This is a genomic window from Marinomonas sp. SBI8L (assembly GCF_001624705.1).
GTDB lineage: Bacteria > Pseudomonadota > Gammaproteobacteria > Pseudomonadales > Marinomonadaceae > Marinomonas.
The window spans coordinates 1-115,343 of sequence record NZ_JSEO01000004.1 but is presented as its reverse complement, the minus strand read 5'-3'; the positions used below and the strand labels follow the sequence as shown (position 1 = coordinate 115,343).

98 protein-coding genes and 5 tRNA genes (1 of these 103 running past the window's edge) are annotated in these 115,343 nt (G+C 39.9%); 62 read left to right on the top strand and 41 right to left on the bottom strand.

Features of this window, described 5'->3' with window-relative positions; all coding sequences use genetic code 11:
* The 4 genes in view from OA91_RS06745 to OA91_RS06730 are tightly spaced (at most 29 nt apart) and all read right to left on the bottom strand, a layout consistent with a single transcriptional unit that may run on beyond the window.
* Positions 1-689 carry the 5' portion of a vWA domain-containing protein gene (locus OA91_RS06745; RefSeq protein ID WP_063337349.1) on the bottom strand. Its footprint begins 313 nt before the window's first position, so 689 of the gene's 1,002 nt are visible here — the first part of the coding sequence; its start codon is at positions 687-689; its stop codon lies off the left edge, out of view.
* Positions 682-1,176, bottom strand: coding sequence for a DUF4381 domain-containing protein (locus OA91_RS06740; RefSeq protein ID WP_063337348.1), 495 nt, complete (start codon positions 1,174-1,176; stop codon positions 682-684). The genes OA91_RS06745 and OA91_RS06740 overlap by 8 nt, the downstream gene beginning before the upstream one ends.
* 29 nt (positions 1,177-1,205) lie before the next feature.
* On the bottom strand, positions 1,206-2,123 hold the full coding sequence (locus OA91_RS06735; protein WP_063337347.1) for a DUF58 domain-containing protein: 918 nt from the start codon (positions 2,121-2,123) through the stop codon (positions 1,206-1,208).
* Between the two features lie 9 nt (positions 2,124-2,132).
* The gene (locus OA91_RS06730) at positions 2,133-3,086 is read right to left on the bottom strand and encodes an AAA family ATPase (RefSeq protein ID WP_046016999.1); all 954 of its coding nucleotides are present in this window, start codon (positions 3,084-3,086) and stop codon (positions 2,133-2,135) included.
* Between the two features lie 127 nt (positions 3,087-3,213).
* Here OA91_RS06730 and OA91_RS06725 point away from each other — a divergent pair, with 127 nt between their 5' ends.
* Positions 3,214-3,432 (top strand): DUF2835 domain-containing protein, encoded by a 219-nt coding sequence (locus tag OA91_RS06725; RefSeq protein WP_046017000.1) that lies wholly within the window; start codon positions 3,214-3,216, stop codon positions 3,430-3,432.
* A gap of 70 nt (positions 3,433-3,502) precedes the next feature.
* Positions 3,503-4,543 carry a quinone-dependent dihydroorotate dehydrogenase gene (locus tag OA91_RS06720; protein WP_063337346.1) on the top strand — a complete coding sequence of 347 codons (1,041 nt, stop codon included), beginning with the start codon at positions 3,503-3,505 and terminating at the stop codon, positions 4,541-4,543.
* Positions 4,544-4,680: 137 nt separating this feature from the next.
* Here OA91_RS06720 and rmf read toward each other — a convergent pair whose 3' ends face one another.
* Positions 4,681-4,890, bottom strand: a complete 210-nt coding sequence (gene rmf / locus OA91_RS06715; protein ID WP_046017002.1) for a ribosome modulation factor — start codon at positions 4,888-4,890, stop codon at positions 4,681-4,683.
* A 118-nt stretch (positions 4,891-5,008) separates the two neighbouring features.
* Here rmf and rlmKL point away from each other — a divergent pair, with 118 nt between their 5' ends.
* The 3 genes from rlmKL to OA91_RS06700 all read left to right on the top strand — a co-directional run bounded on the left by rlmKL (position 5,009) and on the right by OA91_RS06700 (position 8,646).
* Complete coding sequence (rlmKL, locus tag OA91_RS06710) at positions 5,009-7,243, top strand: bifunctional 23S rRNA (guanine(2069)-N(7))-methyltransferase RlmK/23S rRNA (guanine(2445)-N(2))-methyltransferase RlmL (RefSeq protein WP_063337345.1); 2,235 nt, start codon at positions 5,009-5,011, stop codon at positions 7,241-7,243.
* Positions 7,244-7,426: 183 nt separating this feature from the next.
* A complete protein-coding gene (purU, locus tag OA91_RS06705; protein ID WP_046017004.1) occupies positions 7,427-8,284 on the top strand; it encodes a formyltetrahydrofolate deformylase in 858 nt (285 codons plus the stop codon).
* Positions 8,285-8,385: 101 nt separating this feature from the next.
* Positions 8,386-8,646 (top strand): hypothetical protein, encoded by a 261-nt coding sequence (locus tag OA91_RS06700; RefSeq protein ID WP_046017005.1) that lies wholly within the window; start codon positions 8,386-8,388, stop codon positions 8,644-8,646.
* 77 nt (positions 8,647-8,723) lie between these two features.
* Here the strand turns inward: OA91_RS06700 and OA91_RS06695 are convergent, their stop codons facing one another.
* A complete protein-coding gene (locus OA91_RS06695; RefSeq protein WP_046017006.1) occupies positions 8,724-9,788 on the bottom strand; it encodes a DUF3549 family protein in 1,065 nt (354 codons plus the stop codon).
* A 45-nt stretch (positions 9,789-9,833) separates the two neighbouring features.
* Here OA91_RS06695 and OA91_RS06690 point away from each other — a divergent pair, with 45 nt between their 5' ends.
* The 5 genes from OA91_RS06690 (at position 9,834) to can (ending at position 14,967) form a co-directional block, all read left to right on the top strand.
* Entirely contained in the window at positions 9,834-10,217 is a 384-nt protein-coding gene (locus OA91_RS06690) for a YqcC family protein (RefSeq protein WP_082827815.1), read from the top strand.
* 6 nt (positions 10,218-10,223) lie between these two features.
* Positions 10,224-11,129 (top strand): DUF1853 family protein, encoded by a 906-nt coding sequence (locus tag OA91_RS06685; RefSeq protein WP_063337344.1) that lies wholly within the window; start codon positions 10,224-10,226, stop codon positions 11,127-11,129.
* A 61-nt stretch (positions 11,130-11,190) separates the two neighbouring features.
* On the top strand, positions 11,191-13,377 hold the full coding sequence (locus tag OA91_RS06680) for a putative bifunctional diguanylate cyclase/phosphodiesterase (protein WP_063337343.1): 2,187 nt from the start codon (positions 11,191-11,193) through the stop codon (positions 13,375-13,377).
* A 128-nt stretch (positions 13,378-13,505) separates the two neighbouring features.
* Positions 13,506-14,363 (top strand): putative RNA methyltransferase, encoded by an 858-nt coding sequence (locus OA91_RS06675; RefSeq protein WP_082827814.1) that lies wholly within the window; start codon positions 13,506-13,508, stop codon positions 14,361-14,363.
* 4 nt (positions 14,364-14,367) lie between these two features.
* A complete protein-coding gene (can, locus tag OA91_RS06670; protein ID WP_046017008.1) occupies positions 14,368-14,967 on the top strand; it encodes a carbonate dehydratase in 600 nt (199 codons plus the stop codon).
* An 82-nt stretch (positions 14,968-15,049) separates the two neighbouring features.
* Here the strand turns inward: can and OA91_RS06665 are convergent, their stop codons facing one another.
* Entirely contained in the window at positions 15,050-15,997 is a 948-nt protein-coding gene (locus OA91_RS06665) for a LysR family transcriptional regulator (protein WP_046017009.1), read from the bottom strand.
* 269 nt (positions 15,998-16,266) lie between these two features.
* Positions 16,267-17,484 carry an AGE family epimerase/isomerase gene (locus OA91_RS06660; protein ID WP_442919123.1) on the bottom strand — a complete coding sequence of 406 codons (1,218 nt, stop codon included), beginning with the start codon at positions 17,482-17,484 and terminating at the stop codon, positions 16,267-16,269.
* A gap of 124 nt (positions 17,485-17,608) precedes the next feature.
* Between OA91_RS06660 and OA91_RS06655 the strand changes: the two genes are divergently transcribed.
* Positions 17,609-18,862, top strand: a complete 1,254-nt coding sequence (locus OA91_RS06655; protein ID WP_063337342.1) for an ROK family transcriptional regulator — start codon at positions 17,609-17,611, stop codon at positions 18,860-18,862.
* Positions 18,859-20,361, top strand: a complete 1,503-nt coding sequence (locus OA91_RS06650; RefSeq protein WP_063337341.1) for a TyrR/PhhR family helix-turn-helix DNA-binding protein — start codon at positions 18,859-18,861, stop codon at positions 20,359-20,361. Before OA91_RS06655 ends, OA91_RS06650 begins: the two co-directional genes overlap by 4 nt.
* Before the next feature lie 441 nt (positions 20,362-20,802).
* On the opposite strand, the gene OA91_RS06645 is transcribed toward OA91_RS06650, so the two are convergent.
* The 3 genes from OA91_RS06645 to OA91_RS06635 form a co-directional block, all read right to left on the bottom strand.
* On the bottom strand, positions 20,803-20,994 hold the full coding sequence (locus OA91_RS06645; protein WP_157203788.1) for a hypothetical protein: 192 nt from the start codon (positions 20,992-20,994) through the stop codon (positions 20,803-20,805).
* Positions 20,995-21,212: 218 nt separating this feature from the next.
* Complete coding sequence (locus tag OA91_RS24710) at positions 21,213-22,511, bottom strand: methyl-accepting chemotaxis protein (protein ID WP_063337339.1); 1,299 nt, start codon at positions 22,509-22,511, stop codon at positions 21,213-21,215.
* Between the two features lie 548 nt (positions 22,512-23,059).
* On the bottom strand, positions 23,060-24,706 hold the full coding sequence (locus OA91_RS06635) for an FMN-binding glutamate synthase family protein (RefSeq protein WP_063337338.1): 1,647 nt from the start codon (positions 24,704-24,706) through the stop codon (positions 23,060-23,062).
* 336 nt (positions 24,707-25,042) lie between these two features.
* Here OA91_RS06635 and OA91_RS06630 point away from each other — a divergent pair, with 336 nt between their 5' ends.
* Entirely contained in the window at positions 25,043-25,777 is a 735-nt protein-coding gene (locus tag OA91_RS06630) for a GGDEF domain-containing protein (protein ID WP_063337337.1), read from the top strand.
* Positions 25,778-25,993: 216 nt separating this feature from the next.
* On the opposite strand, the gene OA91_RS06625 is transcribed toward OA91_RS06630, so the two are convergent.
* From OA91_RS06625 to OA91_RS06615, 3 genes are all read right to left on the bottom strand, one after another.
* Entirely contained in the window at positions 25,994-26,176 is a 183-nt protein-coding gene (locus tag OA91_RS06625; RefSeq protein ID WP_063337336.1) for a hypothetical protein, read from the bottom strand.
* Positions 26,177-26,380: 204 nt separating this feature from the next.
* The gene (locus OA91_RS06620; protein WP_046017096.1) at positions 26,381-27,793 is read right to left on the bottom strand and encodes a sigma-54-dependent transcriptional regulator; all 1,413 of its coding nucleotides are present in this window, start codon (positions 27,791-27,793) and stop codon (positions 26,381-26,383) included.
* Positions 27,794-27,940: 147 nt separating this feature from the next.
* A complete protein-coding gene (locus OA91_RS06615; RefSeq protein ID WP_082827832.1) occupies positions 27,941-29,656 on the bottom strand; it encodes a transporter substrate-binding domain-containing protein in 1,716 nt (571 codons plus the stop codon).
* Positions 29,657-30,027: 371 nt separating this feature from the next.
* On the opposite strand from OA91_RS06615, the gene OA91_RS06610 reads away from it, so the two are divergent.
* Both OA91_RS06610 and OA91_RS06605 read left to right on the top strand, forming a co-directional pair.
* On the top strand, positions 30,028-31,002 hold the full coding sequence (locus tag OA91_RS06610) for a TAXI family TRAP transporter solute-binding subunit (protein ID WP_046017018.1): 975 nt from the start codon (positions 30,028-30,030) through the stop codon (positions 31,000-31,002).
* A 231-nt stretch (positions 31,003-31,233) separates the two neighbouring features.
* The gene (locus tag OA91_RS06605; protein WP_046017019.1) at positions 31,234-33,852 is read left to right on the top strand and encodes a TRAP transporter permease; all 2,619 of its coding nucleotides are present in this window, start codon (positions 31,234-31,236) and stop codon (positions 33,850-33,852) included.
* 188 nt (positions 33,853-34,040) lie between these two features.
* On the opposite strand, the gene OA91_RS06600 is transcribed toward OA91_RS06605, so the two are convergent.
* Both OA91_RS06600 and OA91_RS06595 read right to left on the bottom strand, forming a co-directional pair.
* Positions 34,041-34,391 (bottom strand): HopJ type III effector protein, encoded by a 351-nt coding sequence (locus OA91_RS06600; RefSeq protein WP_063337335.1) that lies wholly within the window; start codon positions 34,389-34,391, stop codon positions 34,041-34,043.
* 70 nt (positions 34,392-34,461) lie between these two features.
* A complete protein-coding gene (locus OA91_RS06595; protein ID WP_063337334.1) occupies positions 34,462-35,652 on the bottom strand; it encodes a Bcr/CflA family multidrug efflux MFS transporter in 1,191 nt (396 codons plus the stop codon).
* 274 nt (positions 35,653-35,926) lie between these two features.
* Between OA91_RS06595 and OA91_RS06590 the strand changes: the two genes are divergently transcribed.
* The 3 genes from OA91_RS06590 (at position 35,927) to OA91_RS24405 (ending at position 39,562) form a co-directional block, all read left to right on the top strand.
* Positions 35,927-37,783 carry an ABC transporter ATP-binding protein gene (locus OA91_RS06590; protein ID WP_063337333.1) on the top strand — a complete coding sequence of 619 codons (1,857 nt, stop codon included), beginning with the start codon at positions 35,927-35,929 and terminating at the stop codon, positions 37,781-37,783.
* A 296-nt stretch (positions 37,784-38,079) separates the two neighbouring features.
* Complete coding sequence (rhlP, locus tag OA91_RS06585; protein ID WP_063337332.1) at positions 38,080-38,952, top strand: rhombotarget lipoprotein; 873 nt, start codon at positions 38,080-38,082, stop codon at positions 38,950-38,952.
* Between the two features lie 442 nt (positions 38,953-39,394).
* Complete coding sequence (locus OA91_RS24405) at positions 39,395-39,562, top strand: hypothetical protein (RefSeq protein WP_231870328.1); 168 nt, start codon at positions 39,395-39,397, stop codon at positions 39,560-39,562.
* A gap of 99 nt (positions 39,563-39,661) precedes the next feature.
* Here OA91_RS24405 and OA91_RS06575 read toward each other — a convergent pair whose 3' ends face one another.
* From OA91_RS06575 to OA91_RS06560, 4 genes are all read right to left on the bottom strand, one after another.
* A complete protein-coding gene (locus OA91_RS06575) occupies positions 39,662-39,997 on the bottom strand; it encodes a hypothetical protein (RefSeq protein ID WP_063337330.1) in 336 nt (111 codons plus the stop codon).
* A 266-nt stretch (positions 39,998-40,263) separates the two neighbouring features.
* Positions 40,264-42,198, bottom strand: a complete 1,935-nt coding sequence (locus OA91_RS06570) for a PhoX family protein (protein ID WP_231870327.1) — start codon at positions 42,196-42,198, stop codon at positions 40,264-40,266.
* A 288-nt stretch (positions 42,199-42,486) separates the two neighbouring features.
* A complete protein-coding gene (locus tag OA91_RS06565; protein ID WP_063337329.1) occupies positions 42,487-43,185 on the bottom strand; it encodes a putative 2OG-Fe(II) oxygenase in 699 nt (232 codons plus the stop codon).
* 216 nt (positions 43,186-43,401) lie between these two features.
* Positions 43,402-45,309, bottom strand: coding sequence for a M4 family metallopeptidase (locus tag OA91_RS06560; protein ID WP_231870326.1), 1,908 nt, complete (start codon positions 45,307-45,309; stop codon positions 43,402-43,404).
* Positions 45,310-45,822: 513 nt separating this feature from the next.
* On the opposite strand from OA91_RS06560, the gene OA91_RS06555 reads away from it, so the two are divergent.
* Positions 45,823-46,434, top strand: a complete 612-nt coding sequence (locus OA91_RS06555; RefSeq protein WP_046017028.1) for an OmpW family outer membrane protein — start codon at positions 45,823-45,825, stop codon at positions 46,432-46,434.
* A 136-nt stretch (positions 46,435-46,570) separates the two neighbouring features.
* Here the strand turns inward: OA91_RS06555 and OA91_RS06550 are convergent, their stop codons facing one another.
* Entirely contained in the window at positions 46,571-47,446 is an 876-nt protein-coding gene (locus OA91_RS06550; RefSeq protein WP_063337326.1) for a helix-turn-helix domain-containing protein, read from the bottom strand.
* A 179-nt stretch (positions 47,447-47,625) separates the two neighbouring features.
* Here OA91_RS06550 and OA91_RS06545 point away from each other — a divergent pair, with 179 nt between their 5' ends.
* The 12 genes from OA91_RS06545 to OA91_RS06490 all read left to right on the top strand — a co-directional run bounded on the left by OA91_RS06545 (position 47,626) and on the right by OA91_RS06490 (position 63,595).
* Entirely contained in the window at positions 47,626-49,161 is a 1,536-nt protein-coding gene (locus OA91_RS06545) for a M81 family metallopeptidase (RefSeq protein ID WP_063337325.1), read from the top strand.
* Between the two features lie 156 nt (positions 49,162-49,317).
* Entirely contained in the window at positions 49,318-50,811 is a 1,494-nt protein-coding gene (locus tag OA91_RS06540) for a M81 family metallopeptidase (RefSeq protein WP_063337324.1), read from the top strand.
* Between the two features lie 99 nt (positions 50,812-50,910).
* Positions 50,911-52,494, top strand: coding sequence for an ABC transporter substrate-binding protein (locus OA91_RS06535; protein WP_046017032.1), 1,584 nt, complete (start codon positions 50,911-50,913; stop codon positions 52,492-52,494).
* Between the two features lie 122 nt (positions 52,495-52,616).
* Complete coding sequence (locus OA91_RS06530) at positions 52,617-53,561, top strand: ABC transporter permease (protein ID WP_046017033.1); 945 nt, start codon at positions 52,617-52,619, stop codon at positions 53,559-53,561.
* Between the two features lie 8 nt (positions 53,562-53,569).
* A complete protein-coding gene (locus OA91_RS06525; protein ID WP_197477756.1) occupies positions 53,570-54,466 on the top strand; it encodes an ABC transporter permease in 897 nt (298 codons plus the stop codon).
* A gap of 4 nt (positions 54,467-54,470) precedes the next feature.
* Entirely contained in the window at positions 54,471-55,457 is a 987-nt protein-coding gene (locus tag OA91_RS06520; RefSeq protein ID WP_063337323.1) for an ABC transporter ATP-binding protein, read from the top strand.
* On the top strand, positions 55,450-56,430 hold the full coding sequence (locus tag OA91_RS06515) for an ABC transporter ATP-binding protein (RefSeq protein WP_082827813.1): 981 nt from the start codon (positions 55,450-55,452) through the stop codon (positions 56,428-56,430). The genes OA91_RS06520 and OA91_RS06515 overlap by 8 nt, the downstream gene beginning before the upstream one ends.
* A 181-nt stretch (positions 56,431-56,611) precedes the next feature.
* Positions 56,612-57,361 carry a sulfite exporter TauE/SafE family protein gene (locus OA91_RS06510; protein ID WP_063337322.1) on the top strand — a complete coding sequence of 250 codons (750 nt, stop codon included), beginning with the start codon at positions 56,612-56,614 and terminating at the stop codon, positions 57,359-57,361.
* 144 nt (positions 57,362-57,505) lie between these two features.
* A complete protein-coding gene (locus OA91_RS06505) occupies positions 57,506-58,093 on the top strand; it encodes a TetR/AcrR family transcriptional regulator (protein ID WP_046017036.1) in 588 nt (195 codons plus the stop codon).
* A gap of 87 nt (positions 58,094-58,180) precedes the next feature.
* Entirely contained in the window at positions 58,181-59,047 is an 867-nt protein-coding gene (locus OA91_RS06500; RefSeq protein WP_063337321.1) for an alpha/beta hydrolase, read from the top strand.
* Positions 59,048-59,320: 273 nt separating this feature from the next.
* Positions 59,321-62,860: a PAS domain S-box protein gene (locus tag OA91_RS06495; RefSeq protein ID WP_063337320.1), complete on the top strand. Its 3,540-nt coding sequence runs from the start codon at positions 59,321-59,323 to the stop codon at positions 62,858-62,860.
* Between the two features lie 18 nt (positions 62,861-62,878).
* A complete protein-coding gene (locus tag OA91_RS06490; protein WP_063337319.1) occupies positions 62,879-63,595 on the top strand; it encodes a response regulator in 717 nt (238 codons plus the stop codon).
* A gap of 151 nt (positions 63,596-63,746) precedes the next feature.
* Here the strand turns inward: OA91_RS06490 and OA91_RS06485 are convergent, their stop codons facing one another.
* The gene (locus tag OA91_RS06485; RefSeq protein WP_231870325.1) at positions 63,747-65,168 is read right to left on the bottom strand and encodes an MATE family efflux transporter; all 1,422 of its coding nucleotides are present in this window, start codon (positions 65,166-65,168) and stop codon (positions 63,747-63,749) included.
* Between the two features lie 136 nt (positions 65,169-65,304).
* Here OA91_RS06485 and OA91_RS06480 point away from each other — a divergent pair, with 136 nt between their 5' ends.
* Complete coding sequence (locus OA91_RS06480; RefSeq protein ID WP_063337317.1) at positions 65,305-66,189, top strand: LysR family transcriptional regulator; 885 nt, start codon at positions 65,305-65,307, stop codon at positions 66,187-66,189.
* Positions 66,190-66,249: 60 nt separating this feature from the next.
* Here OA91_RS06480 and OA91_RS06475 read toward each other — a convergent pair whose 3' ends face one another.
* Positions 66,250-67,212: a nucleoside recognition domain-containing protein gene (locus tag OA91_RS06475; RefSeq protein ID WP_063337316.1), complete on the bottom strand. Its 963-nt coding sequence runs from the start codon at positions 67,210-67,212 to the stop codon at positions 66,250-66,252.
* 140 nt (positions 67,213-67,352) lie between these two features.
* Here OA91_RS06475 and OA91_RS06470 point away from each other — a divergent pair, with 140 nt between their 5' ends.
* Positions 67,353-67,814, top strand: coding sequence for an Lrp/AsnC family transcriptional regulator (locus tag OA91_RS06470; protein ID WP_063337315.1), 462 nt, complete (start codon positions 67,353-67,355; stop codon positions 67,812-67,814).
* A 10-nt stretch (positions 67,815-67,824) separates the two neighbouring features.
* Here OA91_RS06470 and OA91_RS06465 read toward each other — a convergent pair whose 3' ends face one another.
* Positions 67,825-68,529, bottom strand: a complete 705-nt coding sequence (locus OA91_RS06465; RefSeq protein WP_046017043.1) for a helix-turn-helix transcriptional regulator — start codon at positions 68,527-68,529, stop codon at positions 67,825-67,827.
* Between the two features lie 199 nt (positions 68,530-68,728).
* Positions 68,729-69,289, bottom strand: coding sequence for a helix-turn-helix domain-containing protein (locus OA91_RS06460; protein ID WP_063337314.1), 561 nt, complete (start codon positions 69,287-69,289; stop codon positions 68,729-68,731).
* A gap of 100 nt (positions 69,290-69,389) precedes the next feature.
* Between OA91_RS06460 and OA91_RS06455 the strand changes: the two genes are divergently transcribed.
* The 3 genes from OA91_RS06455 to OA91_RS06445 all read left to right on the top strand — a co-directional run bounded on the left by OA91_RS06455 (position 69,390) and on the right by OA91_RS06445 (position 71,404).
* Positions 69,390-70,061 (top strand): AzlC family ABC transporter permease, encoded by a 672-nt coding sequence (locus OA91_RS06455; protein ID WP_046017045.1) that lies wholly within the window; start codon positions 69,390-69,392, stop codon positions 70,059-70,061.
* Positions 70,054-70,374 carry an AzlD domain-containing protein gene (locus OA91_RS06450; protein ID WP_063337313.1) on the top strand — a complete coding sequence of 107 codons (321 nt, stop codon included), beginning with the start codon at positions 70,054-70,056 and terminating at the stop codon, positions 70,372-70,374. Before OA91_RS06455 ends, OA91_RS06450 begins: the two co-directional genes overlap by 8 nt.
* A gap of 205 nt (positions 70,375-70,579) precedes the next feature.
* Positions 70,580-71,404: an HDOD domain-containing protein gene (locus OA91_RS06445; RefSeq protein WP_063337312.1), complete on the top strand. Its 825-nt coding sequence runs from the start codon at positions 70,580-70,582 to the stop codon at positions 71,402-71,404.
* 65 nt (positions 71,405-71,469) lie between these two features.
* Here the strand turns inward: OA91_RS06445 and OA91_RS06440 are convergent, their stop codons facing one another.
* Together OA91_RS06440 and OA91_RS06435 are read right to left on the bottom strand one after the other, a co-directional pair.
* Complete coding sequence (locus tag OA91_RS06440; protein ID WP_063337311.1) at positions 71,470-72,156, bottom strand: fumarylacetoacetate hydrolase family protein; 687 nt, start codon at positions 72,154-72,156, stop codon at positions 71,470-71,472.
* 182 nt (positions 72,157-72,338) lie between these two features.
* Entirely contained in the window at positions 72,339-74,561 is a 2,223-nt protein-coding gene (locus tag OA91_RS06435) for an NADP-dependent isocitrate dehydrogenase (RefSeq protein WP_046017049.1), read from the bottom strand.
* 476 nt (positions 74,562-75,037) lie between these two features.
* On the opposite strand from OA91_RS06435, the gene OA91_RS06430 reads away from it, so the two are divergent.
* Positions 75,038-75,964, top strand: coding sequence for a DMT family transporter (locus OA91_RS06430; RefSeq protein ID WP_063337310.1), 927 nt, complete (start codon positions 75,038-75,040; stop codon positions 75,962-75,964).
* A 78-nt stretch (positions 75,965-76,042) separates the two neighbouring features.
* On the opposite strand, the gene OA91_RS06425 is transcribed toward OA91_RS06430, so the two are convergent.
* Entirely contained in the window at positions 76,043-76,480 is a 438-nt protein-coding gene (locus tag OA91_RS06425; protein ID WP_046017050.1) for a DUF3010 family protein, read from the bottom strand.
* 345 nt (positions 76,481-76,825) lie between these two features.
* On the opposite strand from OA91_RS06425, the gene OA91_RS06420 reads away from it, so the two are divergent.
* From OA91_RS06420 to OA91_RS06385, 8 genes are all read left to right on the top strand, one after another.
* The gene (locus tag OA91_RS06420; RefSeq protein ID WP_063337309.1) at positions 76,826-78,046 is read left to right on the top strand and encodes a pyridoxal-phosphate-dependent aminotransferase family protein; all 1,221 of its coding nucleotides are present in this window, start codon (positions 76,826-76,828) and stop codon (positions 78,044-78,046) included.
* A gap of 139 nt (positions 78,047-78,185) precedes the next feature.
* Complete coding sequence (locus OA91_RS06415; protein ID WP_231870324.1) at positions 78,186-78,398, top strand: (2Fe-2S)-binding protein; 213 nt, start codon at positions 78,186-78,188, stop codon at positions 78,396-78,398.
* Between the two features lie 396 nt (positions 78,399-78,794).
* On the top strand, positions 78,795-79,799 hold the full coding sequence (locus OA91_RS06410) for a Bug family tripartite tricarboxylate transporter substrate binding protein (protein ID WP_197477755.1): 1,005 nt from the start codon (positions 78,795-78,797) through the stop codon (positions 79,797-79,799).
* Positions 79,800-79,944: 145 nt separating this feature from the next.
* A complete protein-coding gene (locus tag OA91_RS06405; protein WP_063337307.1) occupies positions 79,945-80,385 on the top strand; it encodes a tripartite tricarboxylate transporter TctB family protein in 441 nt (146 codons plus the stop codon).
* Positions 80,386-80,387: 2 nt separating this feature from the next.
* Positions 80,388-81,908 (top strand): tripartite tricarboxylate transporter permease, encoded by a 1,521-nt coding sequence (locus tag OA91_RS06400; RefSeq protein WP_063337306.1) that lies wholly within the window; start codon positions 80,388-80,390, stop codon positions 81,906-81,908.
* Between the two features lie 171 nt (positions 81,909-82,079).
* Positions 82,080-82,745, top strand: a complete 666-nt coding sequence (locus OA91_RS06395) for a response regulator transcription factor (protein ID WP_046017055.1) — start codon at positions 82,080-82,082, stop codon at positions 82,743-82,745.
* Positions 82,726-84,186, top strand: a complete 1,461-nt coding sequence (locus tag OA91_RS06390; protein WP_063337305.1) for a sensor histidine kinase — start codon at positions 82,726-82,728, stop codon at positions 84,184-84,186. Before OA91_RS06395 ends, OA91_RS06390 begins: the two co-directional genes overlap by 20 nt.
* Complete coding sequence (locus tag OA91_RS06385; RefSeq protein WP_063337304.1) at positions 84,183-85,271, top strand: ABC transporter substrate-binding protein; 1,089 nt, start codon at positions 84,183-84,185, stop codon at positions 85,269-85,271. The genes OA91_RS06390 and OA91_RS06385 overlap by 4 nt, the downstream gene beginning before the upstream one ends.
* A gap of 34 nt (positions 85,272-85,305) precedes the next feature.
* Here OA91_RS06385 and OA91_RS24705 read toward each other — a convergent pair whose 3' ends face one another.
* On the bottom strand, positions 85,306-85,437 hold the full coding sequence (locus OA91_RS24705; protein ID WP_269447902.1) for a hypothetical protein: 132 nt from the start codon (positions 85,435-85,437) through the stop codon (positions 85,306-85,308).
* Positions 85,438-85,789: 352 nt separating this feature from the next.
* On the opposite strand from OA91_RS24705, the gene OA91_RS06380 reads away from it, so the two are divergent.
* Together OA91_RS06380 and OA91_RS06375 are read left to right on the top strand one after the other, a co-directional pair.
* Positions 85,790-86,683 carry a HamA C-terminal domain-containing protein gene (locus OA91_RS06380; protein ID WP_063337303.1) on the top strand — a complete coding sequence of 298 codons (894 nt, stop codon included), beginning with the start codon at positions 85,790-85,792 and terminating at the stop codon, positions 86,681-86,683.
* The gene (locus OA91_RS06375; RefSeq protein ID WP_063337302.1) at positions 86,680-89,175 is read left to right on the top strand and encodes a DEAD/DEAH box helicase; all 2,496 of its coding nucleotides are present in this window, start codon (positions 86,680-86,682) and stop codon (positions 89,173-89,175) included. The genes OA91_RS06380 and OA91_RS06375 overlap by 4 nt, the downstream gene beginning before the upstream one ends.
* Here OA91_RS06375 and OA91_RS06370 read toward each other — a convergent pair.
* The 6 genes from OA91_RS06370 to OA91_RS06345 form a co-directional block, all read right to left on the bottom strand.
* Entirely contained in the window at positions 89,161-90,018 is an 858-nt protein-coding gene (locus OA91_RS06370; RefSeq protein ID WP_063337301.1) for a hypothetical protein, read from the bottom strand. The two genes, OA91_RS06375 and OA91_RS06370, sit on opposite strands and share 15 nt — an antisense overlap.
* A 223-nt stretch (positions 90,019-90,241) precedes the next feature.
* Positions 90,242-91,459, bottom strand: a complete 1,218-nt coding sequence (locus OA91_RS06365) for an MFS transporter (protein ID WP_082827811.1) — start codon at positions 91,457-91,459, stop codon at positions 90,242-90,244.
* A gap of 360 nt (positions 91,460-91,819) precedes the next feature.
* A complete protein-coding gene (locus OA91_RS06360; RefSeq protein WP_442919122.1) occupies positions 91,820-92,215 on the bottom strand; it encodes a RidA family protein in 396 nt (131 codons plus the stop codon).
* 172 nt (positions 92,216-92,387) lie between these two features.
* Entirely contained in the window at positions 92,388-93,944 is a 1,557-nt protein-coding gene (locus OA91_RS06355; protein ID WP_063337300.1) for a BCCT family transporter, read from the bottom strand.
* 92 nt (positions 93,945-94,036) lie between these two features.
* Complete coding sequence (locus OA91_RS06350) at positions 94,037-95,029, bottom strand: dipeptidase (RefSeq protein ID WP_063337299.1); 993 nt, start codon at positions 95,027-95,029, stop codon at positions 94,037-94,039.
* A 14-nt stretch (positions 95,030-95,043) separates the two neighbouring features.
* Complete coding sequence (locus tag OA91_RS06345) at positions 95,044-96,489, bottom strand: aldehyde dehydrogenase family protein (protein ID WP_063337298.1); 1,446 nt, start codon at positions 96,487-96,489, stop codon at positions 95,044-95,046.
* A 93-nt stretch (positions 96,490-96,582) separates the two neighbouring features.
* Between OA91_RS06345 and OA91_RS06340 the strand changes: the two genes are divergently transcribed.
* From OA91_RS06340 to OA91_RS06275, 14 genes are all read left to right on the top strand, one after another.
* Positions 96,583-97,476 carry a LysR family transcriptional regulator gene (locus OA91_RS06340; protein WP_046017061.1) on the top strand — a complete coding sequence of 298 codons (894 nt, stop codon included), beginning with the start codon at positions 96,583-96,585 and terminating at the stop codon, positions 97,474-97,476.
* A 240-nt stretch (positions 97,477-97,716) separates the two neighbouring features.
* Positions 97,717-99,438: a hypothetical protein gene (locus tag OA91_RS06335; RefSeq protein ID WP_046017062.1), complete on the top strand. Its 1,722-nt coding sequence runs from the start codon at positions 97,717-97,719 to the stop codon at positions 99,436-99,438.
* On the top strand, positions 99,438-100,187 hold the full coding sequence (locus OA91_RS06330; RefSeq protein ID WP_046017063.1) for a DUF3726 domain-containing protein: 750 nt from the start codon (positions 99,438-99,440) through the stop codon (positions 100,185-100,187). Before OA91_RS06335 ends, OA91_RS06330 begins: the two co-directional genes overlap by 1 nt.
* Positions 100,188-100,224: 37 nt before the next feature.
* Complete coding sequence (locus OA91_RS06325; protein WP_063337297.1) at positions 100,225-100,971, top strand: sulfite exporter TauE/SafE family protein; 747 nt, start codon at positions 100,225-100,227, stop codon at positions 100,969-100,971.
* A gap of 407 nt (positions 100,972-101,378) precedes the next feature.
* The gene (locus OA91_RS06320) at positions 101,379-102,560 is read left to right on the top strand and encodes a methyl-accepting chemotaxis protein (RefSeq protein WP_082827810.1); all 1,182 of its coding nucleotides are present in this window, start codon (positions 101,379-101,381) and stop codon (positions 102,558-102,560) included.
* A 19-nt stretch (positions 102,561-102,579) separates the two neighbouring features.
* On the top strand, positions 102,580-102,864 hold the full coding sequence (locus OA91_RS06315; RefSeq protein WP_046017065.1) for an STAS domain-containing protein: 285 nt from the start codon (positions 102,580-102,582) through the stop codon (positions 102,862-102,864).
* A 10-nt stretch (positions 102,865-102,874) separates the two neighbouring features.
* Positions 102,875-104,017 carry a SpoIIE family protein phosphatase gene (locus OA91_RS06310; RefSeq protein WP_063337296.1) on the top strand — a complete coding sequence of 381 codons (1,143 nt, stop codon included), beginning with the start codon at positions 102,875-102,877 and terminating at the stop codon, positions 104,015-104,017.
* 108 nt (positions 104,018-104,125) lie between these two features.
* Positions 104,126-104,491: a response regulator gene (locus OA91_RS06305; protein WP_046017067.1), complete on the top strand. Its 366-nt coding sequence runs from the start codon at positions 104,126-104,128 to the stop codon at positions 104,489-104,491.
* A gap of 13 nt (positions 104,492-104,504) precedes the next feature.
* The gene (locus OA91_RS06300) at positions 104,505-106,580 is read left to right on the top strand and encodes a chemotaxis protein CheA (protein ID WP_063337295.1); all 2,076 of its coding nucleotides are present in this window, start codon (positions 104,505-104,507) and stop codon (positions 106,578-106,580) included.
* On the top strand, positions 106,577-107,101 hold the full coding sequence (locus OA91_RS06295) for a chemotaxis protein CheW (protein WP_046017069.1): 525 nt from the start codon (positions 106,577-106,579) through the stop codon (positions 107,099-107,101). Before OA91_RS06300 ends, OA91_RS06295 begins: the two co-directional genes overlap by 4 nt.
* Complete coding sequence (locus tag OA91_RS24700) at positions 107,088-110,186, top strand: methyl-accepting chemotaxis protein (protein ID WP_197477754.1); 3,099 nt, start codon at positions 107,088-107,090, stop codon at positions 110,184-110,186. Before OA91_RS06295 ends, OA91_RS24700 begins: the two co-directional genes overlap by 14 nt.
* Positions 110,187-111,014, top strand: a complete 828-nt coding sequence (locus OA91_RS06285) for a CheR family methyltransferase (protein ID WP_082827809.1) — start codon at positions 110,187-110,189, stop codon at positions 111,012-111,014. It abuts the gene before it with no gap.
* A 14-nt stretch (positions 111,015-111,028) separates the two neighbouring features.
* Positions 111,029-111,640, top strand: a complete 612-nt coding sequence (gene cheD / locus OA91_RS06280) for a chemoreceptor glutamine deamidase CheD (RefSeq protein WP_046017070.1) — start codon at positions 111,029-111,031, stop codon at positions 111,638-111,640.
* 24 nt (positions 111,641-111,664) lie between these two features.
* A complete protein-coding gene (locus OA91_RS06275) occupies positions 111,665-112,678 on the top strand; it encodes a protein-glutamate methylesterase/protein-glutamine glutaminase (RefSeq protein ID WP_063337294.1) in 1,014 nt (337 codons plus the stop codon).
* Positions 112,679-112,705: 27 nt separating this feature from the next.
* Here the strand turns inward: OA91_RS06275 and OA91_RS06270 are convergent.
* The 6 genes from OA91_RS06270 to OA91_RS06245 form a co-directional block, all read right to left on the bottom strand.
* Positions 112,706-112,782: transfer RNA gene (locus OA91_RS06270), tRNA-Met, on the bottom strand.
* Between the two features lie 25 nt (positions 112,783-112,807).
* A tRNA-Met gene (locus OA91_RS06265) sits at positions 112,808-112,884 on the bottom strand.
* A 26-nt stretch (positions 112,885-112,910) separates the two neighbouring features.
* A tRNA-Met gene (locus OA91_RS06260) sits at positions 112,911-112,987 on the bottom strand.
* 22 nt (positions 112,988-113,009) lie between these two features.
* A tRNA-Met gene (locus tag OA91_RS06255) sits at positions 113,010-113,086 on the bottom strand.
* 36 nt (positions 113,087-113,122) lie between these two features.
* Positions 113,123-113,199 (bottom strand) — tRNA-Met (locus tag OA91_RS06250).
* 38 nt (positions 113,200-113,237) lie between these two features.
* Entirely contained in the window at positions 113,238-114,170 is a 933-nt protein-coding gene (locus tag OA91_RS06245) for a hypothetical protein (protein WP_063337293.1), read from the bottom strand.
* A gap of 80 nt (positions 114,171-114,250) precedes the next feature.
* Here OA91_RS06245 and msrA point away from each other — a divergent pair, with 80 nt between their 5' ends.
* Entirely contained in the window at positions 114,251-114,898 is a 648-nt protein-coding gene (gene msrA / locus OA91_RS06240) for a peptide-methionine (S)-S-oxide reductase MsrA (protein WP_063337292.1), read from the top strand.
* Positions 114,899-115,343 lie beyond the last annotated feature (445 nt).

Genomic DNA, 115,343 nt, shown 5'->3' with positions numbered 1-115,343 from the left:
ATAGTGTGAATTTTAACGCCTTGCTTAGCTGCAAACTGTGCTGCCTGATCAGGCTTTACTCGGCCTGCTGTATTAGCGCCATCTGTCATCAAAATCATAACGCGTTTATCCGCATCAATGTTGGCTAGGCGTTTGATTCCTAGGCCAATAGCATCACCTATGGCGGTATTTTCTCCGGCAAAGCCGATTTGAGTTTCATTTACAAGTTGTGCGATTGTGTCTAAATCATAACTTAATGGCGCTTGAAGGTATGCCTTGCTGCCAAAAACAATGATGCCAATGCGATCGCCTTTACGTTCTTTGATAAACCTATCTAATACTTGTTTGGCGGCTTGTAATCTATCAACTGCTTGCTGATTTATCTTCATATCGGCTGTTTGCATACTGCCAGATAAATCTAAAGCAATAAGTAGATCTCGACCCGAAGGGGTGACAACCTTAGGCTCACCAAGCCAAACAGGTCTGGCAATTGCGATAACAAGTAGCAACCAAGAAATCCATAAAAAAAGTTTAATCAAATGCTTTGAAAAGCTTTGACGCTTAAGTTTTATGCTTATTTCAGCTTGGTTGAACTGGGTAATATTTGGCCACCAAAGGGCTTTTTGATCAGGCTCAGCAGGGCGACCAAATTTTAAAAAAAAGGGGGCTATTGCAACAATTAAAAACCAAGGCCATATAAATTCAAGCATACTTCCTGTGCCTCCGACACCAGTGTTTGGTAAGTCGAAGTATTTCTTCCTTCTGTTCTTCTTTTAATAATAAATTTGGCTGGTAAGCACCTGTTACGAATACTGAGCCAAGTTGTTTAAACTGATATTTTGGTGCAAGGCCAAGATCTAATTGATCAAAAAGGTCTTGGCTTGGAAGAGAAGCTAGATCATTACGCCCAAGGGTGAGTAAGCAACGTCGGATAATCTGATGGCATTGAGTGAGAAATGCAACGTCATCAAGCTCTTCTAAAGTATCTATTAGCTTAATGGCATCCCTACGGTATAAGTTGCGTTTGTAACTTATGAATTTAATCGTAATTAGGCTAATAAGTAGAATAACTAAAGCGCCAACAACTAACCAAGTCCACCAAACAGGAGGCCACATAGCAATATTGTCTGGCAGTATATAAGCCGTATTGGGAAGTTCGATTTTAGGCCCTGAGGCTGGAATGTTTGTAGCATTCATAACTTAGATTCTTCTCGTATCCCTATTGATTAGCTTAAAGCGCCAAAAGCCATCAAATGTCTAGCAATTTGAACAGGCGACTCATGCAGGGCAAAATAATGAAAAGGAATGCCTATTCTGCTTAATTGATTGTTCATCTTCTGTTTAGCGATCAATCTATTTTCTTTGTAAGACTGCATACTCGTTTTAGTAATTTGTATAGTTTGAATACCTTGCATATCTTGAAGTCTATATTGACCTTCAGGAAGTTGATCAAGGTGTTCATCTTCAATACTTATCCAGTGAATAAGGTTGTATTTAGAAAGTCTTTGAAGCTCTTCAAGGTCTTGCTCCCTAAGTAAGCTTTTATCACTGCAAATAATAATTTGTTGATGTCTTATGTTGCGAGTTAAAAGGGATTGCCATGGACTCGTTGCTTTGCTTTGGGTAAGTCTATGGGATATTTGAGTAGCGTCAGACAGAGAGGTTAACAAGGCATTAAAGTGGCTTGCTTGGTTTTTAGGTGGCAAAAATATGTCTTTATTAGCAAAGCTTAGATAAGCGCCTACCTTGTCATTTTGTATCTTGGTTCGCCAGCCCACTAAACAGAGTAATTGGACCATACGAGTAGAAACGAACGTATGCTGTGTTCCGAAGTAGGCTTGACTAGATAAGTCTAAAGCAAGAATGCGGCTATGCTCCCTTTCTTCGGCATAGACACGCGTATGGGTTTGCCCGGTTTTAGCACTGACACGCCAATCAATATGGCGCATATCATCACTTGCTTGATACTCTCTCACTTCAAGCATTTCCATACCGTGGCCCTTCATCCTTGTAAGATGAGAGCCAAGCATAGGGCGGCGATGAGGCTGCAAAGGTGCTTTGCCTAACTTTTTTGCAAAAACGGCAAGATCAGACAGGCTTTGAACATCCAATTCGGGCGAGTCTGGTGATATTAGTGCATCCATAATCTTTACCTAAGCAACAGGTACTCTTTCAAGTAATTGATCAAGTAAAGTATCTGAAGTTAGGCCTTTTGCCTCAGCTTCAAAAGATGGGATGATTCTATGCCTTAGAACATCATGGGCAACCGCTCTAACGTCATCAGGCGTGACAAATTGTTCCCCTTTTAACAATGCGTGGGCGCGGGCACATCTATCTAATGCTATGGTTGCCCTTGGGCTGGCGCCAAAATCAATAAGCTTAGTTTGATCGCCTAGATAGTGTTCAGGGTGACGAGTAGCCATCACGATTTGCACTATGTACTCTTCAATAGGTTCAGCCATATAGAGGCCTAATGCCTGCTCTCTAAGAGAGCGAATATCGGCTTCGGTACAATCTGGCGATTCGATTGCAACCTTATTAGCACTTTGATTTCTTACCAGTCTTAGGACTTTTAGCTCGTCCTCGGCATTTGGATAGTCTACTTTTAGCTTCATAATAAAGCGGTCAAGCTGGGCTTCAGGAAGAGGGTAGGTACCTTCTTGCTCAATCGGGTTTTGTGTGGCGATGACAAAAAACAATTCAGGTAATTGATAGCTTTTATTACCAACCGTGACTTGTCTTTCACCCATTGCTTCTAATAAAGCAGATTGTACTTTAGCGGGTGCTCGGTTTATTTCATCGGCAAGAACAATATTATTAATTACTGGGCCGGGTACAAATTGAAACTGCCCCGTTTCTTGTTGGTATACCTCAGAACCTGTGACATCACCTGGTAATAGGTCTGGGGTAAATTGAATTCTATGGAACTTACTCGCTATGCTTTGTGCTAACGCTTTTGCTGCGGTTGTCTTTGCTATACCTGGCGGTCCTTCAAGTAAAACATGTCCATCTGCAATCAATGCAATTAACAATCTATCGGTAAGGGTGTTCTGACCAATAATGGCCTGATTTAAGTAATTTTTTAAACGAGTTATCACAGCATCCATCGAGTGAATGATCCTCATACTTCTGTCAATAAAAGTGGAGACACAATATAATACGACAATCTTAAATGATTGAATTCCAAGAAGACAAGCCTAGAAGGGCTTAGTTCAAATTTTTATAGGGAATAAGATGGCGTTAGTAGTGGTTGATGTTGCCTTAGCAGCTCATAAATTTCAGGACTTGTATCAAGGAAGAGCAAAATATTTAGTCGTGCAAAGTCGTGATGGTAGGAATATCCAACTACCTTTAACCATATTTCGACCTTTTCTAACCCATAGTGGTATTTATGGCACCTTTGAAGTGGAATTTGATCAAAATTATCGGTTAGTCGATATAAAAAAGAAGTAAACTAACAAAGATTTATTTAGTGATCATAAGGTTCACTAACAATATTGATATCAATTAGGAGTTTTTGATTATGTATAACCTTGCTCGCTCTGTACTGTTTAAAATGGATGCAGAGGTGACACATGAGTTGTCTTTAGAATTATTGGCAGCAGGTCAAAGGCTGGGTGTTAATCGACTTTTGCTTGATAGCGTACCTGACTCACCCGTAGAAGTAATGGGGCTAACTTTTCCTAATGCTGTTGGCCTTGCAGCAGGTCTTGATAAAAACGCAGACGCATTTGAAGCGTTTGGACAAATGGGCTTTGGTTTTGTTGAAGTGGGAACCGTCACACCGAAAGGACAAGCAGGTAATGACAAGCCACGATTGTTTAGATTGCCAGAGCATGAAGCGATTATTAACCGTATGGGGTTTAATAATAAAGGCTTGGATCATATGGTTAGCCGTATTAAAAACCATAACTATAAAGGTATTTTAGGGGTTAATATTGGTAAAAATCTGACAACATCTGTTGAAGATGCGGTACAAGATTACCTGGCTTGCCTAAACGGTGTTATGCCATATGCGGATTATATTACGGCAAATATTAGTTCACCTAATACACCCGGTCTAAGAAGCCTTCAGTTTGGTGAAAGTCTTGCCGAGCTTATCTCGCCTCTTGTTGAAGCTAAACAAAGATACTTTGATAGTACTGGTAAGCACGTACCTTTAGCTGTGAAAATAGCGCCAGATATGACTAGTGATGAAATTAAAATGGTTGCAGATACTCTTCAGGCTCAAAAGATTGATGCCATTATCGCAACTAATACAACCTTGTCTCGAGATGCTGTGGCTGGCCATAAATATGCAGACGAGGCTGGTGGCTTAAGTGGTGCACCGGTTAAAGATGCTTCAACACTTGTGGTGAAAACCTTAGCAGATCATTTGCAAGGTGAGCTACCTATTATTGGAGTGGGTGGTATTTTAACTGGCAATGATGCGATTGAAAAACTTCAAGCCGGCGCTAGTCTAGTACAGATTTACAGTGGTTTTATTTATAAGGGTCCTGAACTAGTTCGTGCTGCAGTAACCAGTACAACGGGTTATCTGAATGAAATGGGCAAAACTAAATAATTAGCTTTGTTGTAAACGAATAATTTTGAAGACAGTAAACACTAGATTGTAAAAGCTTGATAAGAAGTCTATTCGTATGATGGGAAAATGAAGCAAAAGCTACGATGCTTTTGCTTCATTTTAGAAACGGAGTCTAATTAATGGGGAGAGCTGATTGCTTTAAAGGTTCCTTCCACAGGTGTTAGACCATCCCACATATCGACTCTGCCTTCTCTCCAGCCGGCTAACCATTCAGAACGAGAGTTCTCATGGTATTGATTTGATAGCCCTTTAGAGCGTCCTGCCATACCTGCGCGATAGCCACGTATGTAGGCGCGATGTTGAAGGTCTCGTTTCTGTTTCTTCATTTGACTAATCCTCTAAACTTTCTTTTGTCGAACTTTAAGTTCTAGTAGAGAAATGAGTGATTGTCTAAAAACACTTTGCTCTAAAAGAGTATAAATTTTCATAAAAAAGTAATTAAAAATGACAACTAGACAAAATTCGCAACTCGAATCAGGCTCAAAATCAGATGTGAGCTATCAACTTGAAATTACCTGTCCGCTGGGGTTAGAAAATGTACTGGCTCAAGAATTAGCTGGCCGAGGGTTAACCCAAACTCGTTTAGGTGAAGGACAAGTTAAGCTATCGACAGATTTAGAAGGCATGTACACAGCCTGCCTTTGGTCTCGCGTTGCGACTCGCGTCATGTTGCCATTAGCTCAGTTTGAAATAAACAGTGCTGATGATTTATACGAAGGTGTGAAAGCGATCGACTGGTCTGAGCATATGACGGCCACTTCAACCCTAGCAATAGATTGTCATGGTACTAACCATAGTATCCGTAATACACAGTTTGGTGCGGTAAAAACTAAGGATGCGATTGCTGACTATTTTGTTGAAAGAGACGGCGAAAGGCCAACAGTAGAAAAACAAGATCCAGATATTAGAATCTCGGTTCGAGTGAAACGCGAGAAGGTCACTGTTAGCTTGGATTTATCAGGTGGCAGTATGCACCGTCGAGGCTATCGTCAACATGGTGCTATGGCGCCATTGAAAGAAAACTTAGCAGCAGGTTTGTTATTAAGAGCCGGTTGGGGGCAAGATGACTTCTCTCAACTGATTGATCCTATGTGTGGCTCAGGGACTTTCTTAGTTGAAGCGGCACTTATCTCATTAAATATTGCACCAGGTTCGCGCCGTAGCTTTTGGGGTTTTAAAGGCTGGCGACAGCATGATCACAGAATGTGGCAACAGCTGAATGACTTTGCTAAAAATGAGCGTATTGCACCAGCGGACTTAAAAGTACGTTTTATGGGGACGGATAATAATCAAAAGGCTATTGCTCATTCCCGTGAAAATATTAAGCGTGCAGGCTTAACTGGTATTGTTGAAGTCGATTTAGCGCCTTTTCAGGAGTATGACTTTGGGATTGCAGAGGATGCAGCTCCTGGCCTAGTCATGACTAACCCTCCTTATGGTGAGCGTATTGGTGATGAGCTTGCTTTGGTTGCACTTTATCGCCAGTTGGGTGAATGGGTCGTTGAGAATTGCATGAACTGGCGCTTGTTTATGTTGACGAGTAACCAAGGTTTAGCGAAACAAATCCCATTGCGTCCAGAGAAACAAACCCGAGTATTGAATGGTGGTTTAGAGTGTCGTGCTTATCGTTTCCCTGTGGTTGAGCGTTTTATCAAACAGGATGCCATTGCAGCACCTGCAGTAAATGGTGCTGGTGCAGAAATGTTTACCAATCGGTTGAAGAAAAACCTTAAGAAGTACGCTAAGTGGGCCAAGAAAAACAAAATTGAGTGTTATCGCGTTTATGACGCAGATATGCCTGAATATGCTGTTGCGATCGATTTATATCAAGACTGGGCTCATGTGCAAGAGTATCAAGCGCCAAAAAGTATTGATCCTTTAAAAGCCAGGCAAAGACTATTTGATGTGGTTGCCGCTATCCCTAATGCCTTGAATATCTCTGAATCACAGGTGATTGTGAAGTACCGTCAGCGCCAGACTGGACGTGAGCAGTATGAGAAGCTAGATCAATCCAAGCATGAGATGCAAGTGACTGAGTATGATTGTGACTTCATCGTAAACCTTAAAGATTACCTTGATACAGGGCTTTTCTTAGATCACAGACCCGTGCGTAAATTGATTCAGTCTAAAGCTAACGGTAAGCGTTTCTTGAATCTTTTTAGTTATACATCGACTGCTTCTGTACATGCAGGTCAAGGCGGCGCTAAGTCGACCTTAAGTGTTGATATGTCAAATACTTATGTAGATTGGTCTAGGCGTAATATAGAGCTTAATGAGTTTAGTGAAAGAGATCATAAAGTGGTGAGAGCTGACTGCTTTGAGTGGCTTAAAAATAGTGAAGATATGTTTGATTTAATCTTCATGGACCCACCTACTTTTTCAAATTCAAAGAAAATGGAAAACGTATTAGATATCCAGCGTGACCATGTCGATTTATTAACTTTGGCGATGGCGCGATTAGAAGCTGATGGAGAGTTGATTTTCTCTAACAACTATCGCCGATTTACTTTGGATCAGAGTATTCTTGATACTTATGATGTTGAAAATATCACTAAGCAGTCGTTAGATTTAGACTTTGAGCGTAATAGTAAAATTCACCAGTGTTGGATTATTAAGCACAAGAGTGCAGAAGAACAAGCTGGGTTAGATAACTTGGATCTATTTTCTGAAAGTTTCTAGTTGGCTGAGTTTAATCAAGGATAAGCCTGTAAGAAGGCTGCAGAACTCGATATAATTTCGACTATTCGGTCAAATTTCTGATTAAGGTTCACTGCCTTCACATAATTGATCTAAAAGTAATTTGTATGCCAGACCATTAAGGGTCTGGCATATCATATTTGACATCCTATTAAAGAGTTTAAAATGAACAAGACGTACCGATTGGTAATTAGTTGCCCAGATAAAGTGGGTATTGTGGCAGCCGTAAGCCAATTTTTACAAAAAAATAATGCTTCTATCATGGAAGCCAGCCACCACACAGACCCAGAGCAAAAGTGGTTTTTCATGCGTCACGAATTTGACGCAGAAAGCATGCCGCTTAGTCTAGAAGAGTTTAAGCAAGGTTTCGAGCCTATTGCTGAGGCCTTCCAAATGGAATGGTACGTGAATGACTCTGCTAGCAAACCTAAAGTGGTATTGATGGCAACACGAGAGTCTCATTGTCTGAATGATATTTTGCATCGCTGGCATACGGGTGAGCTTGCATGTGACATCGTTGGCGTAATTGCAAACCATGAAGAACTGAGATCCATGGTTGAGTGGTATAAAATTCCTTTCCATTGCATTCCTGTACCAAAGGAAGACAAGATGGATGCCTTTCAAAAGATCGAGCAATGTATTGATGATGCAAAGGCTGACACAATAGTGCTAGCGCGTTATATGCAGATCTTCCCTGAATACCTATGTGAGAAATACAAGCATCAGGTAATTAATATTCACCACAGCTTCTTGCCTTCGTTTATTGGTGCGAAACCTTATCACCAAGCCGCTGTACGAGGTGTGAAGTTAATAGGTGCCACTTGCCATTATGTGACTGCTGACCTTGATGCTGGCCCTATTATTGAGCAGGATGTTATCCGAGTTCGTCATAGTCATAGTGCACAAGACATGGTGCGTTTAGGTAAGGATATTGAAAAGCTTGTCTTGTCTCGTGGCCTAAGATATCACCTACAAGATCGTGTTTTAGTGCACGGAAATAAGACAGTTGTATTTGCAGACTAATCTGAACTAACCGGAAAAAATTCTGTCTTTGTTTTGTTTCTATAAATATTGACTATATTTATACGGACATTCAAATAAAGTAACAGCGTAGGGGTTGCACCATGAAACTGAAACTTACACCTACTCAGAATTTATGTGTTGGATTTTTAGAGTCTGGATTCAAAGTGATGCAGGTAGATGACCAGTATTTCTTTGTGAAGGGAGATCGTCGCCAAAAAGTATTGCCTAAAACGTTAGAGGCCTTAGTGAATCGTGGTGCGGTTCAATATGATGAAAATGGAGACTATGAACTAAGTGAGGCTTTCATAGAACATAGAAAGCAGATGCGTTCACCAGTTCATATGAACCACACGCGACACTAACTCAATTACAGACACTGTATAGATACGAAAAAGCCATTATTGTTAAATAATGGCTTTTTTATTCGCATCAGAAAAAGCTATTGCACTTGTTCCGGCGCTTTTGTAAATAGACTTCCTATGGCTTGAGTCAGTTTAGGGCTGCGATTTTCTCCTCTAAAGAGTGACCAAAGCGAACCACGTACAACTGGTGTATGGCTTAATTCAGAAGCGATCTGAGAAAAAGCAACATAGCCATCAGTACGATTAGCGAGATTCTCCATTGCTAAAGACAAAAGCTCTGGGTCAGTGTTAAACCAAGAAGGGCATTTAGCGACGATAGCCACAATGAGCTGTAACTCATCATCTGTTGCTTGATTTTCACCCGTTACTAAAGAAAGTTTGATTGATTGCAATAGTTTCTCAGATGGCGCTGCTTTGGAAACAGAACGAATTAACGCAGCTCTCCATTCCGTATTACCTCTCGTTGGGTAAATAGCCTCAACAAAGTTTAAGTAGTCTTCTTCAGGGCGTTCATGTTCCAGTGCTTTAGCGAGTGCAACCGCAACAGGCTGAGGGGCAAATTCAATCGCTTTTTTGATCAAAGCTAAATACTTCTCTTGATTTGCTCTCACAGCAAGGTCAGCAATCCCTTGAAGGCCAAGAGCCTGCCAAGATGTGTCTTCTTCGTTTAGATCAGATTCTAAGTAAGTGACTAATTGATTGAAAAAACTAGACGCATCTTTTTTAAACTGAACAGATAATGCAGCATGAAAACTGGCCATTCTTTCGTGGTCAGGCTGGAAAGCGTAAGGGTTGTCCTTAAGGGCATCGCTAATGTCCGTGCTGCCATCTTTATTTAAAATTCTATCAACAATAGATTTAATTAAATGATCTCTTGTGCCTAAATTAAGGCTACCTTTTTCATCTATTGGTAAGCGAATAAACCAGATAACTGGCTCTGCATTCTGCTCGGCTTTCAACGGATGTAATAAAATGGCTAACCAAGCTTGCTGTTTAAAAGCATATGGATATGGCTGCTGTTTCTTATCAAATTGAATAACTTGCGCTGGTGTGATTTTGCTAACATGACGGCCAATGTCATAAAAACTTGCTTTACAGCCAACGAGTTCAAAAAGGTCTGTAAGGGATTCAATATTATTCATTTACGCGAATGCTCTTAAGTGGTGTCTATTGGAGATTGGGTCCAGATGACAATGCGTTATAGTATGGCTGCAATATTACCTTTTTTTGGGAGAGAAATCAGGTTGGATAAACATCATAAATTAGCAGATTCTTTGCTTAACCTCGAAAAGGTTATGCGTGAGGTCAATGTTTGGCAAATGGCTGAACCAAGTGACCAAGCTCTAGCCAGTCAGCAACCTTTCTGTATTGATACTATGGGTTTTGATCAATGGTTAAGGTTTGTCATGATAGCGAGATTTAAAACCATGTTGGCCCAAGGTCAAGCCCTGCCTAATCATTCAAATATCGCTCCTATGGCTGAAGACTTTTATAAAACACAAGATAAGCAGGTAAAAAGCGCAGTTGTTAACGCCTTAAAAATGTTAGATTTCTGTTTGAATGAAGAGTAAGCAAGCATGGTATTTAAGCACCAAGTGGTAAATGATCTTGCTTTTGTTTTAAAGGCACCTCTTATCTATCAGGATCTTGATATAGCTAAATACTGGCTGCCAGATAGTCAAGATAAGCTCATTCAATTAGATAAAAACCCAAAGCCTCTGGTTCAAATGGTAGAAGCATGTAAATCTCATTTCTTGGGCAGTTACTTCGAAACTTTGTTCTCATTTGCACTCAATCATTTTTCATCTTTAAAGATAATCTTAGAACATACTCAATTGATTTCGCCAGAACGGACGTTAGGTGAAATAGATGCGCTTGTTACTGATGCAAATGGACAGGCTCATCAGCTTGAAGTGGCAATTAAATTTTACTTGGAATCCAATGAAGAGGTAGGGCATTGGATAGGGCCTAATAAAAATGACAGCTTCGTAAAGAAATATCAAAGAGCTAAAGCACATCAGTTAACCATTTTGGATCTGCCTGAAGCTAAGCTTTTATTGAAGCAATACTCTCTCTCTTTACCTATTGAAAGACATTTATTGATGTTTGGTGTTTTGTTTAAACAGCTGGCAGATCTGGACTCGTTAGCTTTGTTTGAGAATGATAAAACACATTTTGAAAAGAATAAAAATAAGGAGATTAATCCTTATGCTAAATCAGGTTTTTGGGTGCGAATAAACAATCTGAACTGGTTACATAAAGGCTTTTTTTCTAGCCAAGAGATGCTAAAGCCTTTTTGGATTTCAACGCCAATAGATCAAGAAGTTGCAACAAATAAATGGCAAAATTTTCATACTTGGCAAGCAGACCTTGAGGGCAAATTTAAAGATGATGAAAGGCCAAGATTATTCCTGTTAACCTGGAGAAAAGAGGGGGGATCTAGCAAAAATCTTCGCCTTTTTGTTGTGCCTGAGCATTGGTAGCGCTTGTAAAATTGCATGGTTTAGGGCATAAATAGCGACTGATTTTTAAGTTGTTACGTCGATGTCTATTAAAAGTACGAGGCTAAAGGAGATAGCCAAAATTCCCGAATGGGTGGTAGACGTTGATCATGCCAGTATTGCTTGGTGTAACCAAGCAGCCACTGAGCTCTTTGTCGAGTCTAATCCGAACAGTAAGCAGGCATTACCTGCCATTTCAGCAAATTTGAAGCGTCGATTTGCTCGGTTTATTACGTCTTGTGATAAAGGACCAACAACGCCTCTTACTTGGGCATTTCAATGTGTTAAAGGTCATTACTATGACTGCCAAGGGAGTATTATTTCCTTGGGAGCGAATACCTATGGCATTAAAGCTAAGGCCGTCAAAAGGCGAACCCTGTTTAGAAGCGAGGTGACGCCAAATGAAAAAGGTGATCAAACTCATAAATCGACAGAGCAAACGACCAAGCGGCTAAAACCGAAAATAGCACCAATAGAAGCAGAAGCATATAAAAACATACCGATTCATCTAAATGCTCCTGTTGAGAAAAATCCTCCTATTGATGAAGTCAGTAACTTGCCACTTATGATGCCAATTACCGAGTTTTCACAACTCTCTTTGGCTGTATTCGATGACAAATACCGTTTAATTGAAGCAAGCGCATTATTCAATGATACCTTTTCTGATGTCGATAACTTAAAAGATATCTTTGCGCTTAACTCCGACTTAAATAAAGCAATTAAATTTTTATCCTCTAAAGAGGCCTTAAATCATCATGGTTTCCCTTTAACTTGGGAGGTAAGGCTTACTACGAATCAAGGTATTCGTTGGCATCAAATCGAAATGCATTATGATGCGCAAAAAGCACAAAACTTTTTGTCATTACTGGATATTAATAATTTAAGAGAACAGGAAAACTCTTTATTCAAACTGAAAAACTATGACCCTTTGACAGACTTACCTAATCGTCACTTACTTTACCAAGAGTTGGATTTGACTTTAAAAAACTCACACTTAAGGTCACAAGAATTTGGTGTGCTTTATTTAGATTTAGATGGCTTTAAAGTAGTGAATGACAGCTTTGGTCATAGGGTTGGAGATGAGTTGATTGTCCAAGTGGCAAAACGCCTTTTGGTTACTCTGCCTAAAGGTGCAAGGTTATTTCGCCTTGGGGGTGATGAGTTTGCTTTGATACAAGAAGATATTAAATCTATTGATGAGCTTGAGCTGCTGGCACAAAGTTTGATGCAAGCGGCTTGCTCGGCCTATCCAATTGCTGAAATGGAAATGCTGATTACTGCCAGCATAGGGATTGCCCATTACCCAAGCCATGGTGAGGATGTTGATACCTTGTTACAGCGGGCTGATGTGGCAATGTATCGTGCAAAATCCATCGGTCATAACTCCTATAAAGTTTATAACAGTAAGATGTCTCAATCTTTGAATGCTTATATGACACTAGGCGGTGGCTTAAGGCGCGCTATTGAGAATCAAGAGTTTGAACTTTATTATCAGCCAAAAGTGCGTTTGTCAGATCAGTATACGGTAGGGGCGGAAGCGTTAATTCGTTGGCAGCATCCCGAATTTGGTTTGATTTCACCAGATAGATTTATTCCGATTGCTGAAGAGACAGGCCTTATTTTGCCATTAGGTGAATGGGTAATTCGTACTGCCTGTAAACAATTGCAGAAATGGCGTGAGCAGGGCTACCCAGAGATTAGTTTGTCGGTAAATTTATCTGGTCGTCAGTTTATGCAGGCTGATCTCGTCTACATGGTAAAAGAGGTGTTAGCAGAAACGGGTGTGAATCCGAAAAATCTTGAGCTTGAATTAACTGAAAGTATGTTGATGGCCGATGCTGATCAGACTATAGAAAAACTACATGGTTTTCGAGAGTTGGGTTTAAGCCTTTCAATTGATGATTTTGGTACGGGTTACTCTTCTTTGGCTTATCTGAAAAAGTTTCCTATACAGACATTGAAGATAGACAGGTCATTTGTGCGGGATCTTGGTAGTAATTCAGATGATAATGCGATTGTAAAAGCAACGATTGCCATGGCTTCCAGCCTTAATTTAAAAGTGATTGCTGAAGGCGTAGAGAATTACTCTCAACTTAATGTTCTCAAAACCTATGAGTGCCAGGAGGTGCAAGGTTTCTTCTTTGCTAAGCCTATGTCTAGTAATGATTTTACTGTTTATATGCAGCAAGAGTCGGGAAACCTATCAAAGAACTTTCGGGCATTGCATTAGATAATGCTGGATGAGAGATAAACTTAAAGACAAATAGTAATTGCGTCTATGCATTAGGGTTATTCTTCTTGTTTCCTTAGTTGTATCTGCCTAGACTAGCCCAATATTTTTTAGGATCTATTGATACTGTGTTAGACAACTTAATATGCCCTCTTGATGGCGAGCCATTAACTTTAGAAGCACGATCGCTTGTTTGTCCAAATGGCCATACTTTTGATCTCGCCAAAACAGGCTATGCGAATTTACTGCCTGTACAAAATAAACGCTCTAAAGACCCTGGTGATAACAAAGCCATGGTAGCGGCAAGACAGGCTTTCTTAAATAGTCAGTCTTATCTAGGCATAGCTAAAAAAGTAAATGAAATTGTTAAAGGTTTTGCTGCAAATTATACAGATAAGCAAATATGCTTATTAGATGCGGGTTGTGGTGAAGGTTACTATCTATCACATCTGCAAGAGCAAACGGATTACTCTCTGGTCTCTAGCATAGGCCTGGATATCTCAAAATGGGCAGTAACATCTGCAAGTAAGCGTAATAAATCCTTGTCTTGGCTTGTTGCCTCAAATGGTCATTTGCCCATGCCTGAAAATAGGTTTGATGGCATATTATGTTTATTTGGTTTTCCTGTTTGGTCTGAATTTGAACGTGTACTCACGGAACAAGGTTTTGTTCTAGTGGCAGATTCAGGTGCAGATCATCTACTTGAATTGAGAGAAGTACTTTATCCAGAAATTAGGTCTTATAAAGCGCCTAATTATAACGGGATAGAAGGTCTTGATGTCATTTCAACCCAGTCCTTACGTTTTTCTTTTGAGGTAAACTCAAATGAAGAATTGATGAATTTACTCGCTATGACACCTCATATGCATAAGGCTCCATACGCGGGACGTAAAGCAATCGAAGCACTCACTCACTTATCTTTAACTGCAGATGTCACTTTTACTGTTTTGCAAAAGCGCAAACAAGAAGGGATATTGGAGACTTAATTTAATGTCTAAGCTAGATAATCTATTTTCAAATAACAGAGAATGGGCTGAATCAATTACACGTGAACAGCCAGATTTTTTTGAAACCCTATCAAAACAACAAAAGCCAGAGTATTTATGGATAGGTTGTGCTGATAGTCGTGTACCTGCAAATGAGATTATCAATCTCATGCCTGGTGAGGTTTTTGTACATAGGAATATCGCAAATGTGGTTGTGCACACGGATCTAAACTGTCTATCAGTTATTCAATTTGCGGTTGAGGTGCTAAAGGTTAAACACATCATGGTGGTAGGTCATTATGGTTGTGGTGGCATTAAGGCAGCGCTAGATAGTGAAGAACATGGATTGATTGATAATTGGCTGAGGCATATTAAAGACGTTCACCGTTTTCATCAGGAAAAAATGGATGCTGAAACCGATGAAAAGCGTAAGTTCGATCTTCTATGTGAGCTAAATGTCATGGAGCAGGTGAATAACGTTTGCCAGACCAGCATAGTGCAGAAGGCTTGGAATAATGATCAAGAGCTGCATGTACATGGTTGGGTTTACGGTATTAATAATGGTCTTATTAAAGACCTAGATGTTACCGTTAGCTCTAATTAGAAGCCTAGCACTGGACTAGATTAAAGATTATCTGGAAGCTTGCCAAACATCGGTATCTGGATGTTTGGCCGTTTTTAAGTGGTTAATTGCTATCTGCAATCACTTGAGCACAAGCTGAAATGGTCTGACGTATCCACATATGGCCAGGATCATGTTGTAGTAAAGGACTCCACAGCATCTTTAATTCAACAGGTGGAATTTCAAAAGGCGTAGGAAGTACAACAATTTCTGTGCTTTCACCTAATAAACGAGTTGCAAGTAAGGGAAGTGTTGCCACTAAACCTAATTGCTCTGTCGCTCGCATGGCCACATTATAGTTACGAGTAAATAAACGAATACTGCGTTTTAATCCCATATCAGCAAGTGTTGAGTCAACCCAGCCAAGCTTTTGAACTTCATCTGGCTGTACACCAACACCTACCCCAAAACCTGTTTTACTAACCCAAACGTGCTGAGCGTTCATATAAGCGTCTAGGCTAGGGCTTTTGGCAAGTTCACTGTCTTTATGGGCGATACAAGCAAACCTATCAACCCAGACTGACTTTTGATGAAAAGATTGAGGTAAGGTCTCAAAGCGGTTGATAATGAGGTCCACTTTGCCTTTTTCAACATCATGAAAGCTCACATCACTGGGGTTCATGACATCCAAAATAACGTTTGGCGCTTCTTTTTGCAGTCTTGCCATGAGAGGTGGAATAAGAGTAGCTTCGGCGTAATCACTGGCCATAATACGGAATACGCGAGAGCTAGAACCTGCATCAAAGCTTTGCCCTAGATGAAGCACTTCATCCACAGATTGAAGAATTAAACTTACTCTTGGTTGAAGTTGAATTGCCAGTGCTGTTGGCATCATGCCATCACTGGTTCTTACTAAGAGAGGATCGTGAAATAAATCTCTTAAACGACGAAGACCGTTACTCATTGCTGGTTGAGTAATCCCAAGCTGGTTTGCCGCATGAGTAACATTTTGTTCTCGAAGTAGAGAGTCTAAGTAACGAAGTAAATTTAAATCCACTTTATCTAACTGCATATCAAACTCTCATCACAAATTTGACCCGAATCATACTGTATTTAGGGCCTAATGAAAAATCCCTAGGGCTAGTTTCTGGTGTATTTGTGATATTAAACGGGTTAGACATTGGTCTAGATTTAAGGGGAGATCAAGCTTAATTTAGCTTGAGATCCAAGTGGAAATGAGCTCACTCACTTGAGTGCGTAAAAGGCTATATCGATTGGAAGGGCAAGGTTTCATTTTTTTGCGAAACCTTGCCCTTGGGTTCAGAGGTAAATAGATAGAAGCTAAACTAGAGGTAGTACTTCATAGCAGGCGCCCATGGTGTGATAGTCTGTTTTCCCCGCTGGGCTTTTACAATCATCCATAGCTTGATTATCTTTGGTTAGAATTCTAAACCAAGCACCATATTCATGGTCTATCATATGATCCCAAGCGTATTGCCAAAGCTTTGTATAGATATCCCAGTATTTATCCTCTTGAGTGGCTTTTGCAAGCCAAGCCGCAGCGGCAAAGCTTTCTGCTTGAACCCAAAAGTATTTATCCCCATCACACATTGAGCCATCTGGTCCATAACCATAGATGAGGCCACTATCAGTTTGGTCCCATGCTTTATCCCAAGCTTGATCAAATAGACTTTTAGCCGTGGTGATTAACCAAGCTTCAGGTGCTCTGTGATTAAGCATAAGCAAAAGCTTACTCCACTCTGTCTGATGGCCTGGTTGAAAACCCCAAGGGCGGAATAAATGTTTAGGATCATCTAGATTGTATTGCCAATCAATTTGCCAGTTTACATCATAGTGTTCCCAAATTTGACCTTCAGCTAAGTTTGCTTGACGCTGACAGATATTCTTAGCAAGTAGTTTGGCACGTTCTAGATAACGGTCTTCACCTGTTGCATCAAAGGCAGCTAGCATGGCTTCACAGCTATGCATATTGGCATTTTGCCCGCGGTAGTCAGAAGCAGTTTGCCAATTATCAGAGATTTCATCTTTGTAAAGGCCAAACTCTTCATCCCAAAAATGTGTTTCCATCAAGTTGTAGGTTTCATCTAACCAGCTTCTTGCCTCTTCTACACCAGATTCGAGCGCTTGGGCATAAGCTAAAACAACAAAGGCTAAGCCATAGCAATGGTTGGTGTTATCTAGGTTTTTGTCTCCTTCAAGTAGCCAGGTATAACCGCCATCTGCTTTTTTATGGCGTTCTCTTAAGTAGCTCACACCATGGAGCATGGCTTCAAAATAGTCAGGGTTACGACTGGCTTGAAATGCTTTTGCATAATTAAAAATAAAGCGAGTACTGCTTACTAAGTGGCGTGTTTTTGTATCGTAAATATCGCCGTTATCTTTGAAAAAATGAAAAAAACCACCGTCAGGATCAATGCATCTAGGATGATAGAAGTGCATGGTTTTTGCTATGTGTGCCTTGAGAAAATCAGGGCTTTTAAAGTCAGGAATAGCTGTCATATCAAAGAAACTCACTAAGCAATTAATAGGGGTAAACACAGAGTAATCTAATTATTAATTAAATCAATTAGATTTAATTAATAATTTTCAGTAGTTTCAATAGATTGTTTATAAATTTCATTTTGCTAAGCATTTTTGCTTTTAAATCAAGGTCATCACTTAAATGAAGCATTCAGGTAGTACATCTGAGCAAAGTCGTCTTTACAATGAGCGTATTATTCTTCAAGCGGTACGAGAAACCCCAGGAATATCACGAGCTCAAATTGCAGAGCTTACAAGACTCAGCGCTCAAACTATTTCGGTTATCACCTCTTACTTAATTGAGCAGGAACTACTTTGTATTACAGGCAAGGTGAAAGGGAAGCGTGGCCAGCCTTCAATTAAGCTGGAAATTAATGCCCAAGGAGCCTATGGCCTAGGCATTAATATAGATCGAGACCACATCAGTGCTGCTCTAGTAGATTTTAATGGTAAGTGTTTATTATTACGTCATTGTGATGTGCATTTTCCAACTGAAACGGAAGCTAAGCAAATTGCCCTTGGGTTAATTGAAGAAGTACGTGAAACCTTAGGTGATACTTGGCAAAAAGTGCAAGGTGTCGGTTTAACTATGCCTGACTATATGGCCGAATGGCTGGAAAGTTTAGTACACAAGGCTGATGAAGCGCTGGACCTGATGCATTTAAAAAATGCCATGGCCTATTGGGCATCTGATGACTTTAAGCTTTGGTTAGCTCGCCATACAGAAAAAACGGTTATTTGCGAAAATGATGCAAATGCTTCGGCAATTAATGAGCTTCTTTTAAGTGGAGGGGAGATTTCTGCCCAAGACTTCTTTTATATCTTTATTGGTGCAGCCTGTGGCGGTGGTATTGTCTCTAGAGGTGAGTGTGTTCGCGGTGCTGCTGGTGGTGCTGGTAATTTTGGTTTGATTCCAACGGCGAAAGGAGAGTTAGGTGATTGGATTTTAGAGGCTCTATCCAGTGTTTCTTTAAGGCGTTTTTTAGCACGAAAAAATCAAGATTATGCTCAACTTGAATCTGAGTACTTAGACGATACGACACTTAAATATGTTCAGGCTTGGAGTAAAAAAGTAGCGCTTGAAGTGACTCCTGCTTTAATCAGTGTGATTGCAATTCAAGATCCTAAGCGGATTCTCTTAGGCGGGCGTTTAGAAGCATCAGTGCTACAGCCGCTCATTCAGGAGTTGACTCAATCTCTGCAGGAACAGGCTCCTAAGGTATTAAGCTTACCTAAAATTGAAATCGCAGAAACTGCCATGACATCCAGTATTGCTGGAGCAGCAATTTTACCTCTTTATCAAACTTTCTCTCCTTATCAGTCGCTCTTGTTAGTGTCAGATGATAATGGGGTGAAGCAAGCACTTAATTCGGTTAATGAGTCTATCCTCGGATGATTTTAGAAATACATTGTCATGATCGAATCGGCATGGCGACTCAAGTGCTAGATCTCTTTATTCCCTATGATATTGATCTTAAAGGCATTGAGATAGATAGAAAGCATGAGCAAATGTATTGTGCATTTGCTGATATTGCGTTTGAGAAGTTGCAAAGTCTCATGGCAGAAATTAGGAGAATTGATGGTGTGATAGATGTCAAAACGGCTTTGTTTACACCTTCCGATCGTGCCCATAATGCATTATTTACACTATTAAAAACCTTATCTGATGGGGTTGTGTCGCTAGACCTCTCCGGTAATATCATGATGGCAAATCAAGTTGCGATAGAAGATCTGCAACTGGATAAGCACTTTTTAGGGCAGCCGCTTAGTCAATATTTAAAAGGAGTACATTTTACCAAGGAGTATTTTTCTAGTGCTAACCTGACTAAATTAAAGCGGTTTCAAAGTAAGAGAGTGAGACTGGCAGGTAAAACATTATTACTTGAAATGCTACCTATCTACGTGCCAGGTGAAATTGAAGGTGAGTCTGTTAGAGCAGGAGCTGTGTTACAGATTAAATCTGAGGCTAGACTAGGCTTACAGGCGCAAAAATTAAGGCATGCGGCTGCCCAAGACATAGTGTTGGATCAGTTAGTGACCAAAAGTACCTTGATGCGAACCTTATCAAAAAATTTAACGGCTTTTCTTCCTATGGCAGCACCTATTTTCTTAACAGGTGAAGCTGGTGTGGGTAAGCAAGATCTCGTAAAAGCCATGATGCAAAGTTGGCAAAAAATAAATGGTTTTGCCCAAACTAAGTTAAAAAGCATTAGTGGTAATAAACTTGCAGCAAAGCACTTAGAGCCAAATCACAAGGGGCAATGGTGGATAATAAATGAGCCCCAGTGGATAAGCCCTGAGATGCAGCAGCAAGTGCTGGATTACCTTGATTGTCTTGATGTGACAGGCTTTGACTATAATCGACTTATTTTTGTTTCAGAGTTATCGTTAGCGGAATTGGCTGAGCAATATCCAGCTCAACAGGCTTTTTTATATCGACTTGCTCAATTAACCTTAAATATGCCGCCTTTAAGAATGCGAAAACAAGACTTATCTGAATTAACGCATTATTACTGTCAACTTGCCTGCGCTGACCTAAATAAGCCCATGTTAAAAATTAGCCGGGCTGCCTTTAGTAAGTTATCTATGCATAACTGGCCTGGAAACCTAACAGAGTTAAGGCATGTGTGTTATCAAGCTTGTTTGCTAACCAATAAAAATATGATTGATATCGATGATATTAGCCTAGTGAGTCATATCAAGATGCAAGACGTGGAGTATGAAGTAGACCTAATTGATGGCTCGCTTGATAAAACCATGAAACAGTTTGAAGCTAGGTTGTTAGCCCGTTTATACCCTGAATACCCGAGTAGCCGCTTGTTAGCAGAGAAAGTGGGGATGAGTCATAGTGCCGTCGCTAATAAGTTAAGAGAATATGGTATTAAACAAAAATAGAAAGACTTTTTCATGGCTTGCTGCTTGGAAAAAAAGAGGCTAGATAACTAGCCTCTGGCTTAAATTGATTGAAATGCTTCATGACCAAAAAGCTTTGCATCAAACAAACCTAAACTGAGCAGCGTTGAACTCATTACAAGGTGTCGTCGTATAATCAGAAGTACTAACTTCCAAAATACAATGAAAAGTGTAGAAGAGAATGAGAAAGAATAATCGGTGGAATCAGTTGAAGCTTAGCGAATTTGCATTATATTTTTCTGGTTCAGTGTTTGATGACTTTAGATACATCAAATAGGGTTAAGTACTTAGAATCGACTAGGGCGGCTTAGTGTGAATATCTTGGATATTAGCAGAATGACTGGAGCTAGATTCAGTGGTTTGATTGTGAAAAAATGACTTACTTTAAGGCGAAGAGGCCTATATCAAGGGGAGCAGTTAAGCTTAAGTGTTTAAGCTTAACTGCGGGTTTTGAGATTTAACCTGGAAAACTGCCTTGCTCTTGCTGATTAATTTAGACACAAAAGCATGGGTTTTTTTAGTAAATTCATAAAAACTATTTGCTGTATCTTGGCTGTCTGACTCAAATCCCCATTGTTTTAAAAGTGCTTCGTACTCTTGTTGTGAATCCATCATGTATTCCTCTTTAATTATTTAAAATGTTGTTTAATTACAACAAGTGCATGGTAAAACGCATTCAACATAAGAACAAACGATGCTTTTTCACTATTTAGGTTAGAAAAATTCACCTATTTCTTTCAGTTAATGTTATTCGCTTGCATTAGTTTGAATGTATTTGCCTAAAGAGGGGCCGGCATCAGTTATCACGTGCTGGTGCCATGTAATGGAAGGTGTTATTTATCTTTAGTTAAATTTGCAACATTGTTAGAAACCTTATCTGCTCCTTGCTTAATTTCTTTTATTAAGCTTTCAGCGGTTTGAATCAGCTGGCTGCTATCGTGAGTGAGCCGGCTTACTGTCTCCATATTTGTACGAGTATCCCTAGTTAGGTTGGTATTATTTTTTACCATCTCGTCAATTTCGATTGTGGAGCTACTTGTGCGCAAGGCAAGTTGTCTAACCTCGTCAGCCACAACGGCAAACCCTCTACCATGTTCTCCTGCTCGGGCTGCCTCAATAGCAGCATTTAATGCGAGTAGGTTTGTTTGCTCCGCAATACTGCTTATAGTCGTAACAATCTTGGAAATTTTATCTGATTCCTCATTGAGCAATTCAATAAGTTTTGTCGCAGCTTCCATTTGCTCCGAAATCTCACCTGAAATCTCAACAGACTTGGATAATATCTGTGCTCCCTCTAATGATATTTCGCTACTAATTAAAGCGGTTTCGTAAGCTACTTTAGCTGCTGCCTGAGTGGATTTTTGTTCTTCTATTTGTTTGCTGATATTTGATGCGAACTTAATAACTTTTATGACATTTCCATCATGGTTGAACACAGGGTTGTAAGTCGCTTCAAGCCAAAGAGTATTACCTTGACTGTCTTTTCTTTCAAACTGACCTGACTTAAATTCACCGCTTTCTAATTCACGCCAAAAATTAGGGTTTTGAATATAAAAGTCATCATGACAAAAAATTCTATGATGTTTGTTTATAATGTCTTTTTCTTGGTAATTAACGCTGTTTAAGAAGTTTTGATTGGCTTTTAAAATGTTGCCTTCTGGGGTGAACTCAATGACTGCCATAGATAAATTAAGAGCATCTAAAATAGCGTCTTGATTTTTTATTTTGCTTTTGTAGGTAGAGATATCTGTATAACTAGCAATAACTTTACAGGGAGTGTCTTGGTCAAAAACCGGAATGTAAACCTCTTTTAACCAGATGAATTCACCTGATTTTGTATGCCTTTGATAGGTGCCTTGGTGGCTTTTTCCTTCCTTCAAGGATTGCCAAATATCATTTTCTCTGATGTTTGGCTCATTCTTATACGTGAATAATGTGCTTACTTTATTATTTCTCAGCTCTTCTAGATCATAGTTAAATAAATCTAAAAAAACTTTATTCGCACTTAGCAGCTCTCCTTCCAGATTAAACTCAGCAATTGCTAAGTTCTCTTTTAGAGAATGAATATAAGAATTACTATCATTTAAATTATTTATTAGATCCTTCTGCTTTGTTTTCTTAGAAAATAACATTCTTAACCTTAAGTTGCTTTTTAATAAAACAGTTGAAACCTATATGTATATAAAAGTGAATATGTCGCGATTAAAGAGGGGAGTAGCGCAAGTAAAAAAATTAAAACAGTATTTAAAATACTGTTTTTAAAAATAGCGCAAGTTAAGGAATCTGCGATTAAGTCACCTCTTCTCAATCTTTTCAGAAAAAGTATCAATCAAGGCATCACTTTGAAGTAATGTAGGTACCTTTCAAGAAGGGATAACGCAGGGTGTTACTTTTTCTGAAAGACCCGAAGGGCGTGGTCTAAAAGCCCTATCTTTATGTTGAGAACCTTATCAATAGAATCACTATTAAGTTGCGCTCCTCGCCATAAATCTAGGCGCTTTTATCTACATGCTGAGGCGGGTGGATTTATTCGCAGGTTCCTTAACCACGAGGATTTGGTGTTAGCGAATTTCATATTATTCACCCTTTTTATAAATCAGTATTCAAATATCCTAATTTATAAAAAGGGTCTAATAAACATCGATTACTGAAACTGAGTGTTTCAATAATTGTCTAAAAACTAAATGTTTTTAATTTTTAATTCAGGTGGTGGTAATTCATGAGAATCTTCAACATAGAAACTATCGCTCTGTGCACCTTGCCACCATTGTTGCCAAGGGTAAGGGAGACTTGGGTGAGTGATTAGTTCGCCTTCACTTAATGTAGGTATCATAACGCCTAAAGAGATACTTAAGCTATAGCTGGTGCGTCGTTTAATCATGTTAGCAGTTAATTTCTTTGGGTCTTCTAGACCTAAACTGCCTACTAGCTCAAAAAAGCTGTGTAAGGTGTTTCTTTGAAAGTTAGCGACTCTTGATGCTTTAGCTTCAATGTCGATTGCCTTACCTCTAACAGGGTCTTGGGTCGCAATGCCTGTTGGGCATTCATTGGTATTACATGACTTACTCTGAATGCAACCCAAAGCCATCATCATGGTACGAGCGGCATTAACTGTATCTGCACCTGCTGCAATCTTACTTAAAAGGTCAAAACTAGAGGCTGTTTTGCCTGATGCTATGATTTTTATCTTGTGTCTAATACCACAGCCAATCAGCATGCTATTAGTGAGGTAAACAGCATCTAAGCAAGTCATGCCTAGGCGGTTAGAAAACTCTACTGGTGCTGCGCCTGTTCCGCCTTCTGCCCCATCAACGGTTATAAAATCTGGGTAAGAGTCCATCTCAAGCATGGCTTTACATATGCTTAAAAACTCAGCGGGATTTCCAAGACACAGTTTAAAGCCTATCGGTTTGCCTTCACTTAAATCCCTAAGCTTTTGAATAAAGGTTAATAATGCTTTTGGGTTTTGGCACTCTGGGTGGGTTGAAGGGGAAACACAATCTCTATTTTTCGGGATGCCGCGTACTTGCGCTATTTCATCGGTGATTTTTGCTTTAGGCAACACTCCGCCATGACCTGGTTTAGCGCCTTGAGATAGCTTTATCTCAATCATTTTTATGGATTTGAGTGTGGCTGTTTTAGCAAAACTTGTTGGGCAAAAATCGCCATCATGAGTACGACAGCCAAATAATCCGGATCCTATTTGCCAAACTAAATCTCCACCATGTTTTAAGTGATAAGGACTAACGCTGCCTTCACCTGTATTGTGGCTAAAATTTCCTTTATAGGCACCTAGATTAAGTGCTTCGATTGCTTGACTGCTTAAGGCACCAAAACTCATGGCTGAAACATTTAAATAAGCTGCGCTATAAGGCTGTAAGCAATCAGGTCCACCAATGAGGACCCTTTGTTGTGCTTCTTGCACTTCTTTAGGGGCAAGTGAGTGCCAAAGGCTAAGGTAGTTTTCTTCTAAAAGCTCTCTTTGGGTACCAAAGGCAATAGTGTCTCGAACATTCTTAGCTCTTTGGTACACCAGGCTTCGCTGCTCTCTATTAAATGGGAGCTCTTCGGTTTCACTGGCAACAAAGTACTGATGAATTTCTTTGCGAAAATTTTCTAGAAAGTAGCGGATATAAGCTGTTACTGGATAGAGACGGTTTAAACTGTGAGGACTGTAGAAGATATCATAAGCACCAACTATTCCATAAGCTAGCGTAAAAATTAAACTTATTAAGGAAATGCCTGACCCTGAAAAGCTAAACCAAATAAGGGTTATCGTGTTGCCTAAAAGCGCTATGATCCAATAACAAATTTGCATTAGGGTCATCTTTATTTCCTTCTATTTAGAGATTAATAACTAATAGTAGTATCTGCGTTAGGTCTAAAGTGGATATGATTAAGTCGCCTCCCTAGTGTGACTTAAGTTAAATTCAAGACTAAGCTCTATGATAAATAAAAGTCGATTTAGTTCGAAATTTTGTTTAGTCGTTATCAAGTAGGAGCTTATATTAAGTGCATACTGTTTTGTTAAATATATAACATAATGTGTATTTCACTATGCTTATCAGTTACCTACACAATTTAGATCGATATATAAAATAACAAGGATTGTGTTTTTTGCCCCATTAAATACTGACATGAGTCGAAATGCGGAAGAGAATGAATGAACTTGTTAACTACAAAACAGGTAGTACGTATACTGGTAATTATCTTTATTGTTGAGCTGATAATAATGTTTATTCTTCAGCTGATCCCTCACAAACTCAGCCCTTTCGCTGAGGCGGCACTCGATGCATCTATTTTAACTTTAGTGTCATTGCTCCCTATTTACTTCTGGATCATAAAGCCCTTTGTGGACGCGAGTCAGGGAGCAATGTCACGGATAGAAAAATTGGCATTAACTGACCCTCTGACACAGTTAGGTAATAGGCGCTACTTCCTTAGTTGTATGGAAAAAGTTATTTCAAGTAACAGTCGCTATAAAGAGCAAGCTGCAATCATATTAATAGACCTAGATGGCTTTAAGAAAGTTAATGATGAGTTCGGCCATGAAGCGGGTGATACACTTTTAATCGAGGTCGCTTCTAAATTGCAAAGCCTTATTCGGCAAGAAGATGTTGTCGCTAGGTTAGGCGGAGATGAATTTGTCATCTTGTTGCAGCGGATGTATGGCAATAGCTTAGTTAATCGGGAGATTGCCCAGCAGATAGGAATAGAATTGGTAGGTTTAATTAACCAGCCTGTACGCCATAAAGATGTCACCCTTACTGTTGGTGCAAGTGTTGGTATTAGGTTGATTGATGGTGATGAGAAAGATGTGGATGCACTTATTCGTGCGGCAGATGTCGCTATGTATCAAGCCAAAAAGCGAAATACACATAAAGTCGCCTTTTCGTGAGCTTTTTTGGATGATTTTTTAGAGGGGAGCTTAGAGCTTACAATGCACTTTAAACTTAAATAGTTAGGCTTGCTTGCTCAAGATAAAAAAAACCGATCAACGGGGAATTTGATCGGTTTTTGCTTTTTTCTTCAATATTACTTTTCACGATTTACTTACTTTTTCTTTATTACATTAAATTCATTAAAGCACAAAAAAGTAGAAATAACAGGAAAATTAATCTTTAAAGCGTTTAGAGTCTTGTTTTTGCTGCTTTTTTGCCTGCAGCTTGCGACGCATCTCTTCTTCGGTTTCTATGCGAATAGGCTTTAAAGATTGCGTTTGGGCTTGCTTACTAATGTTTTTTGCCAACACGAATATAGCCAAGCAAACTGCTGAAAACATCATAAATTCGATCATATTGGCGTACTCCAGATTCTTAAACTTACTTTTACTATGACTGAATCATGGATGAAAAGGTTCAATAGGTAAAGTAAGAAAATTATGTTTTAAGTAATTTTTCTATGGGTTAAGTTAACTTATATAAGGTCAGTATGCGTTTATTCAAGGGTGAGTCCATTACGGGCTATTTCGATATAGCATAGAATAGCCCAGTTAAATGGCTTAATCTTTCATATTTTTAAGGCGCTTACTTAAAGCTGGTTGAGAGACTCCAAGCATCCGAGCGGCTAAGGATTGATTGCCTTGTGCACGACTCATGGCTTCTAGTACGAGTTGTTCTGCCATTTGAGTTAGCGTTGGGATAGGCATGTTTGGATGAAAGCTGACCCCTTCACCGTCATCTAGCTTGAGTTTGTCGTTATCAAATAGATGAGTAAAGCTTGAGGTATCTAATGTTTCCCCGTGGCTTCTGCTTACCGCATCATATACTAATGCTTTCAGTTCACGGGCGTTACCTGGAAAGGTATAACCACTTAACAGTAAGGTCAGGCTTTTAGGGACTTTGAGATGCTTTTTATCTATGTCATCACAAGCGAGTTTGACAAAATGATCGATCAGTAAAGGTAAATCAGAAAGCCTTTCACGTAGGGGAGGGATCTTAACCTGATGGGTTTTAAGGCGGAAAAATAAATCTTTTCTGAATTTACCTTCATCTTGCCTTTGCGCCAAATTTTGATGTGTTGCAACTATGACTCTGGCTTGAATGCGCTTAGGTTTATCACTGCCCAGTGGGTAGTACTCGCCTTCTTGTAGTAAACGTAACAATTTAACCTGAGAAGCTAGGCTCAAGTCTCCAATCTCATCTAAGAAGAGGGTGCCTCCAGCTGCTTTTTCGACTAGGCCTGGCCTTTCTTTATCGGCACCGGTAAATGCTCCACGGCTGTGACCGAACAAGGTATCTGCAAAAATATCGTCATCAAGGCCAGCGACATTTACCGTGACCAATTCGCCTTTGCGAGCACTAAGTGAATGGGCCACATTGGCAAATAGCTCTTTACCGACACCACTTTCGCCACAGATCAGAATAGGCTGATTGGTTTTTGCAATAGATTCTAGGTACTTAAACACAGACCACATCGAAGACGAGGCCGTAATAATGGCATCAAAGAGCTCAGGTTTTTGTAGTTCAGTGGTTAAAATTTGGCGTCTTAAAACCTGATTTTCAATGCTGAGTTCCTGAGTGCGTATTGCTCGTTTTATTCCCTCGATGATCTGGCTTTGTTCTGTGGTTTTAACAAAGTAATCAAAAGCCCCTTGTTTAACACAATCAACCGCAGCTTCGACCTGATTAAGACCGCTGATGATAATAATGCAAACATCTGGGTATTCTTCTTGGAACCAAGTGAGTAGATCCCTACCAGAGAGTTCTGGCATGGTTAAGTCTAATAAAACCAAACCTGCATTTAATTTTCTCATCAGCTCTGGCACTTTTTTTGGCTCAGAACAGGTGTGAATGTTGGTGATATCATTACGCTCTAATGTAAGAGACATACTACGTAAAAAAGATGTCTCATCATCAACTAGTAAGATAGGGAATTGTGGGTATAAGCTTGATTCTGAGTCTGAAACTAACATGTCATTAATACTTCTTTTAAAGTCAAAATGGATGTAATTAATAGGTGCCAAAGAGAGTGAAACATTTAATGTGCCCATTATTCCCTAACTTGGCAGCAATCACACCCGTTTGTGTCTCTTTGTTTATTAACTTAAGTTATTTATTGTTTATGGCATATAACAAGGCAAGCTGATAGTAACAGTCGTACCTACTTGTTTAACTGAGTCAAATTTCATACTGCCTTCATGGGCTTGCACTATGCTAGCAGACACAGATAAACCTAAACCTGTACCACCTTTTTCACGTTTAGTGGTGAAGAAGGGGTCAGTTAATCTAGATAGTAAAGCGTCGTCAATACCGCTACCTTGGTCTTCAACCTTGATGATAATACGAGTCTGATCGACACTTAGTTTGCTAGATACTCTAATTCTCTGAGTTTTGTTTTCTAAAGCATCACAGGCATTAATGATCAGGTTTATCATAACCTGCTCAATACGCTGAGCGCTGCCCATAATAAAGAGATGATTGTTTTGTAGTTTAAGATCAAACTCATCTGTGGCGCTACGTATGGATTTATCAACCAATCTCACCGCAGTCTGAATAACCTTGTTAACATCAACCTCTTGTTTAATCTCATCGGGTTCTGAGCGAGCAAAGTCTTTTAAGTCATTGACTATATTTCTGATACGTATCGTACCTTGATCCATTTCATCCAACAGATAAGGTAGCTCCTGTTTAATTCGGTTAAAGCTTAAGCCGGCAAGTTTAAACTCGCCATGCTCTTCTGCATGTGCCTCTAATTTAGGAAGCGCGTCGACCCAAGCCTCTTTTAGTAGAGGTAGGTTAAGCATCAACAAGCCTGTTGGGTTGTTAATCTCATGGGCAACACCCGAGACTAAAACCCCTAAAGAAGCCATTTTATCGGCTTGAATTAATTGTTGCTGTTGTTGGTGTATTTGAGAAGAGCGCTTTTCTACTTCTTTACGTAACATTGAATTCCACACCACAATGCCGACTAAACTTAGTAGAAGAAGGCTAACTGCAATGCCCGCAATTTGAGCAATAATGTCCCAAGGTAAGCCTTTCTTTTCCAATGACCCCAGCCACTTTTCATAAATCTCCTGTTGGCGTCCTGTGTTTTTTAAGATGGCAAGACCTTCGGTAAAACGAGAAATGAGTTCTTCATTTTTAGGGAGTACACCATAGCCTAAGCGTTGGCCTTGAACAGGGCTCCCTATTGGGTAAATATTATTTAGCCCCATCTCTTTGGTGAGATATAGACTTGGTAAATTGGCAATTAATGCAAAGTCACTTTTTCCTGCTGCTAGCTGCCTAAGTGCTTCTAGATGTGTTGGTGCTGGTACTATGATGGCACCTATGTCCTCATTGACTAAGTACTCATGCATAATGCTGGCATTCTGTACTATGACTTCTTTGCCACTAAGCATGCTGATATCAGCAATCTTAGGAGAATCGTCTCGAGCAAAAATAGATTGATTAACAATGGAGTGAGGTGGCGAGAATAAAATTGTTTGGGCCCGAATCACTGAATAGGCAATGCCTTGCAAAACATCCACATCGCCTTGGTACAAGCCTTTTAATGCTGTCTTCCAATCACTCATGCGAAACTCAACTTCAAACCCCATCAAGTCAGCAATCGCAAGGGTTAGCTCGACATTATAGCCATCAGGTTCACCGTACTTATTTACAAATTCATAAGGAGGGTAACTGTGATCTGCACCAATAATAAATACAGGCTTCTTCATTTTGATCACTGTATTGGCATCTTCATCTGCTTGAAGAGGGGATGCTAAAGCCGCAAAAAGCAAAACTTGGAGATAAACAATTATGCTTAATAAATTGATATTTTTTGACGGCATCATTAATGGGTAAATTCGCAGATTAGGATGTGAGTATGTTAACCAGTTGCAAATCATATGAAAAGCGAACATTTATTAAGTCTAAAAATGCTCGATCAAAAAAACTATAACAAAAGTTATAGCTATAGCTTTTATTATAAATCTCTTGTTAATCAATGATTTTAAGGCTTTAGCAGAACTTAATTTATTAACTACAGATATTAAAAAGAAAGGGGTATAACTTTTATTATAATAATATTAACTTAAAGTTACATGTCAAAATAAATAACAAATCCTTATAAAACAGTATCTTATATCTATTTTTGAAAAGTTGGCATTCTGGTTGCTATGTAAGGCCCTGTTAAACTGAATCACATAAAAATAACGAGGATACTATGACTATCAAAAAAGCAATTTTGAAAACTATGCTGGCTCCAGCTCTTGCTGGCGCGTCTGTACTAGCTATGGCTGCTGGTGATAACTTTATCTCTATCGGTACTGGTGGTGTTACAGGTGTTTACTACCCAGCTGGTGGTTCTATTTGCCGTATGTTAAACAAAGAGCGTAAAGTTCATGGCATCCGTTGTTCAGTTGAATCAACAGGTGGTTCTGCTTATAACGTAAACAGCATTCGTTCTGGTGAACTAGAATTTGGTGTTGCTCAATCTGACGTTCAAGCGGCTGCTCTAGCTGGTGTTGGTCAATTTGCTGATAACGCTTACCCAGAGCTACGTTCTGTATTCTCTATCCACCCAGAGCCTATCCATATGATGGCTCGTGCTGATTCAGGCATCACTACTTTTGAAGATCTTAAAGGTAAGCGTGTAAACATTGGTAACCCAGGTTCTGGTAACCGTGCCATGATGGAACTTCTAATGGCTGAACGTGGCTGGACTAAAGAAACTTTCCGTATTGCTGCTGAGCTTAAGTCTTCTGAGCAAGCACAAGCGCTATGTGATGATAAGTTTGACGTAACTATCTGGTTGTCTGGTCTACCTAACGGTTCTGCTCAAGAAGCGACGACAACTTGTGACGTAAACATGGTTCCAATGAATGACCTTGTTTCTAAAGCAATCTTGAAAGAGCACGGTGAATATTCTTCTGCAATCATCCCAGGTGGTATGTATGCAGGTAACGAAGAAGATATCGAAACATTTGGTCCTAAAGCGACTTTGGTAACTTCTACTGACGTTCCTGAAGAAGTTGTTTATCAGTTGACTAAGTCTGTATTTGAAAACTTCAACTCTTTCAAACGTCTACACCCAGCATTCAAACGCCTATCTCCAGAAGAAATGGCTAACACTGCACTAGTTGCACCTCTTCACCCTGGTGCTGCTAAGTACTACCGTGAAATGGGTTACATCAAGTAACTCGTATCCAAAAGGTTAATATCAGCCTGCTAAATTCGCTTTAGCAGGCTGTTTTAAGTTTTTGTAAAGTGAACGAGATGTTCGCGCCCCGCGTTAAGTAAGTTTCTACCGTTTTTTAAGTTTTGGGTGGCTGGGCTAAGTCTGACCTGACATAGGTCTGGCCACTCTTTTTTATTTGCGTTTGTTAATTCTATATAGATTGCCCTTTAGGTAATCCTGCTGGAGCCTAGTATGACTAGTGATGCGAAAGTATCTCCCACTTCGGAGCATCTGGACGACCTCATCGCTGAGGCAGATACGGGAAATCGACAGCCAAAAAGTCGTTTTGCCGTTGCTTTACTGTTTTTATTACCCTTAACTTGGTCCCTTTATCAATTATGGATTGGTTCACCACTTCCTTCTCAAATAGGAATCGGTTTTTTAAACGATACTGAGTCAAGAGCCCTCCATTTGGCATTTGCTGTCATGCTTGCCTTCCTTGCCTTTCCTGCTTTTAGTAAAAGCCCAAAAAACCGTATTCCCTATCTAGATTATGCTCTGGCTTTGGTTGCTGCTTTTTGTGCTAGCTATCTTTATTTATTCTACGAAGATTTATCTCTTCGTCCTGGCCTACCAACCACATTAGATTTAGTTGTTGCTGGTATTGGTATTGCTCTTACACTAGAAGCGGCACGTCGCTCTCTAGGGCCACCACTTATGGTGGTAGCACTTTTCTTCCTTGCGTATGTTTTCTTCGGTGATAGTCAATATGTACCGGATATCTTACGTTGGAAAGGGGCTTCAATTGAAAAAGCTATGACACACATGTGGCTAACCACAGAAGGTGTGTTTGGTATTGCCCTTGGTGTATCTTCTGGCTTTGTATTCTTATTTGTTCTATTTGGTGCACTATTAAACCAAGCGGGTGCAGGTAACTACTTTATTCAAGTTGCCTTTGCCTTACTTGGCCACATGCGCGGCGGCCCTGCGAAAGCAGCGGTTTTGTCTTCTGCCATGACAGGTCTAATCTCTGGTTCTTCTATTGCAAATGTAGTGACAACAGGTACTTTCACTATTCCGCTTATGAAGAAAGTAGGCTTTAGTGCTGAGAAAGCGGGTGCTGTTGAAGTATCTTCCTCTGTTAATGGGGTAATCATGCCGCCAGTAATGGGTGCGGTTGCTTTCTTGATGGTTGAATATGTAGGTATTTCTTATATTGAAGTGGTTAAGCATGCCTTCTTACCGGCGACTATTTCTTATATCGCTTTGCTTTACATTGTTCACCTAGAAGCGATGAAGAGTAATATGCAAGGCTTGCCACGTAGCACTCCTGCTCGCCCTTGGAAGATTCAACTACTACGCTCTGGTTTAATTACCGCAAGTATGTTGATACTCGCTGGCGTGCTTTACTATTTTGTACTTGCAGTTAAGTGGGTATTTGGTGATCTTGCCAATATCGCGCTGCTAGCCTTTGTTGTATTCGGTTATTTTGGCTTGTTATACCTTTCTGCCAAAAAGCCAGATTTAGCGATGGAAGATGCGAATGCAGAAATCGTACGTCTACCTAAGTTTGCCGATATTTATCAGTCTGGTTTGTACTATCTAGTACCGCTTGTATTGTTAATCTGGTTCCTGATGGTAGAGCGTAAGTCACCAGGTCTATCTGCTTTCTGGGCATGTATGTTGATGGCATTTATTCTGTTTACCCAAAAGCCTCTTAAAGCTTGGATGCGTAAGCAGGGCGAGATTAAAGATGCATGTTTTGATGGTTTAGTCGATCTTGCTGATGGCCTAAATACAGGTGCTCGTAACATGATAGGTATCGGTGTTGCGACAGCAACAGCGGGTATCATAGTAGGTACAGTTACTCTAACAGGTATTGGTCAAGTAATGGCTGAGTTTGTTGAGATAGTATCTGGTGGTGTGCTTATCATCATGCTATTGATGGTTGCGCTAATCAGTCTTGTACTGGGTATGGGCTTACCAACAACAGCTAACTATATTGTTGTTTCTTCTTTGATGGCTAGCGTTGTTGTGGAACTTGGGGCTCAAAATGGCCTAATCGTACCGCTAATCGCTATTCATATGTTCGTGTTTTACTTTGGCATAATGGCAGATGTGACCCCCCCGGTTGGTCTCGCCTCATTTGCCGCGGCGGCTGTTTCTGGTGGTGATCCCATCAAAACAGGTTTCACCGCCTTTTTCTATTCGATGAGAACGGCACTACTGCCTTTCCTATTCATCTTTAATACAGACTTGCTGTTAATTGATGTGACATTTGCACAAGGGGTAATGGTATTTATTGTTTCCCTCGCTGCTATGTTGATCTTTGCCGCAGCGACTCAAGGCTACTTCTTCAGTAAGAGCCGTTGGTATGAATCTGCATTATTGTTATTGGTTGCATTTACCTTGTTCCGTCCAGGTTTCTGGTTGGATCAAATTATCGAACCTTTCGAGGAGCGTGGTGCAACTAGCATGATGGCTTATATTGATGAGTCACCAGAGTTACAGCAGTTACGTATTTCTGTTGAAGGTGAAAACATTGATGGTCGTTGGGTGAGCAAAACAGTAAACATCCCAATTGCTAAAGGAGATAATGCAGTAGATCGTTTGTATGACGGTGCTGGTATGGAAGTACGTGAAGAAAACGGTGCTATCTATATTGATAACCTAGTGTTTGGTGGTTATGCAGAAGCGCAAAAACTGGATTTTGATTGGCAAGTAACTCGCTTCCAGTTAGAAACAGAAAGGCCTGCTAAAGAGTGGTTCTTTATTCCTGCCTTCTTACTTGCCTTTGCAATCATGAAGATACAAAAAGGCCGTCGTGAAGAAGATGAAGCGAAAGGTAATGCGACAGCAAACCTAGGCTAGTTTAGCTAGAAGTTGTTATTTTCCCGCTGAGTCGGAGGGCTTGCTCGCAAGCTTCCTCGCGATATCCATAAAAAAACCTAGTGCTGATTTACTCGCACTAGGTTTTTTTTGCTCACAATAAATGATGAGCGAGCTATCTAACAGATCAAAATCCCCCTTCCTAGCATAAAGCGGGAAGGAGGTTTTAATTAAGCTTTAGGTGTCAGTGAGATAGACTCAAAGTTTACGCCGTCCCAGCCATGGATCATGAACTGGCGAATGTTTTGATGATCTTCCCCTTCAGGGTTTTGTAGAACGTCTACTCGATAAAAATCACCGAATAGCTGTAATGTATCAGTTGCATCTAAGCTATGTAGCTTAGCAAAGGTGAAAATCTTGCAAGAGCCATTGTTTTGGCCTGCTTCATTTTTTTGCTCACCATTTTGAAAGCTTGCTGCCTGAAACTGGTACTCATTGTCTATGGTTGCCATAGTGTCAGTGAAGGCGATTTCTTCAGGTGTACTTTTTACTTTTTCAATTAATTCACTGCTTTGTAACATGTTAAGTCCTATCTTGTGGGGATTTAAAAGAGGTCAGCAAATGTTTTGCTAACCTCTTGATATTGAAATTCTATTTGTTCGTTGCAACGCCTTGCTTACAAAATAAATGATAACAAGTAAAAGAAGCAAGGCCACAGGCTGCCATAATACCAAGCATCGGGGTGAAACTATCATTGTGTAAGAGGCTAACCAAAATACCCCCTACCGCTCCCATAGAGAAACGTGTCGTACCTGCTAAGGCCGTCACACTGCCATTCAAGTTACCAGCATGTTGCATCGCGCCAGCCATAAGGCCGCCACCTAGAATGCCAAGGCAACCGACAAAAATGATAATCGGCAGTATCAAAATAGATAAGCTAGGTTTGGTGAAAAACATCAAACCAAGCATGATAAGGGAGCAAGCGAGTACCGCTTTTAATGCATACTCTGTGACTTTTTTAGCGCCAATTTTGTCGATAAGACGAGCATTGATGGTTGTTGCTAGCATCATGGCAATCATATTAAGGGCGAATAAGATGCCAAACATTTGTTCACTCACACCGTAAAACTCGATATAGACATAGGCTGAGCCTGTGATAAAAGTGATCATGCCAGTAAAGTGAAAGGCTCCTGTCAGTATATGCCCCATTACAAGCGGGTTTCTTAAAAGCTTGTAATAGTTAAGAAGGGCGCTTTTAAGAGCGAGTGGGTGGCGCTTTTCAGGAGCTAAAGTCTCAGGAATTTTAAAATAAAATAAGCTGGCGCTGATTAACGTAATCAAGGCTAGAAAGACAAAAATATAATGCCAATCTAAAACAAGTAAAATGGCACCACCTACAATAGGAGCAATCAGAGGCGCTACAGACATAACTAACATAATGTAAGACATGGCTTTGGCGAACTGATCTGGACTTAGTCCATCCTTCACTAAAGATTGGTTAGCTACAGCGACCCCAGCACCACCAAAGGCCTGTATGGCACGGCCTAACATTAGGCTATTAAAATCAGTGCTAAAAATACAAATTAAGGTGCCAATGAAAAAAACAGCCATGCCAAATAAAAGGACTTTACGACGTCCGTAAGCATCCGAAATAGGCCCGTACAAAAGTTGAGAAAAGGCATAAACACCAAGATAGATACTAATTGTTAGCTGAACCAGATTGATATCTGTATTAATGGATGCAGCAATGGCAGGAATACTAGGTAAATAAGTATCAATTGCTAACGGCGTTAACGCACTTAACAAACCTAGAATTAAAATAGTCCCTAAATTTAGTGTCATTAGTGATTGGTAGCCTTATCGAGTAATGATAGTGAAGGGCGAGAGTATACGGGATTTTAAGAGGAAAGCGCATAGGCTAGTAGTTTTTGAATACTTGTCTTATTTTTTGCATTTTTCACCTGTGTTTCACACGAATTTTAACTTTCTGTTGTGCTAAATAAGCCTTGTCTTGTGTTAACCTAAAGTCTTTCCCTCCTTATTTTGAATACGCATTTTCAAAGGAGCGTTCTCTCTATTTTCTGTTGTCCCTCTCTGGGCAATATAAAGGATATTTATGTTAGGTTTTTTTGAAAAATGGACTCAACCTTTTCCTGATGATGAACCCTCTCAGCCACCTACTGGACTGATTGCTTTCTGTCGTCATTACACTAAAGGCTTTGGTCGGCCTTTAATCATAATGTCTTTACTGACTGCTTTACTGGCTATATTAGAAGTCATTCTTTTTGATTTTATGGGCAGGTTAGTAGATTGGCTTTCGACAAAAACACCGGAAACCTTTTTGCAAGAAGAAGGTATGAGCCTGATTTACATGTCACTCATGTTATTGGTCGCTCTTCCAATCGTGGTTTTTATCCATTCATGTGTCGTGCATCAAACCTTAATGGGGAACTTCCCCATGATGATACGTTGGATGGCTCACAGATATTTATTAAAACAAAGCGTGTCCTTTTATCAGGATGACTTTGCTGGTCGTGTTGCAACTAAGGTGCTTCAAACCTCGTTAGCTGTGCGTGAAGCTGTGATGAAATTGCTGGATGTGCTGGTCTTTATTCTGGTGTATTTCATTTCCATGCTGGTGATAGTCGCACAATCGGATTGGCGTCTGATGTTACCTATGTTGGTTTGGCTAGTGTGTTATACCTGCGTGCAGGTTTACTTCGTGCCGAAATTGAAGCAGATATCTTCTTTGCAGGCTGATGCAAGGTCTACCATGACAGGTCGAATTGTAGACAGCTATACCAATATCAACACGGTTAAGCTTTTCTCTCATGATAAGCGTGAAGCTAACTATGCCCAAGAAAGCATGGATGGCTTTTTGGTGACGACATACAAACAAATGCGCCTAGTGACATTTTTAAATGTGAGTGTTCAAGGGCTTAATTATATCTTGTCATTCAGTGTGGCTTGTTTGTCGATTTGGTTATGGATGCAAAATGCGGTATCTGTTGGTGCGATTGCGATTGCGATTGCTATGGCGCTTAGATTAAACGGTATGTCCCAGTGGATTATGTGGGAAATCGGCGGCCTGTTTGAACATATTGGTACTGTGGCAGATGGCATGAAAACCTTGTCTAAAGCTCAAACCGTATTAGACAAGGAAGGGGCACCAAAGCTAAATGTTGAGAAAGGTGAAATACATTACCAGAATACGCGCTTTCAATATGGTAAAGAGGAAGGTGGCATAGACGGTCTGAATCTGAACATTAAAGCAGGAGAGAAGGTCGGGCTAGTAGGGCGTTCTGGTGCAGGTAAGTCTACTTTGGTAAATCTACTCATGCGTTTTTATGATGTGGAAGGCGGTAAGATCAAAATAGACGGCCAAGATATCAGTGACGTACAGCAAGATAGCTTACGTGCTCAGATTGGTATGGTAACTCAGGATACTTCCTTGCTGCATCGAACTGTGAGAGAGAACCTTTTGTATGGAAGACCGGATGCGACAGAAGAAGAAATGATAGCAGCAGCGAAACGAGCTGAAGCCCATGACTTTATTCTGACGCTGTCTGACCCTCATGGAAATGTTGGTTATGATGCCATGGTCGGAGAGCGCGGAGTCAAACTTTCTGGTGGGCAGCGTCAACGTATTGCCATTGCCCGTGTACTGTTAAAAGATGCGCCACTACTTGTGTTAGATGAAGCGACCTCAGCATTGGATTCAGAAGTTGAAGCCTCTATTCAAGTGAGTTTAAACCGCTTGATGAAAGGTAAAACCGTTATTGCCATTGCTCATAGACTTTCAACCATTGCAGCCATGGACAGACTCATCGTCATGGATGAAGGCAAGGTAGTCGAACAAGGAACCCATGATGAACTCAGCCAATCTGGTGGTATCTACTCTCAGCTTTGGGCTCACCAAACTGGTGGCTTCCTAGCTGAAGACATAGAGCCTGAAGAAGAGCAATGCGTTTAAAGTAAATACGCGTCTCAATAGTGAAAAATGCCCTTCTCATGAAGGGCGTTTTTTTATCTAAGGTGCTATAAAACATAACTGAATTTCACTATAAAGAGTTTTAGGTAGAGGATAAGGTCATAAGGACCTTTTGACGTGCTTTTTAACTCATTTGATAGTTATATAGAAAGCACATAAGTTAGAAAGCAGTTTTAAAACAATGAGTTTTATGCCAATTTAAAGTTATAAACAATTTAGCTGTGATTTTAACTAGTTAATAAGTGTGAAGCGCTTACGTATTATTTTACGAGGAATATATGGCGATTTTTAATTCATTGAAGTCTTTGTTTGTGCTTATTGCGTTGGTCGTTTTAGGCTTATCAGGTTGCTCAAGTCAAAGAATAAACACAAAAAGTAGTGTTATGGAGTATCTTTATCCGACAGCAGAAAACTATTTGGTTACGACTTCTACTCCACATTTAAAACTACCTTTACGTGTTGGGGTCGCATTTGTACCTGAGAGTTCAGACAACAACTCTTCCAATAATATTTGGACAGGTAAATCTTATTCTGGACAAATTACCGAATTTAAAAAGAATCAAATTTTAGAGAGAGTCTCTGATAACTTCAGAGAGTTAAAGTTTGTGAGTAGTATAGAAGTGATTCCTTCAGCTTATCTTACTCCGGGAGGCAGCTTTTCTAATATTTCTCAGATTAAGACTATGTATGGCATTGATGTAATTGCTTTAGTTTCCTATGACCAAGTGCAATTTACAGATGAGGGAGCCTTGTCACTAAGTTACTGGACAATTGTAGGTGCTTACCTAGTGTCAGGTGAAAAAAATGATACAAGCACTTTAATGGATACGGTTGTGTACGATATTGAAAGTAAGTCCATGCTTTTTAGGGCGCCAGGAACCAGCAGAGTGCTTGGTAAATCAACCTTGGTTAATTTAAGCGAAGAGCTGAGAGCTGATAGTATTAAGGGCTTTGAAGATGCCGCTGATGATATGGTGATTAACTTAAAAAATCAGTTATCGGTTTTCCAAGAGCGTATTAAAGAAAACCCTGAGAAAGTGAAAGTAAGCCATCGTGCTGGCGCCGGATCCTTGGGCTTTGTTCCTCTTATCATTCTGCTTCTTTTACTCGTTGCTTCTAGACTCAGAAAATATAATCACAGCCTTAAGTAGCTTCTCCTTATTAAAAGACCTTGTATGGCATCTACAGATGGCGCTCTTCAATAAGAGAAGAGCGCCTAGCGCCTTTATGAATAAATTTCTAACGAGTTTCAACTAATGATGCATGACAATGTTGGTTGAAAATTATACTTGCCACTCAAATAATTAGCTGTTAGCCTCAATGGCGATTTATTTAAGCAAATCCTCGAACTAAATTCCTCGATTTCAGTCTTACCTAAGAATGCGTAAGCAAGATTAAAAAATCCAAACGTTAAAGCTAAATTATTGAACAACGAAATACAGAAAATGTTGCGTCCTGTACTCAATTCCAATTAAGTTCACTATTTGTGATGGTGATAAAATAGAAGAACTTCAGAATTAAATCGTTATACGATAATGAGGCTTATTAGAAATGATGCGTAGTTTAGACTGCGCCTTTATAGTGAGTTTTATTATGACTATTATATTTAATGGTACACAGATCCAAGTTAAACAACCGGTTCACTCGATTTCGGTTCACAAAAATCGTGTCGTTTTCACTGATGCTCAAGGTGAAAAGAGTGCTCAGTTTTCAACGGTTAATGAACGCCGTGATTTTATTAGCAAGTTAGTGAATAGCTAGAAAACAAAGATAAACCCCAATACTTTCTGTATTGGGGTCATTTCAATAAACCTTTCTTTATATACTTTCAATTTGATCTGGTTTTGTTCTCAAGCTTTTTTAAGCAAGGTCAACAGGTCCGTGGTCATCACAGTGGTCTCCATGCTGGTGGTGCAAGCGCCCATCAACAATATAATCTGTGTGATCCCCATGCTTTATCGCTTCATGGCCACAATCAGGCCCATGAGTATGGCCACCGCAAGTATTCACTGGGTTACAATAATCAGCATTGGTACTACTCAGCTCGATAACATGACCATCACAGTGATCCCCATGAGGATGATGGAGCTCGCCATCAACTAGGTAATCAATATGGTTTCCATGTTTAATGGCTGTGTGTCCACAGTTTGGGCCATGAACATGGCCAGTGTGAGAGTGAGTGTTCGAACAAGACATTTTCTAAGCCCACTGCAATTAATAATCTATTCCCTAAATAGATTAGTTGCTAACTTATAAAAACGCTATATCTATGTTTGATCAATCTCATCATGGAAGAGGTTCTACCTTTAAAAGATAGAATATAAAAGGTGGGCTTAAACTGAGAAATGAAAAGGCATCAATATGCATTTTGCTTTGACCATCTATAATGGCTATTTCAGATAAAAGAGCGCCCTTCGGTTGAAGGGCGCTCTTTTGCTCTGCTACACAGGATTAGGCTTTAATTAAGCGCCAATCACACCGCCATCTTTACGTGTGATAACGATCACAGTAGAGCGGGGTTTGCTGTTACCGCCTTCAGGGAAGTGAGCATCAGGGTGTTGAATACCAACAAACATAGACTTGCTATCTGTGCTGAATTCTAGACCTGTGATTTCACAACCAACTGGGCCTGTCATGAAACGGTGAATTTCACCTGTATCAGGATCAGCGCATAACATTTGGTTGTTACCTTGCCCTAGGAAGTCACCTTTGTTTTTGTAGTTGCCGTCTGTTTGAATCCATAGACGGCCACCTTGGTCAAAGCCAATACCATCTGGGCTGTTAAACATGTTGTGAGAACCAATGTTGTGGCTACCTGCATAAGCATCTTGATGCTGATTTGGGTTACCTGCCACTAGATATAGGTCCCAGTTAAACTTGTCAGCTCTGTGATCACCATTTGGTGGTGTCCAACGAACGATCTGACCATAGTGGTTTGCGGCTCTTGGGTTAGGGCCGCCGACTGGTTGACCTTCTTTACCACGGTTTTTGTTGTTAGTTAGAGTGCAATAAACTTGATGACCTTCTGGGTGTACTGCAATCCACTCAGGGCGGTCCATGGTAGTCGCACCAGCATGTTTAGCGGCTTTACGTGTATAAATAAGCACTTCAGCTTGATCTGCAAAACCATTTTCTGGTGTTAGGCCATTCTTACCGAAAGTTAGCTCAACCCACTCGCCAGCACCTTTATCCTGAGTCATAGAGAACTTAGCAACGTAAAGTGTGCCTTCTACTAATAGATTACGGTTAGCATCTGGGTTGTTGGCGTTGTACTTATGCTTAGAAACAAATTTGTAGATGTGCGCACCACGCTCATCATCACCCATGTAAGCGACAACAGTACCATCGTAGTTTACGTGGATTGCAACGTTCTCGTGTTTGAAGCGGCCCATTGCTGTGCGCTTAAGCGGTGTTGATTTAGGATCTTTAGGGTCGATCTCGACAATCCAACCAAACTTATGAGGTTCATTTGGGTTTTTACCAAAGTCAAAACGCTCATCTTGTTTGTACCACTGGTAGCGTTTTTCGTTGTTTTTGATACCGTACATTTTTTGCTCTTCTGTACGAGTCACACTTTCGTCAGCACCGAAGTAACCGTTGAAGTTCTCTTCACAAGTAAGGTAAGTCCCCCAAGGTGTAGAGCCGTTTGAACAGTTGTTCATGGTGCCGAAAACTTGTGTACCACTTGGGTCTTTTTTTGTTTTCATTAGATCATGGCCAGCCGCAGGGCCAGTCAATTTCATCTCTGTTTGAACGTGAATACGACGGTTGAAGTTAGAATTGTCTAGTACACGCCAGTAGTTGTGTTGGTCACGTTCAACTTCCATGATAGATACACCATGAGCATGTTGAGCTTTTAGTACGTCATCTTTAGATAGACTTTCGCCACCGTTTGCGAATAGGTACTTGTAGTTAGTGTATTCGTTATTGATAGCAAGAATTGCGCGGTTTTCGCTTAATGGAAATAAGCTCATGCCGTCTGTGTTGTCACCAAATTGTAGCGCTTGACTGGCTGCATTCGCGTTGCCGCTAGGATCAAATTTTGGTGCGTTAGCAAATAATGGATCTCCCCAAGAAACCAAACTCTGCCACTGGTAGCCATCAGGTAAAACAACCGTATCTGCTGTCGATGTACCAATTGCGTCAAAACCAATTAGTGGTGACTTTGCCATTGTGTGTTTGCCCATGCCAGATGCAACAGCATTACCAACACTAGAAAAAGCAAAGAAGCCACCAAGGCCCGCTGTTGCACTTGCACCAAAGAAACGGCGACGACTGATTGCTGTATCAACTAGCTTATTGAAAGTTGGTTCTAGTGCTGCTATCTCGTTTTCTTGTATTGTTTGCTCTTGTGATTCTGACAAGGTTAATTCTTTGTTCTGTAATTCTTTGCTCATGGTATACATCAGTACTGCCCTACCTATTTTATTGCTATGAGAAGATTATTAAACGCGTGTTTAGTTTTAAGCCTGAACACAGGGTAGTGAGTCTTTGTTGCAATTAAATGGCAGTTTTAAGGCACTTTTTTGCTGTTTTTATTTCAGTTCAGTTAATCCTAAGAACTAAATATTAGATGAGGTTCAATAAGATGGTTAGAAAAAGTGGGCGACAGTTCACTCACTAATTCGTCATAACAGAAGGAGGGCGGGCTCTCACATACTTGAGTTAAGAGCCAAAGAAGAGAATTAATAAATATCAATAACAGCATTAAAGGCAATGACAATGCGGTCTTTTTGTCCGAAATAAGTAAGGGCTGCATGTTTTAGGTAAGAAGGGAAAAAGATAATTTGGCCTTCTTTAGGTTCAAAATCCCACACACCTTGGCCACTTAAATAGGCAGTACCTGCATCTGAGTAGTGCTCAGCATTGACTCTAGGGTCATAAAAACGGTTTACACCATTACGTTCACCTAAGGTGCTTTCACCAGGGTCTAAATAATAAATGCCACACCATGAACAGTTAGGGTGTGAGTGAGCATCGTGATAACCGCCGTTTTGTGTGACGTGGTACCAAGATTCAATAATATTTGCCTCGACTTCCACTTCTTCTGGCCAAGCTTCTTTATTTACTTCAAAAGCGACTTCAGCTAAAAGTTCTTCAAAAATACGTTTAAGCTCCATAACTTCAGGCGTGTCTGCTTCAAGGAAGTTTAACGGGCTTTCAAACAATTTATGTTTAGCGATGGGAGCGACAAGACTATCAATTTTCTCTTTTTGTTGATCCTTACATTGATAGATAAAGTCTACAAGCTCGTCCTTTAAAAACTCATGATCAGGTTGTTGGGCAATAAATAATGGCGTTGTCCAAGTTTTAATCGCTTCTATTGCAGCTGGCTCTGCAAGTTGAAAAGTGTCATCTAAGTCTAAGGTGTTATGGCTTGTCATATGTTTCTCGTTCAAACGTTTAATCCGTTAATTTTAAAGCTTGTTGGAAGAGCTGAATACTAAAAATTATGAATGAGTGTTTGAAGCCTGATTTGTAGCAGATAGAGACGCTATTATTAATTTTTGAAATTATATCTTTAGTTGTAAACCAAGAAAGCCTCCGCACTAGGGCGAAGACTTTCTCGGGGATATAGCTTCAATTAAAACTAAGCTTGCTTAGTTTTTGTCACCTGTAAGCGTAACGTCTGAGAAGCTAGAGTAAGCATTGATCATAACGTATAGCTTATCACCAGAGCTTACTGACATGGTGCAAGACTCGTTATTGCCAGACTTATATGGACGGCAATCCCAGTTGCTAGTTGTTGCTTCGCTGCCATTATTTACATAAAGGTCAGCATCACCATTAAAGTAAGAACCAGAGATAGCAATTGTTGCAGAGCTAGTATTAGCAGGTACAGTGTAAACATAGTTTAACTGGCTACCTGTGCTTGCACTTAAACCTGAAATGGCTTTGCCATCTTCAAGAACGCCTTCTTCTGGCTCAACAACGACACCACAGCTTGAATCAACACCAACTGTTGTGAAAGCGGCTTCAACATCTGTTGTATCAAAACCATAGTCATCTGCTGCCTTCATGACACCACAAGCGCCTTCATCATATGTGGTGTTAACACCCCAATATAGTTGGTTAGCCAGTGCGAATGCTTGGAAAGCTGTTTTAGTGTTCCAGCCATTAGAGTTAGCTAATAGATAGAAAGCACGGTTATAAACACCAGAGCTATAGTGAACGTCTAGACCATTGTAGTAATCGTCAGCATGATCAATCGATTTACCATCACGGCTTGGTGTATCCATATAGCGAAGCGCGCCGTTTGACTTGAAGATGTCAGCACCTACCTGCCAATCGTTTGTGCCTTTCATGTAGTACTCAGCGGCTTCACCTGCCATATCAGAGAAAGCTTCGTTAATACCACCACTTTGATTTGCATATTCAAGGCCTGAGTTTTGCTCTGTGAAGCCGTGTGACACTTCGTGCGCAGAGACATCAAGACTTACGAGAGGATAGAAAGTTGAATAACCATCACCAAAGGTCATTGCAGAGCCATCCCAAAATGCATTTTCATAATTATTGCCGTAATGCACTTTCATTTTTAGTTGGAATGTTAAAGGTGCTGTGCCCATGTAGTCTTGGAACATGTCATAAACAACATTACCAAAATAGTGAGCATCGTTTAGTGGAGAGTAAGCGCCGTTAGCCGCTTTCTCGTTGTTATCAGGGCAAGTGAACTCATAAATGCTGCCGCCAGATGTTCTGTTGTTCAGGTCATAAGTTGCAACATTGTCTGTTTCCATACGACAATCAGAGTCAACTTGTAGGTGACCATAATCAGTACCATAGTAGTAAACGCCTGTTTTTTCGTTACCACCTATACCTGTCGCATCCTGGCTGGCAATGGCTTCTACTGATTGACCGATGATTTCGTTGCTTTCAGTAGATTGTCCAATGATTTTGTCATTGTGTGACGGTGCAGATTGACCGATTATGCCATGATTTAGTGCGTTCCAAGATTTGTAAACCTTACCAGAATTAGCATCGATGAAGCTAATAGGGCGAGCTGGAGTGTCGCCGCCAGTAAAGATATCTACTTTGTAAACTAGGTGAGCAGTTTGGCTTTCATCAAGCCAAATAATTAAATCAGCGCTGCTTCTTTCTGGTTTAGTTAGACCATCCTTACGTAACGCGATTGCAATGGCTTCTTTTTCGCTTAAATCAGCGCTTACTGAAGTCACGTCATTGCCAATGTTAGCAATATAGTTACCTACTACTTCGCTTATTTGGCCAGATGCGTCGCGTTTAGCAGACAAGGAGTGTCCATACACCTCAATTCCGTTGAACTGTTGACGTAAACGTGCTTTTTTAACAGCCTTTACATCATGACTCTTAAAAGAGTTTTTACTATCTAAATTAAGGGCTTGCGGCAAATTAGTTAATGATTGACCAACAATGGACTGGCCAATAATTGACTGATTCTGGTCTGCTTTAAGTTGCACTATGTCAGCGGCTTGCGCAGTTGTCATATACATCAAAGCAGGTACTAAATAAGCTAACTTTTTCAATTTCATTACAATCTCCATTTGCTCTTATTATTTATGGTTTTTGCGATTGTGATTAATCGTTTTGCCATAAGTTTTTTTTGCTTTTTAAGCACTTTGTGTTGCTCATTTATGCTTCCATTCGTGCGTTTTATAGTCAATCTAATGTCAACTTTTACTAATAAGTTCACGTTTCTGACCTTAAAAGTGTCATCAGTTGGCACTAAATGTGAAATGTATGCGTGATTTGTGTATGTATCTTTTTAACCGTTGACTTTTAATTTTAAAAAAACGTTTTGAACAATAAGGTTATTAAATTGAAGTAATTTTCAACTTTGAAATCGGTGTGGATTGTCTGTCTTTTTGTGTAAATGAGCAGCGAATAAGAAAAGAGCGAGATACTTGCAGAAAGCTTGATCTAGCTTTGGATATTTGAATTAGCAGAGCTATGGCTCGAATTCTATTGATCTAGGTTAAGAGAGATTTTGAAAAAGCTGATATTTTGCCTGCTCACTAGACCAACCAATCAATAAGGACAGAAATATGAAAAAGATAGTACCTCTGAGTGTCATGTTGGCGTTAGCTTCTCCAATGGTAATGGCTCATGAAGAAGGGGATTTTTTCATGAGAGGCGGATTAGCCTCAGTAATGCCAAATGAATCCAGTGATAACGTTTTAAACACTGGTGAACTAGAGCTTACAAATGATATGCAAGTGGGTTTAACTTTTACCTATATGATGACTGATAATGTGGGTATCGAGTTATTAGCGGCAACCCCTTTTACCCATGATGTTTCTACAAATGGTTTAGGTAAGATTGCAGAAGTGTCTCATTTACCACCGACTCTGATGGGTCAGTACTACTTTGGTGAAGCGGACAGCAAATACCGTCCTTACCTAGGTGCAGGTTTAAACTACACCACTTTCTTTGAAGAGAAAGGTTTCGGAGCGCTAAATAATACAGAAGTAGAATTAGATGATTCATTTGGTTTAGCTGTACAAGCTGGTATTGATGTTGAAGTAAATGAAGACTGGTTTTTCAATGCGTCACTTTGGTATATGGATATAGACACAGAAGTAAAAACAACAGTGGGTACCTTTGATGCCGAGATCGACCCTTATGTGGTTATGATAGGTATGGGTTACACCTTTTAAGTCTTAATTCTAGAAAGAATTAGGCAATTGCGATCAAGGCAAGGAAAGCCTTATTTCGCACCTCTGATAAGAGAGTAAATTAGCACTGGGCTGACTGTCTTTATTCAGCTAGCCCTTTTACTCCTAAACACCCTGCTTATATATAGTCGTAACCAAAAAAGACATCAGGGTCTATGGTTGACTTTTTCACTTTCAAGCGGCTTTTTACATCCTCGCTTATTTTAGGACTATCCAGTCGATACAGCCCGCTACCTTTTAATGCTTCCCTAATGTTGATGCTTGTACCTAAAAATTCATAGGTAATGTAACGACAGGCAGGGTCTCGACCGTGAGTACTAGAGACACCAGCATTAATGCCATTTAAAAATTGAAATTTGGGTTGATAGGTTGGATAAAGAATAGCCATAGATAGGTTCTTCTTTAATAGGGACTCCATTTCAATAATGTAAATGCGATCTGAAATCAGTGAGACAACGCCAAAGTATTTAAAGGTAAAGCAAGGGCCCTTTTCTTCATCTACTTTATCCATTTTCTCAATGGTCTTACAAAAAATGCGATCGTCTTTAACATAAAAGTGTGCCACAGATTTCGCTATATAGCCTGGGAATCCCATAGAGTGGCAATAAACATTATAGAAACCAAGGTAGCGAGTTAGGTCCTTGTCCGCTTTTGGATAAGTGATCTCTAAAAGGTTTAATAGGTGTTGTGAGTCAGAGCTAATTGACTGTTTAGGGGCTTGTTTGCTCAGTGCGACAAATTGTTGATGGGGTAAATTGATGACATCTGAATCACACTGAAAATAATCGCAAATCTTAATTAAATTTGAATTTGAGGGGCGTGATATTCCACTTAGATATTTATTAAACTGTTGTCGGTTAATATCTAAGTCACGGCACACTTTAGAAATAGATGACTTCTGATCACATAGATAGCGTAAATTGCTAGCTAGTTCACTTTCGACCTTTTCTGCTGTCGCTAGTTTATGCTTTTTTAAGCTATTGGCATCTAACATTGCTCTATTTTTACCTTACTCGCGAAATTGAAGCTCTCTAAATATGGAGAGTAAACTTTCCTTATAACTTAAGCACGTAGCTCCTTAGATAACAATCTGTTAAGCCGATTTAGTTATTGATATCAAAAAGAGAGTAAAGCCTGCCTTAAGACTTTTAGGACCAATTTGGTGAGATTTATATGAAGATATTGATGGCTGGATTTCAGCATGAAACCAATACGTTTTCTCCTATACCTGCGTTATATAGTGACTTTGTAAAAGCAGATCTTTGGCCGAAAATGATTTTTGCCGATGAAATGTTATCTGTATTTGATGGTATGAGCTTGCCAAGCACTGGCTTCATGAGAAGCGCAAAGCAGGCAGGCCACGAGCTTTCACCTTTACTCTGGTGTTCAGCTGAGCCAAGTGGTTTGGTCGATGATCAGGCATTTGAAGACATCATGTCACAACTTTGCCAAATGATATTGGCTGAATCTGACTTTGATGCCGTTTATCTTGATCTGCATGGCGCTATGGCTACGGCCAAATATGATGATGCAGAAGGTGAGCTGTTAAGACGGGTAAAAACGATTGTTTCTGATGATATTCCTATTGTCGTTAGTCTTGATTTTCATGCCAATGTATCGCCTTTAATGGTAGAGCAAAGCGACCTTATTAGTATTTATCGTACTTACCCTCATATCGATATGATTGAAACAGGCGAGAGGGCCTTTGAGTACCTAATATCTTGGTTAGAAGGTGGACTACGTTACAAACAATTATGCCAAATCCCTTATCTCATCCCTTTATCCGCCCAGTGCACAAACGATAAACCCAATAAACAGCTATACCAATATTTAGAGCAGTGGGATCAAGATAGCGCACAAGGATTAGAGCTGGCATTAGGTTTTCCACCTGCTGATATCTATGATGCAGGTCCTGCGATTGTGGCTTATGGCAGTGACAAAGCGACCTTAAGGCAGAGTGTTAATAAGCTATATGGCACAGTGCTTGAAGCTGAACAGATTTATCAAGATAAGTTATTAGAAGCTGATGAAGCGATTGAGCTCTCTTTAAAGCATCTTGCTAAACATTCCCAGGGCACTGTCATCCTAGCTGATGTGCAAGATAACTCTGGAGCAGGTGCCACCAGTGATACCACAGGCATTCTTGATCAAATGATAAAAGCCGGTGTTAAAGGTGGTGTGGTTGCAGCTATTTGTGATGCCAAGTTAATAGAACAAGTGCGGGTTATTGGTGAAGGCCAATATATAGATGCACAAGTGGGAAACCATTTTAGTTTCAATTCTGAGCCTGTAATAGGGCGTTGGTTAGTCGAAAAAGTCACCGATGGCTGCTTTACCTGTACGGGTGATATGTATTCTGGTGCTAAAGCCAATGTGGGTGGGTTAGCTTGTTTGCGCTTGCTGTCTGATGACGCTGACATTCGCGTTGTGATAAGTCGTGATCGGTTTCAGTGTGTTGATCGTTCTGTGTTTCATCATCTTGATATCAAGTTAGATGAATGCCGTATTTTGGTGCTTAAAAGTACCGTGCATTTTCAAGCTGATTTTGCCCCTATCGCTAGCAAAATGTTTCAGGTTGTCTCTCCAGGTGCTCATCCATGTCGTCTTTCTAACCTTGCTTATCAAAACCTCAGAAACAATGTTCGCCTTGGACCTTGTGGCCCTGCCTTTAAGAAAAAAGTGACGCTATCTAGCGAAGGGGGAGCATAAAAAAAACTTGTATTAGCGAAATTGATATTAATTAGCAGGCTTTTATATTGAGAAGACGTTGTTAATTCACAGCTAATCAAGATTATCGCTTTCAATGAAATGTAAACAAATTAGCGATTAAACAGCGATCTAGTTCAGCTTAAACAGAGGTGAGTAATGCGATTTGTAATAGCCATGATGCAACATGAAACCAATACGTTTTCGGCACAGCCGACACCTTATGAAGCGTTTGCTGGTGGTACTGGCTATGCAATGCCTCCTCAAGGTGATGATGCAAGAGCGGCATATCAAGATTCAGGTTTTCCTATCGATGCCTTTTTAGATTTTGCCGATGGTTTAGGTGCAGAGGTGGTACTACCTATTGCTGCAAATGCTGATCCAAGTGGCGCGGTTGATAACTCTGCCTTTGAGTCAATAGCGTCACAAATTTGTGAGGCCGTATCACAAGGCTGTGACGCCGTTTTATTAGACCTTCATGGCGCCATGGTGACACATGAGTTTGAGGACGGTGAGGGAGAACTGCTTAAACGTATTCGAGCAATTAATGCAGATTTACCAATTGCAGTTACTCTAGACATGCATACTAACCTCACACAAGACATGGTTGATAATGCCTCTATTATTACTGGCTATCGGACTAATCCCCATATTGATATGTACGAAGCAGGTATGCGCACTGCATATACTTTACTTAAGACATTAGAGGGTAAAGTTAAGCCTAAAATGTTGTGGCAGAAGCGCCCCATGATGCCTCATTTGCTAAAGCAAGCCTCATCTGAACAGCCTATGAAAGACGTGCTTGCCATAGCATCTAAGGTGGAAGCAAATGAAGACGTGTTAAATGTGACACTATTTACGGGTTTTCCTCTAGCAGATATATCCCATGTAAGTGTGAGTTGTTTGGTTGTCTATGACGCTTTAATTCCTTCTCAAAAAGTCATGGGTAATGCTGTCATTGAAGCTGTTTTGGATGCTGCTTGGCAGCAAAAAGAAGCCTTTGTTTATCAGCAAGACCCAATTTACGACACGATTTCTTTCGCTAAAAGCTTAAATCAGTTTCCGGTTGTTCTGGCTGATCATGGTGATAACTGTGGTGCTGGAGGCAATGCTGACAGTATGGCTGTGATTAAAGAGGTCATTTCACAAGGTTTAGAGCAGGTGGTTGCTGGACCAATTTGGGACGCAACGTCAGTGGCTAAAATGGCAAAAGCAGGAGTCGGTGCGAACGTTGATCTGAGTATAGGTGGTAAAAGTGATGTGCCAAGTTTACAGCTTAAGGGTCAGCCATTAACACTTAAGGGCCGAGTAAAGTCGATTCATGATGGCCGCTTTAAATTGAAAGGGCCAATGATGCCTGGTTTTCAGGCTGATATAGGCATGAGCGCGGTATTGGATACTGGCTCGCTAGAATTAATCGTTAGCAGTAAGCGCTGTGAACCTTACGACCAAGCTTACCTGTCTCATACCGGCATCGATCTTAGTCAAAAAAAATACATTCTTATTCATTCTCGGCTGCACTTTCGAGCCGCCTTTGAACCTATTGCAAAACATATTATCAGTGTCGCAGGTCCCGGTGTTTGCCAATCTGATTACAGCTTATTCCCATTCAAAAACTTGAGGAGACCCATTTTCCCTTTGGATAAATTTTGATAGATAGCGAAATTTTGAACTCACTTAGTTTTTAAATACGAATGCTTTAAAGACAAGCGATTTTAAATTCAAACTAGAATAAAAATAAGAGGTAAACCAATGTTCAACCTATCATTTCTAAAAAAGACCTTTAGTGCAGGTCGCAGAAAGCTTGTGATGAGCTCGGCATTACTCGGTGTTATGAGTGTGGTTAGCTTACCTATTGTTGAGGCCGCAGATAGTGACCTGAAAATACTTCATTCACGTAGCTTTACCGATATTCAATCCCTTGATCCCGCTTTTTATACCGCAGCAACAGATGAAGACGTTATGGGAGCGATTTATAACAAACTTATCTATTACAAAGCCGGTAAAGATTGGGAATGGGAGTTACAAGCAGCGAAGAGTATAGAGCAAATTGATGATACTCATATCGCGTTTGAGTTAAAGCCTGGCATCATGTTCTCCAATGGCTTTGGAGAAATGACAGCTGAAGATGTGAAATTTTCTTATGAACGAATTATTGATCCAGAACTTGCCTCACCCGTAGCCTCAGATTGGGGAACCTTAGACCATGTTGAGGTAACCGGAAAATATACAGGGGTTATCGTATTAAAAGAGGCTTTCCAACCACTTTGGAATATTACGCTGCCTTATGCGGCTGGTAATATTTTATCAAAGAAAGCGGTTGAATCTGTTGGTGGTAAGTTTGGTAGTAAGCCGCCTGCTATTTCTGGCCCATTTCAAATTAAAGAGTGGAAGCCTAAACAAGTTGTTATTCTAGAACGAAATCCATTATGGACAGGCAAGATGCCAGTTTATGATGAAATTCATATTCACCAGATAGATGATGAAAAAACGGCTGAAATTGCTTTTGAAGCAGGTGATATAGACTTTACCCGTATCAGCTTGAGTTCATTGCAAAACTACCGTGATACACCGCCTAAGGACTCGCTATTAAGTGAAAACCCTTCTCTATTTTACGTTTGGGTGGGAATCAACCAGGAAAACAGCAAACTGTTAGACCCTAAAGTTCGTCAAGCGATCCAGCTTTCAATTGATGTACCTTCTATTCTCGCTGCTGCCTATTTTGATGCTGCTGATGCCGCCACAGGGATTATCGCCCCTGGACTAACTGGCCATAGAGAGAAAAGCATACTGGCACCTGCAGCAGATTATGCAAAAGCTAAGCAACTTCTAAATGAAGCTGGCTACGGGTCTGGGCTGGACTTATCCATTGATATTTTGAACAAGAGTACCTTTGTGACAGCTGCACAAATTATGCAGGCGACAATGGCAACTGTGGGTATTCGTTTAACAGTTAACCTACATGAATCAGGTTCTTTCTGGGCATTAGGTTCTGAAAGTTCTGGTGATCGTTGGAAAAATATTGAGCTGGTGATGAACCGATTCTCTATGACGCCAGATCCTTATTATGCAAGCCAGTGGTTTGTCGAAAAGCAAGTGGGTGTTTGGAACTGGGAGCGCTTTCGTAATCAAGAGTTTGATGAGCTTCATGAAAAGGCGCTGAGTGAATCATCTGAACCAAAACGTTCGATCATGTATCAAAAGATGCAAGATATTATGGAAGAATCTGGTTCATATCGATTCATCACACATGAATCAACTCCCATTATTTATCGCAATGCTATTGTTCCTGCATTACGCCCTGACGGCACGCCTTTGTACAGAAGCTTTCAGTAATAGTTGAGTTGAGAGGCTTAACTTATTAAGCCTCTTTTATCTGTTATTGCCTTTATTCAAGTGTTAAGCCAGACCTAAATTGGCCCGGTTTAAGTGCTCACCCGTTATTAAGTGAGATGATTATGTGGTTCTTTCTAGTTAAACGCTGTGGCTTAGGTGTACTCATTGTATGTTTAGCCGTAACGGCTTTATATCTAATGATTCATTCTATTCCAGGAGACCCGGCCAGTATTATTTTAGGGCCAAGGGCAACGGAAGAAATGAAAGCAGCGTTAGCTGTTAAAATGGGGTTAGATCAACCCATTTTGATCCAATTATTTAACTTCTTTAAGGATGTCTTTCAAGGGGATTTGGGCTTTGATGTTTTTAGTCAAAGGCCTGTAATTGATATCATAATGGAGCAATTACCACATACCCTGATTTTGATTCTTGTCAGTATCATGTGGGCAGCAGCGATTGGTATTCCTCTTGGTTGTTATTCTGCTATTTATCAGAATTCTTTGTTCGATAAAATCAGCGCTATTCTATCAGTTGGTACAATCGCGATTCCTTCCTTTGTTGTGGCTATCTATGGCTTACTCATTTTTTCTGTCACCTTGCGCTGGTTACCAGCCATAGGGGCAGGTGATTCAGGTGATATCGCAGACCAACTTACTCATCTTATCTTGCCATCATTAGCAGTAGGACTAGGTTGGGTCGGTTACATCTCACGATTAGTTCGCTCATCAATGTTGGAAACCTTAGGTGCGAACCATATCCGTACGGCAAGAGCCTTTGGCTTACCTGAAAGAGTAATCATTTATCGTTATAGCTTGCGTATTGCCATACTACCTACCATCACATTATTAGGTGTTGGAGTGGGTTATCTCCTTTCGGGGGCATTATTTGCAGAAATTGTATTTGCAAGACCTGGTATCGGTAAGCTGATTTTTGATGCTGTATCTACCAGAAACTACCCAATCGTCATGGGATCAGTCCTGATTACCACCATTTTGTTTGTCATAGTGACCACCTTAGCAGACTTTGTTAATGCCCTTTTAGACCCACGTATTAGAGCCCATGCTTAGGAGTATGTATGACTGTTTCAAGCCTCAAGCAGATGTTAGTTATGCCTAGTTTTGAATTTTTAACAGGTTTTAAATTAGCGATTAAGCGCCTTTGTAAAGAGCCTTTGGGTTTACTGGGTCTAATTCTTGTTACCTTAATTGTAGGGAGTGCAATCTTAGCGCCTTGGATAGTGCCTCACGATCCGATTGCTATTGATGTTTTGAATCGCTTAAAAGGGCCGTCGGCTGAGCATTGGCTTGGCACAGACCAACTTGGTAGGGATATTTTTTCCAGAGTATTAATGGGGAGTCAGGTAGCATTAAAAGTGGCTTTTTCAGCCATCTCATTAGCACTTGGTTTCGGTTTGTTGTTAGGGCTGATTGCAGGCTTTGGTCCAGCTTGGTTGGATCATATTATCGTGACCTTATTTGATACGGTTCGATCATTCCCAACGATCATCTTTGCTCTAGCAGTGGTGACATTAACAGGACCTAGCTTAACCACCATTATTCTAGTAATAGTGGTTACCTCAATACCCATTTATGGTCGTGTTGTTAGAACGCAAACTCAAGCACTTAGTGCACAAGAGTTTATTCTGGCTGAGCGAGCTTTGGGTGCCAGCATGCCAAGAATATTAGGTGTGCATATGCTTCCTAATGTTATTGGTCAACTTTTAATTCTTGCCAGTATGGATGTGCCTATTGTGATCACCATTGAAGCTGGCTTGAGCTTTTTAGGTTTAGGTATTCAGCCTCCAACGCCAAGTTGGGGCACTATCTTAAACGATGGTTACTTATTTATTCGTAATACTCCTTGGATGATTATAGCGGGCGGGATTCCTCTTATTTTATGTACCTTAGGTTTCACCTTTTTAGGTGAATCATTGAGGGATATTTTTGACCCTAAATTGCGTAAGGATATCTAATACCATGACTGAATTAATTTTAGATGTGCATGACTTATCGATTGATTACCGTACCCCAAGAGGTAAATTGAAAGCTCTACGCAATATTAATATGCAAATCCCGAAAGGAAAAATTGTAGGCATAGTTGGTGAGAGTGGATGCGGTAAATCTACCTTGATTGGTGCCATTATTAACTTACTCGCTTCCAATGCAGAAGTGACTAAAGGCGGTGTAAAACTTGCTGAAGATGAGCTGTTTAACTTGTCAAAAAAACAGATGCAAGCATTAAGAGGAGATCGTTTCTCTATGGTGTTTCAGGATCCAATGACGAGCTTAAATCCCGTTGTCTCGATTGGTAATCAAATGATAGATATTCAATACCGAGACAAAATAAGCAAAAAAGAGAAAGCGGCTAAGGCCGCTGCTATGTTAGATAAGGTTGGTATTCCTGATCCTGAAAGCCGCTTATCTCAATACCCACATGAATTCTCCGGCGGCATGTTACAACGAATTGCCATTGCTATGGCTTTATTAGTCGAGCCAGAACTATTGATTGCTGATGAGCCAACGACTGCACTTGATGCAACCTTAGAAGTGCAAATTATCTATCGTTTGAAAGAGTTACAAGCAAGCCAAGGGTGCTCTATTTTGTTTATCTCACACCATCTTGGTGTCATTGCTGAGCTGTGTGATGAAGTTGTGGTTATGTATTCGGGTGAGGTGGTAGAAAAAGGCAGTGTTAGGGATATCTTTCATAACCCTAGTCACCCTTATACCCAAAAACTTCTGCAATGTGATCCTGCTGCCATCAAACAAAAAACCAGAGACTTGCCGACCATTCTAGGTAGTTTACCCGATCTTATCGAAGTGCCTAAAGGGTGTATTTTTGCCGAACGTTGTGATTCTGCAAGTGCAAATTGCCATGAGAATAAGCCTAAAGTCAGTCAGTTAAATGATAATCATATGGCTAGTTGCCACTTATTGAATGAAGCAGGAGCTCTTTATGCTTAATTTATTAGAAGCTCGTGATGTGAGGGTACGTTTTCGTAGCAAATCCGTTATCAAGTCTTTAATTGAGCGTGATGATGACCCTTTTTTAGATGCCGTTTGTGGTGTTTCTTTAAATGTTAAACCTGGTGAGACCTTTGCAATAGTGGGAGAGAGTGGTTCGGGGAAAACCACATTAGCACGAGCTATCACAGGGTTAGTTAAAGCCCAAGAAGGCAGTATCAGATACCTAGATAAAGAGTTAATTGGTTTAAGTAGTTCACAGTTCAGACCTTTGCGTCGAGATATTGCCATGATGTTTCAAGACCCAATAGGGTCACTGAGCCCGCGCTTAACAGTCGAATCTCTTATTACCGAGCCATTTAAAATACACGGAGTCAAAGTTGATGATTATGCAGAAGAAGCAAGGCGGCTCTTATCTATGGTTGGATTACCTGCTCATTTTGCCAGTCGTTATCCTTTTCAGTTAAGTGGAGGTCAAGCGAGGCGAGTTGGGGTAGCAAGAGCATTGGCCCTTTCACCTAAACTCATTGTGGCTGATGAGCCAACCGCCGGGCTGGATGTATCTGTTCAAGGGGAAATACTTAATCTGCTAGCAACACTACAGAGTGAGTTAGGTCTAAGTCTGCTGATTATTACGCATAACTTAAGTGTTGTACGCCATATTAGTGATCGTATGGGGATAATGTACTTAGGCCGATTTATTGAGCAAGGCAATACAGATGATATTTTTGAGCAGGCTAAGCATCCTTATACTCAAGCTCTTTTGTCTGCTAATCATGACCCAGACCCAGACGCTCATTCAGAGCGGATTGAATTACAAGGAGAGGTTCCGAGCCTTTTACAGAGACCTATGGGTTGTGAGTTTCATACACGATGTCCACATGCCAAAGATATTTGTCGTTCTCAAGTACCTGAAATGAGGTATTCAACCAGTGGACATCAAGCCCAATGCCATCTTATTGACGCTATTTAATCTGTTGAGAGACTTGTTTATCGACTTGATAAATCAGTTTGCTTAAAACAGATACATGAATTGGATATATAGACTCACCAGTCTCCTGAAATGTATATCCACTTTTGGGCTGCTTTTATAGCAGCTCTTTTTTTGCTTTTAAATTTTAGAGAAAGCGCTTTAAAATGAAAAGGTCGTGGCCATGTTAGACGTAACACATATTTTATTATTGGTTTTTTTGATCTTAGCTAGTTATATACAAGCCAGTACGGGTTTTGCGTTTGCTCTCGTTGTCATGAGTGGTGTAACGGCTTTTGATTTAGCGCCTATTGAAGTAACCGCCTTTGTTGTCAGCTTCTTAAGCTTGGTAAACTCTTCTATTGGTTTACAAGGTCGCTTATGGCGTAAAGTTGATAAATTAGCGTTAGGGTATCTTTTAATTCCGTGTGTGCCGGCGACTTTTTTAGGCGTTTACTTATTAGCTTATTTTGGTGAGAGTCAGCTTGCTTTGCTCAAGCTCATTCTTGGCTGTTGTATTCTTATTAGTAGTTTAGCCATGCTAATTAAGGTGAGTGAAAAAACATCCAAAACGAGTAAATTTGGCTATCTCCTAAGTGGCCTTATTTCTGGTGTCATGGGGGGAATGTTTGCGGCTTTCGGCCCGCCTATGACTTATATTATGTATCGTCAAAACATTAGTTTTGAAACGATAAGAGCGACGCTTTTAATGGCGTTTACTTTTACTTCAGTGATTCGTTTAGCATTCGTCATAACCAGCCAAGAGGTGAATGAACAAGCCTACTTATTAAGTGCATTAGGTGTTCCTGTGGTTATTTTAGCGACCCTTGCAGTAGGTTATTTTCCGTTACCTTTTTCCTCAAAACGAATGAAGCAGTTTGTTTACCTTATTTTATTTACATCAGGATTCAGTTTAATTTTACAAGCAGTTTAATTGAGTCAAGACTAGTTAAGTGATTGTCTATAAATACTAATTTAGAAAATATTAAGTTGTTTTGGATTTATTGTTCTGATTAAGAAACAGATATTTCATAATGCGATGTTGACACAAATCACACACCTGACGTAAGGTAGGTGAATGAGTATTAATAAAGACACACGTACCGCCATCCTAGATGCAGCGCAAGACTTGGTTCAGCGCCAGTCAATCAGTGGGGTTAGTTTTCAAGAGCTAGCTAAACGCACGGGCATCAAAAAAGGGAGCATGTATTATCATTTTGAATCTAAAGATGATTTGACCTTGGCTTTATTAGAAAGGGCAAACATAGATTTACGTGAAAGTTTTGAGAGAGGTATAGGTAAAACACCAAAACAACGACTTGATTATTACTTTAATATCTATCGTTTATACGTGATTCCAAGCGAAAAACTTTGTCCAGCTGGCGCTTTTGCTGGTGAGTGGGATAAGTTATCGCCACCTGTTCAAGAAACGGTTAAAAAACTACTAATTACTCAGTCTAAAGGGCTCAAGAGTGTATTAACCGCTGGTATAGAAAACGGTGACTTTAAAGATCAAGGGCAAAGTATTGATGAACTTACCCAGTGGATAGTGTCATGTATACAAGGTTGTCTATTAGTGTGTCGCATCTATGACTCTAAACAAGCCTTTGAAAGTGCTGTGAAAGTCATCAACTGCTATCTAATGCCGGATCAAAGAACAGATTAAAAAAATTTGCCTTAAAAACCTACCTTACGTCAGGTTTAGGCTTTATTGAAAACACCTTATTAAAAGATGAATAGCCGAGGCTAAATGATGAATATCGCATTTACACTTTTCCGTTTAAAGAACCAGCTTACCAGCTTGATTGCTTCGGCGGATACTGCTCATAAATTTGCTGAAGTTTTCTTAAAACCTAAGCGTTCTGAAGTGAAAGATTGGGAGCTAAGAGCTGAATTAAAAGGTGAACGAATCAATTTAGGTGATGAAGTAAGCGCAATTAAATGGCGTGCTGAGGCAGCTAAATCAAATAATAAACAGATCTTGTTAGTACATGGTTGGGAAAGTAGGGCAACTCATATGTACGGTTTGGTCGATGGTTTGCTCGAACAAGGTTATAACGTAGTAGGCTTAGATATGCCAGGTCACGGCCAATCACCGGGGAAATCATCTAATGCTAACCTTTTTGCGCAAACGATATTATTAGCTGAGCAGTCTTTAGGCGAGTTTAGTGTAATTATTGGCCACTCTATGGGGGCTTCTGCTACGTCTATCGCCGTCGGTCAGGGTGTATCGCCAGAGAAAATGGTTTTAATATCTGGCCCTTCTTCAATTGAAAATTCAATTAGACATTTTGTTAGTTTAATCGGTTTTAATAAGCGGACTTCTGATCATTTCATTGCTCGTATTGCTCAATATGTGGGTGTTCCATTTCATCAACTTGATGCCACTAACTTATTACAAGAATGCCAAATCCCCACTCTGTTGATTCATGATGAGAGTGATAAAGAGGTACTGCACAGTGAATCTAAACGACTGGAAAGTGTGCTACAAAATGCTCACTTGATGACAACTCAAGGTTTTGGACATAGAAAAATTCTAAAAGCTCAGCCAGTTCTGAAGGCGATCTCAGATTTTGTCGCCAGTGATACTCATTTCTTTAATCTTGTTAAAGGTAAGTAAATTAAATAGTTAACTTCTTCTTATATACCGGTTAAGTCTGTCAGCTTGATTGGTATTTTTAGCCAACTAGCTAGTAATAGTTAGTTGGTTTTTTTTGCCTATCACTAAATCTCGTTCAGAGGTTCGTTTTTTCTTTAGAAAACTTTGATATTTGTGAGTCTCGTTCATTAAAAATCATAAAATTAAACGTATAAATCCCTGTGCATAAATTAATTTCACCTATAATTCTTTACAGATAACAATAGGATATGAAAGGTTAAACAGGGAGATTGTATGGACATCAAAAAGACAAAAATTATGTTCTTTTCGTTCTTAACCACGTTTTTACTTGTTGATGTAATCAGCGCTTTTTTTCAAGACCATATAGAGCCAATGTTGAGTATTATGTTTGCTCTAACATCATTTCTTCTGTTCGTTTTAGGTTTTTATATATTTAACATTGTTGAGAAAATTATCTTTTTTAAAGATAAAGAGCTTGATGACTTTACTCATAAGTTGGAAATGAAAAATGATGAAGATCATTCTGTTTTTGAGAATATTTTAAATGAAAATATTTTTTTGAAAGAACGCGTTTTTATTCAGTCTAAAGCAATTGAAATTGCTAATGTGGGCATAACTGAATTTTATAATAATGATTTTAGCTGCACAGTTTGTTATGTGAATGATGAATATTTAAATATCACCGGAAAAGGTAAAGAAAGTGTTTTAGGGGAGTCATCTCTTTTTATTAAAAAAATAAAAGAGAGTGCATCTGAATATGAAAAGTTTTCTCAATCTCTTTCTAACTATGATACTTATGAAACGACGATTCAAGATGTTAAGAACAATGGTACAAGCTATTGGAATAATATTCATATTTTGCCCATTTTCAATAAAGAAAACTGCGTAGATCGATTTCTTGCAGTACATATAGATATTACTGAAATCTGTAACGCAGAAAACTTCTCAGAGTCTGCCAATCTTGCCTTAGAAGAAATATTACATACAACAAATAATAAATTAGAAAGCTCCCAGAATAGAATGAAGGCCGTATTTAAATCAGCTATCGACGGTATGTTTATCGCTAATGATAATGAAGAGTTATTAGATATTAATGAATCAGCGCTGAAAATGTTTGGATACGAAAAAGAAAATATTATAGGAAAACGTTTTAGTACTTTATTAGAGTTTTCTGACGATTCTGATATGAACCTTGTGAGTATTAACTATATTACCCAAACACAATTATCTGGAGAAACAATAGAAACAACGGGTAAATCTTGTGATAACGAAATCTTCCCACTTTCTATTCATGCTAATAGTTTCGTTTTTAATAATGAAATATTTTACTTCGGTACTTTACGGGATATCAGTGTTGCTAAAGTGACAGAATATGAACTGAATCTTAGTAAAAAGCATTTGCAGAAAATTCTTCATAGGTTAAACCTAGCAACAGAAGCAGGAGGAATAGGAATCTGGAACTGGAGCTTCATAACTAATGAATTAGAGTGGGACGATAGAATGTATTCTCTCTACGACATTGATAAGGAAGATTCGCTTAATAATTATGAAATGTGGCGTGGCAGAGTCTTACCTGAAGATGTTGACACTGCCGAAAATGAACTCGCATTAGCCAGAGAAACTTTATCTCAGTTTAATAGTGAGTTTAGAATTCGATTGAAGTCTGGTGAAGTGCATTGGATTAAGGCGGCTGCCGATGTCATTTTTGATGAGGATACAGGTGAAGCAGTCGGTATGGGTGGGGTGAACATAGACATCACCAAGGAAAAAAATGCTCAAGAATTCTTAAGACAAGAGAGTGAAATAGCTCAAGCAGCCAATGAAGCTAAATCTATGTTTCTCGCAAATATGAGCCACGAAATACGTACACCAATGAATGGTGTTGTTGGTATGGTGAGCTTGTTACATGAAACGGATATGAACCAAGATCAGCAAATTATGGTCTCAACCATTCGGGACTCAGCGCTAACCTTGCTTAATATTATTAATGATATTTTGGACTTCTCAAAAATTGAAGCAGGGCAAATGTCATTAGAAATTATTCCAGTTGATTTTCAATTAGTGGTAGAGCGAACCGCAGATGTACTTTGGCTACAGGCCAATAATAAGAATATTTCTATTTATATAACCCACGACCCCAAAATACCGCAAACAATAATGAGTGATGGTGTGAGGCTGAGCCAAATTCTGATCAATGTATTGGGTAATGCAGTGAAGTTTTGTGGAGGCGATGAGCATTCATTCGGAGAGATTTGGCTTAAAACCTATTTAAATAGCCAGGGTGATAAAGACTCGGTTGATATTATTATTGCAGATAATGGTATTGGCATGACAAAAAAACAATTATCTAAATTGTTTACCGCATTCACTCAAGCTGACACTTCGACCACTCGTATGTATGGCGGCACAGGGCTAGGCCTATCAATTACCAAAACCTTACTGGAAATGATGGGAGGCACTATTAGTGTTAAAAGTGAAATAGGAATGGGGAGTACTTTTAAAATTAACGTTCCTATTGAGACCGCCTCTTTAAATCAGCAAGAAAGCAATGAAATAGACCTAAGCTCAAAAAAAATATTATGTATTTATAGTGATGCGAACTTAAAGTCCGCAGTACAAGAAAACCTGGAATATTATGAATGTGACTTAAGCTTTGTGACTACGATAGACAAAGCAGAAGTGGTGTTGTGTCATGCTAAAAATGAAGGTGAAGCCTTTGACATGCTGCTACTTTGTCCTGAATACAGTCTTGATGATATTCAAGAGCGAAAAGAAAGTCATGTTGGTTATGATGCCTACGATGATCTGAAAATTGTCTCAATGACAAATAACCCTTCTAAAAGTAAAGGTATAGTAAAACCTAACTCCTACATATTGGCCGCTCATCCACTAAAGCCTAGCAATTTCATTAATGCTATAGCCTCTTTGTTTGGCATTTGTAGTCCAAATATTCAGAGTGATAGTACGTTAAAAGAGGCTTTGTTAGACAGTTCAAATGATAGTTCTGTTGGTACCGACGCTTTTATTTTAGTCGCTGAAGATCAGCCAACCAATAGAGATGTACTGCAACGTCAGTTAACGCGCTTAGGCTATCGCTGTGAAATGGCAAATGATGGTAAAGCGGCGTTGAACAAATGGAAAAAAGGCGAGTTTGATTTAATTCTAACGGATTGTCACATGCCTATTATGGATGGCTTTGAATTAACCAAAGAAGTGAGGTTAATGGAAAGCCAAGATAAAAGTTTAGGGCACACGCCGGTTATTGCAATTACGGCCAACGCATTAGTTGGTTCAGCAGAGCAATGTATTGCCTCTGGTATGGATGATTACTTATCGAAACCTGTGGAGTTATCAGAGCTAGGTAAAGCTTTACAGAAATGGATTAGACAAGCTTCTTTAACCAGAGCTGTTGAAGGGAAAGAAGAGACTCAGTTAAATCATAAGTCTATCGATATTGCTGAAGCCATAGATAACAGTCCGATCAATCTTTCTAAGCTAAATGATATTTTAGGTACTTTAGATGATGAGGTGATAATTCCACTTTTAGAAGGGTATTGGGAATCCGTTTGCGATGACTTTGATAAGTTAAAACAGGCATTAGATTTACATAATAGTCAGGAACTTCAAGAGCTTGCTCATGCTGCGAAAGGGGCTGCGAATTCAGCCGGTGCAGATGCATTAGCTGAACAACTACTCAAAATTCAGAATACGGCAACACAACAAGAGTGGGATGAACTAAGCGAACTTTATGCTAAAAGTGTGAACGAGTTGGAAAAAATCAAACAGTATCTGCAACAGGAAAGTATTATTTAACTCAGGGTGGGATTAATTATGAAAAGCGCTTCAATGACCATTCTAGTGGTGGAAGACCATGACTTTTCTAGAAAACAAACCTTAGCAATGCTGCTACGTGTTGGCTTTGAAAATGTTTTATCGGCTAAAAATGGTGATCTTGCAATTGAGCGTCTTAATCAGCATAAAATTGACCTAGTGATCACTGATATCAATATGCCAAGTATGAATGGTATGACATTGATAAAGCAGATTAGGCTTGGAAAAACGAAAAACAACAAAGCGCTTAAAATTATCGCGGTGACCTCTTACTCAAATATAAAGGTGATAACCACCTGTATGGAGTTAGATATTGATGGTTTCTTAGTGAAGCCTCTCGCGGTTAAACCTTTAACTGAGAAGATAAACAGTGCTGTTTTAGAGTCATCTAGCTTGTATCATGAAGCTAGGTATCAAGATGTTGAAACCATTTTTGATAGTTTAAGTGACGATACTTTAAGTCTGGCTGAGGTTGATGACTTTTGTGAGAATGCCTCATTACCTAGTCTAGAAGGTATTCAAAGCATTCCGAATATCAAGCAACTCAAAGAAGGTATGGTATTGGTGGAGGGCATCTTTACCAAAAATGGCTCCTGTTTGATATGTGCTGGTATCGAGCTAAATGAAAAGCATCTAAACCGGTTAATTGAATTAGAAAGCATAGTCTTAACAAGAGAAATAAAGGTCACATTAGCTTCAAATACAGCCGTTACTTAGCTTGTTTTGAAAGCTTCAGCAGATAGTTATAGCCTCATATCTAAAGGCTAAACTGATCAGCGTTACACTTGAAAGTAATCAGACGAAATTAACTCAATTCAAAACATCTCTATTAACTCATTAAGGTATTAGTTTCACTCGAACTAACATATCACCTGACAGCCGCTCTTTTTTGGAATAAATTTTGGGGTTGTTTGAGATCCAAAAAAAGCATGGGCGCGACGATTAAGAAGAGCACAATGTTGGATACAGGCATAGCCAACCAAACCCCATCTAGCCCAAAAAACTTGGGTAAAAGATATAAGAAAGGTAGCTGAATAAACATATTTCCGAATGCGATACTTAGTGCCTTTCCTGGTTGATTGACACTGGTAAAATAAATAGATGCCAGCATGATAAAGCCATCAAGAGCCAGTGCGAATAGGTGTAACTGAATACCGTGAATCGTTGCTTGCGCTAAGGCCTCGTCTTCATGATTAAAGAGTTGAATTAGCTCATTAGGGAAGAGGTTTAGCAGTAATGTCCAACTAAGTCCTGCGAATAAGGTGACTTTAATGGATAGCATGACTAAAGCCTGAATATCACTTTGTCTTTTGGCTCCAAAAAAGTAGCTGATAGGAGGTTGAGACCCATCAGCTATACCTTCTGCAACAAAGTAATATATGACCATTAGATAACCGACTATGGCATAGGCGCCAACGGTAAGTGCATTGCCGTACTCCATAAATAAGGCGTTATGCAGGCCCACCATAACGCTGGTGTATAAATAAATGATGAGACTTGAAGATCCTAAGGCGATCACCTTTTTAGCTAGACTAGGGTCAAAAGTAAGGTAGGAATCTTCTGCTTTATTTTGAGTTCTATCCTCAGTGCCACTTTCTAATTGAAAAGGCTTTGTTGAATAGTGGCTGAAGAAATAGCTAAGACCCAAGATACAAACAATAAGTTGAGCAATTAGAGTCGCAATCGCGGCGCCTGCTAAGCCTAGATTGAAATAATCAATAAATAGGTAATCTAATACAATATTGAGTAAGGCGCCAAAGCCCATTAACCCTGTGGCGATCATAGGGCTATTATCATTTCTAATCAGTAAGGGAAGGGCTGCGGCAAAAATGCTAAGAACACCGCCTATGCTAAACCAATCTAGATAAGCTTTGGCTAGAATAATTCCTTCTGATGTTCCTGATTGGAGCTCTAATAAAAGCTCACCCATTAAACTCAATGAAAAAGATGAAACAAGGCCAAGGGCTATCATGACATACAAACTTGTCATTAAAAGCTTAGCGCTATAGTTGGATTTAGCGTTAGAGCCCTGAGCTATTTCAGACTCACCTTGGTGGATAGATAACAGACTACCGGCGCCTATTCCCACCATGATGCCAAAGCCCACCAAAAAAAAGATAATTGGCCAAGCCATGTTAATTGCTGCCAAACCGCTGTAACCAATTACCTTACCAATGAAAATACCATCGACAACCTGATAAAGCCCATTCACCAACATGGCGGTAATCGCGGGTAAGCTATAGCGCCAAAATGTACTGCGAATGTATTTAGCTTGCGTTTGTTTTGTCATAGATGTGTTCATGGGCAATAGCTGTCTGTGTCCGAGAATATATTCACATCAGGATAACCTTATAATAAGATTGATGTTAGTTAGTTGTTATCTCTTTTAGAGATGTAAAAAGAGAGTGTTAAGCTGAGGAGTGCTCATGAATTGGACATTAGATGAATTAACTGCGTTTGTTTATTCAGTTAAGTTTGGCTCTTTTTCGGCCGCGGCACGAAAAATGGGAAAAGTGCAGTCTCGTATTAGTACGGCAATAGCAAACCTTGAGGCAGACTTAGGCTTTGAGCTGTTTGATCGAAGTGCCAAGTTGCCAGTTTTAACAAAAGATGGTGAGCAAATGTTTATCGAAGCACAAGCTGTGCTTGCTCAGTGTCAGCGTCTTGAGGCGAGAGCAAAAGCAGTAACCATAGGTGAAGAGTTGACTCTCAAAGTCGCCTTGGATGAAGCGGTTCCTAATACGGCTTTTGAAGTCATGTTTCAGCGATTAGCGGATGAATTCCCTTCGTTAAAACTCACTATCATTAATGGTTCTCAAGAAGATATCGCCCAATGGGTAGAGCAAGGTATTGCCGATATCGGTATTATGTTTTACATCAGCACCTTAGCTGACTCACTTGAGTTTATGTCGATTGGACACTTTAGGCATAGTCTAGTTGTAAGCGCTCAACATCCATTAGCTCAATTTAAAGCACCGACAATTCACCAATTAGCCCAGTATAGACAAATCATTATTTGTGATCGAAAAGGTCAAACCCAAGAGCCGCCTTTATCAGCAAACCACTGGCAAATAGACAGCTACTATTATATTTCTATGATGGTGATGAGAGGTGTTGGTTGGGCTTTGATTCCTGAGCATGTGGCGAAATCTGATTGGGTATTAGAAGAGTTGGTGGAGCTTTCGAGTGAGTGCATTCCTTCCCCTTTGATGGTGGAGATTGGTGTGGTGAACCGTCGAGATAAAGCCATTGGCCCTGTGATGACTTGGTTGTTTGAAGCTTTAGATTCTTTACTAGCAGAAGCTAAATAACGAATAAAAGGATGATGAAATGAAAGGGGTCAGACTTTAGCCCCTTTGTGTTTACTATGATTATCCTGGCTGAATATGTTTATTGGTTAGGTGTTTATCCCATACTCTAGCAGGTAGTAAATCCATTACCCTGGTTAGAAAGGCAATGACAATAAATGAGAATAGGATTCTAGCCCAAAAAACACCTGCGAAGTCAGCGCCTAATAAGAGCATGAGAATTGTGTCTTCTATCATGCTATGACAAAGGGCGAGTAAGCTCATAGAAGCGAAAATATCTCGTCTTGAAACATGTCCTTGTCTTGCTTCATTAATCAACAAACCACCACCAAAACTAATTCCTAAGGTAAAGCCAACGATAGTAATGGTTGTTGCTTGACGGCTGATCCCTAGCATTCGTAATAAGGGTGACAGCATATAGCCCATCAGTTTTTCAATGCCCAATAGTTTGAGTATTTTTAGCGCAAATAAGAGGCCCGCAATGATAATTTGAATCATGATTAAGCTTTCAATCTGCCCCTTGGCCCAACCAAGTAAACTCGTGTCAGCAGGCTCAGGCTGCCATGACAATTGATTAACCTCTTGTAGGTAATCAAATTCAAGGTAAAGCTTGTTGAGTATCCATGCCAGCACTAAACCGCCTCCAACCCTAAGTAAAAGCGTAAATCTAAGGCGAATACCTGCCTGTTGAGCAATACGCGCTTCAACGGGGAGTCCATGGGCAAAGAGCATGAGAATACAAAGAACCGTTACTTGCGCAACTGTTAGTGTTTCTGCTTGCTGAGCATAGAAGAAGACCAGCATACCAGCATAAATGTTGGTCAATATAGTGGTTGCCCAAACAATCCCCATAGACTCAGGTAAACCAACCCAATGCATAATTGGGCCGAGAACCAAGGCAAAGTACTCTAAAAAGCCAAGACTTTCTAAAATCTTTACCACTATGATGGTGGGGATCATAAGTTTAAAAAGAGTGTAGGAAACATCCCATATTTCGATTAGCAGTTCTTTAAAAAAAGTTTTCATTTTTGTGTCGCTCAAATTAACTTTGTGATGATTTACAGAACATAATTTTAAATAAATGCAAAAATATATTATTTCTTATATTGTCTTATTTAATTAATATTATTTCTCATTTATGAGATATGTTGATGGTGAATTAATTAATGATCGAGCTAGACGAAATAGATAAACGAATTTTAAGGGTTCTTCAAAAAGACAATAAAATCACCAATGCGGCTTTGGCTGACATGATTAGCCTATCCGCTCCCGCTTGTCTAAAGCGAGTAAAAGCACTTTATGACAAAGGCGTGATCGAGAAGAGTGTTGCCATTCTTAATCCTCATCTTATCGGCGAAGGTATTGTGATTATTGTTGAGGTTGAGATGGAAAGGGATAGGCGTGATATGAATGAGCTCTTTATCAAGCGTATTCAAGCCAGCCCTGAGGTCACTCAGTGTTATCAAGTAACGGGAGAAGTCGACTTTGTATTGATTGTGAATGTGGCGAATATGAAGATGTTTAAAGACTTTTCAAATCGAGTGCTTTACGGCGAGACGAATATGCGTAAATTTAGAACCTTGATATCCATGACTCGTAATAAGTTTAGTACCGAGATTGCCCTCTAGAGAAATACCTTTATTGAGAGTTGGTTTGAGGCAGTGAGATTTTCTCTTTTTGCTGCCATTCAAGTTTGAGTATTTGACGTGATCTAGGGTAATTCTCCGCTAAGACTTCAACCTTATTGATCCTATCCGTGCGAAAGTGACGAAAATCTTGGCGGCTTTCACACCAGGCAACAACTAAGCGGACACTATGAAAATAGGCAACCATAATAGGCCAGATAATCCTGTGGCTGATATTTTCTTTAACATCTTTATAGGCAATGAAGAGCTTATTTTGTTGTCTAATGGCTTCTCTTACATCGTCCATATTAATGCTGTCTTCAACTGCTTGAGCGAAGTTTGCAGATACCAAATTAGTATCCAGAACGACACTTTGTAAGTGCTCAGGTACCACCTCTTTAATTTTTTCTAATAAAGAGCTAGCTGACTGACTTAGGTATTTATCTCCCCTTTGGCTCACCCAATGGGCGCCAAGTGCGACGGCTTCTAATTCATTAGCTGTCAGCATTAGAGGTGGCATTTCATAACCCGGTTTCAGCACATAGCCCACACCTGCTTCACCATGAATCGGAACAAGTTGATTCTGAAGTTCTGCAATGTCTCGATAAATTGTACGTACAGATACTTCAAATTTATCCGCCAGCTGTTGTGCTTTGACAGGGTATCTGGCGTTTCGAAGCAGTTGAATAATGCTAAATAATCGATTTGTGGGTAACACCTTCACTCCTTTTACTCATGCTCAATAAGGATGAGATTCTTATTGAGGCAGGAACTTTTTCAGCATTTAGTCAGTTCATTTCATCACGCCAAGATCGCTTTTTAATTTGGGTAAGGAAAATGGCCTTTTTTAGCGATAAAGAAGCAGTATAACAAAACCCTACTGACAAGATATGTCAGTAGGGTTTGGCCGAATAAGTTTAGGCTTGTTCCATAATGACGATGGCTTGAGTGTGTTCTTCTAGGGCATCGAAAATATGGGCCTGATCTGCAGGGTAGCTGATGTAATCGCCTGGATATAAGGTATGGGTTTGCTCATTAGGGCCGACTAGAGCGCTGCCTTGAGTGACAATAATGTGCTCGACAACACCGGTCATATGGGGCTCTGATTGCCTTGCTTGCCCTGGTTCAACCATTATCTGATAAATGTCTCGGCGCGCAGCTGATGGGCAGGCTGATAAAAGCAAACTTGTATAATTTGCATGTTCAGACTCTATTTTTATGCCATCCCCTTTGCGAATTAATTGGATCTCGTTTTGTACCGGCTCAATTAATTTAGAAAAAGGTACTTTTAACGCAATGCTTAAAGCCCAAAGCGTCTCTAGGCTTGGATTCCCAATACCAGATTCCAACTGGGATAGAGTGGATTTTGCTATGCCAGCCTGACGGGAAATTTCTGCCATAGATAAGCCCGTCTTACGCCTTTCTCTGACCAATGCTTTAGCAACAATTTCAATAGGAAGTTGGTTTTCTTTAGTCATAAATATTTGCCTGTTCGATATAAAATACAAACGTTCGTCTTGACGATGTAATAGGTTTTGTTCATTATATCGATCAAACGTTCATGATGGAAATGGTGTTATGAAAAAACTTATTCGTTCAAACTCTTCTCAATTAGGCTTTCAAATACTTTTTGTTTGTCTTGCTGATGCCCTTGTTGGTGTGTCCTATGGCGCTTTAGCGATAAGCCTTGGATTTGATTTATGGGTACCTCTTTCCTTATCCATTTTAGTACTAGCAGGGGCCTCTGAATTTTTATTTATCGGTATTGTTGCGTCAGGTGGTGGGGCTGTTACTGCTGCCATAGCGGGTTTATTGGTTAACTCACGCTTATTAGCATTTGGTCTTAGTTTGAATACGCAATTAGGAAAAGGCTGGCGTAGGTTTCTTGGGTGCCATTTGATGAATGATGAATCGGTTGTATTTGGAATTAGCCAACCAAGCTCTGAATTGAACAAGAAAGCTTATTGGCTCTCTGGGCTAGGGATATTAGTTGCTTGGCCATTGGGCGTTTACTTTGGTGCTGTATTGGGAGAAATCATTGAGAGCACCCATGCTTTAGGATTAGATGTGATGTTTCCTGCTATCTTGATTGCACTTGTATTACCTAAGCTAAATAGCTCGACAATGCGAGTGACAGCTTCGACTGGCGCCGTGCTTTGTGTGGCGAGCACACCTTTTTTACCTGCTGGTCTTCCTGCCTTACTTTCTTTAATGGGTATTTTTATGAAGAGGGTAACTAGCAATGGATAATCAAAATATTTTGTTAGGTATTTTAGTGCTTGCCCTTGGCAGCTACAGCTTAAGACTAGCTGGTCCGTACTTGCGACAGCAGCTTACAAGGTTTCCTAATATAGAAGTATTATCAAATGAGCTAGGCCAAATACTTCTCTTTAGTTTGGCAATTGCAACGGCATTGTTCGAGGCGAATGAGTTTGCTGGTTTTGCCCGTTTGATGGGTTTTATTGTGGCTGCGATTCTGGCTTATAAAAGAGTCCCTTTGCTGATTGTTATCCTATTGGCGGCATCTACTACGGCACTACTGAGATTGTTAGGAGTCAGCTAAATCTAAAGCGAATATATATATTTTGTTTTCACCTTTAATTTTTCCAAAAGCAAAGCTAGGCTGAAAGAATCGTTATTTAAAGCTAGGAAATGGTGAGTTAAAACAATAAGTAGTAACCAGCAATTTATTGGTCCTCTTACTTTTCAAGTGTGCTTATCAAGAAACCTATTTCTTTCATAAATCTTGTTTGCTTTAAGGTGTCTTTATGGAAATCAGTGATTTATTAGAACAGACCGACAAGTTACCTAATGTTCCCGAAGTGGTTAGAGAGTTAATGCAGGCTTTAGGTGATCCAGATGCAGATTATAATTTGATAGCGGAAAAGGTCGCGAAGGACCAAACCTTATCACTTAAAATTTTACGACTAGTGAACTCTGCACATTTTGGCTTGACAAGAAAAGTGTCCACTATAGACGAAGCCGTGGTTATTTTAGGCATGGATAAACTTAACACCTTAGTGATCGCCTCTGGTATGGCTAACTCTGCGTCAGAGGTTGACGGTCTAGATATGAGAGAGTTTTGGAGCGATAGTTTTATGGTTGCCTCTATTGCTCAATGGTTGGCGCAAAGGTCTGATACAGTTCGGGCGGATGTGGCTTTCACCACAGGTGTAATTTATAACATAGGACGACTTTTACTTCATTTGGCTGCGCCAAAACGTGCTAAAGCAATACAAACTTTGGTAAAAGAAACGAAAGCTAGTCGAGTTGCTGCAGAAACTGAGCGTTTAGGTTTTACCTCTCAAGATGCAGGTAAGGCCCTATTAGATATGTGGGGGCTACCAGAAGAACTAGGTGTTGCAATCAAACAGTATAAGCGACCTTATACCTATGAAGTGCCATCTCCTTTAAGTGCAATATTAAACCTAGCCAATTATATTAATGGCGCTATTACGGATAAAAGAGAAATAGATGAGGTTATTGTCTTTATGCCTAAAAAGGTTATTCAGCTTGCTGGTCTTAAGGTAGAAATACTGGACGATGTAGAAGGTGTATTGAATATGGAATCTGGTCTAGATGGCCTTATATAGAAAAGGTACTTTGATGCACCTTTCTCTATATAAGTAGCTTTTAAGCAACTGATTAAACTTTGAGTCTAAACAACATCTACTTCGAATTTGCCTAGATTTTCAATTTCCCCCGTTAGCTTATCGCCAACTTGTATTGCGCCAACGCCTGCTGGTGTACCTGTCATAATGAGGTCACCAGGGGCGAGTTCATAATAGTTAGAGAGATAGCTGATCATTTCAGCTGTTTTCCAAATCATTTGGTTCAGGTCCCCTTGTTGACGGACCTCATCATTGACTCTAAGGCTTATACTACCTTGCTGTGGATGGCCTATTTTACTTGCTGGGTAGATAGGGCTGACAGGAGCTGATTGCTCAAACGCTTTGCCAATTTCCCATGGTCTTCCCATTTTTTTCATTTGCGCTTGTAAGTCACGGCGTGTCATATCTAGACCCAAGGCATAACCGTAGACATGGTTTAGAGCTGCATCTAGCGGGATATTCTTGCCACCTTTTTCTAGTGCAATCACCAGCTCCATTTCAAAGTGAACGTCTTGACTCATACTCGGGTAGGGGAATTGACCTGAGGTATTAATGTTATCTGTGTTTTTCTGAAAGAAAAAAGGAGGTTCTTTATCTGGATCATGGCCCATTTCGATAGCGTGATCAGCATAGTTTCTACCAATGCAATATACCCTACGAACAGGGAATACTTGATCGCTGTTTTGAATGGTGATTGTAGTTGGCTCTGGTGCCGGAAAAAGAAGATTACTCATACTGCTACCTGCATTTAAATCATGAGAGTGAAAACCATGTGAGTGTAAGCCATGGATGATGCTTTTTTAAAGTACAAAAAAAGCCTAGGCACATAAAGAGCCTAGGCTTTTTGAGTTATTTGAAAACCTTATTTAAAGGCTTTTCAAATAACAAGGACTAACGCTTTAATTGCGAGTTACGATTAAAGTGCTGCTAGTGCTTCGTTTAGTGTCGCACTTGGACGCATTACTTTAGCAACTTCAGCTAGATCCATGTGGTAATAACCTTCAAGACCCGCTGACTTACCTTGAACTTCATTTAATTCAGCGACAATTTTTGCTTCGTTTGAAGTTAGTGTACTTGCTAGTGTTGCAAACTTAGCCGCAAGTTCTGCATCATCAGATTGTGCTGCAAGTGCTTCAGCCCAGTACATAGCTAGGTAGAAGTGGCTGCCACGGTTATCAAGTTCGCCAGCTTTACGAGATGGTGACTTATTAGTATCCAATAAACGCTCTGTCGCTTGGTCTAGTGTTGCTGCAAGTACTTTAGATTTAGCGTTGTCATTTTTGATGCCAAGCTCTTCTAGAGAAACTGCCACAGCCAAGAACTCACCTAGAGAGTCCCAACGTAAGTGGTTTTCTTGAACTAGCTGTTGTACGTGCTTAGGAGCAGAACCACCTGCACCTGTTTCATACATGCCGCCGCCAGCTAGCATAGGTACAACAGAAAGCATTTTTGCAGAAGTACCAAGCTCAAGAATTGGGAATAAATCAGTTAGGTAATCACGTAGTACGTTACCCGTTACCGAGATAGTGTCTAGGCCACGCTTGATGCGTTCCATAGAGAAACGAATTGCTTCGTTGTAAGACATAACGCGGATATCTAGACCTTCAAGATCGTGGTCTTGTAGGTATAGCTCAACCTTCTTACGAAGTTCGTTATCATGTGGACGTTCTTCGTCTAACCAGAAAACGGCTGGTGTATTAGATTGACGAGCACGAGTAACACCTAGTTTCACCCAGTCACGGATAGGCGCATCTTTAGTTTGGCATGCACGCCAGATATCACCTTTCTCAACATTGTGTTGCATCAACACAGTGCCGTTTGCATCAACAACGCGCATTACGCCGCTTTCAGCAATTTCGAATGTCTTGTCGTGAGAACCGTATTCTTCCGCTTTTTGAGCCATAAGACCAACGTTAGGTACAGTACCCATAGTGGTTGGATCGAATGCACCATTTGTTTTACAGAAGTTAATTGCTTCTTGGTAAATACGTGCATAAGTTGACTCAGGCATAACAGCTTTAGTGTCTTTCAACTTGCCGTCACGGCCCCACATCATACCTGAGCTACGAATCATTGCTGGCATAGACGCATCAACGATGACATCACTTGGTACGTGAAGGTTGGTAATACCACGTACAGAGTCAACCATAGCAAGCTCTGGTCTGTGCTCGTAGCAAGAGTGGATAGTTTCTAGAATCTCTTCCTGCTGAGAGTGAGGAAGTGATTTGATCTTATCAGTAACACTGCCTAGACCGTTGTTAGGGTTTACGCCTAGCTCTTCAAAAAGTTCACCGTACTTATCAAATAACTCTTTATAGAAAACAGTTACCGCGTGACCGAATACGATAGGGTGAGACACCTTCATCATGGTTGCTTTAACGTGCAGAGACCACATGATGTTGTTTTCTTTAGCGTCGTTTAGAGACTCTTCAAAGAAAGCACGTAGTTTTTTGCTGCTCATGTTCATGCTGTCTAGAACTTCGCCCGCTTGAAGAGGCAATACTTTCTTAACGCTAACTTCACCCGCTTCAGAAACAAACTCAAGACGTACTTCTTGTGCTTCTTTGCTTGTTGTTGATTGCTCGCTTGAGAAGAAGTCACCGTCACGCATGTAGTCAGCGTGAGTTTGAGAAGACTTATTCCAAACACCCATAGAGTGTGGGTTTTTACGTGCAGATGCTTTAACAGCAGAAGGTGCGCGACGGTCAGAGTTACCTTGACGTAGAACTGGGTTTACCGCGCTACCTAGAATTTTTGCATAACGTGCTTGAACGTCTTTCTCTTCATCAGAGTTAGCAACTTCAGGGTAGTTAGGAACGTTAAAACCTTGGCTTTGAAGCTCAGCAATACAAGTCGTTAGCTGAGGAAGAGAAGCACTGATATTAGGTAGCTTAACAATGTTAGCGTCTTCTTTAAGAGTAAGTTCGCCCAAAAACTTAAGGCCATCTACAATTTTTTGTCCATCTTCTAGTTTTTCTGGAAAGCTAGAAATAATACGGCCAGCTAAAGAGATATCGGTAAGCTCGATTTCAATGCCCGCTTCTTTTGTGAAAGAACGAAGAATTGGAAGTAATGACGCTGTCGCAAGAGCGGGTGCTTCATCCGTCAAAGTGTAATAAATAGTTTGATTATCTGACATGTGGTTTTCCCCTAACGTTTACAAGCAGTATTGTAAAATGAATGTAAGAGGGCTTTTGGCCCCCTTGATTAGCGAGTAAGAGTGTCACTCCGCTAAAATAATCTGTTCGAAAAATTCGCCGACATATAGTACATAAAAATGAAAGTTAAGGGGGTATTTGACATATCAACTAAGGATATAGTCATAATTTCGTATAGTGATTGATGCTTTAAAAGCATTTAATATCAATGGCTTAACTTGTTTGTGTTATAAAGTTACTAAATTGTTAATAAATTAAATAATGGCTTAGACAGTGCTTTTTTAGGGATAATTTGGGGCAGTTTACGAATGATATTGTCAGAAAATTTAAAACTTATTGTGATTGACCCAGATAAAAATACAGAGGGAAAGCATAAAAATGCCATTCAGTTTGAACTGGTCTCTTATAATCTTGTCAGATAATTTCAATTTTGTTTGTGTGTTACTAAGGCGCTTGTATGAGATTTGATCCTAGGTTGTTTTTACTCACTAGTGTAGCGCTAATTGCCTTTGCTGGAAATTCATTTTTATGTCGCTGGGCACTTGCGGGACAACAAATAGATGCTCTTAGTTTTACTCTTATTCGGTTATTGTCCGGCGCGATTACTTTAGTTTTCTTATTTGTACTCTTAGAAAGAAAGCCTGTTGCTCAAGTGTTTGCTCTCAATTTAAACAAAGCTGATGTAAGGCCAAGAAGTTTCAAGCAAAGAGTAATGCCTATATTCGGCCCCTTTTTACTTTTTACCTATGCGGCTGGCTTTTCCTACGCTTACCTATCTTTAGAAACAGGCATAGGCGCACTTATTCTTTTTGCTGCTGTGCAAATTAGCATGATAGGCATTAATGTCGTAAAAGGAGAAAGGCCTAATTTAGTACAATGGATCGGCATACTTTTGAGCTTTAGTGGTTTCATTTACCTTTTATTGCCAACTTTATCGTCTCCAAGCTTAAAAGGTTTTGTCTTGATGACAATCGCTGGGGTTGCCTGGGGTGTGTATAGCCTACTCGCTAAGCAAAAAACTGATGTAAATGAATCCGCTTTAATGAAAACAAGCCGCAACTTTATTTGGTCTATGCCCTTCGTAATGCTTCTGCTTATTGCTAACTTGCTTTTTGTAGGGGGAGATAACTTATTAATTGAAGCAAATGGGATTTACTTAGCAATAGTATCCGGTGCACTTACCTCGGGTATAGGCTATGCCATTTGGTATCAGGTAGTGAAGCAACTAAGTGGTACGCTCGCCTCAGTGAGTCAGTTACTTGTCCCTGTGATTGCAACGGCTATGGGCATAAGCTTTTTGGGAGAAGGGATAGAATTACACTTTGTTATATCAAGCGTCATGGTTTTGGGTGGTGTGATGATTGTCTTACTTAAAAAAGCCTAGTCGACTTTATCTCTGTAGCTTGTGCAAGAATGAGATAGTTAAACCTGACATGAGTTGTCAGGTTTAACTTTGGTGCTTTTACTCTTTTGGCGCTTCTGGGCAAAGAGAAGCATAAGCTGTATTAAAAGCGCCTTCTTGAAACGCTTTAAGGCCAGTTGCTGCAAAAGGGACTGGCATAGGCGTGTATTTGATACGAGATTTGATCTCAGCATTATTCATTAAAGTAACATTGACTGTATCAATTAATTGAATCGCTGACTCCATCTTGAAGCCTACAGAACCCCCGGCAAATTTACCCTTGGTCGGGCGCTCGCGGATCACGACTTCATCAACTTTATAGTCCTCAAAAAGTTTTTTTAATGTGAATTGAAAGCTTTTTAAGTTCTCGCTTAATTCTGATTTCACCAAGGAGACGCGAGTTTGACGACAATCCGCTATTTGAAATAATCCATCTTGCTTCGAAAGTAAGCACAAGATGGCATCACTACCTTTAATTTCAATGCCACAGGTTAACATTTTAAGATCCTAATCGGGTTTTAGTGGCGCTATTATCCCATAAAACCTAAGCCACGCCCTAACCCTAAGCCAATTTTTCTATTTGAGATTAAAATACTGTTTTATAAGGTGTTTTAAATGCCGAATATTGAAGTAAGTCGTACTGGTAATTTAGTTAAAACAGGGTGGGAAAGTACTGTAAAAATGCTAAGTGAAGAATAAAACACTGTATTGCTCTTGATATCTCTTATTTAAAAGTCAAATACGCTATTATTGCCGAATAAAATTTCGTTAAATTAAAAAAAACAAAATTTTAAACTACTTCCTTTTCGATTTTCACACTTTTGTTTGTATTTAGGTTTTATTATGAGTCTTGACTCGCTCAACATTGTTCCTCCTAGCTTAATGTCCCTTGATGATATTTTACCCCAAGAACCTCTGTTAATGATGGGGGCTGGTCCTGTGCCAATTCCCGCCCGTGTCGCCAGAGCAAACTCTTTAGTGGTAAACCATCTTGGTGGTGCTATGGCTAAGGTAATAGAGCAAGTGAAAGTCATGGCTCAGTATGTATTTCAAACACGTTCACCTTGGGTAATGGGTGTAGCAGGCCCTGGTTCTGCTGCAATGGAAATGGCAGCAGCAAACTTGATTGAACCAGGTGATACTGTTTTAAGTATCAGTAATGGTTTTTTCAGTAATCGTATGGCGCAAATGGCGGCACGTGTTGGAGCCAATGTGATAGAGCTGAAAATCGATGTTAAATCCGCTGCTGATCCAAGCTTGATTAGAGAAGCTATGGCGCAACATAACCCAAAAGTACTTACCATGGTACAAGGGGAAACCTCTAATACAGTGTGTAATATCCACTTAAAAGAGATTGCGAGCATTGCGAAAGAGTACGCTTGTTTAGTGGTTGTCGATGCGGTTTGTACTTTAAGTACCATGCTGTTAAAAATGGATGAGTGGCAAATTGATGCTGTGATCACAGGCGGCCAAAAAGGCTTATCTTCGATTCCAGGTGTGTCTTTGTTAGCTTTTTCTGAGGCGGCTTGGCAACGTATTCAAGAAAGAGAAACGCAAGTAGTGCAGTGGTGTCTTGATGCTAAGTTAGCCACTAACTTTTGGCATAAGGACGGTTACCACTATACCGCACCTGTATCTGGCATTATGGCTTTGCACGAAGCGCTTAAGCTTGTATGCGAAGAAACCTTAGAAGCACGATTCAATCGACACCTGAAATGCTCGAAAGCATTACAGCAGGGAATCGAGTCTATGGGGTTAGAGCTATTTGTACCTGAGCACTCACGCTTAAACTCGGTAATCGGCATTTGTATTCCAGAAGGTTTAACTGCCATGGATATCTGTCACCACATTTCTCATAAGTACCGGGTAGAAATTGCAGGCTCATTTGGCCAGCCTGTTGTTCGTATCGGCCAGATGGGAGAACAATGTCGTGAACATAACCTTTTCAGAGCGCTTCATGCGTTTGGAAGTAGTATGAGAGACTTGGGTGTAAAAGTGGACTTGCCAACAGGTATGGCGCAATTAGAAGTCTATTTGCAGAAAACACCTAAACACTTTTCTTAAATTAGAATGTGTTTTCTAATAGTTTTTTTCTATTAATCTGATGATTACAAATAATTTGCAAATATAAATGAGAATATTTATCAATTATTGTTGAAAACCGTTCTCATTACTACTAAACTCTATTTCAGGTTGAATAGTAATGAGATTGTTTCTTATGTACGTTTGTATTTGCAAAGGGATTACCCAGAAAGAGATTCAGAGCGCGGTTGAAGCGGGAGCTAGCCTGCGTGATATTCGTAAGTCTATGGGTGTAGCGTCAGAATGTGGGTCTTGTGGCCAATGTGCTAAACGCTTGGTTAAACAAACTCAAGATGAAATGCGCATGATGGATAGCTTGGCATACGCTGTCTAACGCAAAATTACTATTACACAGAATTTAAAAAAGGCGATCTAAGCTAATTAGATCGCCTTTTTTGGTTTTAATCATTAGATAACAAGATGCTTTCTCGTTAAAAATTAATCCCTTTTCTTCTGAATTTCCCCCTTCTAAACAATCAAATTTTCGCTTTCAGGGCTTGTTTGAGTGTCAATGTCGTTTTATACCGCTATTTATTTACAGTGCAAAAGGCTAGCAAAATAGCGCCAGGATGAGTTTCAGATTTTTTAAAAATGAGCGAAATTGACTTTCGAGTTGGATGACAGGTTGGCGACAGTTTGGTGTGCTAGATTGAATGAGTCGAGTTTCTTGGCGCAAAAGGAAAGGCACAAAAAGATTCATTAATACAAAAATAACAATTGGAATTAGATTATGAAAACCAAAAGTACATTCAAAACCCTCGCACTCAAATCTATCATGGCATCTGGTGTAATTGCCCTTGCATCAACGAGTGTTCAAGCTTATGAACCTGCGCGCTCTGCTGAGTGTATTGCGCCTGCTAACCCAGGCGGTGGCTGGGATTTTACTTGTCGTAGTGTTGGTAAAGCTTTAGTCGATTTAAGCTATATCAAGGGTAACGTACAAACAGTGAATATGAGTGGTGCCGGCGGTGGTGTTGCTTTTGCTCATACTGTTAGTAAACGTTCTAAAGATGATGCGCTTATTGTTGCCGCAAGTACAGCAACGACAACACGTCTTGCTCAAGGCCAGTTCCCAGGAATGAACTCTGACCAAGTAAAATGGGTTGGTACGCTAGGTGCTGATTACGGCATTATTGCTGTTTCTAAAGACTCTGAATATCAGAACCTTTCTCAATTAATGGACGCCCTTCGTAAAGATCCAAACTCAGTTAAATTTGCAGGTGGTAGTGCCACTGGTGGTTGGGATCACCTAAAAGTGTTAATCACAGCAAAAGAAGCTAATGTGACTAAATTGCCAAAAATTAAATACCTATCATTCAATGGTGGTAGTGAAGCTTTAGTTCAGGTTGTTGGTGGTCATATTGATGCATTTACAGGTGATATCTCAGAAGTTAAAGGCTTTTTAGATTCTGGTGACATTCGTGTTGTTGCCGTTTTATCTGAAGAACGTCTTCCTGCGCCACTTAATAATATCCCAACAGCACTGGAGCAAGGGGTTAGCTCAGTAGCGCCTAACTGGCGTGGATTCTATGTACCTGGTAATGCAGGTGATGACTCTTATGATTGGTGGGTAAATACCATAGATGAGCTTTATCAAACTCAAGAATGGAAAGATATTATGGCTAAAAATGGTTTGATGCCATTCCATAAAACCGGTGCTGAATTCACTCAATTTGTGAAGAATCAAACATTGGATATCCGCATTCTTTCTCAGGATATTGGTCTAATTAAGTAACCTCCTCGAGGTGTTTGGTTGGGCAGTTATTAGTCTCACTGCCCAACCCTTTTTAATTAGATTAAAGCTATCCGCTTTAAATATTGAATAAGCCTTGTCTTATTCAACTCGTTACCCTTGATCAATTTATTTTTGGAGCACAATCATGCGCTTAAACGATCGTGTATTTGGCATGTTGATGCTAATTCTAGCTGTAGTCTACGGGTGGGAAGCAACACAATTTCCTGAACCCTTTGGCGGCGAAGAAAGTGTTGGCCCTGAAACCTTTCCTATCATTTTATCCTTCTTTCTTGGTGCCAGCGCCATTTACATGATGCTTAAACCAGATCCAGATGAAGCTTGGCCTGTTCTACCTATGTTGCTTGAGCTGATTAGTGTTGTCGTTGCCATCTTAGTGTTTGCTTGGGCGATTGAGCCGCTTGGCTTTATCCCAGCAGCTGTTGGTGTCGTAACTTACCTTGCTTGGCGTATGGGGGCTGACTTGAAGATGAGCCTCATCATAGGCGTGAGTAGTTCGGTGGCTATCTTCTTGATCTTTAATAATGTGCTGGAACTTGCACTACCTCTTGGTTTATTGGAGTTATAACTATGGAAACCTTAGATTTTTTAATGCAGGGTTTTGCTGTTGCCTTAATCCCAGAAAGCCTGATGTTTGCCATTATAGGTGCCATCTTAGGTACTTTAATTGGTGCTTTGCCTGGCCTTGGCCCTGCAAATGGTGTTGCGATTCTTATCCCTCTTGCGTTTAGTTTAGGGTTATCGCCAACATCTTCTTTGATATTGTTAACCTCTGTTTATGCCGGTGCCATGTATGGTGGACGTATTTCCTCCATCTTGCTCAATATCCCAGGTGATGAACCTGCCATGATGACCTGTATTGATGGTTATCCTATGGCGTTAAAGGGTAAGGCGGCTGAAGCTTTGGCTATCTCTGCTATTGCCTCTTTTATTGGTAGTTTTATTGCCACCATAGGTCTTGTGATTCTTGCTCCTATCTTGGCGAAATTTGCGCTTAAGTTTGGTCCTTCAGAATACTTTGCTTTATTTGCATTAGCCTTTGCGACCTTAGGTGGTATCACAGGTAAAAACCAATTTAAAACCCTAATGGCGGCGGCTTTAGGTTTGATGATTGCTTCTGTTGGTATTGATATCTCAAGTGGTGTGCAGCGTTATACCTATAACACCCTAGAGTTATTTGAAGGGGTGGACTTTATTATCGCTATTGTTGGTTTGTTTGCGATCAGTGAATTACTCTTTTTCATCGAAAAGCATGCGGGTGATGGCCTTAAAAAAGTGGCTATTAATAAGCTAAAACTGACTATGGGCGATATTGTTAAGGTTTTACCTACGTCACTTCGTGGTGCCTTACTTGGTTTCGTTTCAGGTGTATTGCCAGGAGCAGGTGCTTCTTTGGGGAGCTTCATCAGTTATACGCTTGAAAAGAAAGTCGTTGGTGATAAAGGAGAGTTTGGTAAAGGTGATACTCGTGGTATTGCAGCACCAGAAGCGGGTAATAACGGCGCGGCATCAGGGGCGCTTGTTCCTATGTTGACTTTAGGTGTACCTGGTAGTGGTACAACCGCCGTGTTACTTGCTATGTTGATCTCACTAAACGTGACACCTGGCCCTATGTTATTTACTCAAAATGCAGATTTAGTTTGGGGTGTAATCGCGGCTTTGTTTGTTGGTAACCTAGTACTCTTATTACTGAATATTCCAATGATAGGTATATTTGTTAAGTTGCTTAGCGTACCGCCTAAATACCTAATGCCGATTGTTACCTTGGTCGCATCTGTTGGTATTTACTCAGTAAGTCACAGTGCCCTAGACCTTTATTTCATGGTTGGTTTTGGTGTGATTGGTTATGTTTTACGTAAAGTTGATGTGCCTTTAGTACCTGTTATTTTAGGTATGCTACTTGGGCCTGAAATGGAAAAAAGCCTTCGTCATGCCTTGGTATTATCTGATGGTGACTGGAGTATTCTACTAAACAGTGGTTTAAGTATTGGTCTTTGGACCGTAGCGATTCTTGGTTTGGTACTTCCAGTTATTGTTGGGCCTATGGTTCGAGCAAAAATGTCAAAATCTAAAGAAGCAACATCGAGTTAGATTTTTAAACAGACGAAACCGTCTAAGAAATGGAATTCGGAGCAGCCAGACTGCTCCGAATTTTTTACGTTTGAAAGGCTATAATCTATTGATATCAAGGGATCAATAAAAAGCGTTAGAGACTAAATAAAAAAGCTAATTATAAAAATAAGATCAGCAAGAGAGATGTTTATGCGTGTATTGGTTGTAGAAGACACTGAAGTTTTAGGTCAAGCGATCTGTGATCGCCTGACAAGCTTGGGTCATGGGGCAGATCTTGTAACGAATGGCGAACAAGCAAATGAAATTCTAAAGTACCAAACATTGGATCTGATTATTTTAGATCTCAATTTGCCGGGCATGTCTGGCCTGCAAATTCTCAAACAATTAAGGGCCAGAGCAAATGAGACCCCTGTTTTGATCTTGACCGCAAGAGATCAAATGGATGATAGGGTGATTCTTCTCGATGCTGGAGCTGATGATTATTTAACTAAGCCCTTTAATTTTCGAGAATTAGAAGCCCGTTGCCGTGCTTTGCTAAGAAGGCATCATGGTTATGCGGCGAATATTACAGAGCATGGTAATTTGACCATTGATAGGGATGCTCGCCAAGTAACAGTGAATGGTGAAATACAGCCAGTGACAAATCGTGAGTTTTGTTTGCTGGAAGTGTTTGTCGGACACCTTGGCCGAGTATTAAGTAAGGATGAAATTACCGAGCATTTATTTAATTACGATGAAACCCCAGGGCCAAATGCCATTGAGCTTTATGTGGGTCGATTACGTAAAAAATTGGTGAAGAGCTCACTTACCATAAGCACCTTAAGGGGTTTGGGTTATGTGGCAGAAATCAGCTAGTCTGGCTGAAAATGAAGCGTTAGAGCTACAAAAAGCGCCTTCTCTAAGAAAGCGCTTTATTTTATCTGGTGCTGGCGTGATAAGTGTTATTGCGCTTATCGCGATTAATCTGGTGTTTAACTATAGCCAAAGGTTGGCGGATTTATCCTACGATAGACTATTGCTAAGTGCTTTATTGCAAATGGATGAAAACATACTCGCAGAGGATGGGCGCTTATCCATTGATATTCCTTGGTCTGCTTTTTCTACCTTGGCACAGGCTAACGAAGATAGAATTTTTTATCGTGTCGAAAGCTCGGTTGATGGTTATATTACAGGAAATCAAAGTCTCGAAAGTACACCACCGTCACCGTCTGAATTAGGCAAACCTCAGTTTTATAATCAAACTTTTTCTGGTGAAATGATAAGGCTTGTTTGGCTGGAAAGAGATGTCACCGAAGCAAATATCCAAGGTAGCGTAACCATTTTATTAGGGCAAACTCGTTTGTCCCGTGAAACCATGGCGTCTTCTATTACTACCCGTGCAGTACAAGTGATTCTCTTAATCGCAATTGTCGCCATAGTGCTTATCATGTTGGGGAGCCATCTGGTACTTAACCCATTGCATCGTATTGAAGAATTACTGGAAGAAAGACAGCCCGGTGATTTAACACCTATCAAGTTGGATACACCAAAAGAAACTTACCAACTTAAAATTGCCCTTAATCATTTTATGGCGCGGTTAAATAAAAACTTAGAGCAGCTTGAAAATTACACGGCAGAATCAGCGCATCAATTACGCACACCTCTAGCCAGCCTTAAAGCGCTAGCTGAAAATGCCAGAGATCAAACCACACCAGAAAGGCAAGAAGAAGCCCTAGAGCAGATAGTGCAGCAAAGTGAAACCTTAAGTGAAACTGTGACCATCTTACTTAATCAGGCCGTGGTGTCTCACCGCCTGCAAACTCAGCGTCTCATTCCGCTGGATTTGGTTGCTCTTATAAAGCAGTCTTGTATGGAGCAAGCTGTCGCGGCTTTAAGGCAAGGGATTCACTTATCTTTCGAATCAGACACCAGTAAAGTAATGATACTTGGGGAGGCTTTTTCTCTACAACAAATGCTTAACAACCTTCTCGATAATGCGGTGAGATACAGTGCAGGTAATGGCCTAAATGATCAGAATGAGCAACTGGTTGAAATCCGCATCAAACAAGATGTGCAATCTGTAAGATTAAGCATTATCGATTATGGGGATGGGATAGCTGATGACGAGAAAAAGCGAGTGTTTGAACGCTTTTATCGAGCTAACTATGAAATATCAGGCACAGGAGTAGGGCTTGCCATGGTAAAAGAAATTAGTGATAGGCATCAAGGAAAAATCAAAGTGACTGACACTCAGCCTAAAGGGGCGACTATCAGTGTAGATTTCCCTTTATATTTTGATCGAGAAGGTGAGTTATGAGAAGTCTGAAAAAAGTGTTGGTCGCACTCATATTTGCTTATGTGGCAAGCTTAATGGCAAACCCTGTTGTGTACGAATCTGACTCAGCGTTGGACCAAGGAGGTAACTTCTTCCAAGAGCAGAGAACTTTAAATATCTACTCCACAGTCGACCTTGATGCGTTTGAACCTATTTTAAAAGCTTTTGTTGAAACCTATCCAGCGACTAAAGTTGCCTATTATGATGTGAATTCCCTCGAACTCTATCATAAGGTGATGGCAGAAAAAGACAGGCCCAAAGCCAGCTTGATTGTTAGCAGTGCGATGGATTTACAATTGAAGCTGGTTAATGATGCCTATGCCAAAACCTATCAATCCAGTATGACTCAAGCCCTACCAGAAATGGCAAAGTGGCGGAATCAAATCTTTGCTTTCTCGTTAGAACCCGTGGTGATGTTGGTAAACCAGAATCTGTTTCCAGGTGGTGAACTACCAAAAAATCGGTTGGATTTATTACAAATAATGCGTCATCACAGCCAAGCCTTTCACGGCAAGATAGGCACCTATGATATTCGTAAAAGTGGAGTAGGTTATTTATTAGCGAGCCAAGATGCTCGCCAAGCTGACGCCACATGGGGCCGTATGATTGAGGCCTTTGGTAGCCACAAGGTGAAAACCTACTGTTGTACTAGTGCCATGATAGATGATGTGGCCGCAGGGGACTTATTGCTTGGTTATAACCTAGTGGGCTCTTATGCGCATAAGCGTGCTTTGGGTGACCCTAGACTCACCATGATAATGCCAACAGATTACACCCTGCTTATGATGCGTTCAGTGTTAATCCCTAAACTTGCGCCAAATGCCGAAGATGCTGGTAAATTCATTGACTTCTTATTATCTGAAAAAGTACAAAGTTTAATGTTGTCGGAAAACCTACTCTTCCCCATCGGCGATGCAAGCCAAGCAATCAACCTCAGTAAAAAACGATCACATCCCACCCGCATCATAGAGCTAGACCAGCAACTATTGGTTGGTCGAGATCATGCTAAACAAAGCCGTTTTATCCGCAGTTGGGAGAGTGCTTTAGAATTAAGTGAGTTGGACTAAGCGAAGTGATGTGATCAAGCTGTTTTTATTTACTCTAAGCTTTCGCTTTTTGCATTCTCTGGCACCAAAGTGCGGCGAGACAGGCTGCGGCAAGTATCCAACTGTAAACGAGTGTGAAGCCGTCGACTTGGCTATATTGAGCGCTGTAGTTTAGGAAGTAACCCATTTTTTATCCCATTTAAGTCCCTACCGTGAAAATTATGATGTCATTTATTTAATATTGGAGGAGTTTTAATTCTATTTGAGGATGTCAGTTTTGGATTAATTCTTGTAAACATTTTTCTTTAAGTTTTCGCTTATTCTCAAGAAGTTCTAGCATTAGTTTTTTCGCCTCAAATATAAAAAAGCCTTTCGGTTAGTCATTAATTAATGAAATCTGTTATGCCTTCAAACATAAAGTTTTAAAAAGAACGAAGTGAATCTTGTTCAGGTGATGTTGTTATTAATCTCTTTTAGAATAGCTTTCTTGTTTAAAAATCTAACTGTAAGTTTTCTATGTTACTAGGAATCAGCTTCAGATGAGTAGTTCACTTCAAGTTCAGTTACAAAATCCAAATAAAATAAAAGATGTTCTAAAAAAAGCACCTATATCGTTCAAACTGAATGATGGTAGAAGAGTTGAAACTCTGTTGATTTACTTACCAAGTGTTGAGGATAAAAAGACTTCGCATGATGCTCTTTTTGAGTGTATCAAAGAAGGAGTTCTTCAAAATTTTGTTTTTTCCTATAAAGAAATGCAAAAAAAGTTAGGGAGAGCCTCTGATACTGCGATGGTGGATCTTTTTGATAAAGCGATTAAAAAACTAAGTAAGCATACTGCCAAAGGTGAGCTTGGGGAGCTGATTTTGTTTACCTTGTTAGATGTGTATATCCAAGCACCTAAATTGCTGAGTAAAATCTCAATGAAAACTAATCCTAGGATGCCTGTTTTTGGTGCTGACGCTGTTCATGGGCAGTTTTTAGGTGACGGGTTTAGAGTTTATTTGGGAGAATCCAAGCTGCATAAAAACTTTAAATCAGCAGCAGCAGATGCTACAAGCTCAATTGCTAACGCAAAAGGTAAATTTGAAGACGAGTTTTTATTATTAGACAGTTATCTCGACTTTCCAAATTTGACAGATGAACTTGAAGAAACAATCTTGACCTATCTAAACCCATATGGCGCAGATTTAGAAGATAAAATCCACTCTCCTTGCTTTATTGGTTTTACTCAGCCAGACATTATTTTTGAGAATGAAGCATCATTTTTGAAACACTACCAAGAGCTTGCCTGCCAATATGTTGGTGATTTTTTTAGCAAAGTTGAAAAGCAGAAGCTCGAAATTGAGGAAGTTACTTTATTGATGTTGCCTTTCGGATGTGTTGACAAGTTAGTCGATGAATTTATCTTATACATGGGAATCACAAAATGAGTAGGATTGCGTTAAAGCTTGGGAGAGATATCCTCTTACATGATGATTTTGAGCAGGATAGAAATGTAGTCTTCGGACAGTACGTAGAGCAACTTGCTGGCAATAAGCCACATTTGGATAGAAGTTTAGTTAAGCGCCTTTCAACGTCAATTCAAGTATTCCACAAATGTGAAGATGAAAAGCTAAAGAAAGAAGCGGTCGCTTTGCTTGCTATGATTCTAGATATTGCTGGTGATGACTATCCTGACTTGATTCCTATTGCAAAGAGTATCTTTATTAACTCTGGAGATTTTCCCAATGTCTCATTACTAGAAAAGAGGCATCCCAATGTAATTATGGGTTATGGCTTTAACACTACAGCGAAGTTTGAATTGAAGGCAGAAATGAACTCTGTAGATGAGCTTTCTTTTCCTTTAACTGACTTTCAGAGGATGCTATGGGGTAACCTTGATTCGGATAATGATGTCATAACTATCGCACCGACATCCGCGGGAAAAACACATATTATTCTTACGTATCTAGTAAACAAAGTTGTGAAATCGGATGGAGCATTCGCAGCAATCGTTGTGCCAACCCGTGCATTGATATCTGAAGTATCAAGTAAGGTTTTTGAAATAGCAAAAGGAATAGATGTCGAGAATGAGCTAGAGATATGTACAGTCCCTAAGGATGAAGAGTTCAGTGCAAAGACCGTTTTTGTTATGACTCAAGAGCGTTTGTATGAGCTTATTCAGCGAGGGGATTTGAGCTTTGACTACCTATTTATTGATGAAGCTCACAATATATCTGATGATGGGAGAGGTGTTTTATTACATTTAACTTTAGAAAAGGTTCTTGACGATAGCTCTCCTCAAATTATCGTTAGTATGCCTTCTGATAGTTACCAAAATGCCTTTTCAGCTGTTTTTAATGGTGTTGAATTCCAGAAAGAAATTACTAGGCACTCACCAGTTGCAAAACTGCTATTAGCTGTCGAATTAAAAGGTAAAAACATTGAAGTTGAAAGGTATAACACTTCTGACAAAGCAACCATATCAAAAAACTTTACAGGTAGAAAAACTGCTGATGTTGTTCTTCGATTAGGTCAAGGTCAGAGCAATATTATATACCGAAACCAAACCAACCATTGTGAGAATACTGCTAGAGATATAGCCGCACTAATTCTTGAGTATGATACGACTCCAGCTTTAGAAGAAGCAGCGGACTATATAGAGCAATTTATTCATAAGAACTTTACTCTAGCTTCTAGCCTTAGGAAAGGTGTTGCATTCCATTATGGGCCTTTACCTAGCTCCGTGAGAGTAATGGTTGAAAACTTGGTCAAAGCTGGAGATATAAAATACATTGTGTGCACAAGTACTCTTGCAGAAGGTGTCAATCTTCCAGCGAAGAACTTATTTCTAACTAACCCTTTTAGACCAATTAGAGCTCAGCAGCCTGAAAAATTAGAAGAAGTTAAAATTAACAATATAACTGGAAGAGCAGGCCGAATGGTTGAGCACTTTTCTGGAAACGTTTTTTTATTGAATCATGACTCATGGAAATACCAAGATTATTTTGAAGAAAGTGATGTAAAAGAGGAGAAGATTCCTACTTATTATAAGACATTAAATGAAGACCTGCATTTAGTTGTCTCTGCTCTGCAAGGGAAGTACCCGCATGACAAAGAGGATCAGTACCGCTTTTATACTATTGCTAATAAACTAATTAGAGAACTTGAAAATGGTAGTTTGGATGAACGGTTAAATGCAGAAGAGCTTCAGTTAAGTGCTTCTGAAAAATATCAGCTAATAAAACATGTTGAAAGTGCTCGTAATGCATTGAGGATAGCGCCGTTTATATTAGAAGCTAATCCTACTATTGGTTACATTCAACAGAATAATTTGTCTCTATTTTTTGACTCTCTAGATAATTATGATGATTGGGTATTGCCACATCCTAAGTCGAAAGATTTATATCCCTCTATAGTTCGTATTACTCAAAAACTCTTTGAACTTGGTGTGTATACAAATGGTGATGGCTACTCAATAGAACATGTTTCTGTTGTCGCTACAAAGTGGGTTGTGGGAAAAAGTCTGAAAGAAATAATCACAGAGCAAATAGCATGGGATAAGAATGAGCCAGCAACAGCAAATGTAAACCAATCTGTGCGTAATGTAATTAAAATTATAAATAATGATATTACGTTTAGATTGAGGAATGCACTCAGTTGCTATCATATCCTTTTAACTAACAGTATGAAGTTGAAAGGAATTGATAAAGTTTCTGTGAAGCTTCATACCTATCTTGAGTTAGGAGCTTGTGAAGATAGAATGATAAACCTTATAAATTTCGGACTATCAAGAGAGGCGGCAAAGGAAATTCAGGAATCTATTCCCAGAGGTATTGAGGTTAAGTCAATCTATGATTTACTCTCTTTGCTAGAACGAGGCTTATTATCCAATACTCACCCCGTAACACAGAAAGAGGTAAAATTCTTACTTAGTCAGTAGTGAACTTTCATTCCAAGCTGAGCTTAAAACTTTAATTGCTGTACTTTCGTCAATGTATTTATTTCTCGTATTGAGTTCACTTTTATAGTTTATGAATGCATTGCCAAAATCTAAGTTTATATTTTGGCCTTCTTCATTTTTCCCTTTGACCTTAAGAACAGTACAGGAATCACTATCTGATAAATAATTTACAATCTCAATGATATTGTCTTTAGTAACTATGCTATCTGGTTCATCTCCACAGTCCAAGTCTAAAGATAGTTGAACATTGTTTTCAATGTAAGGTGCTGAGCTAAGGTTTTTGATTAAAGCCGGAGCATCTTCTGCTACATCAGCTAAAGATGAAGAGTTAATTTTGAAATGGAGGCTGTTGTATTCAGGCAACTCTAATAGCTTCGAAAATTCTTTTTCTTTAGGTATAAGAGATAGCATTATTTTATCGTTCCTCAGAGTCTTAAACTGCTCTAAAGCAACACTTGCAACAGCCTTTAAACTTCCGATTGGACCTGTAGTAAATCCTAGAACTACTTTTTTGTTAGGTATGACGCAGAAGTAATAAGGGTCGCCAATAATGCCTTGATTGATTGCAAGGCCAGTAATATTGCCATCTCGAGAGGCTTTGGTTTGCCAAGCATTTCTTTCTCTGACTACGGCAATAAAGAATTGATCATCAGTTCTGTGTGCGGCTTTGATGAAATTTTTAGTATTTCTGATAGTTATAATTCTAGCACTAGCTTGAGATTCATTACTGATGAGGAAGTTTGCAGAAAAATTTTCAAAAAAAGCACTACTTGCATCTATAGAGAAAAATCTTACAGTTACACTTTTTTTGACTCTACTCATGACTTCCTTCCAATCTGATACTGTTTTTATATACAGTACTCTAATTTGTTTTTTATGTATATAAAACACTAAGCTTCAAATTTTTTATAAGGCTAATAATAACCCAAAAATGTTGAAAAAGTGTTTAATTTAAGTGTCTTTTAGAAAGTTTATGGCGAGCTTCATAGATTTAAAAAGGAAAATGCTTTAGAGCTAAGTTGATTAGAGTGAGAGCTATACTGTCCTAAGCTTTCTGCATTCTCTGGCACCAAAGTGCGGCGAGACAGGCTGCGGCAAGTATCCAACTGTAAACGAGTGTGAAGCCATCTACTTGGCTATATTGAGTGCTGATATCGAGTAATATGCCACAAAGGCTGCTGGCGAAAGCATTGCCGCAGCCGTAGCCAACCATGCCTAAACTGACGATAAGGGCGCTCTGTTTACTATCGACAAAGTCGCTAATATGGCTGGCGATTAGCCCCCAGACAGGGAAGTACAAGAAAGCAAAAATGCTGGCACAAGCCCAGAGTACCCAAAGTTTGGCGTCCCACAATAATAGAAGTATGCAGGCAGCAAAGCTTAACAAGGTGAGTTTAATAACTTGGATAATGCCAAACTTATCGGCAAGTGCGCCTATGATAATGCCGCCCACTATCCCAGCTACGCCTATCATGGTCCAAATCGAACCTGTCTGATTTGAATCGCCTTTGAGTACATCCACAATAAAAGGTGATAAAAAGGTTAAAAACGGCCCTGAAATAAAGCCAATAAAAGCGCTTAAAAGCACGGCTTGTAAAGCGACAGGGTGAGATTTAAGAATGGTTTTAGGATTGATGCTTGGCTTTTGATAGTTTTGCTCTTGGGATTCTTCTTTTGGTTTAGGCAGGTAGATAAAGGATAAAAGTGCAATGGCGGCTGTGATAGCGGCGCATACAAACCAAAAAGCTTGCAGGCTCAACTCAGGTAAAAATAAGGCGATTAAAATACCATTCAATGTAATCGCAAAGGCGGCACCTGCAGACGCTAATCCAAGGATACGATTACGAAACTTTAGCGGGATAATATCGCTTGATAAGGCAACAATGGCATTCCAGTTTGCAACAGCGCAACCTGATACAAAAGCAAGGCAAATAGCGAAGCCTAATGCCCAAGGAGAGAGTACGGCTAATGCCAGTAAGACAGGGCTAATCCCTATGGTGAGTAAAAAGAGCTTATAGCCACCTAGTTTTGTTAGAAGAACACCACTTATCAATGAGGTCAGCATATAGGCAATAAAAAGTAGGGCCGAGATGAAAGAGGCTGTGCTATAGCTAAGCTGAAATAAGTCTCTTACTTCGGGTAAAAGAGCAGAATACAAAAACATGCTAAAGCCATGTGTTACAGCACTACAAGCCGTTAATATCAGGCTGATAATGATTAAGGTATAGGGCTTTTTTGGTGGGTTTGAGTGGCTAGCTTGCAAATTACATCCCTATAAATAGCGAAACATAATGACGAATAAAGTTCGAATTGAAAAATAGTGCAGCATGCCAATCTCTATGGATTAAGACAAGGATTTTGTCGCAGGAATGTGTTTAGTCGTCGTTTTGGAATCTTTATACCTGAAGCCTTTTATTTGCTTCAGAGAGGGAGGGGAAAAAAGAAGCAAGCTCTACCAAATTCTTAGCCACAAACAATTGTGACGGGTAAGAAAAGCGGGGGGAGAACCTGCCCATTAAAAGAACGCATTTAATCGTGTTGATAATGGATTAACCACATTATCAACACTGTTTTCAGCTATCTAGTTTTGAGCGCTTAAATTTGAAAGCTTGCTTTTGATAGCTTAGTTTTGTGCAGGAACGACGGCATAAGCAACCACTTCACATAGCATCTCTTCTCTCGCTAAACCTGCCACTATCATAGCTGCGCGGTTTGGGTAAGGTGCTGCAAAGTATTCTGCATAAACCTTGTTAAATACTGGAAGTTGAGATCTATCGGTAACATAGATAAGTACTTGAGTGACATGGTCCATCGTCAATTCAGCTGCTTCTATCGTGTGCTTTAGGTTGTCCATTGTTTGGCGTGCTTGAGCTTCGATACCGCCTTCAACGACTTTACCTTCTTGATCAATTGGAATTTGAGCTGTCGATAGTTGCCCGTTAGCAATGACTGCCCATTCAAGTGGTGCTTTTGATGCGAAAAGGTCTGTTTTAACGGGGGTTTTGATTGGCTGAGCCATGGTCTTGGTGTGTCCTATGTGTTTTCAATAAATAGTGAACTCTGAAAACTGCAGAGTTTGCACCTAGAAAGGGAGCCGAGGCTCCCTTCTATTTATTGCTGCTTTTGCTATTGCCCTACCCAAAGGGTAAGGCTAAGCATTAATAGCTAGGTTCTCATAGCAAGGTAATCGTTTATAAGCCTTGCTCTTCTGCCATCTTCTTCGCAATTTGTGGTGCAGTCCAAAGTGACGGTAGTAGTACTAAAGAAACCGGTACTGCCGTGATCACGATGAAAGATTGCAAGGCAGAAATACCGCCAGAGCCAATCGATATAAGCAGTGCTGCGACAACACCCATCATGATGCCCCAGAACACACGGATAGAGCTTTGTGGTTGGTCTGTGCCTGTCATAACCATAGATACGGCATAGGTCATTGAGTCACCTGTTGTTGCGACAAAGATAGTCGTTAAAATCAGGAACAAGACTGAGATCATGAAGCCCATAGGCAATTGTTCTGTGATAGCCAATAGTGCTGCTGGTAGGTTGAAGCCTGTGAAAGGTTCAGAGATAACACCTGGGTTTGCGATTTCAAACGCTAAACCACTACCACCAACGATTGTGAACCAGAATGTTGTGATGATGGGAGCAACAACTGAGATCAATAGCACCATTTGACGAATGGTACGACCACGTGAAATACGTGCGACAAACATGGCCATAAGAGGACCGTAACCTAGGAACCAGCCCCAGAAGAATACTGTCCACCAGTCCAACCAGCCTGGGCTAGCACGGAATGTTGCCATTGGGATGAACTTATCAAGGTAGATACCAAAAGAATGTAGGTAGCTATCAATGATGAAAGCAGTTGGTCCAAACAATAGAATGAAAGCGATCAGAACAACAGCAAGAATCACGTTGGCACGACTTAGAATCTGGATGCCTTTAGTCACACCACTTACTGCTGAAAGGGTATAGATACCAATTAAAGAAAGTAGGATAACAAGCTGAGTTGTGTAGGTATCAGGAATGCCAAATAGTTTTTCTAAACCAAAGCTAACCTGAAGACCTAGGAAGCCGATTGGGCCAACTGTTCCGGCTACAACAGCAAGTACACAACTTGCATCAACGATAGCACCGAATGGACCAGTCATTACCTTGTCACCAAACACAGGGTAAAGCAAAGTTCTTGGCTTAAGTGGTAGACCTTTTTCATAATGTAGGTACATGAAAACGATACCGGTTAAGCTACCCAAGATTGCCCATGCTAGGAAACCCCAGTGCATAAAGCTTTGTGCTAATGCATTGTAAGCTGCTTGTGCACCTTCTGCTTCACCAAACAATGGTGGTGCAGAAGTGAAGTGAGCCATAGGTTCTGCTGCTGCCCAAAACACACCGCCACCGGCAAGTAGGGTACACATGATGATTGATATCCACTTAAAAGTAGAAATCTCAGGGGTCTTGATGCCGCCAAGTACCACTGCACCAGAACGACCAATCGCTAGGAATAAGCCGATAATAAAGGTTAATAACAACAATACTTGCCAATAAGCACCAAAGAGTTTAGTGGATGTGGCAAATGCGCTATTTACCCAAGATGAAACCATATTGATGTCATACAGAGCGGCAATTACGAAGAGTGCTAAACCGCCACCACTGATGAAAAACACGGATAAATCTACCCCTGCTAATAATCCAGTGCCGTTGCTAGCTTGATTTGGCTGTACGCCGTCTTGAGAAACTCTACTCATGGTAGTCTCCTGAAGGATATTTATTTTTTATATTTATTGGAATTATCCGGCGTTAACGAGCATGCCTGTATGCCCGTTAACTTGGGTTACCTTTATGAACCCTGTGGTGTTAATCCTTCGTCGAAGAATCGTAACCAGTTTTGGCCCATTATTTTTGCTACCTCAGTTTGATTAAAGCCTCGATCAATCAGGCCTTTGGTGAGATTTGGGAAATCTCGGCTATCCCTAAACCAAGTGAGTGGTTCAGGCCAATCCGCATTGGATTTAGACCCTTCCCCGTAATCCTTTGTTTTTGACCAACGACCATTTCGCATCCATTCAAGAATAGAAAGTGGTTGCTGCTGGCATAAATCTGTACCTATACCAATATTGTCAATGCCCATTAAATCTGCTGTGTTAGCTATCATGTCGCAGAACTCATCAAGGCGGCAGTTAGACCCATTTTTTAGGTGGAATGGATATAAACTGAAACCTAATAAACCACCTGATTCGGCAAGGTTTTTAAGAACTAGGTCTGACTTGTTGCGTTTTGCTTCATGGAAACTCAGCGGATTAGCGTGAGAAATCACAATAGGACGCTCTGATATTTCTATCGCATCAAGGGTGCTGCGTTCACCGCTATGACTCATATCGACTATCATGCCAACACGGTTCATTTCCTTGATTGCTTGTTTACCAAAGCGAGTGACACCGCTATCGACTGCCTCATAACAACCGCAAGCCAGCAGACTTTGGTTGTTATAAGTGAGCTGCATGATCATAAGATTCAGCTCACGCATTATCTCGATCATGGCAATGTCGTCTTCAATCGGTGAGCAATTCTGAGCGCCAAACATGATGCCGACACGGCCTGTTTGTTTGGCGATCCGAATATCATCAGCACAGCGAACCGGCATAATTAGGTCAGCGTTACGCTCAAAATGAGTATTCCATTCACCAATACGCAATAGGGTTTCGCGAATTTGTTCATGGTAAACAATGGTCGCATGTACCATGGTGACACCACCTTCTTTAAGCTGTAAGAAGATGTTTCTGTCCCAATTCGAGTATTGCAAACCATCTATGACGATAAGATCCTGATGCATGATTCAGCCCTTTGTTATGCGCGCATATAAGTGGTTTTAACCACGGTGTAGAACTCTTTTGCGTAAGTTCCTTGCTCACGTGGACCAAAGCTTGAATCTTTACGTCCGCCAAATGGCACATGGTAATCCGTACCTGCTGTTGGCAAGTTGATCATGGCGCAACCCGTTTTAGCATTGCGTTTGAAGTCGTTAGCGTATTTAAGAGAAGTTGTGCAAATACCACCTGTTAGACCAAAGTTTGTATCATTTAGTGTGTCTAGTGCTTCTGTGTAATCCGCAACCTTGATGATGCAAGCGATAGGCGCGAAAGCTTCTTCACGGTTGATTGTCATCTGGTTTGTTGTGTTAGTGAAAAGCGCTGGTTGCATGTAGTAACCATCTGCTTCTTCTGTCAGTACTTCACCACCATATGCCAATTCGCCGCCTTCTTTCTTAGCAAGCTCAAGGTAAGATAGGTTTTGTTCCATTTGACGTGCATCAGCAACCGCACCGATGTGAACACCTTCTTTAAGAGGGTGACCAACAACCAATTTCTTCATGCGCTCAATCATTTTTGCAACGAATTCGTCGTGGATACCTTCAGTAACGATTAAACGTGAAGAGGCTGTACATTTTTGACCTGTACCACCGTAAGCACCACCAACGGCACATTCAACAGCATTATCAATGTCTGCATCGTCTAGAACGATCAGTGCATTTTTACTGCCCATTTCTAGTTGGCATTTGATTAGGTTTGCAGCTGTTGCAACAGCGACTTTACGGCCAGTTTCTAAAGAACCTGTGAAAGTCAGTGCATTGATATCTTTTGAGTGAATCAGCGTATCGCCTACTTCAGCACCAGGACCCATTACTAGGTTTACTGTGCCTGCTGGTAGACCTTGGCGAGAAATGATTTCTGTTAAAGCCCAAGCGCTTGCTGGTACTTGGTTAGCGGGTTTCCAAACAACTGAGTTACCGTATGCAAGTGCTGGGGCAATTTTCCAAGCGCCTGTTGCTGTTGGGAAGTTCCAAGGTGTGATGATACCTACAACACCAACTGGCTCACGGCGAGTTTCGATTTCAACACCTGGACGAACTGAGTCAGCTGTTTCGCCCATTTGACGAAGTACTTCAGCAGCATAATAGTGGAAGAACTGACCTGAACGGTAAGTCTCACCAGCGCCTTCTGCTAATGTTTTACCTTCTTCTCGGGCTAGCAATTCACCTAGCTCGTCTTTACGTGCGATCAGCTCGTCACCAATAGCCATCAAGACAGAGTATCTTTGCTCTAGACCGCTTTTTTCCCATTCAGCTTGACCTTGCTTAGCCGCTTCAATCGCTGCAAGTGTTTGCGCTTTATCTGCTTGAGCATAAGTACCAATGTTATCTTTGGTGTCAGCTGGACTAATGTTATCTATATTATCTTTGTTTCCATCAACCCATTCACCGGCGATGTAATTACGAAAAACTGAATCGGACATGATCTACTCCTATGTGGTATTGGCATCATACTAGTACCCATGGTTTAATAATAAAAATTAATAATTAATATTAAGTGATAAGGTTTTTTTATTATGATGCCAGAACTTAAAATTACTCAACTACGCCATTTTGTTTGGGTTGCTGAGCTTAAAGGCTTTCATGTGGCTGCTGAGCGGGCCCATAGAACTCAGCCTGCGATTTCTTTATCGATAAAAGATTTGGAAAGTAAACTGGGTGAGTCTGTTTTTGAAAAACGTAAAACTAAGTCTGCTAAGGCTGAGTTGACACCTTTTGGTGAACTGTTTTTACCTAAGGCAAAAGAACTCATTGCTCATCATGATCGTATTGCGCAAGACATGATGTTGATGGCCGATCATAAAGCAGGACATATCCGACTAGCTTCTGTCCCTTCTATAGCAAGTCAGGTTTTACCTGAATTGCTACTTGAGTTTGTTGCGGATGCGACGGAGCTGAATGTCAGTTTCTTTGATGATAACTCTGATGCCGTTCTTAAAATGGTTGAAAATCAGCAGGTAGATTTTGGTATTGCCAGCTTATTTCATGAAGAGGAACATCCCGATAAAACCTTTGAAGCTATCTGGGAAGATCAGATAGGCGTTGTTTGCCCTAAAGATCACCCTTTAGCTGAGCTTAAGGGGATTCATTGGAAAACATTGTTAGAACATAGGTTTATTAGTAATGGTACTTCGCGCTTGCTAGAAGACAGTGAGGCTAGCCCTTTACTTGGCCGTTCACAGTTCTATATTTCTAATATGATCTCTTTAATTGCCATGCTTGAAGCGGGTGTAGGAATTACAACCTTACCTCGATATGCCTTCCCTAAAGAGAGCTCAACTTTGTGTTTTATCCCTTTGGATACACCTTTTGTGGTGCGCAAAATTGGTTTAGTGCAGCTTAATAACAAATCTTTATCACCTGCTGCGAGTGCGCTTGTTGACTTTATTTTGAGCAAGGCAAAGCGCTAATTGGCTGTGTTTGTTTGATACTGGTCAAAGAATTGAAAAGAGCTCATTTTTTTATAAAAGGGTAAAACCTAGGAAAAGTAATGGTTTGAGGTGTTTTGATTAGAAAAGCTTATCTAATGATATAGCTTTTTGATTTGATGGGAGAGGGCGCATGATCAATGATGAGACCATCAAGTGAAACATGAATGTCTATTCACTAGGAAGACAATTTTCAATTACTAAAATAAGAGAGTGTTTGCCATGACCACGCCCGCCGCGATTGACTCCTCGTTAAGAGGAAATAATGCGTTGCCACTTCGGCCTATCGACCAGGTAATGGATTTGGAGCGATTAGGTGCTATGCATCAAAGCCGATTAAGCTTTATGCGCATCTTGGTTCGCCATGTGATGCGCGAGCGTTGGCAGATAAATATGACGACCATGTCTTTAAATGACGAGGGCTATGGTACGGCTATTTATGAAATTCAAACACCTCATGACCTGTTTAGCTTTGTTATCTTTTCTGATTATCTGTCTCCAGATGAGAGAAATGATAGGGTAATCGCTTCAAAATGGGATCTCACAATGGCGCTGGTTGCTGGTAAAGTGGATGAGGTTTACGTTGAAAGCTTGCGCCAAAATGTCCCTAAACAAGAAGCGGGTCGAGTTGATTCCCGTGTCTTTGTCTTATCACGTGCTAACCGAAGTGCACGTAACTTTGAATACGTTGTTGATCAATTAGCGAACGGCGGTCAGCCGGACATTAATAAGATAGCTAAAGTGGGCTATTTATATCGTACAACGGCTGTTTACGGCAGTGGTAAATTAGGCATGGCGGATTGGGAGAAGGTATCTACTCGCTGGCCTGATTTTGCGCGACCTTTCTCGGCAGAAATGTTCGTGTGCTTCATGTTGAGAAATTTTAGTTTGTTCCAAGCTGAGCATATTGCTGAAAAACGTACGCCAGCGACTTATAACCCAATGAAACCAGAAATTAAGCGCTACTTTGGTATTGGTAACTCAACAGGTTTAGGCATGGCGCCCTATCTCATGAACCATCCTCTATTAATTAACCAATGGGTTGAGATGCGTGAGCTTGCTTTAGCAAGAGTGAGGTTGCTTGGGCTTTATGATGAAAATGCAAAAGAGAAGCTAGAGCGTTTAATCAGCCGTGTACAAAGCCATATGGCTGAAACAGAAACGGAAGACGAGTGGCAAACAAACAATAATATTGCTGTTTTGGCAGATCTTGAACAGCTAAAAGCACGTCTTGACCTTGGTGTAGACAGCTGGAATAGCTTGATTGTTTGGAGTGAAGAGGCTTGCTCTTTGCAAGGGCAAGAGCTTCTAGTCTCTTTGTTATTAGAGCTTCACCCTGAGTTGGTTGACGACTTAGAGGGCTATCATGGTTCTGAAGAGTTTTTAGATCTAGACCCAGTTATGCCGCTGCAAACACTTAAACAGGTGATTGAAACTCGTTATGCATGGGCACTGAAAATAGACTTTAGTGAAAGTGGTTCTAGAGATATTTTCTGGTACAGATCAGAAGAGAAGATGGAGCCAAGATTAGGTCAAGCGGCGACCGAAAAAGGGAAAGATAAACAAATGGCATTAGGTGTGGGTTATGCCGTACGTAAATGCTATGACCAGCTGTGCGAATATATTAATGAATTCCCAGAACATTCAACCGCTCGTTTTATGGTTACTAAGCCTAAATTGAGAGGCATTGTTAGACGTATTCAAAGTATGAACCGTTGTGTTTATGGTGATATTCAGGCTAACTTGCTTGATAAAAATGTACTTCCTATGCATTTGCTAAGAGCCAAACTTGCCTTCTTTGGGGTGAGTAAATTTGATCCTAGATCCAAACTTTGGGTGCGAAATACCATGTTTCAAGGCGCACCTTTATTAGAAGATATTGGGACTAGTTTTAATGATGATTGGTTTATGCCATTGGCGCCAAAAGCAGAGGAGAATGTCTAATGCATGTTTCTATGAATGAGTTGAAAGCGGCTTTACGACGTTGCTTTGAAGCGGCTAACTATTTTGTTGGTAATTACGAAGATGCTGCCAACATGATCCTATGGCTAGAAAAGCATGGCTTAAATGGACTGCAAGAATTACAAAGAACCTTGCCTTATATTAAAGAAGATAGATATAAGGATATGAGTACCGTCATCTATGAAGATAGCACCTCCGCTACTATTGATAGCCATGGCCGAAGTGCGCTGAACTGTATTGCTTCAGCGGTTGATCTAGCCCATGCAAAGGCACTTGAATGTGGTATTGCGACTATTAGTGTACACAATTGTCATAACCGTAAGTTCATACTAAAAGCACTGACTGATTGTGGCCGTCGTGGTATCAGTGTGGTGGCTTACTGGCGCAATGGATCGGACGTGGTAACTGAATATACGGCTGCTATTAATGCTGGTGCGCGTTACCCTTCTTTTAGCCAAGCTGTGACTAATCTTGAGAGCAATGAGCAGGACAAGCAAGCATTGACCATTATTTGTAGTTCTCGAGTTGATTTAACTTCTTCTTTGCAAAACTCAAATGATCATCAAACTCGATTCCATATGAGTGCGAAAGAGATTGCGAAAGAGAAAGAGAAGACCATAGATAATGGTATCGAAATCGATGAAAAACTTTGGCAAGAAATCAATCAGATCGGTGCGGCTGTTTTGGTAGAGAACTCTGAACAGTCAAGACAGGGTGCTGGTGCAAGTTAAACTGAGTCTGTCTATAAACCACAGAAAAGGGAGTTAAATGCTCCCTTTTTCTGTTTTTGCTTATAGTACTATTGACCTTTTATCCTTAGCGATTGTGATCTTGGGCATTCTTGTTCAAGCAAGGATAGGGATTGGTTTTGCGCTTTTAAGTGCGCCTCTACTTTTCATTATCAATGAAAGCTACATGCCTGGCCCTATTTTAATTTTGGGCTTTACCTTGTCTCTTTTATTGTTCTTTAGCGAAAAACAAAGCTTATCTCTCAAAATAGTTTTACCTGCTATCGCTGCTCGCTTTCCCGGTTCTTGGTTCGGTGTTGTCATCCTTATTTACCTCCCCCAATGGCTACTTGGTATGGCTATCGGGGTGAGCCTTTTGTTTGCTTCGCTACTTTCTTTTATAAAATTATCCATTCCTTTAAACGCTAGAAACCTGTTTTTAGCGGGTTTCTTTTCAGGCTTTTCTGGCACTATTACGTCTATCGGCGGGCCGATTATGGCGCTTATTTATCAAAATGAATCGCCAGTTAATACGCGTAAGGCTTTGATCAGCTTTTTTTTAATTGGCACACCTATTTCTATTCTTTTGCTAGCTTTAGCTGGAGAGCTTAGCCTGCAAGCCTTTGTACTGAGTGTGAAAATGATGCCGGGTGTGTTGATAGGTTTTTTACTATCAAGGTATAAACTTTTTGCGGTGATCTCACCTAGTAAAAAAAGTATCATTTTTTTATCGATATTTTCAGCCTTCATTATTATTAGCAAAAGTTTACTAACATTTTATGAATAATAATTTTCTCGCCTTACAAGATGATGAGTGATTTAAACCTTCCTAGGAGATTATCATTTTAATCTCATTGTCTTTTATGACAAAAATTAACACTTTTTAGGTCTCCTCACTTTTACTTTTTGCCTTTACTGCTACGCTTAATTTAAGACTATTTTTGAGCTTTCATTAGATAGTGAGTTTACCTAATGGGCTTTGAGGTGTGCTCGCAGAGGTTAATTTATTCAATAAAATTAAGGGTGAGATAATGGATATATCTTAAATGCAATCTATACTGCCTCATTGTATATATTTAAATTTTCGAAGAGAAATTGGGCTATTTAATTTGTTATGGACTGGTTTTAAAACTTAATTAAATCAATTGTTTATTTAATTTCACCGATTGAGTTTTAAAATTTTAAGGAGGTTCCATGGATAGGGCGAAGATGCTTTTTGGTGTCGTTGTTGCACTTCTTGCTGGCATTGCTTTGGTTTCAACTGGCTATACCTATGTAGCCGTTGTAGTCAGTACCTTAATATCTGTTGTTTCAATGAAATTTTTTCTTACCAAAAATCCTCCTTCTGAAGTGTCAGATGAAAATGAAGCTGAGCCTGAAGAAAACCCTGTAAATGAAGTGAGTAATGAAGAGGTAAGTGAATCTGGCATGCTTGGCTTAGTGCAAGAGATTCACCCTGTTTTGCAAGAATGCCAAACAAATCTTGATGGTATTTTTGAAACTCAAAAAGGGGCGGTTGAGCTTTTAACTGAATCTTTCGCTGATTTTAATCGACTTATGGAAGAAGAGAATGAGTGTATTCAAACCTTAATTAAGGTGGGTAAAAGTGAGGATAATCAGGATGAGCAATACAGTACTGCAATGAAGCTATTTGCAGATAATACAGGTAAAACCCTATCTAAATTTATAAATACAACCGTTGAAATGTCTGCCTCTTCCATGGAATTGCTGCAAAAAGTAAATACCATTGCCGAAGAGTTGCCATTGGTTGTATCCGCTTTAAAAGACATAGATCAAATCTCTTCCCAGACAAACTTATTGGCACTAAATGCGGCGATTGAAGCCGCTAGAGCGGGAGAAGCTGGAAGAGGTTTTGCTGTTGTAGCTGATGAGGTAAGAGCTCTGTCAAATCGCTCATCTGGGTTCAGTGAATCAATACAATCAAAAATTAGTAGTATTTGTAATCGTATAGAAGACTTGTCTGAAGGGGTTAAAATTCTAGCCTCTCAAGATGTTACTTATATCATGGACTCTAAACGTTATATGCAAGATGCTCTGAAGAAAATCATCGAGAAAGCAGAGTCGGATGAAGAGGTAACAGATCGCTTAGATGGTATTTCTTCTCAGCTTGAAGATTCAATTCATAACGCCATAAGAGCGCTACAGTTCGATGATATTAATAGTCAGAATATTACTTTTACCAATGAGACCTTGGCTTTCTTATCTAAAGAGCTTGGTTCATTAAACTTTAATGACTTTGAGTCTGTTAAAAATGATGTTCACTCTTATGCTGAAAAAATTAAACAAAGGCAAGATACTGCAAGGAACCCTGTTTCTTCTACTGACATCGAAAGTGGAGAAATTGATTTATTCTAAATTAAAAGGTGATTATTTTATGAGTGATACCAATGTAATCTCATTACCCGATAAATTTGATTTTAGTTTTCATAAGGAGTTTACGAAAAAATATGATGATTCAATTATAAATGCCAGTGTTTCTGAGATAGTGCTTGATTTTAGCCGAGTAAGCTACCTTGATAGTTCTGCCTTGGGAATGATGGTTTTATTATATAGAAAAGCTCAGGCATGCAATAAAAAAGTAACTGTAAAAAACGTATCGGGAAAAACAGCTGAGATATTGAAAATGGCTAATTTTCAAAAACTATACGCTTTTGAGTGAGATTTTAAGTATGAATGACTTAATCGTTAAATTATTACTTGTAAGTAATGATTATGCTGTCGATTCTATAATGAATGATGTTTTTTCAAGTAATAACTTTGAATTAAATGTCTTTAATACATTCTTTGAAGCAAAATTAAAGGAAAAGACAAAAGACTATTCTATGATCATTATTAATGATGACATGTTAAGTGATGAGTCCTTGTTTTCTTTTGTTTTAGAGTTTTCATCAAAGTATCCCATCATTATTGTTACTGACAAGGAAGAAGAAAAAAATATTGATAAATATTTTAAAATTGGAATATCTGATTATTTTATCAAGCCTTTAAACTTAAAGCTTTTCTGGTGTAAAGTTAAGAAGATACTTGATGATGATGTGCAAAGGAAAAAATCAAAAGAGGAATCAAAGCTCTTAGGTGAGCTTATGCATCAACATAAAGTTGAAGAAAGTATCGCGTATTATGTATATAACCATATGATAGGCGAGGAAGATAAACCCGACTTCTTACACTCTTATACTCTTTCCGCAGATAATTTTAGCGGTGATATTCAACTGCACTCACAGTCACCCTCAGGTTCTCATTATATTTTATTAGCGGATGCTACTGGTCATGGCCTAGCGGCAGCAATCAGTGTTTTCCCCTTGGCTTCCATCTTTAAGTCCATGATAAGTAAAGGCCACTCTGCTGAAATGGTACTTGAGGAGTTAAATTCAAAACTGGGTGATTATATCCCTCCAGACCGATTTATATCGGCGATTTTAATTGAGCTAGACCTTTATAGCCAGCAATTGAAGGTATGGAATGGTGGTATGCCAACAGTGCTTATCTATGCCGAAAATAATATGAAAGAAAAAGAAGCAGAATCAGAAAATATGGCACTTGGCATTTTAGGTGAGAAGGAGTTCGATACTAACTTTTTAACTATGCCTTTGCCTAAAAAAGGCTTTTTATTCATGTATAGCGATGGTTTAACAGAGCAGTGTAATAAAGTGGGTGAAGAGTTTGGTGAGCAGAGAGTCTTTGAGGTGATTAATAAAACCTCGGTTGAAGTATTAGTCGATAGCGTTATGGATAAAAGCAATTCATTTAGAGGAAATATGCCTGTAAATGATGATATTTCAATTTGTGTAATAGATTTCGAGAAAATTTAATAAAAACATCAATGATTAATGGCAAAAATTAAAATGTGAATCTAACCTTATTTATATAATTTCATTGTGGATTATATGTGTTTTTTATTTCGATGGAGTGAGATATATATGAGCAATAATTTATTAATTGTTGATGATTCAGCCTCAGTTAGGCAAATGATTGAAGCGACATTAAAATCTGCAAGTTACACAGTGACTTCTGCTAAAGATGGAAAAGAAGCACTGGACCTCTGTAAGACAAAACGTTTCGATTTTGTCTTAACCGATCAGAATATGCCGAGAATGGATGGTTTAACTTTAATTAAATCATTACGTGCCTTGGATGCCTATAAACGCACTCCACTGATTATGCTAACAACAGAAGCTGGTGACGCTATGAAAGCACAAGGCAAGGCTGTTGGCGCAACGGGCTGGATGGTTAAACCTTTTGATCCGAAAAAACTCCTACAGGTTGTTGCAAAAGTTTTAAATTAAACAGGGATGTTTTATGACTATCGATATGAGTCAGTTCAATGATGTTTTCTTTGAAGAAAGTCAGGAACATCTTGATGAAATGGAGCACTTGTTGATGGAGCTAGATCTTAATGATCCAGATCCAGAAGCATTGAATAGCGTGTTTAGAGCTGCCCACTCAATAAAAGGTGGGAGTGATATCTTTGGCTTTAAGGCGTTAACTGGCTTGACTCATGTAATGGAAAACTTACTCGATAGAGCCCGTAAGCAAACAATCAAATTATCTGTTTCTATTGTTGATCTTTTACTCGAAATGATCGACGTCTTGAAGTCGATTTTAGCCTGCTATCGAAATGATTCTGATATTGATTGGGAACTAGTCGGTACCAGTACTCGCCGTTTAGAAGATGCCGTTAAAGTTACTTCTGAAGATGAGCCAGTAGACGAGTCTGATAATGAAGGGGATTTCGGCTTTTTTGAAAGTCCCATTATCAAAGAGGAAGTCGAAGAATTTGGTTTTTTTGAAGATCCACAGGCATCAAAAGTCTCTGCTTCTGATGACGAAGACTTCGGGTTCTTCGAAGATGTTGAGAATAAAGACGTTAAGGAAGAATCTAATGACGATGAAGAGGGTTTTGGCTTCTTTGATCAAGATGAACCTGCTTTAGAGGAGAAAGCAAAAGCTGATGATAAAGAGGTTGTGCAAAGTAACAATAGTGAGCCACCTGCAGAAATTACTTCCCAGGAAAAAGAGCCTTCTAATTCTGTTGCCTCTGTTGTTAAGAGTGTTCCTAACCCCGTTGCTAATGACGCTAAAGTTGTCGAAGCAAAAGCAAATGATGTACCTGCAACAACTAAACCAGCGGCTACACCTGTTAAAGCGGCTCGAAGGCCTCTTAAACCTGTAGAAAAAACACCAGAATCCTCCACTATTCGAGTCGAAACATCTAAGGTGGACACCTTAGTCAATTTAGTCGGCGAGCTTGTAATTACTCAATCTATGCTTGCCATGATTGAAGAAGAAGTGGATGAAGGTGTTAGTGAAAAAATGCTCATCGCTTTAGTCGAGCTTGAAAGGAATACCCGAGAAATTCAAGAAGCTGTCATGTCTATTCGAATGCTTCCTATCTCGTTTGTGTTTAACCGCTTTCCGAGATTGGTGAGGGATTTATCTAGCAAACTCAATAAAACAGTAGACCTCAATTTAGAAGGCGCAACGACTGAGATTGATAAAAGCTTGATTGAAAAATTGGCTGACCCTTTAACTCACCTAGTTCGAAATAGTATTGACCATGGCATTGAAGTGCCAGAAGAAAGAGCCAAAGCAGGTAAAACCGCAAAAGGAACCATCACGCTTAAAGCTCAGCAGAAGGGCGGATCTATTTTAATTAGTATTATCGATGATGGTGCGGGCCTTAATCGTGAAAGAATCTTAAATAAAGCGGCTGAAAATAATATTCCGTTACAGAAAAACTTCCAAGATAGTGATGTTTGGAATCTGATATTTGCACCAGGTTTTTCGACTGCTGCTGAGGTAACTGACGTATCAGGCCGCGGTGTTGGTATGGACGTGGTTAAGCGGAATATCGAATCTTTAGGTGGCCGAATTGAAATTGAATCGACAGCCGGCCAAGGTACCGCTTTTCACATACATTTACCGCTAACTTTGGCGATTGTCGATGGTATGACAGTTGATGTAGCGGGTGAAATCTTCGTTGTTCCTCTCGTTAATATCATTGAGTCAATTCAGCCAGATCAAACTCAAATCAGATTAATTAAAAACGAACCTTTGTTATGGGTGCGTGGAGAGTACTGGCCAATCATCCCCTTAGGTAGTTGTTTGTCAGTCAGTAATGCGATTGAGGACCCTTCTAAAGGCATTGTCGTGTTAGTTGAAAGTGCTAAAAAGCGTTTTGGCTTATTAGTGGATGATCTTGTTGGGCAACAGCAAGTTGTTATTAAAAGTTTAGAAAGGCATTACAAAAGAGTTCCTGGGGTTGCTGGAGCAACAATTATGGGTGATGGCAGTGTCGCGATGATCTTAGATGTCGAGTCTCTCTCTCATTCAGTCACTTCACAAGAATATGTTCAACAGGCGGAAGCAATATGAATCAAGCTTCAAATGAAAAAGAAAACTTAATCATGGATGGGCAAGAGTTCTTAACCTTCATTTTGGGGGAGGAGCATTACGCCTTAGATATTATGACAGTGAAAGAAATTAGAGGGTATGAGGCGGTAACCAAAATAGCGAATGCGCCACCATTTATTAAAGGTGTTTTAAATTTACGTGGCGACATTGTACCTATTATCGACCTTAGAATTAAGTTTGAAGTCGGTCAGGTTACTTATGATGATTTTACCATAGTGATTATGCTGAACATTGCTAATCGTGTGGTGGGAATAGTCGTTGATGGTGTATCTGATGTGATTAACCTGTCAATGAATGATATTAAACCGGCACCTGAGTTTGGGGTTGCTTTTGATAGCCAGTATTTACATGGATTAGCAAGGCTAGAAGATCAGATGGTTATATTGGTTAATATTGAAGCTTTGATTTCAAGTGATGAGCTTGGGCTATACGAGAGTAATCGTGATTTAGATATTAGGGAGAATAATAATGAGCTGGCTTAACAATTTTAAGTTATCAACAAAAATGTTGTCACTTGGTTTACTCGCTCTAGTGGCAATTGCATTACCAACAGGCTTCTTTATAAAGACAGAGGTCGTGCTCATCGATGTTTTAGAAAAAGAGTTGGCAGGGATAGAGCCTATTAGAAAGTTGATGAAACTTGAAGGCTTGTTTCAAGGTCACAGGGGCACAAGTGCAATTTATTTAACGAATGAAGATTCAAGCAAAAGAAATATTGATGAAAGAGCTGAAAGCCTTACTAAGCATTTATCCGAAATTCAACCTTACTTCCGTGAAGTCATGCCTAACACGGAAATCAATGAGCGCTTAAGTACTCTTGCATCTAGCTTTGCAACATTAAAATCTGAAGTTCGTAACAATAATATTTCCCAAAAAGAATCATTTGATCAACACACGAAAATGATTACGGAAATTAGCTCTAAGATGATTCCAAATGTATCTGAGTTTTTCTATCTCAGGTATGACCCTGCTCCTGAAACTTATCATTTAGTCATTGCATCTAATGATGACTTACCCAAAGTGTTAGAAGGGATTGCCCGTTTAAGAGGGATTGGTGCTGGTGTTTTAGCCGAGGGATATATCAGTGCTGAGCAAGCTGGTTTGCTTCATGTTGCTATCGATAGTGTCGTAAGCTCATTTTACTTCTTAAGCCACAATATTGAAGTTTCCATTGCGTCTTCGAGTGATCCTGAAGTCTTTTCGCTAAAAAGCGAAGTTGAAAAACTGAATAGAGAGTTTCAAGAGTTTGCCAATTTGATTGATCAAGAGATCTTTCAAAAACAAGCTTTAACTTATCCGACGAATCAATTTTTCGAAGATGCGAATCGAATGATGAATGATTTTGACCTTTTCGCTGAGCATACTAATAAAGTTTTAGAAAAGCGTTTAGAGGAGAAAGTCACAGAAGCTTACTGGCTTTTATATGAAGCGGTTGTATTTATTTCAGTATTAATCATCGTTAGTCTGGTGTTAGGGCTAGCCATAGTACGATCAGTGATTAATGGTGTTAATCAAGGGGTGAGTACTGCAAATAGTATTTCAAATAATAACTTTGAACATAATTTAAATCTAAAGCGTAAAGATGAGTTTGGCTTACTCTTTAATTCTTTAGCTACTATGGCTGAGAAACTAAAGTTGGCTGAAGTTGAGGCAAAAAGTAATTATTCCATTAAACAAGCGATTGATAATAGTGCTACTGCTTTTATGATGGCTGATGAAGAAAATAAATTGTTTTATGTAAATCAAACTACCAAAGATTTATTTAAAGACTCTCAAGATGATATTCGTCGGTGGGATCCTGACTTTAATGTTAATTCTTTGATTGGCATGCCTTTATCTAAGTTGACGAGCCCAGAGAAATCGGTCGAATTTGTGTCTGCTTTTAGTAAAATGACGGAGAATATTGAATCTAGAACAAGCATTGGTGCACGGACTTTTAACCTTAATGCCAACCCTGTTTTGGATGAAGCGGGGGCTCATATTGGTTCTTGCATCGAGTGGGATGATATTTCACAAAAGCTTATAACTGAAGAAGAGACAGCGCGAGTCCTGGCCTCTCTAAATTGTACGACAACAAACGTTATGATCGCTGATGCAGATAGAAATATTTGTTACATGAATGAAAGCGTAATGGCCATGTTGCAAGACTCAGAGTCTGACTTGAGAGCTGTTTTACCCCACTTTAATTCTGCCACCGTACTTGGTAGCAATATTGATATTTTTCATGCAAACCCTGCTCATCAGCAAAACTTGCTTGAAAAATTACAATCAAGTTATACCTCTCAAATCAAGGTTGGTAGAAGACACTATCGCCTGATAGCAAACCCAATTGTTTCTGAAGACGGTGTTCGTCTTGGTTCTGTTGTTGAATGGCTTGATAGAACATTAGAAGTTGAGGCCGAAGAAGAAATCGCCATGTTGGTCTCTGCGGCGGTAGATGGCAATTTCTCCGAAAGAGCAAGTACAGAAAATAAATCTGATTTTATGTTATCTATGGCTGAAGGGCTTAACCGTTTATTGGAAACTGCCGATGTTGGTTTGAATGATGTTTCCAGAGTATTGCTAGCCTTGTCTGAAGGTGACTTAACGGAAAAAGTTGAAGCAGATTATAAAGGTACCTTCGAACAACTTAAGAATTACTCAAATCAAACTACAGAAAACTTAGCCCGAATTATAGGGGAAATACGAACAGCAGCAGATACGATAAATACAGCATCTGTTGAAATTGCCCAAGGTAATGCTGATCTTTCAAACAGAACTGAACAGCAGGCGGCAAGTTTAGAAGAAACCGCTTCTAGTATGGAAGAACTGACAGGTACAGTTAGGTTAAATGCTGATAATGCTAAACAAGCAAACTCCTTGGCTTCCAAAGCTTCGGAAGTGGCGGTTGATGGTGGAGATCTCATTCAGCAAGTTGTTCAAACTATGGCATCGATAAATGAATCCTCACAGAAAATTTCTGACATTATTGGTGTTATTGATGGCATTGCTTTCCAAACGAATATCTTAGCTTTAAATGCAGCGGTAGAGGCTGCTAGGGCAGGCGAACAAGGTCGAGGCTTTGCTGTTGTTGCATCAGAAGTAAGAACTCTGGCACAAAGGTCTGCGAATGCTGCGAAAGATATTAAAGCTTTGATTTCTGATTCGGTTAATAAAATTACCGATGGTAATGCTTTAGTAGGGCGCTCGGGCGATACGATGAAAGAAATAGTGACATCTATTAAAAGTGTCAACGATATTATGTCGGAAATTGCTGCGGCTTCTGCTGAACAATCAGCAGGCATTGATGAAATAGGTAAAGCAGTTACTCAAATGGATTCAATGACACAGCAAAATGCGGCATTAGTTGAACAGGCAGCTGCGTCAGCAGAAAGCATGCAGCATCAAGCTGATCAACTAACTTCTAGGGTGGCCACATTTCAATTAACTGATACTGAAGATGTGGAAAAGGAAGAGCTAAAAAGTGTTAAAAAGTTACCTTCTAAATCGAGTGAGAAGATAGTAAGAAGGCCTGCGCCACAAGCTATTCAAGCTCAACAATCTGAAGATGAATGGGAAGAATTCTAATTGTTAAATTTAATCAAGGATGATGACAAGCATGAGTTCTTATATACCAATGAGGACTTTGAAAAAGTTAGAGTATTTCTCAATAAACTAACTGGCATAAACTTGGCCGATAGCAAGGACGCTATGGTCTATAGCCGGTTAGTTCGAAGAGTAAGAGCTCTTAATCTATCAAGTATTGCTGAGTATCTTGACTATGTTGCTGCTAATGCCCATGAAGAACAAAACTTCATTAATGCATTAACAACGAATTTGACCTCCTTCTTTCGAGAAGAGCATCATTTTAAAGTATTGAAAGATTACCTTAATGAAACACCAGGAGTTAAACGGATTTGGTGTGCTGCTTCAAGTACTGGTGAGGAGCCTTACTCCATTGCCATCAGTGTTGTAGAGGCACTCGGCAAGTTCGATACAAACATTGAAATTATCGCTTCGGACATTGATAGTAATGTTTTAGAGACAGCTAAACAGGGGGTTTATCACGAGTCTCGAATTCAGTCTCTCAATTTATCCATGAAGAAGCAGTTCTTCCATAGAGGGACAGGTTCAAACAAAGGGTTTGTAAGGGTGGTGCCTGAGCTAAGAAGAATGGTTAAATTTCGGCAGATAAATCTTTTAGATAGTAAGTGGCCAATAGACTTGCCTGTAAATATTATTTTTTGTCGAAATGTCATGATCTATTTTAATCGTGAAATGCAGGAAGCTTTGTTAACTCGTATGGTTCGTTTGCTTCCAAAAGATGGTTTATATGTTGCTGGTCACTCGGAAAACTTTTCTTATTTTTCACACATCGTTTCTGCTGTTGGCAAAACGACTTATAAACCAGCTTAAAGGAGTGCATCTGGATGTCTTTTGATTTCGATAATGTTCATGTTGCCTCTCATCAGTTTTATGATAACAACTTTAATGAAAATGCGATCAAGGTGTTACCTGGTGAATATTATGCCACCAAGGAGAGAAAGCTGATTGTTACAGTACTCGGGTCCTGTGTGTCCGTTTGTTTAAGGGACCCAATGACAGGGATTGGAGGAATGAATCACTTTCTATTGCCGACTGATGAAAGAGGGGACTCTGGCATGTTAACAGCCTCAGCACGTTATGGTGTTTATGCGATGGAAATATTGATAAACCACTTAATGAAGCTTGGGGCGAGGAAAGAGTATTTACAGGCAAAAATTTTTGGTGGAGCGAATGTTCTACCGGGAATGCCAAATTCAACCGTTGGTGAGAAGAACTCGGAATTTGTTCGTCTTTATTTATCGAAAGAACATATAGAAGTTTACAGTAGTGACCTTCAAGGTGCTCAACCTCGAAAGGTTTTCTTCTTTACCGATACAGGCAAGGTGCTTATTAAAAAGCTTAAGTCTGCCCACATTGCTCCTCTTGTAAATAGGGAGTCTGTCTATCAAACGGACATTTCTAGTCATACTAAAACTGGAGATATCGATTTATTTTAATTCGCTCTTAGTAAAAGGATTTTTATGAAGATTAAAGTTCTAGTAGTAGATGACTCAGCATTAATACGAAGTTTGATGACTGAAATTATTAAAAGTGCTAGCGATATGGAGCTAGTAGGAACCGCACAAGATGCTTTTGTGGCTAGAGATTTAGTCAATAAATTTGCACCTGATGTGATTACATTAGATATAGAGATGCCTAAAGTTGATGGGCTTACCTTTTTGAGCCGACTCATGAAAGCAAGGCCTACGCCTGTAGTCATGATGTCGACTCTGACTCAAGAGGGTGCGGATGCCACCTTTAAATCAATAGAGCTTGGCGCAGTTGATTTTATCGCTAAACCAAGTTTGGATGTTGTAAATGGGATCAATCAATACTCTGGGCTTATACTAGAAAAAATACGTACTGCTAATCAAGCAAATGTGAGGCGTAAACCAAAGCAAATTAAAGCCCCTCCCAAAATTATTAATAATAAAAAGGCGACTAAAATTATAGCTATTGGAGCATCTACTGGTGGGACTGAAGCAATACGTGAGCTCTTAGAGCAGTTTCCTGCAGACTCTCCTGGAATAGTGATTACGCAACATTTGCCTTCTGGGTTTACTCAATCTTATGCCAACCGTTTAAATAGACATACTCAATTAAATGTTTTTGAAGCCAAAGGCGGTGAGGTTATTCAGCCTGGTACTGCCTATTTGGCACCGGGTGGAAAGCATTTAACTATAATCAAAAGAGGTGGCCATTATGTGACTCAACTTGATGATTCAGAAAAAGTTTGTGGTCATAAACCTTCGGTTGATTTGATGTTTAATTCATTAGCTGAATTTGGAATGGACAATGTAATCGCCATAATCCTGACAGGGATGGGAAAAGATGGTGCTCAAGGCATGAAAAAAATCTACCAAAACGGTGGTTTTACTATCGCTCAGAATGAAGAAACTTGCGTTGTGTTTGGAATGCCAAGAGAAGCGATAAAGCTAGAAGTAGTACACAATGTATTAGCGTTAGAAGATATTGCTGCGAATGTGTTTAATTAGGATGTGTATATTTGAAGAATCTTGAATTGGTTGCGGGAGCAGGATTCGAACCTACGGCCTTCGGGTTATGAGCCCGACGAGCTACCAGACTGCTCCATCCCGCGACGAATGAGGCTATACAGAATTAAATGGTTGCGGGAGCAGGATTCGAACCTACGGCCTTCGGGTTATGAGCCCGACGAGCTACCAGACTGCTCCATCCCGCGACAAATAATCTATATTGTATTCTGTATGGTTGCGGGAGCAGGATTCGAACCTACGGCCTTCGGGTTATGAGCCCGACGAGCTACCAGACTGCTCCATCCCGCGACTAATACAGATTGTTTAAATTTGGTTGCGGGAGCAGGATTCGAACCTACGGCCTTCGGGTTATGAGCCCGACGAGCTACCAGACTGCTCCATCCCGCGACAAATTTAAGGCGTTGATCCAATTAGAAAAATAATTGGTTGCGGGAGCAGGATTCGAACCTACGGCCTTCGGGTTATGAGCCCGACGAGCTACCAGACTGCTCCATCCCGCGTCAACGAGGTGCGTATTATAGGGAGAGCCAATTGAGAGTCAAGAGATATTTGAAAATGGTTCAATATAAATTGATTTAAGGGATTTTTGAAAACCTAAATCAGCTAGAAACTTGTCTATACCATTATGTATTGACTGTACGTGTCTTGCTTCATTTGCGCTTTCTTGCTTTTGAGGTTTCGTGAACCCCTTCCAAACTTTAATTTTATTAATAAGCTCTATGTCTATTGAAGAACTAACATTTTCATATAAAGGATGCTTTTCTTTGAAAGGATGCTTTTCTTTGCTTGCCTTAGTCCTCAGCTTTTGGCCTACATGTAAACTGGGAATGCCATAGCTAGCGGCATAGTTAGAGAGACGATAGATATCATCTACATCTGTTGAGATAATCATAAAATCAACATCAGAAAACTGACTCTTTAATCTTTTATTGGAAGACTCACTATTAATATATTTAAAGGTCAAACCCTGCTGTAGAACTAGGTTTGCTAAAACCGGTCCAATAGGGTCTGCTTTAATGATACCGATACAAGTATTTAGTGTGTCCTTGATAATGTTAGGAGGTAAGTAATAATTACTCTTGCTATTAAAGCTTAATGACCAATTACAATGAGCTGTAAATGTTTTTGTTACTCTATCTATTTTCTTTTTTACATTCGCAGATTGTTCGAGCTCATCAGGTAGGTTATTACAAATAAGAGGCACTTTTAGCGTTGGCTTTATTAGCTTAGCAAGCAGGTTAGATTGACTACCAAAACTTATGATAATGTCGGCATTATGATGATGCACTGCATTTAACAAAGCTCGCATACCATATTGGCATCTATCTATACCGTTAAAATCCTGGTCACAAAAAGAGAGGAACCTTGGCTCAATTTCATAGTCAGAACAAATCTCTTTAAAATGATCAATAAAAAAATAAAGGTGTTTCGGTGCGTTTCGAGCGTCCCAAACAAAAAGGACTCTTTGCATTAAGCTTTCTCAGTTTGATAGTTTAGTAACACTATTACGATTGTCATTATGCAATGTAACAAAATTATAAAGGTAACCTAATGTTTAATCAGAGTAAATTACAAGCTATTAAAGCTGCGATTGTTCCTCAAAATGAAGCGCTGCCAGGTCGTAATGAAGAAATGAAAATTACAGCGGTCCATGCTGTAAATAATCAAGACATGAAAAAAAGCCTGCAGGCAAATGAAGAACGTATCATTTTAGGTATGGGGTGCTTCTGGGGAGCTGAGAGAAAGTTATGGAATACACCTGGCGTTACAGTAACTTCAGTTGGATATGCTGGTGGCTATACATTAAATCCGACATATGAAGAGGTATGTTCAGGAGCAACCGGACATGCTGAAGTTGTGAATGTTATTTTTGATCGTGACTTAACAAGCTTGGATGCAGTATTAAAGGTCTTCTGGGAAAATCATAACCCAGCAGAAGGTATGAGGCAGGGTAATGACATAGGTACCCAATATCGTTCTGCAATATACACAACTGATGAATCACAACAAGAGGTTGTTGAAAAGTCTTTAAACGCCTATCAAAAAGGACTGGTTGAATCTGGTTATGGTGAGATCACAACTGAATGCGCGATGATAGATACTTATTATTTTGCTGAAGAGTACCATCAGCAATATCTTCATAAAAACGTAAATGGATACTGTGGTCTTAAAGGAACAGGTGTTACTTGTTCTATATAAAGCATAGTTAGTGATAAGTTTAAGGTTGGTGCTTTTCTGGGCTCTCTAACAAATTTCAAATTAATTAGAAAATATTCAAAAAAGTACTTGCCTTAAAAAATCATGTGCGTATTATACGCCTCCACTGACACGGGGTAGCAAACAAGACTACACCGACAAGTTACCAAGTAACTCACTATCTTACACAGATAAGTCAGACGCTCTTTAAAATAGTTAATCAGATAATTTGTGTGGGCACTCGCTAGAGACTTCAGCAAGTTGTTCGAGTTGTTAATTGTTTATTCAATTGATGTTCGAATGACTACAAAAAAATTGAAGTCTTACGAGAGTCGATACTAAAACGCTTTATGTTTGATTCATTAGATTGGATCGAGTTTTAAAGTCAGCAGTAAAGATTTGAGTGAGCAATGATTTTAAACTGAAGAGTTTGATCATGGCTCAGATT

Coding starts and splice junctions, on each gene's coding strand:
- OA91_RS06645 (WP_157203788.1), bottom strand. CDS start 20,994: ATGATGGATTCACAACAAGAGTACGAAGCACTTTTAAAACAATGGGGA.
- OA91_RS06530 (WP_046017033.1), top strand. CDS start 52,617: ATGTGGTTCTTTCTAGTTAAACGCTGTGGCTTAGGTGTACTCATTGTA.
- OA91_RS06455 (WP_046017045.1), top strand. CDS start 69,390: ATGAAAAAACTTATTCGTTCAAACTCTTCTCAATTAGGCTTTCAAATA.
- OA91_RS06565 (WP_063337329.1), bottom strand. CDS start 43,185: ATGACAAGCCATAACACCTTAGACTTAGATGACACTTTTCAACTTGCA.
- OA91_RS06685 (WP_063337344.1), top strand. CDS start 10,224: ATGGTATTTAAGCACCAAGTGGTAAATGATCTTGCTTTTGTTTTAAAG.
- OA91_RS06385 (WP_063337304.1), top strand. CDS start 84,183: ATGAGAAGTCTGAAAAAAGTGTTGGTCGCACTCATATTTGCTTATGTG.
- OA91_RS06300 (WP_063337295.1), top strand. CDS start 104,505: ATGACTATCGATATGAGTCAGTTCAATGATGTTTTCTTTGAAGAAAGT.
- OA91_RS06485 (WP_231870325.1), bottom strand. CDS start 65,168: ATGACAAAACAAACGCAAGCTAAATACATTCGCAGTACATTTTGGCGC.
- OA91_RS06655 (WP_063337342.1), top strand. CDS start 17,609: ATGAAGCATTCAGGTAGTACATCTGAGCAAAGTCGTCTTTACAATGAG.
- OA91_RS24405 (WP_231870328.1), top strand. CDS start 39,395: ATGACTATTATATTTAATGGTACACAGATCCAAGTTAAACAACCGGTT.
- OA91_RS06315 (WP_046017065.1), top strand. CDS start 102,580: ATGAGTGATACCAATGTAATCTCATTACCCGATAAATTTGATTTTAGT.
- OA91_RS06545 (WP_063337325.1), top strand. CDS start 47,626: ATGAAGATATTGATGGCTGGATTTCAGCATGAAACCAATACGTTTTCT.
- OA91_RS06490 (WP_063337319.1), top strand. CDS start 62,879: ATGAAAAGCGCTTCAATGACCATTCTAGTGGTGGAAGACCATGACTTT.
- OA91_RS06435 (WP_046017049.1), bottom strand. CDS start 74,561: ATGTCAGATAATCAAACTATTTATTACACTTTGACGGATGAAGCACCC.
- OA91_RS06470 (WP_063337315.1), top strand. CDS start 67,353: ATGATCGAGCTAGACGAAATAGATAAACGAATTTTAAGGGTTCTTCAA.
- OA91_RS06410 (WP_197477755.1), top strand. CDS start 78,795: ATGAAAACCAAAAGTACATTCAAAACCCTCGCACTCAAATCTATCATG.
- OA91_RS06395 (WP_046017055.1), top strand. CDS start 82,080: ATGCGTGTATTGGTTGTAGAAGACACTGAAGTTTTAGGTCAAGCGATC.
- OA91_RS06355 (WP_063337300.1), bottom strand. CDS start 93,944: ATGAGTAGAGTTTCTCAAGACGGCGTACAGCCAAATCAAGCTAGCAAC.
- rmf (WP_046017002.1), bottom strand. CDS start 4,890: ATGAAGAAACAGAAACGAGACCTTCAACATCGCGCCTACATACGTGGC.
- OA91_RS06560 (WP_231870326.1), bottom strand. CDS start 45,309: ATGAAATTGAAAAAGTTAGCTTATTTAGTACCTGCTTTGATGTATATG.
- OA91_RS06445 (WP_063337312.1), top strand. CDS start 70,580: ATGGAAATCAGTGATTTATTAGAACAGACCGACAAGTTACCTAATGTT.
- OA91_RS06515 (WP_082827813.1), top strand. CDS start 55,450: ATGCTTAATTTATTAGAAGCTCGTGATGTGAGGGTACGTTTTCGTAGC.
- OA91_RS06500 (WP_063337321.1), top strand. CDS start 58,181: ATGAATATCGCATTTACACTTTTCCGTTTAAAGAACCAGCTTACCAGC.
- OA91_RS06520 (WP_063337323.1), top strand. CDS start 54,471: ATGACTGAATTAATTTTAGATGTGCATGACTTATCGATTGATTACCGT.
- OA91_RS24705 (WP_269447902.1), bottom strand. CDS start 85,437: ATGGGTTACTTCCTAAACTACAGCGCTCAATATAGCCAAGTCGACGGC.
- OA91_RS06595 (WP_063337334.1), bottom strand. CDS start 35,652: ATGACACTAAATTTAGGGACTATTTTAATTCTAGGTTTGTTAAGTGCG.
- cheD (WP_046017070.1), top strand. CDS start 111,029: ATGTCTTTTGATTTCGATAATGTTCATGTTGCCTCTCATCAGTTTTAT.
- msrA (WP_063337292.1), top strand. CDS start 114,251: ATGTTTAATCAGAGTAAATTACAAGCTATTAAAGCTGCGATTGTTCCT.
- OA91_RS06555 (WP_046017028.1), top strand. CDS start 45,823: ATGAAAAAGATAGTACCTCTGAGTGTCATGTTGGCGTTAGCTTCTCCA.
- OA91_RS06635 (WP_063337338.1), bottom strand. CDS start 24,706: ATGACCCTAATGCAAATTTGTTATTGGATCATAGCGCTTTTAGGCAAC.
- OA91_RS06610 (WP_046017018.1), top strand. CDS start 30,028: ATGACTATCAAAAAAGCAATTTTGAAAACTATGCTGGCTCCAGCTCTT.
- OA91_RS06605 (WP_046017019.1), top strand. CDS start 31,234: ATGACTAGTGATGCGAAAGTATCTCCCACTTCGGAGCATCTGGACGAC.
- OA91_RS06510 (WP_063337322.1), top strand. CDS start 56,612: ATGTTAGACGTAACACATATTTTATTATTGGTTTTTTTGATCTTAGCT.
- OA91_RS06380 (WP_063337303.1), top strand. CDS start 85,790: ATGAGTAGTTCACTTCAAGTTCAGTTACAAAATCCAAATAAAATAAAA.
- OA91_RS06725 (WP_046017000.1), top strand. CDS start 3,214: ATGGCGTTAGTAGTGGTTGATGTTGCCTTAGCAGCTCATAAATTTCAG.
- can (WP_046017008.1), top strand. CDS start 14,368: ATGTCTAAGCTAGATAATCTATTTTCAAATAACAGAGAATGGGCTGAA.
- OA91_RS06730 (WP_046016999.1), bottom strand. CDS start 3,086: ATGGATGCTGTGATAACTCGTTTAAAAAATTACTTAAATCAGGCCATT.
- OA91_RS06615 (WP_082827832.1), bottom strand. CDS start 29,656: ATGATGCCGTCAAAAAATATCAATTTATTAAGCATAATTGTTTATCTC.
- OA91_RS06350 (WP_063337299.1), bottom strand. CDS start 95,029: ATGCATCAGGATCTTATCGTCATAGATGGTTTGCAATACTCGAATTGG.
- OA91_RS06420 (WP_063337309.1), top strand. CDS start 76,826: ATGAGTCTTGACTCGCTCAACATTGTTCCTCCTAGCTTAATGTCCCTT.
- purU (WP_046017004.1), top strand. CDS start 7,427: ATGAACAAGACGTACCGATTGGTAATTAGTTGCCCAGATAAAGTGGGT.
- OA91_RS06525 (WP_197477756.1), top strand. CDS start 53,570: ATGACTGTTTCAAGCCTCAAGCAGATGTTAGTTATGCCTAGTTTTGAA.
- OA91_RS06550 (WP_063337326.1), bottom strand. CDS start 47,446: ATGTTAGATGCCAATAGCTTAAAAAAGCATAAACTAGCGACAGCAGAA.
- OA91_RS06430 (WP_063337310.1), top strand. CDS start 75,038: ATGAGATTTGATCCTAGGTTGTTTTTACTCACTAGTGTAGCGCTAATT.
- OA91_RS06700 (WP_046017005.1), top strand. CDS start 8,386: ATGAAACTGAAACTTACACCTACTCAGAATTTATGTGTTGGATTTTTA.
- OA91_RS06570 (WP_231870327.1), bottom strand. CDS start 42,198: ATGAGCAAAGAATTACAGAACAAAGAATTAACCTTGTCAGAATCACAA.
- OA91_RS06620 (WP_046017096.1), bottom strand. CDS start 27,793: ATGTTAGTTTCAGACTCAGAATCAAGCTTATACCCACAATTCCCTATC.
- OA91_RS06505 (WP_046017036.1), top strand. CDS start 57,506: ATGAGTATTAATAAAGACACACGTACCGCCATCCTAGATGCAGCGCAA.
- OA91_RS06630 (WP_063337337.1), top strand. CDS start 25,043: ATGAACTTGTTAACTACAAAACAGGTAGTACGTATACTGGTAATTATC.
- OA91_RS06325 (WP_063337297.1), top strand. CDS start 100,225: ATGCTCCCTTTTTCTGTTTTTGCTTATAGTACTATTGACCTTTTATCC.
- OA91_RS06650 (WP_063337341.1), top strand. CDS start 18,859: ATGATTTTAGAAATACATTGTCATGATCGAATCGGCATGGCGACTCAA.
- OA91_RS06310 (WP_063337296.1), top strand. CDS start 102,875: ATGAATGACTTAATCGTTAAATTATTACTTGTAAGTAATGATTATGCT.
- OA91_RS06295 (WP_046017069.1), top strand. CDS start 106,577: ATGAATCAAGCTTCAAATGAAAAAGAAAACTTAATCATGGATGGGCAA.
- OA91_RS06370 (WP_063337301.1), bottom strand. CDS start 90,018: ATGAGTAGAGTCAAAAAAAGTGTAACTGTAAGATTTTTCTCTATAGAT.
- OA91_RS24700 (WP_197477754.1), top strand. CDS start 107,088: ATGAGCTGGCTTAACAATTTTAAGTTATCAACAAAAATGTTGTCACTT.
- OA91_RS06735 (WP_063337347.1), bottom strand. CDS start 2,123: ATGGATGCACTAATATCACCAGACTCGCCCGAATTGGATGTTCAAAGC.
- OA91_RS06305 (WP_046017067.1), top strand. CDS start 104,126: ATGAGCAATAATTTATTAATTGTTGATGATTCAGCCTCAGTTAGGCAA.
- OA91_RS06335 (WP_046017062.1), top strand. CDS start 97,717: ATGACCACGCCCGCCGCGATTGACTCCTCGTTAAGAGGAAATAATGCG.
- OA91_RS06405 (WP_063337307.1), top strand. CDS start 79,945: ATGCGCTTAAACGATCGTGTATTTGGCATGTTGATGCTAATTCTAGCT.
- OA91_RS06600 (WP_063337335.1), bottom strand. CDS start 34,391: ATGTTACAAAGCAGTGAATTAATTGAAAAAGTAAAAAGTACACCTGAA.
- OA91_RS06425 (WP_046017050.1), bottom strand. CDS start 76,480: ATGTTAACCTGTGGCATTGAAATTAAAGGTAGTGATGCCATCTTGTGC.
- OA91_RS06390 (WP_063337305.1), top strand. CDS start 82,726: ATGTGGCAGAAATCAGCTAGTCTGGCTGAAAATGAAGCGTTAGAGCTA.
- OA91_RS06415 (WP_231870324.1), top strand. CDS start 78,186: ATGAGATTGTTTCTTATGTACGTTTGTATTTGCAAAGGGATTACCCAG.
- OA91_RS06340 (WP_046017061.1), top strand. CDS start 96,583: ATGATGCCAGAACTTAAAATTACTCAACTACGCCATTTTGTTTGGGTT.
- OA91_RS06275 (WP_063337294.1), top strand. CDS start 111,665: ATGAAGATTAAAGTTCTAGTAGTAGATGACTCAGCATTAATACGAAGT.
- OA91_RS06690 (WP_082827815.1), top strand. CDS start 9,834: ATGACAATGCGTTATAGTATGGCTGCAATATTACCTTTTTTTGGGAGA.
- OA91_RS06360 (WP_442919122.1), bottom strand. CDS start 92,215: ATGGCTCAGCCAATCAAAACCCCCGTTAAAACAGACCTTTTCGCATCA.
- OA91_RS06535 (WP_046017032.1), top strand. CDS start 50,911: ATGTTCAACCTATCATTTCTAAAAAAGACCTTTAGTGCAGGTCGCAGA.
- OA91_RS06665 (WP_046017009.1), bottom strand. CDS start 15,997: ATGCAGTTAGATAAAGTGGATTTAAATTTACTTCGTTACTTAGACTCT.
- OA91_RS06245 (WP_063337293.1), bottom strand. CDS start 114,170: ATGCAAAGAGTCCTTTTTGTTTGGGACGCTCGAAACGCACCGAAACAC.
- OA91_RS06495 (WP_063337320.1), top strand. CDS start 59,321: ATGGACATCAAAAAGACAAAAATTATGTTCTTTTCGTTCTTAACCACG.
- OA91_RS06480 (WP_063337317.1), top strand. CDS start 65,305: ATGAATTGGACATTAGATGAATTAACTGCGTTTGTTTATTCAGTTAAG.
- OA91_RS06590 (WP_063337333.1), top strand. CDS start 35,927: ATGTTAGGTTTTTTTGAAAAATGGACTCAACCTTTTCCTGATGATGAA.
- OA91_RS06345 (WP_063337298.1), bottom strand. CDS start 96,489: ATGTCCGATTCAGTTTTTCGTAATTACATCGCCGGTGAATGGGTTGAT.
- OA91_RS06540 (WP_063337324.1), top strand. CDS start 49,318: ATGCGATTTGTAATAGCCATGATGCAACATGAAACCAATACGTTTTCG.
- OA91_RS06320 (WP_082827810.1), top strand. CDS start 101,379: ATGGATAGGGCGAAGATGCTTTTTGGTGTCGTTGTTGCACTTCTTGCT.
- OA91_RS06330 (WP_046017063.1), top strand. CDS start 99,438: ATGCATGTTTCTATGAATGAGTTGAAAGCGGCTTTACGACGTTGCTTT.
- OA91_RS06475 (WP_063337316.1), bottom strand. CDS start 67,212: ATGAAAACTTTTTTTAAAGAACTGCTAATCGAAATATGGGATGTTTCC.
- OA91_RS06625 (WP_063337336.1), bottom strand. CDS start 26,176: ATGATCGAATTTATGATGTTTTCAGCAGTTTGCTTGGCTATATTCGTG.
- OA91_RS06720 (WP_063337346.1), top strand. CDS start 3,503: ATGTATAACCTTGCTCGCTCTGTACTGTTTAAAATGGATGCAGAGGTG.
- rlmKL (WP_063337345.1), top strand. CDS start 5,009: ATGACAACTAGACAAAATTCGCAACTCGAATCAGGCTCAAAATCAGAT.
- OA91_RS06575 (WP_063337330.1), bottom strand. CDS start 39,997: ATGTCTTGTTCGAACACTCACTCTCACACTGGCCATGTTCATGGCCCA.
- OA91_RS06740 (WP_063337348.1), bottom strand. CDS start 1,176: ATGAATGCTACAAACATTCCAGCCTCAGGGCCTAAAATCGAACTTCCC.
- OA91_RS06440 (WP_063337311.1), bottom strand. CDS start 72,156: ATGAGTAATCTTCTTTTTCCGGCACCAGAGCCAACTACAATCACCATT.
- OA91_RS24710 (WP_063337339.1), bottom strand. CDS start 22,511: ATGTTATTTTCTAAGAAAACAAAGCAGAAGGATCTAATAAATAATTTA.
- OA91_RS06400 (WP_063337306.1), top strand. CDS start 80,388: ATGGAAACCTTAGATTTTTTAATGCAGGGTTTTGCTGTTGCCTTAATC.
- OA91_RS06680 (WP_063337343.1), top strand. CDS start 11,191: ATGTCTATTAAAAGTACGAGGCTAAAGGAGATAGCCAAAATTCCCGAA.
- OA91_RS06450 (WP_063337313.1), top strand. CDS start 70,054: ATGGATAATCAAAATATTTTGTTAGGTATTTTAGTGCTTGCCCTTGGC.
- rhlP (WP_063337332.1), top strand. CDS start 38,080: ATGGCGATTTTTAATTCATTGAAGTCTTTGTTTGTGCTTATTGCGTTG.
- OA91_RS06695 (WP_046017006.1), bottom strand. CDS start 9,788: ATGAATAATATTGAATCCCTTACAGACCTTTTTGAACTCGTTGGCTGT.
- OA91_RS06460 (WP_063337314.1), bottom strand. CDS start 69,289: ATGACTAAAGAAAACCAACTTCCTATTGAAATTGTTGCTAAAGCATTG.
- OA91_RS06375 (WP_063337302.1), top strand. CDS start 86,680: ATGAGTAGGATTGCGTTAAAGCTTGGGAGAGATATCCTCTTACATGAT.